The 115,343-nt window shown below is 35.4% G+C and carries 116 protein-coding genes, 1 tRNA gene and 5 pseudogenes (2 of these 122 cut by a window edge); 90 read left to right on the forward strand and 32 right to left on the reverse strand.

The window, feature by feature from the left end; genetic code table 11:
* Nucleotides 1–436 carry the 3' end of a group II intron reverse transcriptase/maturase gene (gene ltrA / locus LZ578_RS02405; protein ID WP_235145760.1) on the forward strand. 1,460 nt of this gene lie to the left of the window's left edge, so only the last 436 of its 1,896 coding nucleotides appear in the window; its start codon lies beyond the left edge, outside the window; the stop codon is at nucleotides 434–436.
* Nucleotides 437–556: 120 nt separating this feature from the next.
* Nucleotides 557–2,176 (forward strand): type IA DNA topoisomerase, encoded by a 1,620-nt coding sequence (locus tag LZ578_RS02410; protein WP_235145761.1) that lies wholly within the window; start codon nucleotides 557–559, stop codon nucleotides 2,174–2,176.
* A gap of 88 nt (nucleotides 2,177–2,264) precedes the next feature.
* On the opposite strand, the gene LZ578_RS02415 is transcribed toward LZ578_RS02410, so the two are convergent.
* Together LZ578_RS02415 and LZ578_RS02420 are read right to left on the reverse strand one after the other, a co-directional pair.
* On the reverse strand, nucleotides 2,265–3,050 hold the full coding sequence (locus LZ578_RS02415; protein ID WP_235145762.1) for an aspartate dehydrogenase domain-containing protein: 786 nt from the start codon (nucleotides 3,048–3,050) through the stop codon (nucleotides 2,265–2,267).
* Nucleotides 3,051–3,070: 20 nt separating this feature from the next.
* Nucleotides 3,071–3,856 (reverse strand): hypothetical protein, encoded by a 786-nt coding sequence (locus tag LZ578_RS02420; RefSeq protein ID WP_235145763.1) that lies wholly within the window; start codon nucleotides 3,854–3,856, stop codon nucleotides 3,071–3,073.
* A gap of 320 nt (nucleotides 3,857–4,176) precedes the next feature.
* Between LZ578_RS02420 and LZ578_RS02425 the strand changes: the two genes are divergently transcribed.
* From LZ578_RS02425 to LZ578_RS02470, 10 genes and pseudogenes are all read left to right on the forward strand, one after another.
* Nucleotides 4,177–5,073: a DMT family transporter gene (locus tag LZ578_RS02425; protein WP_235145764.1), complete on the forward strand. Its 897-nt coding sequence runs from the start codon at nucleotides 4,177–4,179 to the stop codon at nucleotides 5,071–5,073.
* 215 nt (nucleotides 5,074–5,288) lie between these two features.
* Nucleotides 5,289–5,594 (forward strand): hypothetical protein, encoded by a 306-nt coding sequence (locus LZ578_RS02430; RefSeq protein WP_235145765.1) that lies wholly within the window; start codon nucleotides 5,289–5,291, stop codon nucleotides 5,592–5,594.
* 11 nt (nucleotides 5,595–5,605) lie between these two features.
* Nucleotides 5,606–6,163, forward strand: a pseudogene (locus LZ578_RS02435) (ABC transporter substrate-binding protein); the annotation flags it as partial.
* Nucleotides 6,164–6,286: 123 nt separating this feature from the next.
* On the forward strand, nucleotides 6,287–6,529 hold the full coding sequence (locus LZ578_RS02440) for a hypothetical protein (RefSeq protein WP_235145766.1): 243 nt from the start codon (nucleotides 6,287–6,289) through the stop codon (nucleotides 6,527–6,529).
* Entirely contained in the window at nucleotides 6,513–7,517 is a 1,005-nt protein-coding gene (locus tag LZ578_RS02445; protein WP_235145767.1) for an ABC transporter permease, read from the forward strand. Before LZ578_RS02440 ends, LZ578_RS02445 begins: the two co-directional genes overlap by 17 nt.
* Before the next feature lie 88 nt (nucleotides 7,518–7,605).
* Nucleotides 7,606–8,184, forward strand: coding sequence for an ABC transporter permease (locus LZ578_RS02450; protein WP_235146381.1), 579 nt, complete (start codon nucleotides 7,606–7,608; stop codon nucleotides 8,182–8,184).
* A gap of 4 nt (nucleotides 8,185–8,188) precedes the next feature.
* Complete coding sequence (locus tag LZ578_RS02455; protein WP_235145768.1) at nucleotides 8,189–9,127, forward strand: ABC transporter ATP-binding protein; 939 nt, start codon at nucleotides 8,189–8,191, stop codon at nucleotides 9,125–9,127.
* A 262-nt stretch (nucleotides 9,128–9,389) separates the two neighbouring features.
* Nucleotides 9,390–9,813 (forward strand): annotated as a pseudogene (locus LZ578_RS02460) (TVP38/TMEM64 family protein).
* Between the two features lie 4 nt (nucleotides 9,814–9,817).
* Complete coding sequence (locus LZ578_RS02465) at nucleotides 9,818–10,402, forward strand: CDP-alcohol phosphatidyltransferase family protein (protein WP_235145769.1); 585 nt, start codon at nucleotides 9,818–9,820, stop codon at nucleotides 10,400–10,402.
* Nucleotides 10,403–10,418: 16 nt separating this feature from the next.
* On the forward strand, nucleotides 10,419–11,843 hold the full coding sequence (locus tag LZ578_RS02470; protein ID WP_235145770.1) for an NAD(P)/FAD-dependent oxidoreductase: 1,425 nt from the start codon (nucleotides 10,419–10,421) through the stop codon (nucleotides 11,841–11,843).
* 64 nt (nucleotides 11,844–11,907) lie between these two features.
* On the opposite strand, the gene LZ578_RS02475 is transcribed toward LZ578_RS02470, so the two are convergent.
* The 7 genes from LZ578_RS02475 to LZ578_RS02505 all read right to left on the reverse strand — a co-directional run bounded on the left by LZ578_RS02475 (nucleotide 11,908) and on the right by LZ578_RS02505 (nucleotide 18,483).
* Nucleotides 11,908–12,987: an FAD-dependent oxidoreductase gene (locus LZ578_RS02475; protein WP_235145771.1), complete on the reverse strand. Its 1,080-nt coding sequence runs from the start codon at nucleotides 12,985–12,987 to the stop codon at nucleotides 11,908–11,910.
* Nucleotides 12,988–13,181: 194 nt separating this feature from the next.
* Nucleotides 13,182–13,460: a chorismate mutase gene (locus tag LZ578_RS02480; protein ID WP_235145772.1), complete on the reverse strand. Its 279-nt coding sequence runs from the start codon at nucleotides 13,458–13,460 to the stop codon at nucleotides 13,182–13,184.
* Nucleotides 13,453–14,550: a chorismate synthase gene (aroC, locus tag LZ578_RS02485; protein WP_235145773.1), complete on the reverse strand. Its 1,098-nt coding sequence runs from the start codon at nucleotides 14,548–14,550 to the stop codon at nucleotides 13,453–13,455. The genes LZ578_RS02480 and aroC overlap by 8 nt, the downstream gene beginning before the upstream one ends.
* Nucleotides 14,531–15,784 (reverse strand): 3-phosphoshikimate 1-carboxyvinyltransferase, encoded by a 1,254-nt coding sequence (aroA, locus tag LZ578_RS02490; protein WP_235145774.1) that lies wholly within the window; start codon nucleotides 15,782–15,784, stop codon nucleotides 14,531–14,533. The genes aroC and aroA overlap by 20 nt, the downstream gene beginning before the upstream one ends.
* A complete protein-coding gene (gene aroB / locus LZ578_RS02495; protein WP_235145775.1) occupies nucleotides 15,781–16,869 on the reverse strand; it encodes a 3-dehydroquinate synthase in 1,089 nt (362 codons plus the stop codon). Before aroB ends, aroA begins: the two co-directional genes overlap by 4 nt.
* 18 nt (nucleotides 16,870–16,887) lie before the next feature.
* Nucleotides 16,888–17,928, reverse strand: coding sequence for a 3-deoxy-7-phosphoheptulonate synthase (gene aroF / locus LZ578_RS02500; RefSeq protein ID WP_235145776.1), 1,041 nt, complete (start codon nucleotides 17,926–17,928; stop codon nucleotides 16,888–16,890).
* 186 nt (nucleotides 17,929–18,114) lie between these two features.
* A complete protein-coding gene (locus tag LZ578_RS02505) occupies nucleotides 18,115–18,483 on the reverse strand; it encodes a hypothetical protein (RefSeq protein ID WP_235145777.1) in 369 nt (122 codons plus the stop codon).
* Nucleotides 18,484–19,006: 523 nt separating this feature from the next.
* Between LZ578_RS02505 and aroE the strand changes: the two genes are divergently transcribed.
* Genes aroE through LZ578_RS02525 form a run of 4 tightly spaced genes read left to right on the forward strand, consistent with a single transcriptional unit; the run spans nucleotide 19,007 to nucleotide 21,627 of the window.
* Nucleotides 19,007–19,822 carry a shikimate dehydrogenase gene (gene aroE / locus LZ578_RS02510; RefSeq protein WP_235145778.1) on the forward strand — a complete coding sequence of 272 codons (816 nt, stop codon included), beginning with the start codon at nucleotides 19,007–19,009 and terminating at the stop codon, nucleotides 19,820–19,822.
* Complete coding sequence (locus tag LZ578_RS02515; RefSeq protein WP_235145779.1) at nucleotides 19,819–20,340, forward strand: shikimate kinase; 522 nt, start codon at nucleotides 19,819–19,821, stop codon at nucleotides 20,338–20,340. The genes aroE and LZ578_RS02515 overlap by 4 nt, the downstream gene beginning before the upstream one ends.
* Before the next feature lie 2 nt (nucleotides 20,341–20,342).
* Nucleotides 20,343–20,777 carry a type II 3-dehydroquinate dehydratase gene (gene aroQ, locus LZ578_RS02520; RefSeq protein ID WP_235145780.1) on the forward strand — a complete coding sequence of 145 codons (435 nt, stop codon included), beginning with the start codon at nucleotides 20,343–20,345 and terminating at the stop codon, nucleotides 20,775–20,777.
* A gap of 13 nt (nucleotides 20,778–20,790) precedes the next feature.
* The gene (locus LZ578_RS02525) at nucleotides 20,791–21,627 is read left to right on the forward strand and encodes a prephenate dehydrogenase (RefSeq protein ID WP_235145781.1); all 837 of its coding nucleotides are present in this window, start codon (nucleotides 20,791–20,793) and stop codon (nucleotides 21,625–21,627) included.
* A gap of 105 nt (nucleotides 21,628–21,732) precedes the next feature.
* On the opposite strand, the gene LZ578_RS02530 is transcribed toward LZ578_RS02525, so the two are convergent.
* On the reverse strand, nucleotides 21,733–22,383 hold the full coding sequence (locus LZ578_RS02530; RefSeq protein WP_235145782.1) for an SDR family oxidoreductase: 651 nt from the start codon (nucleotides 22,381–22,383) through the stop codon (nucleotides 21,733–21,735).
* Between the two features lie 185 nt (nucleotides 22,384–22,568).
* Between LZ578_RS02530 and LZ578_RS02535 the strand changes: the two genes are divergently transcribed.
* Nucleotides 22,569–23,240: a haloacid dehalogenase type II gene (locus LZ578_RS02535; RefSeq protein WP_235145783.1), complete on the forward strand. Its 672-nt coding sequence runs from the start codon at nucleotides 22,569–22,571 to the stop codon at nucleotides 23,238–23,240.
* 1,430 nt (nucleotides 23,241–24,670) lie between these two features.
* Here LZ578_RS02535 and LZ578_RS02545 read toward each other — a convergent pair.
* On the reverse strand, nucleotides 24,671–25,081 hold the full coding sequence (locus LZ578_RS02545; protein WP_235145784.1) for a hypothetical protein: 411 nt from the start codon (nucleotides 25,079–25,081) through the stop codon (nucleotides 24,671–24,673).
* A gap of 187 nt (nucleotides 25,082–25,268) precedes the next feature.
* A complete protein-coding gene (locus LZ578_RS02550) occupies nucleotides 25,269–25,484 on the reverse strand; it encodes a hypothetical protein (protein WP_235145785.1) in 216 nt (71 codons plus the stop codon).
* Nucleotides 25,485–25,735: 251 nt separating this feature from the next.
* Between LZ578_RS02550 and LZ578_RS02555 the strand changes: the two genes are divergently transcribed.
* Entirely contained in the window at nucleotides 25,736–26,041 is a 306-nt protein-coding gene (locus LZ578_RS02555; RefSeq protein WP_235145786.1) for a hypothetical protein, read from the forward strand.
* A 1-nt stretch (nucleotide 26,042) separates the two neighbouring features.
* Nucleotides 26,043–26,249: a helix-turn-helix transcriptional regulator gene (locus LZ578_RS02560; RefSeq protein WP_311198588.1), complete on the forward strand. Its 207-nt coding sequence runs from the start codon at nucleotides 26,043–26,045 to the stop codon at nucleotides 26,247–26,249.
* 235 nt (nucleotides 26,250–26,484) lie between these two features.
* On the opposite strand, the gene LZ578_RS02565 is transcribed toward LZ578_RS02560, so the two are convergent.
* Nucleotides 26,485–27,798, reverse strand: a complete 1,314-nt coding sequence (locus LZ578_RS02565; RefSeq protein ID WP_235145788.1) for an IS1380 family transposase — start codon at nucleotides 27,796–27,798, stop codon at nucleotides 26,485–26,487.
* Nucleotides 27,799–28,064: 266 nt separating this feature from the next.
* Between LZ578_RS02565 and LZ578_RS02570 the strand changes: the two genes are divergently transcribed.
* The 14 genes from LZ578_RS02570 to hisC all read left to right on the forward strand — a co-directional run bounded on the left by LZ578_RS02570 (nucleotide 28,065) and on the right by hisC (nucleotide 39,136).
* The gene (locus LZ578_RS02570) at nucleotides 28,065–28,355 is read left to right on the forward strand and encodes a hypothetical protein (RefSeq protein WP_235145789.1); all 291 of its coding nucleotides are present in this window, start codon (nucleotides 28,065–28,067) and stop codon (nucleotides 28,353–28,355) included.
* Between the two features lie 181 nt (nucleotides 28,356–28,536).
* A complete protein-coding gene (locus tag LZ578_RS02575; protein WP_235145790.1) occupies nucleotides 28,537–29,520 on the forward strand; it encodes a hypothetical protein in 984 nt (327 codons plus the stop codon).
* A 381-nt stretch (nucleotides 29,521–29,901) separates the two neighbouring features.
* The gene (locus LZ578_RS02580) at nucleotides 29,902–30,090 is read left to right on the forward strand and encodes a DUF6440 family protein (RefSeq protein WP_235145791.1); all 189 of its coding nucleotides are present in this window, start codon (nucleotides 29,902–29,904) and stop codon (nucleotides 30,088–30,090) included.
* 312 nt (nucleotides 30,091–30,402) lie between these two features.
* A complete protein-coding gene (locus LZ578_RS12660; RefSeq protein WP_396326707.1) occupies nucleotides 30,403–30,507 on the forward strand; it encodes a hypothetical protein in 105 nt (34 codons plus the stop codon).
* A 4-nt stretch (nucleotides 30,508–30,511) separates the two neighbouring features.
* Nucleotides 30,512–30,817, forward strand: a complete 306-nt coding sequence (locus LZ578_RS02590; protein ID WP_235145792.1) for a hypothetical protein — start codon at nucleotides 30,512–30,514, stop codon at nucleotides 30,815–30,817.
* Between the two features lie 467 nt (nucleotides 30,818–31,284).
* A complete protein-coding gene (locus LZ578_RS02595) occupies nucleotides 31,285–32,178 on the forward strand; it encodes an ABC transporter ATP-binding protein (RefSeq protein ID WP_235145793.1) in 894 nt (297 codons plus the stop codon).
* Nucleotides 32,175–33,032, forward strand: a complete 858-nt coding sequence (locus LZ578_RS02600; RefSeq protein WP_235145794.1) for an ABC transporter permease — start codon at nucleotides 32,175–32,177, stop codon at nucleotides 33,030–33,032. Before LZ578_RS02595 ends, LZ578_RS02600 begins: the two co-directional genes overlap by 4 nt.
* 81 nt (nucleotides 33,033–33,113) lie before the next feature.
* Nucleotides 33,114–33,395, forward strand: a complete 282-nt coding sequence (locus LZ578_RS02605) for a hypothetical protein (RefSeq protein WP_091636864.1) — start codon at nucleotides 33,114–33,116, stop codon at nucleotides 33,393–33,395.
* Between the two features lie 123 nt (nucleotides 33,396–33,518).
* The gene (locus tag LZ578_RS02610) at nucleotides 33,519–33,872 is read left to right on the forward strand and encodes a helix-turn-helix transcriptional regulator (RefSeq protein WP_235145795.1); all 354 of its coding nucleotides are present in this window, start codon (nucleotides 33,519–33,521) and stop codon (nucleotides 33,870–33,872) included.
* 233 nt (nucleotides 33,873–34,105) lie between these two features.
* Complete coding sequence (locus tag LZ578_RS02615; RefSeq protein ID WP_235145796.1) at nucleotides 34,106–34,600, forward strand: PH domain-containing protein; 495 nt, start codon at nucleotides 34,106–34,108, stop codon at nucleotides 34,598–34,600.
* A complete protein-coding gene (locus LZ578_RS02620) occupies nucleotides 34,590–35,900 on the forward strand; it encodes a PH domain-containing protein (RefSeq protein ID WP_235145797.1) in 1,311 nt (436 codons plus the stop codon). The genes LZ578_RS02615 and LZ578_RS02620 overlap by 11 nt, the downstream gene beginning before the upstream one ends.
* A gap of 437 nt (nucleotides 35,901–36,337) precedes the next feature.
* Nucleotides 36,338–36,907: a site-specific integrase gene (locus LZ578_RS02625; RefSeq protein ID WP_235145798.1), complete on the forward strand. Its 570-nt coding sequence runs from the start codon at nucleotides 36,338–36,340 to the stop codon at nucleotides 36,905–36,907.
* A gap of 56 nt (nucleotides 36,908–36,963) precedes the next feature.
* Entirely contained in the window at nucleotides 36,964–37,617 is a 654-nt protein-coding gene (locus tag LZ578_RS02630; protein ID WP_235145799.1) for a hypothetical protein, read from the forward strand.
* A 502-nt stretch (nucleotides 37,618–38,119) separates the two neighbouring features.
* Nucleotides 38,120–39,136, forward strand: a complete 1,017-nt coding sequence (gene hisC / locus LZ578_RS02635) for a histidinol-phosphate transaminase (RefSeq protein ID WP_235145800.1) — start codon at nucleotides 38,120–38,122, stop codon at nucleotides 39,134–39,136.
* A gap of 140 nt (nucleotides 39,137–39,276) precedes the next feature.
* Here the strand turns inward: hisC and LZ578_RS02640 are convergent, their stop codons facing one another.
* The gene (locus tag LZ578_RS02640; protein WP_235145801.1) at nucleotides 39,277–39,744 is read right to left on the reverse strand and encodes a RidA family protein; all 468 of its coding nucleotides are present in this window, start codon (nucleotides 39,742–39,744) and stop codon (nucleotides 39,277–39,279) included.
* 317 nt (nucleotides 39,745–40,061) lie between these two features.
* Between LZ578_RS02640 and LZ578_RS02645 the strand changes: the two genes are divergently transcribed.
* From LZ578_RS02645 to LZ578_RS02685, 9 genes and pseudogenes are all read left to right on the forward strand, one after another.
* Entirely contained in the window at nucleotides 40,062–41,180 is a 1,119-nt protein-coding gene (locus LZ578_RS02645; RefSeq protein WP_235145802.1) for a hypothetical protein, read from the forward strand.
* Nucleotides 41,181–41,388: 208 nt separating this feature from the next.
* Nucleotides 41,389–42,288: a phosphate acyltransferase gene (locus LZ578_RS02650; protein ID WP_235145803.1), complete on the forward strand. Its 900-nt coding sequence runs from the start codon at nucleotides 41,389–41,391 to the stop codon at nucleotides 42,286–42,288.
* A gap of 27 nt (nucleotides 42,289–42,315) precedes the next feature.
* The gene (locus LZ578_RS02655) at nucleotides 42,316–43,569 is read left to right on the forward strand and encodes a nitrate/nitrite transporter (protein ID WP_235145804.1); all 1,254 of its coding nucleotides are present in this window, start codon (nucleotides 42,316–42,318) and stop codon (nucleotides 43,567–43,569) included.
* Nucleotides 43,570–43,691: 122 nt separating this feature from the next.
* Nucleotides 43,692–44,810 (forward strand): pyruvate dehydrogenase (acetyl-transferring) E1 component subunit alpha, encoded by a 1,119-nt coding sequence (gene pdhA, locus LZ578_RS02660; protein WP_235145805.1) that lies wholly within the window; start codon nucleotides 43,692–43,694, stop codon nucleotides 44,808–44,810.
* The gene (locus LZ578_RS02665; protein ID WP_235145806.1) at nucleotides 44,803–45,780 is read left to right on the forward strand and encodes an alpha-ketoacid dehydrogenase subunit beta; all 978 of its coding nucleotides are present in this window, start codon (nucleotides 44,803–44,805) and stop codon (nucleotides 45,778–45,780) included. Before pdhA ends, LZ578_RS02665 begins: the two co-directional genes overlap by 8 nt.
* 25 nt (nucleotides 45,781–45,805) lie before the next feature.
* On the forward strand, nucleotides 45,806–47,188 hold the full coding sequence (locus tag LZ578_RS02670; protein WP_235145807.1) for a dihydrolipoamide acetyltransferase family protein: 1,383 nt from the start codon (nucleotides 45,806–45,808) through the stop codon (nucleotides 47,186–47,188).
* Nucleotides 47,189–47,197: 9 nt separating this feature from the next.
* Nucleotides 47,198–48,615 (forward strand): annotated as a pseudogene (lpdA, locus tag LZ578_RS02675) (dihydrolipoyl dehydrogenase).
* A gap of 100 nt (nucleotides 48,616–48,715) precedes the next feature.
* Nucleotides 48,716–49,804, forward strand: a complete 1,089-nt coding sequence (gene buk / locus LZ578_RS02680; protein WP_235145808.1) for a butyrate kinase — start codon at nucleotides 48,716–48,718, stop codon at nucleotides 49,802–49,804.
* 35 nt (nucleotides 49,805–49,839) lie between these two features.
* A complete protein-coding gene (locus LZ578_RS02685; RefSeq protein ID WP_235145809.1) occupies nucleotides 49,840–50,775 on the forward strand; it encodes a 2-dehydropantoate 2-reductase in 936 nt (311 codons plus the stop codon).
* Between the two features lie 57 nt (nucleotides 50,776–50,832).
* Here LZ578_RS02685 and LZ578_RS02690 read toward each other — a convergent pair whose 3' ends face one another.
* Complete coding sequence (locus LZ578_RS02690; RefSeq protein ID WP_235145810.1) at nucleotides 50,833–51,768, reverse strand: LysR family transcriptional regulator; 936 nt, start codon at nucleotides 51,766–51,768, stop codon at nucleotides 50,833–50,835.
* 194 nt (nucleotides 51,769–51,962) lie between these two features.
* On the opposite strand from LZ578_RS02690, the gene LZ578_RS02695 reads away from it, so the two are divergent.
* Genes LZ578_RS02695 through LZ578_RS02705 form a run of 3 tightly spaced genes read left to right on the forward strand, consistent with a single transcriptional unit; the run spans nucleotide 51,963 to nucleotide 53,761 of the window.
* Nucleotides 51,963–52,775: an alpha/beta fold hydrolase gene (locus LZ578_RS02695; protein ID WP_235145811.1), complete on the forward strand. Its 813-nt coding sequence runs from the start codon at nucleotides 51,963–51,965 to the stop codon at nucleotides 52,773–52,775.
* Nucleotides 52,776–52,790: 15 nt separating this feature from the next.
* Nucleotides 52,791–53,333, forward strand: coding sequence for a PAS domain-containing protein (locus LZ578_RS02700; RefSeq protein ID WP_235145812.1), 543 nt, complete (start codon nucleotides 52,791–52,793; stop codon nucleotides 53,331–53,333).
* A gap of 11 nt (nucleotides 53,334–53,344) precedes the next feature.
* Nucleotides 53,345–53,761 carry a GGDEF domain-containing protein gene (locus LZ578_RS02705; RefSeq protein ID WP_235146382.1) on the forward strand — a complete coding sequence of 139 codons (417 nt, stop codon included), beginning with the start codon at nucleotides 53,345–53,347 and terminating at the stop codon, nucleotides 53,759–53,761.
* Between the two features lie 63 nt (nucleotides 53,762–53,824).
* Here LZ578_RS02705 and LZ578_RS02710 read toward each other — a convergent pair whose 3' ends face one another.
* Complete coding sequence (locus LZ578_RS02710; RefSeq protein ID WP_235145813.1) at nucleotides 53,825–54,742, reverse strand: RluA family pseudouridine synthase; 918 nt, start codon at nucleotides 54,740–54,742, stop codon at nucleotides 53,825–53,827.
* 109 nt (nucleotides 54,743–54,851) lie between these two features.
* On the opposite strand from LZ578_RS02710, the gene LZ578_RS02715 reads away from it, so the two are divergent.
* Genes LZ578_RS02715 through LZ578_RS02725 form a run of 3 tightly spaced genes read left to right on the forward strand, consistent with a single transcriptional unit; the run spans nucleotide 54,852 to nucleotide 57,086 of the window.
* Nucleotides 54,852–55,742, forward strand: coding sequence for a mechanosensitive ion channel family protein (locus tag LZ578_RS02715; RefSeq protein ID WP_235145814.1), 891 nt, complete (start codon nucleotides 54,852–54,854; stop codon nucleotides 55,740–55,742).
* Between the two features lie 11 nt (nucleotides 55,743–55,753).
* Nucleotides 55,754–55,978 carry a helix-turn-helix domain-containing protein gene (locus LZ578_RS02720; protein ID WP_235145815.1) on the forward strand — a complete coding sequence of 75 codons (225 nt, stop codon included), beginning with the start codon at nucleotides 55,754–55,756 and terminating at the stop codon, nucleotides 55,976–55,978.
* A gap of 49 nt (nucleotides 55,979–56,027) precedes the next feature.
* Nucleotides 56,028–57,086, forward strand: coding sequence for a D-alanyl-D-alanine carboxypeptidase family protein (locus LZ578_RS02725; protein ID WP_235145816.1), 1,059 nt, complete (start codon nucleotides 56,028–56,030; stop codon nucleotides 57,084–57,086).
* 54 nt (nucleotides 57,087–57,140) lie between these two features.
* Here LZ578_RS02725 and LZ578_RS02730 read toward each other — a convergent pair whose 3' ends face one another.
* The 4 genes from LZ578_RS02730 to LZ578_RS02745 form a co-directional block, all read right to left on the reverse strand.
* Nucleotides 57,141–57,494, reverse strand: a complete 354-nt coding sequence (locus LZ578_RS02730; protein WP_235145817.1) for an ArsC/Spx/MgsR family protein — start codon at nucleotides 57,492–57,494, stop codon at nucleotides 57,141–57,143.
* Between the two features lie 142 nt (nucleotides 57,495–57,636).
* Nucleotides 57,637–58,527 carry a fructose bisphosphate aldolase gene (locus tag LZ578_RS02735; protein ID WP_235145818.1) on the reverse strand — a complete coding sequence of 297 codons (891 nt, stop codon included), beginning with the start codon at nucleotides 58,525–58,527 and terminating at the stop codon, nucleotides 57,637–57,639.
* Between the two features lie 174 nt (nucleotides 58,528–58,701).
* Nucleotides 58,702–59,418 (reverse strand): PspA/IM30 family protein, encoded by a 717-nt coding sequence (locus LZ578_RS02740; RefSeq protein WP_235145819.1) that lies wholly within the window; start codon nucleotides 59,416–59,418, stop codon nucleotides 58,702–58,704.
* A gap of 25 nt (nucleotides 59,419–59,443) precedes the next feature.
* The gene (locus LZ578_RS02745) at nucleotides 59,444–60,511 is read right to left on the reverse strand and encodes a hypothetical protein (protein WP_235145820.1); all 1,068 of its coding nucleotides are present in this window, start codon (nucleotides 60,509–60,511) and stop codon (nucleotides 59,444–59,446) included.
* A gap of 189 nt (nucleotides 60,512–60,700) precedes the next feature.
* Between LZ578_RS02745 and LZ578_RS02750 the strand changes: the two genes are divergently transcribed.
* The 5 genes and pseudogenes from LZ578_RS02750 to LZ578_RS02770 all read left to right on the forward strand — a co-directional run bounded on the left by LZ578_RS02750 (nucleotide 60,701) and on the right by LZ578_RS02770 (nucleotide 66,194).
* Nucleotides 60,701–61,246 (forward strand): thioredoxin domain-containing protein, encoded by a 546-nt coding sequence (locus LZ578_RS02750; protein ID WP_235145821.1) that lies wholly within the window; start codon nucleotides 60,701–60,703, stop codon nucleotides 61,244–61,246.
* Between the two features lie 17 nt (nucleotides 61,247–61,263).
* Nucleotides 61,264–62,046, forward strand: a complete 783-nt coding sequence (locus LZ578_RS02755) for a thioredoxin domain-containing protein (RefSeq protein WP_235145822.1) — start codon at nucleotides 61,264–61,266, stop codon at nucleotides 62,044–62,046.
* 26 nt (nucleotides 62,047–62,072) lie between these two features.
* On the forward strand, nucleotides 62,073–62,756 hold the full coding sequence (locus LZ578_RS02760; RefSeq protein ID WP_235145823.1) for a hypothetical protein: 684 nt from the start codon (nucleotides 62,073–62,075) through the stop codon (nucleotides 62,754–62,756).
* Nucleotides 62,757–62,939: 183 nt separating this feature from the next.
* A pseudogene (locus LZ578_RS02765) lies at nucleotides 62,940–65,525 on the forward strand (ATP-binding cassette domain-containing protein).
* Nucleotides 65,526–65,612: 87 nt separating this feature from the next.
* Nucleotides 65,613–66,194 carry a hypothetical protein gene (locus tag LZ578_RS02770; protein WP_235145824.1) on the forward strand — a complete coding sequence of 194 codons (582 nt, stop codon included), beginning with the start codon at nucleotides 65,613–65,615 and terminating at the stop codon, nucleotides 66,192–66,194.
* A 95-nt stretch (nucleotides 66,195–66,289) separates the two neighbouring features.
* Here the strand turns inward: LZ578_RS02770 and LZ578_RS02775 are convergent, their stop codons facing one another.
* Entirely contained in the window at nucleotides 66,290–66,940 is a 651-nt protein-coding gene (locus LZ578_RS02775) for a fasciclin domain-containing protein (protein WP_235145825.1), read from the reverse strand.
* Nucleotides 66,941–67,133: 193 nt separating this feature from the next.
* Here LZ578_RS02775 and srtB point away from each other — a divergent pair, with 193 nt between their 5' ends.
* From srtB to LZ578_RS12575, 11 genes are all read left to right on the forward strand, one after another.
* The gene (gene srtB / locus LZ578_RS02780; protein WP_235145826.1) at nucleotides 67,134–67,859 is read left to right on the forward strand and encodes a class B sortase; all 726 of its coding nucleotides are present in this window, start codon (nucleotides 67,134–67,136) and stop codon (nucleotides 67,857–67,859) included.
* A 163-nt stretch (nucleotides 67,860–68,022) separates the two neighbouring features.
* Nucleotides 68,023–69,111, forward strand: a complete 1,089-nt coding sequence (locus tag LZ578_RS02785; RefSeq protein ID WP_235145827.1) for an ABC transporter permease — start codon at nucleotides 68,023–68,025, stop codon at nucleotides 69,109–69,111.
* A gap of 11 nt (nucleotides 69,112–69,122) precedes the next feature.
* Entirely contained in the window at nucleotides 69,123–69,794 is a 672-nt protein-coding gene (locus LZ578_RS02790) for an ABC transporter ATP-binding protein (RefSeq protein ID WP_235145828.1), read from the forward strand.
* A gap of 36 nt (nucleotides 69,795–69,830) precedes the next feature.
* Nucleotides 69,831–70,313 carry a MarR family winged helix-turn-helix transcriptional regulator gene (locus tag LZ578_RS02795; protein WP_235145829.1) on the forward strand — a complete coding sequence of 161 codons (483 nt, stop codon included), beginning with the start codon at nucleotides 69,831–69,833 and terminating at the stop codon, nucleotides 70,311–70,313.
* A gap of 19 nt (nucleotides 70,314–70,332) precedes the next feature.
* Nucleotides 70,333–71,841, forward strand: a complete 1,509-nt coding sequence (locus LZ578_RS02800) for an NAD(P)/FAD-dependent oxidoreductase (RefSeq protein ID WP_235145830.1) — start codon at nucleotides 70,333–70,335, stop codon at nucleotides 71,839–71,841.
* Nucleotides 71,842–71,862: 21 nt separating this feature from the next.
* On the forward strand, nucleotides 71,863–72,762 hold the full coding sequence (locus LZ578_RS02805) for a phytoene/squalene synthase family protein (RefSeq protein WP_235145831.1): 900 nt from the start codon (nucleotides 71,863–71,865) through the stop codon (nucleotides 72,760–72,762).
* Between the two features lie 36 nt (nucleotides 72,763–72,798).
* On the forward strand, nucleotides 72,799–74,307 hold the full coding sequence (locus LZ578_RS02810; protein ID WP_235145832.1) for an NAD(P)/FAD-dependent oxidoreductase: 1,509 nt from the start codon (nucleotides 72,799–72,801) through the stop codon (nucleotides 74,305–74,307).
* Nucleotides 74,308–74,352: 45 nt separating this feature from the next.
* Nucleotides 74,353–75,462 carry a glycosyltransferase family 2 protein gene (locus LZ578_RS02815; protein ID WP_235145833.1) on the forward strand — a complete coding sequence of 370 codons (1,110 nt, stop codon included), beginning with the start codon at nucleotides 74,353–74,355 and terminating at the stop codon, nucleotides 75,460–75,462.
* A gap of 11 nt (nucleotides 75,463–75,473) precedes the next feature.
* Nucleotides 75,474–75,986 (forward strand): glycosyl-4,4'-diaponeurosporenoate acyltransferase, encoded by a 513-nt coding sequence (locus tag LZ578_RS02820; protein WP_235145834.1) that lies wholly within the window; start codon nucleotides 75,474–75,476, stop codon nucleotides 75,984–75,986.
* Nucleotides 75,987–76,171: 185 nt separating this feature from the next.
* A complete protein-coding gene (locus tag LZ578_RS12570; protein ID WP_311198607.1) occupies nucleotides 76,172–76,672 on the forward strand; it encodes a deoxyribodipyrimidine photo-lyase in 501 nt (166 codons plus the stop codon).
* A complete protein-coding gene (locus tag LZ578_RS12575; RefSeq protein WP_311198589.1) occupies nucleotides 76,669–77,571 on the forward strand; it encodes a deoxyribodipyrimidine photo-lyase in 903 nt (300 codons plus the stop codon). The genes LZ578_RS12570 and LZ578_RS12575 overlap by 4 nt, the downstream gene beginning before the upstream one ends.
* A 113-nt stretch (nucleotides 77,572–77,684) precedes the next feature.
* Here the strand turns inward: LZ578_RS12575 and LZ578_RS02830 are convergent.
* A tRNA-Val gene (locus tag LZ578_RS02830) sits at nucleotides 77,685–77,756 on the reverse strand.
* A gap of 286 nt (nucleotides 77,757–78,042) precedes the next feature.
* Between LZ578_RS02830 and LZ578_RS02835 the strand changes: the two genes are divergently transcribed.
* The 6 genes and pseudogenes from LZ578_RS02835 (at nucleotide 78,043) to LZ578_RS02860 (ending at nucleotide 82,531) form a co-directional block, all read left to right on the forward strand.
* Complete coding sequence (locus tag LZ578_RS02835; RefSeq protein ID WP_235145835.1) at nucleotides 78,043–79,551, forward strand: DUF1846 domain-containing protein; 1,509 nt, start codon at nucleotides 78,043–78,045, stop codon at nucleotides 79,549–79,551.
* A gap of 145 nt (nucleotides 79,552–79,696) precedes the next feature.
* On the forward strand, nucleotides 79,697–80,158 hold the full coding sequence (locus LZ578_RS02840) for a hypothetical protein (protein WP_235145836.1): 462 nt from the start codon (nucleotides 79,697–79,699) through the stop codon (nucleotides 80,156–80,158).
* 113 nt (nucleotides 80,159–80,271) lie between these two features.
* A pseudogene (locus LZ578_RS02845) lies at nucleotides 80,272–80,915 on the forward strand (DNA/RNA non-specific endonuclease).
* Between the two features lie 53 nt (nucleotides 80,916–80,968).
* Nucleotides 80,969–81,328: a hypothetical protein gene (locus LZ578_RS02850; RefSeq protein WP_235145837.1), complete on the forward strand. Its 360-nt coding sequence runs from the start codon at nucleotides 80,969–80,971 to the stop codon at nucleotides 81,326–81,328.
* Between the two features lie 84 nt (nucleotides 81,329–81,412).
* Entirely contained in the window at nucleotides 81,413–81,910 is a 498-nt protein-coding gene (locus tag LZ578_RS02855; protein WP_235145838.1) for a DUF1456 family protein, read from the forward strand.
* A gap of 186 nt (nucleotides 81,911–82,096) precedes the next feature.
* Nucleotides 82,097–82,531: an organic hydroperoxide resistance protein gene (locus LZ578_RS02860; protein WP_235145839.1), complete on the forward strand. Its 435-nt coding sequence runs from the start codon at nucleotides 82,097–82,099 to the stop codon at nucleotides 82,529–82,531.
* A 416-nt stretch (nucleotides 82,532–82,947) separates the two neighbouring features.
* Here the strand turns inward: LZ578_RS02860 and LZ578_RS02865 are convergent, their stop codons facing one another.
* Nucleotides 82,948–84,408 carry an amidase gene (locus tag LZ578_RS02865; protein WP_235145840.1) on the reverse strand — a complete coding sequence of 487 codons (1,461 nt, stop codon included), beginning with the start codon at nucleotides 84,406–84,408 and terminating at the stop codon, nucleotides 82,948–82,950.
* A 38-nt stretch (nucleotides 84,409–84,446) separates the two neighbouring features.
* Nucleotides 84,447–85,256, reverse strand: coding sequence for an AraC family transcriptional regulator (locus LZ578_RS02870; RefSeq protein ID WP_235145841.1), 810 nt, complete (start codon nucleotides 85,254–85,256; stop codon nucleotides 84,447–84,449).
* Nucleotides 85,257–85,371: 115 nt separating this feature from the next.
* Between LZ578_RS02870 and LZ578_RS02875 the strand changes: the two genes are divergently transcribed.
* Both LZ578_RS02875 and LZ578_RS02880 read left to right on the forward strand, forming a co-directional pair.
* A complete protein-coding gene (locus LZ578_RS02875) occupies nucleotides 85,372–87,387 on the forward strand; it encodes a beta-galactosidase (RefSeq protein WP_235145842.1) in 2,016 nt (671 codons plus the stop codon).
* Between the two features lie 3 nt (nucleotides 87,388–87,390).
* A complete protein-coding gene (locus LZ578_RS02880; protein WP_235146383.1) occupies nucleotides 87,391–89,154 on the forward strand; it encodes a beta-galactosidase family protein in 1,764 nt (587 codons plus the stop codon).
* Nucleotides 89,155–89,200: 46 nt separating this feature from the next.
* On the opposite strand, the gene LZ578_RS02885 is transcribed toward LZ578_RS02880, so the two are convergent.
* Together LZ578_RS02885 and LZ578_RS02890 are read right to left on the reverse strand one after the other, a co-directional pair.
* On the reverse strand, nucleotides 89,201–90,019 hold the full coding sequence (locus tag LZ578_RS02885; RefSeq protein WP_235145843.1) for a sugar phosphate isomerase/epimerase: 819 nt from the start codon (nucleotides 90,017–90,019) through the stop codon (nucleotides 89,201–89,203).
* Entirely contained in the window at nucleotides 89,982–90,983 is a 1,002-nt protein-coding gene (locus tag LZ578_RS02890; protein WP_235145844.1) for a hydroxyacid dehydrogenase, read from the reverse strand. Before LZ578_RS02890 ends, LZ578_RS02885 begins: the two co-directional genes overlap by 38 nt.
* A 230-nt stretch (nucleotides 90,984–91,213) precedes the next feature.
* Between LZ578_RS02890 and LZ578_RS02895 the strand changes: the two genes are divergently transcribed.
* From LZ578_RS02895 to LZ578_RS02905, 3 genes are read left to right on the forward strand one after another with little or no spacing between them, the layout of a single operon-like run.
* Nucleotides 91,214–92,368: an efflux RND transporter periplasmic adaptor subunit gene (locus LZ578_RS02895; RefSeq protein WP_235145845.1), complete on the forward strand. Its 1,155-nt coding sequence runs from the start codon at nucleotides 91,214–91,216 to the stop codon at nucleotides 92,366–92,368.
* Nucleotides 92,365–93,075, forward strand: coding sequence for an ABC transporter ATP-binding protein (locus tag LZ578_RS02900; RefSeq protein WP_396326710.1), 711 nt, complete (start codon nucleotides 92,365–92,367; stop codon nucleotides 93,073–93,075). Before LZ578_RS02895 ends, LZ578_RS02900 begins: the two co-directional genes overlap by 4 nt.
* Nucleotides 93,072–94,301: an ABC transporter permease gene (locus LZ578_RS02905; protein WP_235145846.1), complete on the forward strand. Its 1,230-nt coding sequence runs from the start codon at nucleotides 93,072–93,074 to the stop codon at nucleotides 94,299–94,301. Before LZ578_RS02900 ends, LZ578_RS02905 begins: the two co-directional genes overlap by 4 nt.
* 61 nt (nucleotides 94,302–94,362) lie before the next feature.
* On the opposite strand, the gene msrA is transcribed toward LZ578_RS02905, so the two are convergent.
* On the reverse strand, nucleotides 94,363–95,013 hold the full coding sequence (gene msrA / locus LZ578_RS02910) for a peptide-methionine (S)-S-oxide reductase MsrA (protein ID WP_235145847.1): 651 nt from the start codon (nucleotides 95,011–95,013) through the stop codon (nucleotides 94,363–94,365).
* Between the two features lie 311 nt (nucleotides 95,014–95,324).
* Between msrA and LZ578_RS02915 the strand changes: the two genes are divergently transcribed.
* The 8 genes from LZ578_RS02915 (at nucleotide 95,325) to LZ578_RS02950 (ending at nucleotide 103,292) form a co-directional block, all read left to right on the forward strand.
* On the forward strand, nucleotides 95,325–96,242 hold the full coding sequence (locus tag LZ578_RS02915; protein ID WP_235146385.1) for a sugar ABC transporter permease: 918 nt from the start codon (nucleotides 95,325–95,327) through the stop codon (nucleotides 96,240–96,242).
* A complete protein-coding gene (locus LZ578_RS02920; RefSeq protein ID WP_235145848.1) occupies nucleotides 96,223–97,137 on the forward strand; it encodes a carbohydrate ABC transporter permease in 915 nt (304 codons plus the stop codon). The genes LZ578_RS02915 and LZ578_RS02920 overlap by 20 nt, the downstream gene beginning before the upstream one ends.
* Before the next feature lie 26 nt (nucleotides 97,138–97,163).
* On the forward strand, nucleotides 97,164–98,771 hold the full coding sequence (locus LZ578_RS02925) for an ABC transporter substrate-binding protein (protein ID WP_235145849.1): 1,608 nt from the start codon (nucleotides 97,164–97,166) through the stop codon (nucleotides 98,769–98,771).
* A gap of 4 nt (nucleotides 98,772–98,775) precedes the next feature.
* Nucleotides 98,776–100,266, forward strand: a complete 1,491-nt coding sequence (locus LZ578_RS02930; protein ID WP_235145850.1) for a glycoside hydrolase family 32 protein — start codon at nucleotides 98,776–98,778, stop codon at nucleotides 100,264–100,266.
* Entirely contained in the window at nucleotides 100,263–101,138 is an 876-nt protein-coding gene (locus LZ578_RS02935) for an ROK family protein (RefSeq protein ID WP_235145851.1), read from the forward strand. Before LZ578_RS02930 ends, LZ578_RS02935 begins: the two co-directional genes overlap by 4 nt.
* 124 nt (nucleotides 101,139–101,262) lie before the next feature.
* Complete coding sequence (locus LZ578_RS02940; RefSeq protein WP_235145852.1) at nucleotides 101,263–102,237, forward strand: LacI family DNA-binding transcriptional regulator; 975 nt, start codon at nucleotides 101,263–101,265, stop codon at nucleotides 102,235–102,237.
* Nucleotides 102,238–102,380: 143 nt separating this feature from the next.
* Nucleotides 102,381–102,698 (forward strand): hypothetical protein, encoded by a 318-nt coding sequence (locus LZ578_RS02945; RefSeq protein ID WP_235145853.1) that lies wholly within the window; start codon nucleotides 102,381–102,383, stop codon nucleotides 102,696–102,698.
* A 51-nt stretch (nucleotides 102,699–102,749) separates the two neighbouring features.
* The gene (locus LZ578_RS02950; protein ID WP_396326712.1) at nucleotides 102,750–103,292 is read left to right on the forward strand and encodes an NUDIX hydrolase; all 543 of its coding nucleotides are present in this window, start codon (nucleotides 102,750–102,752) and stop codon (nucleotides 103,290–103,292) included.
* A 46-nt stretch (nucleotides 103,293–103,338) separates the two neighbouring features.
* Here the strand turns inward: LZ578_RS02950 and LZ578_RS02955 are convergent, their stop codons facing one another.
* From LZ578_RS02955 to LZ578_RS02965, 3 genes are all read right to left on the reverse strand, one after another.
* Complete coding sequence (locus tag LZ578_RS02955) at nucleotides 103,339–104,526, reverse strand: MalY/PatB family protein (RefSeq protein WP_235145855.1); 1,188 nt, start codon at nucleotides 104,524–104,526, stop codon at nucleotides 103,339–103,341.
* A 135-nt stretch (nucleotides 104,527–104,661) separates the two neighbouring features.
* Nucleotides 104,662–105,888 (reverse strand): DUF438 domain-containing protein, encoded by a 1,227-nt coding sequence (locus LZ578_RS02960; protein WP_235145856.1) that lies wholly within the window; start codon nucleotides 105,886–105,888, stop codon nucleotides 104,662–104,664.
* Complete coding sequence (locus LZ578_RS02965; RefSeq protein WP_235145857.1) at nucleotides 105,885–106,121, reverse strand: DUF1858 domain-containing protein; 237 nt, start codon at nucleotides 106,119–106,121, stop codon at nucleotides 105,885–105,887. Before LZ578_RS02965 ends, LZ578_RS02960 begins: the two co-directional genes overlap by 4 nt.
* A 241-nt stretch (nucleotides 106,122–106,362) precedes the next feature.
* On the opposite strand from LZ578_RS02965, the gene LZ578_RS02970 reads away from it, so the two are divergent.
* Together LZ578_RS02970 and LZ578_RS02975 are read left to right on the forward strand one after the other, a co-directional pair.
* Nucleotides 106,363–107,046 carry a C39 family peptidase gene (locus LZ578_RS02970; RefSeq protein ID WP_235145858.1) on the forward strand — a complete coding sequence of 228 codons (684 nt, stop codon included), beginning with the start codon at nucleotides 106,363–106,365 and terminating at the stop codon, nucleotides 107,044–107,046.
* Between the two features lie 26 nt (nucleotides 107,047–107,072).
* Nucleotides 107,073–108,077: an asparaginase gene (locus tag LZ578_RS02975; RefSeq protein WP_235145859.1), complete on the forward strand. Its 1,005-nt coding sequence runs from the start codon at nucleotides 107,073–107,075 to the stop codon at nucleotides 108,075–108,077.
* A gap of 72 nt (nucleotides 108,078–108,149) precedes the next feature.
* Here LZ578_RS02975 and LZ578_RS02980 read toward each other — a convergent pair whose 3' ends face one another.
* Complete coding sequence (locus tag LZ578_RS02980) at nucleotides 108,150–108,794, reverse strand: phosphoribosyltransferase (RefSeq protein ID WP_235145860.1); 645 nt, start codon at nucleotides 108,792–108,794, stop codon at nucleotides 108,150–108,152.
* Between the two features lie 306 nt (nucleotides 108,795–109,100).
* Here LZ578_RS02980 and LZ578_RS02985 point away from each other — a divergent pair, with 306 nt between their 5' ends.
* The 5 genes from LZ578_RS02985 to LZ578_RS03000 all read left to right on the forward strand — a co-directional run bounded on the left by LZ578_RS02985 (nucleotide 109,101) and on the right by LZ578_RS03000 (nucleotide 114,992).
* Entirely contained in the window at nucleotides 109,101–111,530 is a 2,430-nt protein-coding gene (locus tag LZ578_RS02985) for an AAA family ATPase (protein ID WP_235145861.1), read from the forward strand.
* 128 nt (nucleotides 111,531–111,658) lie between these two features.
* Nucleotides 111,659–113,416, forward strand: a complete 1,758-nt coding sequence (locus tag LZ578_RS02990) for a DNA topoisomerase III (protein WP_311198590.1) — start codon at nucleotides 111,659–111,661, stop codon at nucleotides 113,414–113,416.
* Nucleotides 113,413–113,757, forward strand: a complete 345-nt coding sequence (locus tag LZ578_RS12580) for a hypothetical protein (RefSeq protein WP_311198591.1) — start codon at nucleotides 113,413–113,415, stop codon at nucleotides 113,755–113,757. The genes LZ578_RS02990 and LZ578_RS12580 overlap by 4 nt, the downstream gene beginning before the upstream one ends.
* A 131-nt stretch (nucleotides 113,758–113,888) precedes the next feature.
* Nucleotides 113,889–114,236: a DUF1622 domain-containing protein gene (locus tag LZ578_RS02995; protein WP_235145862.1), complete on the forward strand. Its 348-nt coding sequence runs from the start codon at nucleotides 113,889–113,891 to the stop codon at nucleotides 114,234–114,236.
* A 36-nt stretch (nucleotides 114,237–114,272) separates the two neighbouring features.
* A complete protein-coding gene (locus LZ578_RS03000; protein WP_235146386.1) occupies nucleotides 114,273–114,992 on the forward strand; it encodes a pseudouridine synthase in 720 nt (239 codons plus the stop codon).
* Nucleotides 114,993–115,066: 74 nt separating this feature from the next.
* Here LZ578_RS03000 and LZ578_RS03005 read toward each other — a convergent pair whose 3' ends face one another.
* Nucleotides 115,067–115,343: the 3' end of an AI-2E family transporter gene (locus tag LZ578_RS03005; RefSeq protein ID WP_235145863.1), read on the reverse strand. The gene runs 989 nt beyond the window's last position; 277 of the gene's 1,266 nt are visible here — the last part of the coding sequence; the start codon falls outside the window, past its right edge — the gene reads right to left on this strand; it ends in the stop codon at nucleotides 115,067–115,069.

The following is a 115,343-nucleotide window of genomic DNA, read 5'->3' on the forward strand; positions in this document are numbered from 1 at the left end:
AAAGAAAAGTGTGTGTAAGTATTCTTCGGCAGGAAGAGCTGAAATACACAAAAACCAAACCCTTGTATCTGAATATGTCCTCCAATGGTTACGAAAGAACCCTGTAATTAACGAAAAAGCAACGATTGAATATAATGATAATAGAATATCTAAATTTGTCGCCCAACATGGTAAATGTGCAGTATCCGGTCGTGAGCTGTTGTTCAATGAAATTCATTGCCACCATATTACACCTTACCATGTCTCTAAAGATGACAAATATAACAATCTAACGATTGTTCATAGTGATATTCATAAATTGATTCACACAAATGAACCAAGGTTATTTTATTCAATATCTAATTCGTTTGACTTAAGTCAAAGTCAGTTAGACAAGCTTAATAAATTTCGTATAAAAGTCGGTAACAAAGCTATTCAATATGAAAATGATTACTAAGAGGAAATGGGAATGTACGTAACCAAAAATGTTACCAGATTAGGGAAACAAAGATAAAACTAAATTGAGGGAACGCCGTGTGCGGTGAAAATCGCACGCACGGTGTGGAGCGGGGAAAAGTTGGAGATTACTTCAAAGACTTACCTATCGCTATACCTATCTCGTTTGTACACTCTTTATATGCAAAAGAACGGTATGCAAGGTGTTTTTAGTATTGGACGAGTACAAACCCCTACTCTTTATTTGCTTTACAAACGTAATAAAGAAATTGAACAGTTCATTAGTAAACCATTTTTTGAACTTTTTGCTAATTTCCAACATGAAAAAGGAGATTATCAAGGGAAATATGCTAAGCGTTTCGATAGTGAAGAAGAAGTAAACGACTTTAAAGAAAAAAATGCACTAACGGATCCATCAAAAGGATTAGTGGAAGAAGTGCAAACCGTAGAAAAGAAACTATACGCTCCTAAACTTTTTAGCTTGTCAGATTTACAAGCCGCTGCCAATAAAAAATTTGGCTATGGTGCTTCTGACACACTGAAAACGATCCAAGGATTGTATGAAAAGAAACTTATTTCGTATCCCCGAACGGATTGTACGTTTATTGGGAAACCAGAGTTTACCTATCTAAAAGAAAATCTTTCTACATACTTGAATCTAGTAGGGGAAACAATTGAAACTCCTCAACTAAATGAAAATAAACGCTATGTAAATGGTTCTAAAGTTCAAGAGCATTACGCGATCATTCCGACTAGAACGGTCATAAATGTCGAGCGATTAGCACATAATGAGCGAAATCTTTACAAATTAATTTTATATCGAACACTAGCAATTTTTGAAAAACCATATGTCTACGATGAAACAAAAATAATGACTACCATCCATCAAGTTCCGTTTAAAACAATTGGAAAAGTTGAAAAACAACTAGGTTGGAAGCAACTTTATGTAAAAGAGAAAAAAGAAAAACAGGAAGTGGAACGAACTTTACCAAATGTCTCTAAAGGAGATTCGGTAAATAGTACATTGGAAACTAAAAAAGGGATGACGCAACCGCCAAAGTATTACACAGAAGGAACCTTAATTACTGCAATGAAAAACGTTGGGGGAACTAGTGAAAACAAAGAGAATAAAGATATTTTAAAAGAAACAGAAGGAATCGGAACAGAAGCAACGCGTGCAAATGTGATTGAAACGCTTAAGAGACAAGAATATATAACCATTCAAAAGAAAAATATAATCGTTACTGAAAAAGGTAGTATTCTTTGTGAAGTTATTCAAAATGATGAAATTACAAATGCAGATATGACAGCTAAGTGGGAGAAATATCTTAAAAAAATACGTAATAAAGAGGGGACACAAGAAGCATTTTTAAAGAGTATTACAAATTTTGTTACTCACTTGATCAATAAAGCTCCTGAAACTTTTAAAAATTCGAATATGAAAGAACATGTGCAAGAAATCAAAATAGATCACGCAATGGGACCTTGTCCAAACTGCCAAAAAGAGATAATTGATAAAGGGAAGTTCTATGGATGTATCGGTTATCGAGAGGGATGTACGTTTACCTTACCCAAAAAATGGAGCGAAAAAAGGTTGACGAAGAAAAATATAAATGATTTGTTGACGAAGAAAGAAACCACAACCATCAAAGGGTTTAAAAGTAAAAAAGGAAACTCATTTAGTGCCAAATTACGACTAAATGAAAATAAATTAGAGTTCATCTTTGCAGATAAAAAATAAAAAAACTACTTAAAAAGCATCATCCAATCATTACGCAGTGATATGATTGGATGATGCTTATTTATGTGGTTGTAATTGTAAATTCAGTTTAAAATACCACAGTAGATACAGCATTGCGAAGGATGGTTACAACACTCCATGCGGCTATATTATAGTTTATTGTAAAAATATTTAAATCTATTTCTACTTCTTGGCCTTTTACATGAATATGATATTCATCACCTCTAAAATTAGGAACGGCATGAATTTTAAAATGAATGTGATCAGGGCCGACTGTCGCAAGGGCGCTTGCCATAGCAACATTATAAATATATGGAAATTCTTGCATAAGTTTGGTTATACTTCCTTCAAATACGGTTTCTGTTTCTGTAATATGGAGTAATTCATTTCTAAAGAAAGGGGAATGATACAAGTGTTGTGGTACCTTTTTAGATGTCATCGTTACGTCTACTGGACCCATTAGAGCAGCGGTACGTATTAAATCAAATCCACCTACTGCTCCGCCGGGAAGATATATTCTTGAATTATTTTCTTGGGCTGTTTCTTTTAATGATTGAAAAAACTCTAAATCAGATAGGATGGATGCAGATAGGATAACGAGGTTTGCTCCACCTTTTAACACTGTTTTCCCATAATCTAACAAGGCAGTACGCGAAGCTGCTTCTACTACAAAATCAGGTTCTAAATTCATAAGTTCTTCGATTGTAGAGCATGGCTTACAATTATAATGGCTCGCTATCACTTGTGTTTTCTCAGGATTACGTCCTAATACTCCAACTAATTCATACCCTTCAAGAATGCCACTTTTAACAGCATGTGCCACATGCTGATTTAAATAGCCATAACCAAGTAATGCTAATTTTTTCTTTTTCATATTTCAACGCTCCTAATAAGTTATATAACTACCGTTGCAATTGCATTTTGAAGGGTTTGAACAACACTCCACGCTGCAAATTTGTGATTTTCTGAGACAACTTCCACTTCTATTTCTACTTCGGGTCCTTTTGCTTGGATTTTATGATCATATCCTTTAAAATCAGCAACGAAATCAACATGTACATCTACATGATTAGGACCATTATTCGCATAAGATGTCGGGATAATAGCATGATTGGGTTCTGGATGTTGATCCATGTGTACTTTAGATTGGCCTTCAGAAGCTGTTTTAGATTTCATATTACCGGTTTCATTTTCATCAATGTAAATAAAGCCACTGAACCTATCTTCAGATTTTTTAGAGGTTAAGGAAGCTTCTATAGGATTCATGATAGAGGCTGTATGTAGAAGGTCTAATCCTCCAACTAGTCCACCAGGAAGATAGATATTCACACCTTTTTCTGCTGCTGCGTTCTCTAATCTTTCAAAAAAATCGGAATCTAAAAGTGTAGAGGTTGATAGCAATACAATGCTTACTCCACTTTTTACTATTTTTTCTCCATAATCCAATACCGCTTGATTGGATGCTGCTTCTGCAACAAAGTCTGGTTCTAAAGCAATTAATTCTTCGATAGTCGTACAAGGCTTACAATTATATTTTTCGGAAACTTCTTTTACTTTTTCAGGGTTTCTCCCCATCACTCCAACAAGATCATATCCTTGTAAAATGCCACTTTTAACCGCATCTCCTACAATCTGGTTTAAATAGCCACAACCAAGCAATGCTAATTTCTTCTTCTCCATCGTATAAGACCTCTCTTTTCACGCTTTATTAACGTACTATATATTTATATAAATGTTTTGAATATTAATGTTACCATAGAAAAAATAAAAAGGGGAATCATCCTCCAAACTTTCAAATGGAGATGAATGAGGGTATGATTGAACTAGTTGATTCATATACTAGATAATTTCTTGTAAAGTAAAGAGAAAAAAGGATAAATAATAGTGAAAAGAGGGAAAAACAGAGGTGCAATCTAACTTATAAATACTTTTAAATACTAAAAATGATAACAGAACAACAAAAATTTATTTTATCTGTTAAAAAAGAAAGAGGTAAGAAAATGAAAAAGAACTTTCCAATGCTCGCTGCAATTGCATTTTCAATTATTGTTGGTTTTTCCTTTCTCTTTGTCAAAATAACTTTGACGTACGAAAATCAATCCCTTATTCTTGCTCAGAGATTTTTATTTGCATTTTTAAGTATCGTTATTTTTTCTATTATTCGGCGTGTTGATTTACGGTTAAATAAAAAGGAAATCATAATGATCTTTTTTATTTCCATATTCTATCCGATTTTATTCTTTAGTACACAAATAATAGGGTTAGATAAAACTACGGTTACAGAAGCAGGAATCATTCAAGCGACCGTTCCGGCGGTTACCGTTTTGTTTGCAGGACTTATCTTAAAAGAACGAGTAAACAAAATACAGATTAGTGGTATTTTATTAAGTATGATTGGTGTTGTATTTTTGCAAATTATGGGCTCAAATGGAAACTATGAGTTTCATTTGTTTGGGAATGTACTGATTATTGCATCCGTATTTGCTACCGCTATTTGGCAAGTGCTATCTAAGCGTACAAGTAAAACCGTTAAACCAGTTCAAATTGTCATATACGTGATCACGATTGGCTTTTTGTTTTTTAATAGTTTTTATTTTATAAAGGGAGGAACGGTTGGTAAATATGTTTCTTCATTAGGAACGCTACAATACGTAGGATCGATTTTGTTCCTAGGAGTACTATCAACCTTTGGCACGGCTTTGTTATCCATATATGCTATCTCAAAGTTACCAGTCATCCAAGTGAGTGTGTTTAATAACGTAGCGACATTGATTACGATTCTGTCAGGTATTCTAATTCTAAAGGAGCCTTTTTATTTCTATCATATAATAGGTGCAATCATCATTATTTCTGGAGTACTGATTGTGAATTTAAAGAGAAATAAAGTGAAAATATAATGGACATAGAACATTAAAATGTAAATAAATAAAGCAAATGACTTTTGTCGTTTGCTTTTTTTATGGAGCTAAAAAGTATGAAGAGTTCATTTCCTACAAGATTTGTTATTATAATGGTATATTATTTTAGAAGCCATAAAATACAAATACAAATAGCAAGTTAAAATTTATACAAAATATAGATTTATGATTCGATAGTGAGGAGAAAAAGAACGATGTGGAAAGGAAAACCATTATTAACTGTACTACTATTTCTGTTTTTCTTGTCTGCTTGCTCAAATAATCAAGTAGAAAGTGGAATAACAGCAGAAGAATTGATGCAAAAGAAATGGGAAACAATCGAAAAAGAAGCAGAAGAAACTAAAGTAAGCCTCTATATGTGGGGAGGGGACGAAGGGGTCAATCAATATATCGATGGGTGGGTTACTCCAAAATTAAAAGAGCAATATAAAATAACTCTACGTCGAGTTCCCATGGAATCACCTGAAGCACTAAAGAAATTATGGGATGAAAAAAAGTAAAAGAAACAGAAGGAACGATAGATATTATTTGGCTTAATGGCGAAAATTTTGAAAATGCAAAAGAAAATGATTTATTATTTGGTCCATTTTCAAACCAATTACCAAATGTAATGAATTATGTAGATACAGAGGCTTTGGATGTACGCTATGATTTTGGAACAAAAGTAGAAGGAATGGAAGTGCCTTGGGGAAAAGTTCAATTTGTTTTTCAATATGATCAAAATAAAATAGCAAAACCTCCTCAAACATTTGAAGAATTAAAAGAATGGATCAAAAAAAATCCAGGTAGATTTACATATCCTGATCCAACTGATTTTACCGGAAATGCTTTTTTACGACATTTATTTTATGAATCAGTTGGAGATGTAGAAACAATTTTAGAAAAGGGATTTGACCCTTTCTTTGCTAAAAAAAATAGTCAAAAAATGTGGGGTTTTTTAAATGAAATAAAACCTTTTCTATGGCAAGAAGGAAAGACATATCCTAATAATCTTGCATACTTAGATCGTTTGTACAGTCAAGGGGAAGTCTATATGACGATGGGATACAATGAGGCAAGAGCGGAATAATTAGTTGAAAAAGGGATATTCCCTGATTCCACTCGCTCCTTTACTTTGGAATCTGGCTCTATCGGAAACACTCATTTTTTAGCGATACCGTTTAATAGTCCAAACAAAGAAGGTGCTTTATCAGTGATAAATTTCTTGCTCTCTCCCAATGCACAATTTAAAAAATTAGACTCATCTTATTGGGGAGACAATACATCGTTGGATTTATTTAAACTTTCTAAAGAAGATCAAAAAAGATTGGAACAGATTGATAGAGGACGTACCGTTCTACCAATTGAAGAACTAAAGAAATCTTTACTACCAGAAATTGATGCTGAATATGTACCGTGGTTAAAGGAGAAGTGGATGGATGAAGTGGTACGATAAAAATAAACCGTATCTATTAGTTGGACCGGCAGTTTTTCTCGTGCTTTTAATAGTAGGATACGGTTTATTAATGATTTTTCTACAAAGTATCATGTCGAGCGGATCACCAAGTTTAGAAATATATCGAATTCTATTACGGGATGAGAGTTTTCAAGATTCCTTTCTTTTTAGTATAAAAATTGCATTCGTTTCTACTGTACTATCACTTGGAATTGGAGTTCTGCTCGTTCGATCAACTTTTCCTTTGTTAAAAAGAACTGCTCCAAAGTTAGTATCCTGGTTACCTATGCTCTTTCCCCATTTTATATGGGGATATATGTTCTATCTTTTATTTTCTCAAACAGGACTTTTTTCTACATTTTTAAATATATTGGGAATAATATCTATACCAGAAGACTTTCCTCAGTTATTTATGGGTTCATCTGGATTAGGAATGATGATAACGTATATCGGAAAAGAAATTCCGTTTGTTATTTTAATGCTATTACCGGTTTACGAACAACTTTCTCATTCAGAAAAGGAGTTAGTCTATACACTAGGAGGAAAGAAGGGATCTGTTTTTAAATATGTTGAATGGCCCTACGTTTTCCCGGTATTAGTAGAAACGTTTGTTATAACCTTCTCTTTTGTACTAGCTGCCTATGAAGTTCCAGCTTTACTGGGTGCTACTTATCCTAAGATGGTTTCCGTGTTGAGTTATAACTGGTTCTTTGGAACAGATTGGGAAAAGCAACCGTACGCATTTGCTACAATGGTACTCATCACTATTTTCATTGTTTTTTTTGTTGTGATTCTATCTTCTATTACCAAAAAAAGTAGAAAAAATCTTCATCAAAATCAAAACGATGGAAAAAAGCTAGAGTCAATAGGCTCTTTTTCCGCGTTTTCTTTTTTTAATAATTGCAGTTATGAGTTTATTTCCTACACTTTTTCTACTACTATCGAGTTTTGCGAGCAAATGGGAGTATGGTCAAATTTTACCGAATGATATTTCTATTCGAGGATGGCGAGTTCTTTTTCTCCAACAACCTTATCTTTGGGAAGCTATTTTTACTTCAATTGGAATTGTATTATTGGTGCTATTCTTAAATCTAGTGATGGGAATTCCTGCAGCAAATGCCTTAGCTTTTTACGAGTTTAAATGGAAATCTGCGATTGATATCCTATTACTTTCACCTCTTTTCATTCCGGTTTTAGCTGTAGCGATGGGGATTAATATGACCTTTATTCGTTTAGGAATTGCTAACCATTGGTTGGGTGTTGTCCTGATCCATACCATTTTAACGTTGCCGTATACGATTCGAATTTTACGGGCAGGATTTGAAAGACTTGGGAAAAGACAAGGAGAATTAGCAGCATCTTTGGGAGCTAAATCTTTTCGAGCCTTCTATTTTATTTACTTCCCTCAGTTATTGCCTAGTATAAGAAGTATTATTTTTATTGTTACCGTTGTTTCATTGAGCCAGTATTTTGTGACAGCACTTATAGGTGGAGGAACTGTATTGACCTTACCTTTTCTTTATTTTCCTTTCTTTCAATCCCCAGATCAGTCCATTATTGCTAGCTTTTCGTTATTATTTGCGATGATACCAATTGGAATATGGGCAACGATTGAGTTATTATTAAGAATTTTACTACCAAAGAAAGGTAGGTAATGTTATGGAAAATGTATATATGAATCTGATAGATGTATCAAAAACCTATCAACACAAAAAAATTATAGATATCGACCAACTATCTATTCGAAAAGGAGAAATCATTTCTGTAGTTGGACCCTCAGGAATAGGGAAATCTACGCTATTAAAAATGATTGCTGGATTAGAGGGATATGATACAGGAGATATTATTATTGATGGATATTCCATGAATGGAGTATCTCCACAAGAACGTCCGGTTATTTATCTTTTTCAAGAATCCTTGTTGTTTCCTCATTTAGATTTACTCGAGAATGTAACGTTTGGATTGAGGATGGCTAAAGTTAAAAAGAAAGTACGCGATCAAATAGGGATTGCGATGTTAGAAAAAGTAGGGTTAAAAGGATTTACAAAGAGATACCCTCATGAACTTTCAGGAGGACAAAAACAGCGGGTTGCTTTAGCTCGATCACTGGTATTGAAACCTAAAGTACTGCTTTTAGATGAGCCATTCTCAAATTTAGATCCTGAGTTAAGAAAAGATACAAGACGTTGGATGAAACAGTTATTAAAAAAAGAAGAGATGACCGTTTTATTTGTTACTCATGATTTAGAAGAAGCAATGGCATTGGGAGATCGTGTGGCAATTCTTGGAGAAGGAAGATTACAACAAGTAGCAACCCCGAGTGAACTATATGATGCACCGATTAATCCCTATGTCACAACTTTTTTGCAAAGTGGAATCTGGAAAGAAGGACAATTTATTTCTCAAAATAGTTTAATCTTTACAGAGGTTACACCAATCAAAAAAGAAAATTCATGGAAAGCAGAAGTCATCGAAGTTTTCTATAAATCTGGAGAGAACTATACAGTCGTCATTTTATCAGATACAGGAGAAAAATTAACGGTACAAGGACCCAATAAATATTCTGTAGGAAATATTGTTTATATAAAAGAAAGATAGACTGCTTATTTGAAAGGATAAAAACATGAAGAAAAAAGATTTGTTCCTTATATTAGGTGTACTTGCATTTTTAATCCTACTATTCTTTTTAAATCAAACGGTATTTAATATAGATGCAGAAACGATTCAAAGTAAAATAGTGGGATTAGGAATCATTGCGCCGTTCATGTATGTATTACTTTATTCGATACGGCCACTCATACTTTTCCCAGCATCTGTTTTGTCCTTAGCAGGAGGGCTTGCGTTTGGGCCTTTATATGGGATGCTTTTAACACTAATCGGTGCATCCATTGGAGCCTACTTATCTTTCTTAGTCTCACGAAAAATTGGGGGAAAATGGATTGAAAAAAAGTAGGTCATCGAGTGGAGAAGTTGAAAGAAGTTTTAGAAAAAAAGGTTTTATCGTTGTGTTTTTAGTAAGGCTCGTACCACTCTTTCCATTTGACTTGATTAGTTATACAGCAGGACTATCTAAAATAAAAACAAAGGATTTTATGCTTGCAACGATGTTAGGAATGATACCAGGTACGTTTGCTTATAATTTTTTGGGAGCGAATGCTTTGTCTTCTAATGTAGGGATGGTTGCATTAGCAGGTGGGCTATTTATCATTATTACATTAGTTCCAACCTTATTTCAGAAAAAAATCCGTGAACTATTAAATATGAAAGACGAAAAGGAGGAATAAAAAAATGCTTGATACACACGCAAGAAAATATGTTCAGCCTACGATTGAAAAAACAGCACGAGTGTTTTTAAAGATTGGTTGGAGCGCAAATCATGTGACGTGGGGAGCATTTTTAGTAGGAGCCTCTTCTGGTGTTTTTATTTATATGCAACAACCCTTGATAGCTATTTTAGTATTGTGGATATCTGGTTTTTTAGACGCGGTAGATGGAACGATGGCGCGTTTATCTAAGCCATCACTATGGGGGACCGTACTTGATATTACATTTGATCGAATCGTTGAAATTAGTGTCATAGTAGGATTGGCATTTGCTTTTCCAGCTTCACAATGGGCGCTTTTATTACTCAGTGTATCCATTATCCTTTCCATGACTATATTTCTTACAGTTGGAGCTGTGTCAGAAAAAAAGGGAATGAAAACTTTTTACTATCAGGCAGGTCTTGCAGAAAGAACAGAGGGATTTATTTTTTTCTCACTGATGACTCTCTTTTCAGATTATCTGATTCTGTTTACTATTCTTTTTTTCTTAGTCGAATTATTTACAGCAGGACAAAGGTTAATGGAAGCAAGAAAAATTCTAAGCGAGTAGGAAAGTTGGTAATCGAATGAAGAAATATGATGTAATTATAATAGGTGGAGGAGCCGGTGGATTAACTGTAGCTTCGGGGGCAAGTTCTCTGGGGGCTAAAGTAGCATTGGTAGAAAAAGAAGAACATCTTGGAGGAGACTGTCTACATGTTGGATGTGTGCCTTCAAAAACACTCATTCAAGCTGCAAAAGAAGTGCATGCAGCAAAAAATAAAACAACCCAGTTGGGACTTCAAGTTTCTGGCGAGATAAATATGAAAGAAGTAAAAAAGCGGGTACAAGAATCTATTTCATCTATTCAAGAACATGATAGTGATGAACGCTTTTTAAATATGGGAATTGATCTCTATAAAGGAAAGGGCACCTTTACCTCAAAAAATACGTTTATGATAAAAGATACGGAAATTTATGGAAAACGGATCGTTATTGCTACGGGTTCAAGACCGTTTGTTCCTCAAATTGAAGGTCTAGAAGAATCTGGATACTGGACGAATGAATCATTGTTCCAACAAGAAACCTTACCAAAAGAATTACTAGTACTTGGAGGAGGAGCAATTGGTTTAGAGCTAGCACAGGCAATGGCACGTTTGGGCTCAAAGGTTACTGTTGTAGAGAAACAAGATTCTCTTTTAGGTACTGAAGATGCTTCCATTCAAAAGGCAGCAGTAGAAATGTTAGAGTCAGAAATAACGTTCCATCTGAATGCGGAGGTAAAAAAAGTTCGTGTCCAAAATGATAAAAAAGTAGTCACGGTTGATCAGCATGGACAACAAAAAGAGATAGTAGTTGATGAAATTTTAGTAGCGGTAGGCCGTATACCAAATAGTGATACACTTCAATTGGATAAAATAGGAATTAAAATGGATAAAAAAGGCTATATTTTAACGAATGAAAAATTACAAACGAATGAATCCAATATTTATGCAATTGGAGATGCGAATGGTAAATTCCCATTTACACATGTAGCTGGAGAAGAAGGAAAAACGGTTGTACAAAATGCGGTATTAGGTTTTCCTAAAAAAATGAAATATGATCGAATACCTTGGATTATCTATACGGATCCTGAAATATTCCATATTGGCTTAACAGAGCAAGAAGCGAAAGAAAAAGGAATATCAACTTCTATTTATGAGGTTCCTCTTTCTGAAGTCGATCGTTTTGTAGCGGACCATGAAAATAAAGGGCTTGTCAAAATACTAACAAACTCAAAGGGGAAAATAATCGGTGCGCACGGATTTGGAAAAGGAGCAGGGGACTGGATGCAACTGGTTGTATTTGCAATTACACAAAATCATAAAATTGGAGACCTTTCGCAGATGATTTATCCCTATCCCAATCACACAGCAGCTATTCAACGTACTTCAGATTTATATTGGCGAGAAAAATTATTCTCTGGTTTTCTTCCCAAATTATCTAAAAAATATGTTCAATGGTTTAGATAAAAAGAGGAAAAACGCAATTCATCCTTGCTATACTGAGAGGATTGATTGCGTTTTTTTAAATATATTAGTAGTGAAAAGAATGCATAAACTGTTTATCGATGTAGTGTTTTATTTTCCAAGAAATTTTTCCATGAAAATAAAAAGACCCATAGGTAAGGAGCCCTTCCTGGTTACCGGTAGATAAAATAGATAAAAATCTTTTTTGAGGAGTAAAGTGAAGTAGTTTTTCTTGGTTTTCTAAGTATGCTTTTAGATTTTTTACAAGTAAGTGCCCTTGCCTCACTGCATACACTCCATTTTTAGGTAATAAAGGATACTCTTCTACCGTTACACAATCTCCAGCTCCAAAAACAAAAGGATACTCGTTATGCTGAAGTGTGCTATTAACGAGTAAAAATCCTTTCTCATCTTTGAGAAGTTCATTCTCTTTAAATAAAGGACTTGGTATAGGGCCGGTCAAAGATAAAAGATGACTCCATTCAATCCGTTGGTTTCTCTTTGTAGTTAAAACGTTTTGTTGGAGATGTTCGACTGTTTCATTTTCAATGACTTCTAGTCCTTTTCTTTTTGCTACTTGTCTTATTTTTGTAGAACCTTTTGTTCCATAAGAGGAAAGAAGACGGGAGGCACTAATTAGCGTTACATTGGCTTCTTGGTTATTGTTCTTTCGCCAAGCTGTTGTGGTCAGTGCTAATTCAAGACCTGCCGAACCACCACCAATAATTACAGGTTTTTCACCAGATCGGAATTGGTCTATGATATCTGGAAATTGATAGTTCGGTTTTATACTTTTAATAGTCGTGGAGTCAAGCAATTCAGAAATACTAGATCCAATATTAATGGAGACTACATCAAAAGGATAAATCTGACCCGAAATTCCTTTTGCGGTTTTATTGATAGGGTCTACTTCAATGATGGTATCTACAATAAATTCTACTGAATTTTCTTGACAAAGTTTTTCAATAGGGATGCGGATATCGTCTATTCCATATAAACCTTCTGTAAACCCTGAGAACATACCCGAGTAATATTGATAGGGATCTGCAGAAATCAGAATAATTTCATGGGGGATAGGGGTGGCCAGTAATTCGCGAAGAAAGATGAGATGGGCATGACCACCACCGATCAGGACTAATTTATTCATTGTATTCACTCCAGTATAGATTTCAATTATTGGAAATGGAAGCTCTATGCTATCTTAAAAGTACGTAAGGAAAAATGGAAATATTTCATCTTCTGTAGAGTTCAAATTATGGAAGGAGTTAAAAAAAGAAGAATAAAGCAGGATATTCGTTGCTGATTGATGCGACGAATATCCTGCTTTATTCATAATAGATATTAAAGTTTTAGTTGGAAAAGGTCCATTTGTGTTTGTTTCGTAATTTTCATCATCGATTGGAAGAATTGTGTTAGTTGTGGTTCAAATTGTGGATCTTTTAAACGCCCCACATTTTTTTTAATAACCATTTCTTCACGATTAGAATCTAACGTAGGTAAGTTGTGTTGTTTTTTATAAGAACCTACTTTTAATACAGTATTTAAACGTAATTCAAACAAACGAGTCAACTCTTGATCAATCGCGTCAATTTCATTCCGATACTGTTCTAACTCATTCATTTTTTTGTCCTCCTAGCATCAAGTCCATTAACCCAATAGCTGTGACGGCTTCTAAAACAGGTAGGACACGCGGAACAATACAAGGATCGTGGCGACCTTCGACCTCTAGTTCAGTCTCTGTTCCTTCTTGGATATTGATGGTCTGTTGTTTCTTCTTAATAGAAGCAGGTGGTTTTACTGCTGCGCGGAAAACAACAGGCATGCCGTATGTAATTCCACCAATGATTCCACCATTATTATTGGAACGAGTTTTGATTTTTCCTTGTTCATCATAATAATATTCATCATTTGCTTGTGAACCCCGCATTTTAGTAATGTCAAAACCAGTTCCAAATTCAATCCCTTTAATTGCAGGGACGGCAAATACGAGATGAGCGAGTTGAGATTCTACAGAATCGAAAAATGGATTTCCATATCCAGCATCTAATCCCAAGACAAATGTTTCAACAACACCTCCTACAGAGTCACCATCTTCTTTTGCTTCTAAAATTAGCTCAGTCATTTCAGCCTCTTTTTTAGTATTAAATAAAGGAAGTTGTCGTTCTTTTAATTGTTCGATTTGTTCGGTGGTAACTAATTCTTGCTCTTCGAAGGTTGTGTCTTCAATCGAGCCGATGGATTGAATGTGCGCACCAATCGTGACCCCTTTTTTTCTAAGCCATTGCTGACAAATGGCACCAGTAAATACTAATGGAGCAGTAATCCTTCCAGAAAAATGTCCACTTCCTCTATGGTCATTGTGGCCGTTGTAGCGTACCCTTCCAGGATAATCTGCTTGGCCAGGACGCATGACATCTTTTAAAATACTATAATCTTTTGAACGGGTATTGGTATTCCAAATAATAGCAGTTAAGGGAGCTCCAGTTGTTTTGCCATCTAAAAAGCCACTCAAAATTTCTGGTTGGTCTTTTTCTACACGGGGTGTAGTTAGCTCATTTTTTCCTGGTGCTCTACGGCTCATTTCAAATAAAACTTGATCCATATCTATTTTCAAACCTGGTGGCAATCCGTTGATAGTGATTCCGATTGCGACACCATGTGACTCACCAAATAGTGAGATTTGTAAATTTTTACCCCAAACTCCACTCATGTACTTTGCCTCCTAATTGCTGAAATACTTCCCAAAAGTTGGGATAAGATTTTTTAACACAATCTGTATCTTTAATGTAAATGGGTTCGTTGCAACGAGTGGAAGCAATCGCTAGCATCATAGCTATTCGATGATCCTTATGACTCCATACTTCTTTCCCGCCGGTTAGGTTAGAAACACCAGTGATCAAAAGAGTATCTTCTACAATTTTAATATTTGCTCCTAGAGTCGCTAATTCTTTTTGGGTAGCGACTAAACGATCGCTTTCTTTAATTCGTAGACGCTCTAGATTGATGATTTTTGTTTTTCCTTCTGTAAGAGCCGCAACTAAAGCAACAACAGGAATAATATCTGGAACTTGAGCTCCATCAATAACGCGTTCTTTTTCAGGCGAATCATTACTCAACGTTTCTAAAATAGTTAGAATATCTCGATCTCCCTGTAGCGAAGTAGAGCTTAAACCCTCTATGGAAAGGTTGTTTCCTAACGCATTTGCACTTAACCAGAAGGCAGCTTGGGAATAATCACCTTCTACTTCATAAGAACAGGCTGTGTATATTTGATTTCCTTTGATATGAAATTCTTGCTTTGTCTCATCCAGTTCAATAACGATACCAAATGACTTTAATACACTAAGAGTTAAATCAATGTACCCTTTTGATTCTAAATGAGTCGTAATCTTTAAAATAGAATCTCCTTTTAATAACGGTAGTGTTAATAATAACCCGGTAATAAACTGAGAGCTGATATCACCACGCATTTCATAGAGACCAGGTGTCAATGCCCCTTGCACCGTTAAATGGAGTTCTTCTGTTTCTTTTTGATGGTAGGGAAGGGATTGCTGGTTAAATATTTCCTGATACGGTTCAAGTGGTCGCTTCCCCAAATGACCTCTACCAACGAAGGTTGTTTCGCCAGTAAATAAAGTTGCTAAAGGAATCAGAAAACGTAAGGTAGAACCTGATTCATTACAATCGATTGTCCGAACCTCTTTGGCTGGTTGACTACCAACCCCGTCAATAGTCAGGATCTGGTTTTCATAAGAAATAACAGCTCCAAATGAACGCATTCCTTCCATAGTTGCAATAATATCATCCGATAACTGAATATTCTTAATGATACTGCGACCTTGTGCTAAGCTGGCACAAATAACAGCCCGATGAGCCATACTTTTAGAAGGAGGAGCGATTACGGATCCTTTTATTTTTCCAGGAGCCAGTGTTAAATTCGTCAATTTGTTATCCCTCCAATAGTTAAAGAATCAAAAAATGATAGGGCAGTTGGTTTATTTTGAGCATGCCCGATGTCTGTTAGAACAACAACAGTTAAACTACCATCGATATTTTTTTTGTCTTTTTTGATGTAAGACAGCAAATGAGGGTAATCCTCATGATCGGTTAGTTCAGTAGGTAAGTGGTGTTGCTGCAAAAGAGTTACTAATCGCTCAGTCGTTCCCACTTTAGTTAGTTGTTTTGTTTCTGCAATCCTTGATATCGCGACCATACCAATGGCAACGCCTTGACCATGTGTGTATTTTTCATAATGATAGTAAGCTTCAATGGCATGACCAAGGGTGTGACCAAAGTTCAAAATCATCCGTTCTCCAAGGTCTTTTTCATCTGCCTGTACAATATTTTTTTTGATCGTACAGCAGGTTTCAATGAGCCAATCAATTTTTTCCATCACTTCTGTACGCGAAGTCAGTTCCAGGAGTTGATTAAATAGAGATAAATCTTTTATGCATCCATATTTAATGACTTCGGCCATTCCATCTGAAAAGGCCGAATCAGTCAACGTTTCTAATACTAATGAATCAATTAAAACCAGAGAAGGGTGGTAAAAAGCACCCACTAAATTTTTTCCTTCAGGTAAATCAACCCCAACTTTTCCTCCGACACTGCTATCCACTTGCGCAAGTAAAGTAGTAGGGATTTGAACAAAGGAGATTCCTCTTAGATAAGAAGAAGCTACGAAACCGGTAATATCACCGATTACACCTCCACCTAAGGCAATGATTAAGTCACTTCTTGTCAAACCAAAGGCAGCTAAAGAACTATAAATTGCTGGCATGGAATCAAACGTTTTGGTTTGTTCGCCAGGAGGTAAGACTATACAATGAACGTCAAACCCGGCTGCTTCTAAATCAGTTATGACAGAAGCTCCATAATATCCGTGGACGGTTTCATCTGTGATGACAGCAATTTTTGAGCCAGTAAATATTTTGGATGTTTCACTGCCTACTTGACGAAGAATCCCTTTTTTGATTTTTAAATCATAATTTGTATCTTGTGCTGGAAGTTTAACAGTTAATACAGTCATACTTTATCCCTCATTCTTTTAGTTAGTTAGAATAGTGGATGCTTCTGCAACCGAACGACCTTCGAAAATAGCGAGACTACGGATTTTTTCCATCAAACTAGAGAATTCATCGGGAGTTAGACATTGTTCACCATCACTCCAAGCATTAGCTGGATCATTGTGAACTTCAATCATCAAGCCATCTGCACCTGCAACTACACCTGATTTTGCTCCTGCTTCTACTAAGTAAGACATTCCACCTGCATGGCTAGGATCAACAATGATTGGTAAGTGAGACAGTTCTTTCATAACAGGAACTGCTTGGATATCTAATGTGTTTCGAGTTCCAGTTTCGAAGGTACGAATGCCTCGTTCGCACAAGATTACATTATCATTTCCTGCTGCCATAATGTATTCAGCTGACATCAACCATTCTTTGTATGTTGCAGATAATCCTCTTTTTAAAAGAACAGGGGTCTGCGTTCGTCCTACTTCTTTTAGTAAGTCAAAGTTTTGCATATTACGAGCACCAATTTGAATCATGTCTACAGATTCAACAAATTGATCCACCCATTTTGTTGACATTAGTTCGGTTACAATTGGTAACCCAGTCTCAGCTTTAGCAGTTTGAAGCATTTTTAATCCTTCTAGTTCTAAACCTTGGAAACTGTATGGAGAAGTTCTTGGTTTGAAGGCTCCTCCACGTAAGAAGTTAGCACCAGCTTGTTTAAGTTGTTTAGCAATCGTTACAATTTGTTCTTCACTTTCTACCGAACAAGGACCCGCAATGATTCCTAATCGATCTCCACCAATTGTTTGATCTCCTACAGAAACAATAGAATTTTGAGGATGGAATTTTCTGTTGGCTCTTTTGTAAGGGTCGGCTACACGAATTACTTGTTCTACTTCTGGAGAAGCTTGCCATTGATGAGGATCCATCCCGGTTGTATCTCCAATTAAGCCTAAGAATTCACGTTTAATATCTGTAAAGTGACTCACAGCTAGACCTTGAGACTCTATTCTGTTTGTTAACTCCTTGATAGCACTTGCTGTAACCCCTTGTTTTAATACGATAATCATAATAATTCTCCTTTTCTCTGTTCATTTATTTTGTACAAACACCAAACCATAACTGGTTCATATCGTTCTTCAATCGTATACGCTTCTTTTTTTCTTTTTCAAATACATCCTCACTAATAATGGTGTATTTTAAATCTTTCTTACAAAAGACTGACCAGGCTTTGTATTTACTATCCGCAAATTCAATCACTGTATTTTCGTTTTCTTTGAATAAATATTTTTTAAAAAAATAGTGGTTGCGGGATGAATCATCGCTCGGTCTTGTTTATAATATTTGTTTTTAATTAAGAGCATCGGCTTTGTTTTTTTTTGAAAGACCTTTACTAACTCTACTTTATCCCAATAATCGTAGTTAAATTCTTTCCAGCCATAATCTTTTCGTGCACTTTTAAATGCTACTGGGAATAAGACATGTTGCCCGGACAGTTGGTCAAGGTTGTGTAGGAGGCTGTCAAAAGACGGATACTCCACAATGCCATCGTCTTCTGATTGCAAAAGCGATTCTGCAACCGCATAGCTGTCGGTGCTATTTGGACCTAACGTATGAATGATCATCAATTTCCTCCTCACTACATCATTAAAAACGAAAAAACGCTACACCCGTTATTCTTTGAAAGAATATCGAATGTAGCGTTGGGTAAGTTAATTTCACTTAGAAAAGAAAGTTTATTAGTTTACTTGTTCGCCCCATTCGATTTCTTTTGAAAATCTATAGGGCGACTGTTGTTAACAGCTCAAATTTCTTTAGCCTCCATAGATTATTATCGGAAGAAGCTAAAGTAATAATTATTCAATTGTGGAGCCATTACTATTTGAAGTTGTGTATTCATGTTCATATTGGTCTCTCCTCAATTCATTTTCAGCTGTTAATCAACTGTGTGCCAATATTAGCAATAAAGAAATACATTGTCAACACTTAAACAAATAATGACTTGAAAAACGGATGAATAGTCCCATTTATAGAATTTAAAATAAGGGAGATAGCAGTTCAAAAAAGAAAAGAGTATGATTATGATTGAACTTTACATTTATTTTGACTATACTTCAACACAATATCAAATGTTGGAAGAGGTGCTATATGAATTTTTACGGATTACTAGGAGAAACGCTAGGGCATAGCTTTTCACCACGTCTTCATAAACTAATTTATCAAAAAACAAAAGTAGATGCTGCTTATAAATTATTTCCATTTCCACCAAAAGAGTTACAACAAGCAATGGATGGAATTCGAACACTCTCAATTGAAGGAGTAAATGTTACCATTCCTTATAAAGAGGCTGTACTTCCTTATTTGGACGAGGTTGATTCCTTTGCAAAAAAATTGGGAGCCGTAAATACCATTAAAAATATAAATGGAAAGTTGATAGGATACAATACGGATTATAATGGTTTTGGTTTGATTTTGAACCGTAGAAATTGGGATGTGAATGGAAAAGTAGCTGTCATTTTAGGATCCGGTGGAGCAGCTAAAACAGTGGAGGCCTATCTAGTAGATCATGGAATTAGACAAATCTATATAGTGACAAGAAGTCCAGAACGGTTCGAGCATACCGAAAATAAAACGTATGTGAATTATGAAGAAGTACAGTCCTTATGTGGAGATTATTTGATTAATACGACTCCCATCGGTATGTATCCAGATTGTAAGAGCACACCAGTAAATGAAAAGACGATTCAGAACTTTGATTATATAATTGATCTCATTTATAACCCAACCGAGACAGCTCTTTTAAAGCTAGGTAGTAAAAATAGTAAACAGACAGCAAATGGATTGGATATGTTAGTAGGGCAGGCTGTTCGTGCAGTAGAGATTTGGCAAGAGAGTTCTATTGATGAAGAAATCATAGAACAGTTGATTTTTGAATGGGGAGAACAACAGGAGGATAGTCTATGAAAACAAATCTAGTACTAATCGGAATGGCAGGAAGTGGTAAAAGTAGCGTTGGGAAAATACTGAGTCAACAATTAGGTTTGGCTTTTATAGATGTCGATCTTTTTATTGAACAAACAACCCATCAGACTATTTCTGAACTTTTTGAAGTAAGTGAAGCTCATTTTAGGAAGATAGAGTCTGCAGCTTGTAAAGAAATAGCTGAAAAAGAAAGCCATACGGTTATTGCCTGTGGCGGAGGAGCTGTTCTCCATCCAGAAAATATAGAAGCGTTAAAAAAGACAGGGTGGATTGTATTTATTGATCGACCGATTGAACATATTGTCGAGGATATCGAAGTTGGTCAACGTCCCCTTTTAAAAGACGGAAAAAATAAATTATATCAGTTGCAAGAAGAACGATTGAGTATATATCAATCATCGGCTGATTTTATCGTGAATAACCATTCTACTTTAGAAAAAGTAATAGATGAAATTAAAGCTCATCTACCAAAAGAAATTACTGCTAAGAAAGGAGAATGAAAATGAAAATCGTTATTATCAACGGACCGAATCTAAACTTTTTAGGAATTCGAGAGCCAGATATTTATGGAACACAAACACTTGAAGATATAGAAACAAACATACAAAAATATGCAGAGACACAAGAGGTATCTTGTACTTTTTTTCAAAGTAATTCTGAAGGAGAAATTATTGATCGAATTCAACAAGCATATCAAGAGAAAGTAGATGGGATTGTGATTAATCCTGCAGCATACACCCATTATAGTTATGCGATTCATGATGCCGTGAAAGCAGTTAGTATACCAACCATCGAAGTCCACTTGAGTGCAATTCATGCTCGCGAATCCTTTCGGAAAGAATCTGTGATTGCTCCAGCTTGTATGGGACAAATATCAGGGTTTGGAGAAACAGGCTATTTATTAGCGATTCAGGCATTAAAAGAAAATCTATCATAAAGGAATGTAAAAAATGAAAATTGCTATTGTTGGATTAGGTGTCATTGGAGGTTCCTTTGCTATGGGTCTTCAAGCAGCGGGCTACAAAGAGGTTTATGGAATTGATATTCATAAAGAAACACTACAAATAGCTGAAAAACAAGGAATGATAAAAAAAGGTTTTTTAAATCCAGATGAAATTCTACCGGATATGGATGTCATTATGATTTCTCTTTATCCTAGTCAAATTGCACCATTTGTCGAAAAATATAAACAAGTGATGAAAGAGGGTGCCATCTTAACGGATGTGACGGGAGTGAAAACAGCGATTATAAAAGAAGTCTCTGAAATTCTTCCTGCCACTCTTGACTTTGTTTTTGCACATCCGATGCGGGGGAGTGAAAAGAAGGGAATTGAAGGTGCAGATCATAAGCGATTTATAGGAGCAAACGCTTTACTTACGCCTATTCCTACAAATAAAGAAACGTCTTTAAAATTAGTTGAAAGGCTCTATAAAGAAGTGGGATTCAATCAAGTAACACGAGTTTCCCCGGAAAAACACGACGAGCAAATTGCTTATGTCAGCCAATTGATGCATGTGTTATCGGTCGCTGTTGTAAATAGTACCCAAACTTCAGAAGAAACACTCACCTTTGCAGGGAATAGTTTTCAAGAATTAACAAGAATTGCGGACATAAATGCTGATTTATGGAGTGAATTATTTTTAAATAATCGTTCTGCTTTGGTACAATCGATTGAACAATTTGAACTGGAATTAGATCGATTAAAAGAAACGTTAGAAAAGAATGATGAACAAGAATTAAAAAAAATATTTAGGAAAGCTACGAAACAAAGAAGAGAGTGGTATTGAAAGCTATTAGAAAAAGTGTACAAAACTAAAAAAGAGAATTTCCTATGATAGGGAATTCTCTTTTTTAAATATTCAATCTATATTAGCTATATCAAAATAAATAAATTATACGCTACGAACTGCTTCTTCGACTGCAATTTCCCCACTTAATATCTCAAATTCTTTTTTAATGGTGTTGTCATGATGAAGAACTGAAACTAGAGTTTGAGCTACATCTTGACGAGGAACTTCATTGACATCATTCCCCATTCCTACTTTGATTTGACCAGTACCAGGAGTATCGACTAAGATTCCTGGATGCACAATCGTCCAATCTAGTTGAGTACGATTTTTTAACCATTCATCGGCATAGTTTTTTGCGATGGTATAAATTTGTAAGTCATTTTCCATTGCCATAGCTTCTCGACCTGTTCGGAACGTACTGACCATAATGAAACGTTTTATTCCAGCTTGTTCTGCAGCAGTCATTGCTTTAATAGCACCATCCAAATCAACTAAGATGGTTTTGTCCAGACCGCTTCCACCAGCACCGGCACTAAAAATAACTGTGTCAACTTCTTTCATTGCAGCAGCTAATTTCTCTATTGGATCTTTTACAAGATCTAAGAGGACCGTTTTGATTCCGCGTTCTTCAAAGTAACTGGCTTGCTCACTTTTACGAATCATAGCGACTTCTTCAATAGAAGAATCGTCTTTTATAAAGTCAGCAAAATAACGAGCTACCTTTCCATTTGCACCTATAATAAGAACTTTCATTTTAAAACTCCTTTCGATGATGATCATTAACTCAAGTGTACGGTAATCCGCTGTTTGGGTACAGTATTTAGCTTTCTTTTTAAAAAATGATGGCTTGTTTATAAGTGAGGAGCGTTCCATTCCTGCGTATGATTTATTTTGTGCTACCATTTATTTAGAAAGTACATTCAGAGAGGATTGATGAAATGATAAAAACAGTACTATTTGACATGAATGAAACATTATTAAATTTAAATGTATTAAAAAAGAGTTTTGATACATATTTTGAGGATCAATATATAGTTCAATATTGGTTTGCCAAGTTACTTCATTCTTCTACTGTTATAGGTGGTATGGAAGAATATACTGATTTTGGAAAACTTTCCGAAGCGGCCTTAGAAAGTGTCTTTTTAGAAAGCGGTAAAGAGCTAACCGATGAAATCAAGACTGATATATTAGGGTCATTCAGAAAATTACCAGCATATGAAGATGTATCAGAAGCTCTTCAACTACTAAGAGACAATGATATTAAAGTCATAGCTGTAACAAATTCTTCTTACGAGATGGTTAAGGAACAACTCACTCATTCAGGACTCATCGACTTATTTGATTCCTATTACTCCGTAGAAGCAGTTCGGAAATATAAACCATTTAAAGAAATCTATCACTATGTAATGGACCAAGAAAATATTAAAGCTGATGAAACAATCATGGTTGCCACTCACGATTGGGATTTATTTGGAGCTAAAAAAGTCGGATTGGTGACTGCCTATATCAAACGTAAGGAAGATCAATATAATCCTTATTGTTTAAAGCCAGATTTATCCGATAGTAATTTAATAGATTTAGCGAAACAAATAATAAATAGTAAGCTCTAAATGGATCTCTTCAAAAAAATTCCAAGAAATAATAGTATAAGTATTGGAAAGCACAAGTATTAATATTTAATTGGTTGAAAGAATGGTAGAGAAAAGAGAGTAATTATGAGTGATCTATCTGTTAAAGATCTCTAGGAAAAGCCAGGGATTTCTAAAGAAACTGTATGATAAATTGTTATAATCTAGGGTGTAAAAATCTTATCTAATGATAGCTCTTTCCCTTCTTGGAAAATTAATACCTGATTTCCGTCAATAGAGTATGAAATCGTGTATTTCGAGGGAATGACAAAAAGAACCCTGTGGGCAAAAAGGTTCTAGATATATGATTCTAATCAATTTCATGTATCAATTATTATATTATTTAAATTTAGAGGAGGAAAAATATGATTTGGATAGGCTACACTGGGTTGGACAATAAAATTTAGCCTTGATTTAATAATCTTCTAAATATATGATTCTCTCTCTCTCTTTTTTTCATATATTCAGGAGTATAAGGTGATCTTTTTGGGATGAGAAAGGAATGAAATGCAGACCACGCTCACGTCAACCTTTAATAAAGGAAGGGGAACATAACTGTGCACCTTAAAAAATTACGCAAGACTTACTAAGCATAGTAGGTGTGTCTTTTCTATTCTATTCGTTGTTCCTTTTCTTTTGAGCAAAGGAATGATTATTGGTTCGGATTCCATTTTTCATTTTAATCATTTTTACGATATAGCGATGCAAATGAAACATGGAAATATTCAATATTTCATATCGATGTATGGCTTCCAACAATCAAGACGTACTATAAATGCGCTGTACGGTCCTCTTATAGCGTACTTTCACGGTGGACTCGTTCTTCTTAGTTGTTCGTGGTTTAATTATCAGGTATTGTCTAACTTTACTTTATTTATTTTTCATATTAATAATTGAACTATTTAATGTAATTAAATGGTGGGAAAAACATTCTAACTTACATAAAATTACGTGGAGTATGATGTTTTTTATTGTATCAAAACAATCATTTATAAGCTCTTAAAATTTTATAAAGACAAGCTGGATCAAATAGAAGAATTTACTGTTGACCTGAATTATTCATACTTCTAAATTGATGGGGAAAATTTAGAAGTATGAATAATTCAGGGATAATACAGTAAAATAAGAAATGGTTATCGATACTGATTAAATTATTTTTTAAAGTAACGATCATATCTTGCTAGTATTTTGTCGAATAGTTTGAATTTTTATTTTACTAACTTTTTAATGATCCAATATTATAGTTTGTTGAAAAGATATCACCTCTCAAATAATGAATACTTGATTTTATCTAATAGGTTATGTAATCGTGTGTTGAAAAGCGAACTGAAAAAAGAACCTTTTTAATATAAGGTTCTTTATACATGATTCTAGGCAAAATAGTGTATTAAGAATTTAAGGTAATTCTTTTACTAAAAAATTTGTTCTATTTTCTCTTTCTCTGCATTAGCATTGAAATAAAAATAATTTTTAGCACCATCCCTACCTGTCACAACAATCTGAGCAGCAGTGTCACTGAGCCATTCAATTACAATATTCTCTGAAGCCACATCTACTAACAATTCGGTCTCTATAAAGGAACTAAGCTCTGAAGAAGTTGTAACTTCTTCAATGAGTATCTCATTTGAATGGCCTCTTATTGAGATTTCAATATGGTACGTATCATCGGGAGAACCACTGCTTATTAGCATTTGTTTTTCAAAAAATGCTGCATTAATAAAGATTATAAAGGGAATGCTCAGCAAGATCATCATTGCAAGGACCATTAAAAAGAAGATACCACATCCTTGATTGGAAACCGATTCATTCTTGGGACGCTTCATATCGTCATCCTCCTTTGTCACAGATAGTGTATCATCCTTTATTTAAGAGTTTCTAAAAAATACAATCCGGTATTTTACAAAAAGTAGATCATAACAAAATAAATGCAAAAAGAACCTTAAAGAGATAAGGTTCTTTATACATGATTCTATATAATTTCGTGTATAAAAAAATTGAATTTTATTAGAATTATGAGTTATACCCAAAAATAAGGGTCATGAATAATAAATATAACGAAACTAGTATGAGGACTACTCCTAAAATAATCATCAGGAGAGCGGAACTCCCACTTTGTTTTCTTATTTTTATCCCACTAATGACAAGAACAAGTCCTCCAAGTAAGAAAATAAATTCAAATAATAAAACAGGCCACTTCATATCGAAGGTTTGTTCTAATAATTCCATGTACTCCCACTTTTATGTTTTTTTGTTAAAATAAGTATACTATAAATAATTTATGATCAGAGAAAGAGAAAATCCCGTAAGAAAATATCTTTGTCAAATCAGGATTAGAATACACGATTCTATCTAATTTCATGTATCGTTTACTATTGAATTATCTTCTTAAATATGTAAAGAACTCTTGACAGTTTTTGCTTGTATGGTAAGCTTTAAATGTCAAAAACTTTTTACATTTAAAGTTAGGAGGAATTTAATTGGATAATATTTTTTTAGGACTATTTTTCTGTTTCTTAGTGATTAGTGTCGTTTTGATTATCTTAACACTTATATCTTTACCAAAATTAGGAGATGAAAGGAAAAATCTTGTCAAAATCAAAGCACAGTCCTCTACATTTACAGTTATTATTGGATACATGATGATTGAGATGGGGGAAAATATATACAAATCGGTTTGGGGAAATGGAAATTATGAAGGAATCAATCCTTTCGTATTTCTTTTTGTCTTTTCATCTTTTTATTTACTTTCATTACTGTCTTTCAAGAAAAAGTATGGTGGGTAAAGTGGAAAATTATATCAAAGAATTAAGAAAAAAAGCAAAATTATCCCAAGAGGGACTAGCTAATGTTTGTAAAGTTTCTAGACAAACGATTAATGCTATTGAAAATGATAAATATGATCCTACTTTGCAGCTAGCCTTTAATATAGCTTCCGTTTTAGGAACAACGATTGATAAGCTTTTTGTCAATAATGAAACAATCAAAAAATAAAACTTAATCTTATTTAATTAAGTTTTTCCTGAATTATTCATACTTCTAAATTTTCCCCATCAATTTAGTGAAACCATTGGTTTCTACTTTTTTATTATTGTAATTCGAATGTGAATCGCACCATTGGTTCAAAGTTTGCTGGCGTTCAATAAACGATAGGAAAAACTTCCAGTTTTTGGGCGCACGAGCCCCTTGATATTTATTAATTTTTTAAAATTCCAGTCGCTTCTCGATTCTACCAACAAAGTTGCTGGATTTTGTCCAATAGATGGTAGAACAGGTCCTGATAAACATGGGAAGAGCTCGTTTTCAGAAACAACTTTCGACCGCTACGTACCAGCTTGCCAGCCACTTTAAAGAGACGAAGGCGCAAACTGTCTACTTGGAAGGCTGCTTCTTTCGCCGGCAAACAGAGGGTCTTCATGAAGTTGACCAAGTTGTAAGCCAAAAGGCTTACCAACATCCGAGCATGGTTTTCCAAGAAATGAGGACTATCTGTCTTATCTAAGTAAAAGCCATTCTTCGCTTCCTTGATATAATTCTCCATGGTTCCACGCTTATGGTACAGCTGAAAAATCATTTGGGTGGAAATGTTTTCCGATAGATTCGTCACTATATATTCGTGACGAAAGGTTAACTCTCCTGCTTCCCGAGTGGACTTGATGCAGACACGACGCTCTTTTGACCAACTGTTTGCTTGATGGAACGTCGAGTAGTAGTGGACTTCCTGCTGTTCCCAAGGGTGATTGTCGTCAATCGACACAAAAGATTCCGCCAGATGGGCCAATTTCCGATTCGCCTTCAGGCGAATGACGTAGTGGCTCTGGTAAGCTTCACAGGTATCGTATACTTCCGGTGTCGCAAATCCGCTATCCCCGCGCACCAGGATATCGGTGCAAGGAAGCGTGTAGGTGTAATGTTCCAGCATTGGTTCCAGAAAATCTCTCACCCCTTTGGAGGTGTAGACATTGCCAGAACGAAGTTCTGCTTTCAAGAAGTCGCCGGTCAGGCCATCAAAAGCGACCAAAGGATGATAGCCATTCGTTCCATAGTGGGCGTTAAAGTTGGTAGCCTCCTGATTCCCAAATGTATCGGAATGGGTAGAGTCCAAATCAATGATGAGCTGGGTCGAATTGCGTTTCAAGCGAACTTTGTCGATCAGTGCTTGGTTCAAGACTTGAAGTTGAGAGAGGGTCTCTTCGCTGATGCGGTCCCAAAATCGAGATAGTGAAGCTTGTGAAGCAATGGCTCCCTTATCCAGTACCAAACGGAAAATCGGATCTTCTTTCAATAGGTTGGCAGAAGAATCCGCAGGATAGCCTGCAATCAGCTGAAAAAGTAATTGCTCCAACACGGAAATATTGTCATGGAGCCAGTAGCGCCTTTTGTCGTGGAATGTTACTAGCTCCCTTGCCAGTTCCGAAAAACCAATGGCACCCATGAATTCTTTAACCAGAACTAATCCGGAATCCGTGGACAGGTTTCCACCTGTATTGGTCACCGTCATTTTTGAGTTGAAATTTACGTGTTTTTCCTGTAATGTAGCCATTGAGAGAACCCCTTTCTTTGGTTAGGTTAGACGCTTTAACCATAGCAGAATGGGGTTCTTTTTGTACACCCAAAGGGTGTCCGATCACGAAAAGAAAAACCGTATTGGAACAAGGCTTACAGAGCATTTCAGAAAATCTATGAATTATTCAGGTTAAGTTTTTTAATATATGATTCTATAACATGTCATGTATCAGAATAATAAAATAACTGACAAGGTGAGTTTGTTACACTAAAAATTGAGAGAAACTGAAAGAAAGTTAAGGAGTGATTAAAATAGATATTATTTATGAATTCATATTTTCGGGACTTACAGATACAACTCAAAATTCAAAAATTCCTAGACCTGTTCGTATTCTCGCAGCTATTTTGGTAAGTATTATATTTATAATTTCTATCCTAACTCTTGGAGTGTATGTAGTTTTTGCTGTAGATCAAGGAATGTTTAAAAGATTAATTAGTGCTTTTTTATTATTAATAATTACTGGATACTATATACATCTTTTAACAGCTATGAAAAAAACAAATAATAAAAATTTAAACAAAGACAACGATTAGCAGTAGGAGGGACAGAACAATTTTTTACCCAGTTACTACTTCTTTGTCTTTATACTGATAAAGTTTGGGATATATGATTCTATAAGATTTCATGTATCCGAAAGTACATAATGAGTTTGTAATAACAATATAAGAGTAAAACTCATAGGGATACATTTAAGAAAGAAGGAGAATCATAGATATGAATCTATCAGAAAATGAATCAAAAAATAAGAAAGTTCAAGTTTTTAATGTAGTCGTTATTTTATTAATTACACTCTTTATAGTTGGAGGGTGTTCACTACCACCTAAAAAAGATCAACAGCCACCTACAGTGCTAGAGGAAGACTTTTTGAAAAAGCTACAACAACTGGAAGGGGATTTCCTGGATATTCCTGAGTCACTTGCGGAAGAAACCGAAGCCATCGAGCAGGACGTTGTTTCCTATTCTGTAGCGAGGAATGATTTAACGAATCGTATAATCCTGACAGATGACGCAAATAACCTATCATTTGCTAAGGAACAAGAGGAACATGAACGTTTATGGCAGCTGTTTTCAACAATCATTCCTCTAGAGAATAGGAAAATGGTGAAAGAGTTCGTCCTCTTTACAGACGGACCAGACAATACACTTGGGTTGGTAGAGCCTTTGCCATCGGATACAGACCAATGGAAATTGGCGATTGACTATCAAGACACGTCAAATATAAAGGATTTCTACTATACCTTGATTCATGAGTACGGCCACTTGTTGACATTGAACCATTCTGAGGTGCCCCCGACTTCTAAAACGGTACTAGATGATGAGGAGTTTGAGGAAGCGACTGTGGCATGTAAAACATATTATGCACTTCAAGGTTGCAGCTCAAATGACTCGTATATGTATCAGTACTTCAAAAGGTTCTGGGAGGTCCGTTATGAAGAATGGCTTGAAATGGATGTGGAATCTAGTGAAGAAGCTCAGAGCGTATTTTTTGATAAGCATGCGGATGAATTCCTGACGCCTTATGCAGTGAGCCATCCGGAGGAAGATATCGCGGAGTCGTGGGTGCATTTCATTTTCACGGAAAAGCCGAAGGAACCTTTCACAATGACAGATGAAAAGATTGCATTCTTTTATAATTATCCGGAATTAGTCCAACTGAGGAAGACCATCTTGAAAAACTTGTATGAGTCGTTGAAATGAGAAACCAACTTTAATAGTTTGTATTATGGTGCCTGTCACTCATTCAAATGGTGGCTCTTCAAGTATAAGTATTGATTCCTGTCCATAGTGTAGTTCGAAATTATAAACTACTATGCAGTTATCGGGCGCGATTGTTGAATAAGTAAAATTAAGAGTGGCTGCGGGAGCTTTATTCGTAGTTTTAGGAATGATAGTTTATGTAATTTTTAAGTCCCCTATACTTTTGATAATCGGTATTTTAAGATTTATATTAATTGACATAAAAGAGTAAATTTCGTTCGTCAGTTTGTCAAAATGCTAATTGAGTCAAACTCAACTAGAATATAAATTTCAGTTATGATATTTTAATCGAATAAAAAACTTAAGAAAAGAGTTGAAAATATGAGTAAAGAAAAGAAAAAGAATAAACGCTTTGAAATCATTGAAAATCAAGGATTTGAGCCAACTTATGAAGTGATTAGAGATAATGAAACAGGCGTTTTATATATAGCATATAATTCAAATTTTGGCGTAGGTATAACTGTATTAGTTGATCAGAATGGAAAACCGTTAGTAGATAATGATTTTTAAAACACTTCATTAAATCATATCAATTAGCACATAAAAATTTAATAAATAATTTTTACTGAGTTTGTCTTAATCTCAATTAAGTAAAACCCATCCGTATCAGTAAAAACAAGTTAATATACAAAAATACCAGCCCTTTAATGTGAAGTTGACTTCACGTAAAAGGGCTGGTATAATTTATTTATTAGTAGAAACGAACAGATAGAGGTGATCACTCTTGGCAACGATTTTAAACAAAGTGAAAGAAAAAAGAACTGAAAAAAGTTAACACAAAAAGAACTTGCAGCCAAAGTAGATGTTACGAGAAGAACCATCATTTCTCTAGAAAAAGGAAGTTATACTCCCTCGTTATTGTTAGCGATGGATCTCGCAGAGGTGTTGGATATTCAAATTGAAAAATTATTTTTTAAGGAGGAATAAACAAATGAAAAAAATCTTATTTGAAACCATTGGAAACATTCTAATGATGAGTTTGTTCTCTGGAGCAACGATTGAAATTTTCTCAAAAAACGCTGAATACTCAGTTAATGGACAACTATTCTCTCCCGGAAAAGTATCTATTGCCTTTTTAATCTATCTTATTTTGTTTGGACTATCCAAATGGATATTTAGTAAAAAAATAAAGATTATTCATCAAAAGATGGCGAGTTTAGTGCTGCTGATGAAAGGGAGCGAGGCAATTCGTATTTTGCTGCAGTCGTTTCTTACAAAGCAATCATTACAAGCTTGATGATCGCTTTAATTACGTTCGTTTTTATAGAAATCACAACTAAACCTCCTTTTTATAATAGCTTCGATTTGTTTGTTTCAGGAATAATTCTGTTTACAATTGTTATATGTATTGGTTTTATTTCTTATGGAACAGCTTGGATATATAAAGATACGCGATAAACAACGATAGTTTGACATAATAAGAAATGAGTAAAACTAGTTTAATTTTAAGCATGTTTATTACTTTTGCAGCTTTTACAAGCTGGATAGGTAACTATTTATTCAAAAATCTTAAATACGTGATGAGATAATTAACAAAAAATAAAGTATTTCAGATGTTTTTTATTCTCAAGCGGTTCTCACAGCCTGGGACGATTTTAAAATAATTGCTCCTAGTAATTTTTCCTAAAAATAGAATAAGTAGTTTGATAAACACGTATACTGATTACGAAATTACTTTAGTTATCGCTTAAGGAGGGAAATTATATGTTAGAAGTTCGTAAGTTGAATAAACGTTTTGGCGATGTACAAGCCGTTAATGATCTTTCGTTCACTGTTAGAAAAGGTTCAACCTTCGCTTTCCTTGGAACAAATGGAGCTGGAAAATCGACGGTTATCCATATGTTGATTGATTTGTTACACCCAGATAGTGGGGAGATTATTTATGATGAAGGAATGCGACAAGAAGATGTAGGGGTGGTCTTTCAAAACCATCGTATGGATGATTCCTTTACGCTGGAAGAAAACTTGTTTATACGCGCTCAGCTGTATGGAATGAATAAAAAAGAGGCTCAAAAACGAGTGGAAGAATTACTTCAAGTAATGAATCTTACCGCTAAACGTCATCGCGTGTATGGTGAATGTTCAGGTGGTGAAAAAAGAAAAACAGATATTCTTCGAGCGCTCCTTCATCGTCCAAGTTTTTTAATTTTAGATGAACCGACGACTGGATTAGATGCAGAATCTCGTGAAGAGATCTGGGTCTTTTTAAAAAAATTGCAAGCAGATTTAGGGATGACTATTTTTTTAACCACTCATTACATTGAGGAAGCTGAAAATGTAGATTATGTCGTGATTATGCATGAAGGGAAAGTCGAAGTTGAAGGGACGCCGAATCAATTGCGGGTTGACTATTCAAAAACAATACTTACTCTCATTTCAAAAGATACAGAAGAGTTACTTAACTTATTAACGACTCATTCTTATCTTTTTACTAGTGAAAATAATACCTTTTTCATTGAAATACAAAATAGTAAAGAAGCTATTCCTATTTTACAGCAAACAGCTGATTTGATTATTGATTTTTCTATCACTAAAGCAAGTTTAGAACATGTATTCTTACAAGTCACTAAGCAAATAAAGAATCGGGTGAAATCATGATTCCATTGATAAAACGCCATATTAAATTATTTCTGAAGGACAAAGCGAGTGTGTTCTTTTCGTTTCTTTCTGTTTTTATTATTGTCGGATTATATATTCTCTTTCTATCAGAGAATATTGCATCAAATTTACCAGAATTTAATGGTCGAGCAGCTTTTATTTTTCTATGGATGTTTGCCGGGATTGTCGCTGTTACAACAGCAACAGCCCCACTTGGAGCACTAGGAAAGTTTATTGAAGATGAGGTAAGTAAGAAAAGCGATGATTTACTCATTACAAAAATTTCAAGGCGAACACTCGCTTATTCGTATGTCTATTATTCCTTTATTATTGGTTTTTTCTTTACTTCCTTTTTATTTATTGGGGGCTTTGTTTACACGTGGGTCAGCTTCGATCTTATTCTCCCTTTATCCATCTCACTACTTGCACTGCTCGCACTCAGTACATTCATGCATACGCTTCTTTTTTATCTAGTGACCGCACGTTTGAAAACAATGAGTGCATTTAGTGGTTTTTCTACTCTTTTCGGTGCATTAATTGGTTTTTTAGCCGGTATTTATGTGCCCATTGGGTCACTTCCTAGTTATCTACAGAAGATCGTCATTTTATTTCCAACCACACAAGTGACTGTTTTATTGCGAAACATATTAATGGACGACGTCTTAAGTCCTATACAAGCACTTTTACCGAATGAAGCGTATGAGGAGATTATTAAAACCTTAGGTGTACAATTAGCATGGGATGATCAACTGCTTTCTAGCCAGTTTTCTTGGATTTATCTACTAGCCTTTACACTGATTTTATTGGTGGTTGTTCTCGTAAAAAACAGAAGAAAAAACAACGTTTTGTCTTAATCAAAACAAATAATAGTAATAACGTGAGTTTGTCTTAATAGCAATTGAGTAAAACTGAAAGAAAGTTAAGGAGAATTTAAAATGGATTTTATTTATGAATTAATATTTTTAGGACTTACAGATACAACTCAAAATTCAAAAGTTCCTAGACCTATTCGTATTGTCGCAGCTATTTTGGTAAGTATTATATTCATAATATCTATCATAACTCTTGGAATATATGTAGTTGTTGCTGTAGATCAAGGAATACTTAAAAGATTAATTAGTGCTTTTTTGTTATTAGTAATTGCTGGATATTACATATATCTTTTAAAAGCTATTACAAAAACAAATAAGAAATATTTAAATAAGAATAATGATTAGCCCATAAACATGGATATAGTAGTTTAGCAATTGAAATTTGCTAAAAAAATTCAAGATTGCAAATTTCAATTGCTAGGATATTTCTTCAAAATATATTAATCTAAAATTAGGAGATAAATAAATATGCTAAGTGAGATTTTAAAACAAAAAAGAAAAGAATTAGGTTTAACTCAGCAATATGTTGCAGATCATTTAAATGTGACACGACAAACTGTATCAAATTGGGAGATTGAAAAAAGTTATCCAGATATTCCAACCTTGATAATGGTTAGTGAATTTTATCAATTATCTTTAGATTATATGTTAAAGAGAGATGTCAATCTAATGGAAAAAATCGAAAAAGATACAAATGAATTAAAAAAATATCAAAAAACAAAAGAGATTTTAAAAATGATTTGTTATGGGTTACTCATCGTAGCTTTTTTCTATTTAGCTGGATATGCAATTGGTAAAGGTTGGGCTCACTATACTCTATAAATTACCTAGATTCTACGTCAGTACTTCAAAAAGCATAATCAAAGCCTTGATAAATATGCGTTCCTTCGAAATTCAGCTTTCACCCATTGGGTGAAAGAAAAGTGCTCAAAAATATGTTAAATTATCAGCTTTTATGGTTTTGGCTTGAATTGAAGCAAGCGGTGTTGTAACCTTATCAAGGTATAGAATTATATAGATAAGCCCTAATTAAGAAATTTACAAGGAGTGAGTATATGGAATATCCTTTACTAAAAAATCAATTACCATCATCAATTAAAAAAGTCTGGAAGAAGACCAGCATTATCACTTTTGTTATTGCCTCTATTATAGGCCTTGTCAGTTTAGGTGTGTTTTTCTATTTTGAAAACTTGACAAGGTTTTGGCAGTGGCTTATCGGTATTTATTTCGCAATCGTTCTTATTATATTTTTATTGAATTTTTTCCTGATTGCATATCGATATAATTATTTTCGATATGAAATGACCGAAAAAGAAATCATTTTCCAAAAAGGCTTTATTTTCCGATCGATTACATCTGTTCCTTTTTCAAGGATACAACATATCGAGACGGAGCAAGGACCTCTTTTAAGACAGGAGCAATTAATGGAACTAATTATCCATACCGCAGCAACAAACCACCAGATTGCTGGTTTATCCATGAAAGAAGCACAACAGCTTCGTCAGAGTCTCCTCGTTAAAGTAGAGGAGGTAACAGAAGATGACAACTAAACGTCAGCGATTTCATCCTTCGGTGATTTTAGTTTATTTTATTAGAAATATACGCAGCTGGATATTTCTTATTTTCCTACTTTTCATTAACAATAACAGCTTTTTCTATAATGCATTAGCTCTAGGTGGAATAGTTCTTTTTGTCTTGATCACCAGTTTAGTGAAGTATTTTACGCATACGTACCAAATTTCCCCAGAAAGAATTATTGTTTATAGGGGACTTCTTAAAAAACGGGAAACCGATATCTCCTATGATCGTATTCAGACAATCAAGCAACGCCAATGGTTTTTCTTTAAACCTTTTAATGTAGTAGAAGTGCTAATTGAAACGGCAAGTACCTCACCAGGTGAAGCTGAAGCTTCTTTAAGTGCAGTTGACCACTCACTAGTAGATACGATTGAACAGTATCGAAATAAAGAGTATAGTCATGAAAATACCGAAGAGAATGAGCAAGGAGTTGAAAAAAATAAGATTCACTTTGCTCTTTCTAATAAGGATATTACCCTTTACGCTCTTACAGATGCTAAAGCCATTTTAATTTTGCTTGGAATATTCACGTTTATAACAGAATGGATTCCTGAAGAAATGTTTACTGAAGTAGGTACTGTAGTGGATTATTTTCAAGGATTTCTCATCATCTTTTTATTTTTATTTGTACTTTTTGCTATAGCATTATTATCTTTGGCGAAAAATTTCATCAAGTTTTATCGCTTCCAGTCATCATTAAAGAATGAGACACTTATCTTAGAATATGGATTATTTGAACGAAAAGTGCAGACGATTCCACTAAGTAAAATCCAAGGGATTCGATTGCATAAACAACTGGTTCGCGCACTATTTAATCGCTCATCTGTTGAATTAATTATTATGGGTGGGCAAGAAAAAGAAGAGCAGGGATTGAGCTCAGTATATTTGTTTCCTCTGATTCACAATGCACAAGTTTATGAGGAATTGGCAAACTTTTTGCCGAATATACCATTACAAAAACCACTGATTCAAAAGGTATCTCAAAAACGTCTATGGTATTTCTGGCGATGGAAACTGCTTATAGGAATACCAGGGATTGTCATTGGTTTTAATGTCAACTTACTTTTGGGAATTGGATTATCAATTGTTCTGATTGTTGTTTTGTTGCTTGCTTTAAAAGCAACGCATACGCAAGGTTATACGATTGAGGATAGACGCATATTGGTGTTACAACAATTTCAGGGTCTTTCAACCATCCAACTATTTATTGCTCAAAAGAATATTCAGGCCTTTGTCCAATCCACATCACTTTGGCTTGAAAAAAGCAATTAGGCCATTTGAAAGTGGCATTTAAAGAAGGGGAGCTCCCTAAAGAAAGTGGATTGAAATTTATAGCCAAAAGCGATGCAGAAACTATCCATAGAGGGTTCTGGAATTCTACGATATAAATCGTGTGACCAAAAAAAGACAAGCCTAATCGATGGGCTTGTCTTTTTTAATTGCTCTTAAAATTAAAAATAATCCTTATGAGAGCTTTCTCATTTTCTTAAAGGTTTTACGCTCTAGTAAGAAATGCATAATTACTTATTCGGTTGAAAAGAATTTGTCTTAAATGCAAATATGACAAACTCACACCCTTAACCCAAACCCCCTAACCGCAACGTTTCCGCCGCTTTTTGGCCGGGTCGTTGTTTTTTTGTCGGTTTTGAGTTACCGTTATCTATTTTTATGATAGACTTATGACAAACTAAACGAAAGCAGGCGATTCCATGAAAAATGTCGATCCGATCCGGGATCCCCGGAAGATCCAAGCCATGAAAACCTACTTGAAAGGGAAGTCGCCACGGGACGCTGCCTTGTTTGTGGTGGGGATCAATGTGGCGCTGCGCATTACCGATCTCTTGAACGTGCGCTGGCGGGACGTCCTGGACGACAAACAGCACTTTAAGCCCTTGACCCTGGTGGAACAGAAAACCGGTAAAGAGCGGCGTATTCACCTCAACAAGCCGAGTCAAAAAGCCTTGCGCGACTTACAGAGCAACTTACCGGCCGTTTCCCTGGACGACTACCTGTTTCAGTCGCGCGAAGGCCATCAGAAGCCCCTCTCAAGGCAGCAAGCCCTGGTCATCCTGAAAGAAGCCGCGCAGGCGGTCGGAATCAAAGATAATATCGGGACGCACAGCTTACGGAAAACCTGGGGCTATCATGCCTGGAAAAACGGCTTCAGTCCTGCGTTGATTATGGAAACCCTCAATCACAGCAACCTGGCCGTCACCAAACGCTATCTGGGGATCCGTCAGGACGATATCAATGATTTGTATGGGCAGTTAAATCTTTAGGTAAAAACATACTGTCAGATGTTTAAAATATCTTTACCCAAAGAAAGGATAAGAAAATGTTTTTTTTCGAAACAAGTAAATTATTTTTTGACAAAAATAGCCGTAAAGATTTATTGGGATTGATTGTAGGATTAGTAGCTATCTTTACATTTGCAAACGTGATGATGCCAGATTGGCCGTTTATTTTCTTTATAGCAGCTATGATGTTTTCAAGTGCAGTGTATCGCTTTGTCATGGTAGATGAGATGTTTGTAAAAAATGACAATGACATATTGAAAAGAGATAATGTAGTAGATTTTGTGATCAGTAAAAATTCTTTTGTTTTATTCTTTTCCACTGCCTTATTTCTATTAGTCATTATTATCAGCAGTATGTTTGATAATTCCTTCTTAAGCTTTAATTCTTTAGTAAAAATATTGACGTACAATCTTTTTATTTTAGGTTCTGACAATATCATTTATATATTACATAATAAGCCAGTTGAAGGCTATGCGAGTGGGTTCAAGAGAGATGAAATGGACGATATACGTATTGGGTTCAAAAATTTTGTAGACCAATTGCCTTCTTTGATTATGATCCTAATATTTGTCATTTTGTTTTTCATACTGGATTTTGAACCAAGCATATATTATTCGATTTATTACTATATGGTGTGCGTAGTAACATTGACGTATTTTATGAAGTTAAAGTTATCAAAAATAGATAAATGAAAAATTTTTCTATAGTCATAACTCAAGAGTATTGACTACGATTCTTAGGTGCAATAAAAACAAGACGTGAGATGTTGTCATAATTTATAGTCAAAAGTGAGAGTAAAAAAATGGAATATGGCTATGCACAGGTGGGGTAACCGTCATCAGGATTTAGAAGGACAGCTTCGTCAGTTGGAAAAAGAACGATGTGATAAAATTTTCTTTGAAAAATAACCGGAACAAAAAGTGACCATTCAGAATTCCAAAAATTGTTACAAAAAATTTAAACTGATCACAATTGGTAGGTAAAAATACATAGATAATGAGAGATATATTGAAATTAAAAAGAGATGCTTTTATTTTGAAAAAATGCCTCTTTTAATTGGTGTCATAATCAATAAAATTGAACTTACGCTAGCCAATTCCTGTTAGATACGCTAAAGTGTTACCTAACAACAAAAATTTCTTTGTAAAATAGGGTGAACATAAACTCAAAAGGTGCGAATGGAGGAACGATAAGATGGAAAAATATCTAAGAGAAGAGATAAAAAGTCTCGTTGCTTATGAAGTTATTGATAGAGATTACAAGGTTAAATTAGATGCAAATGAAGGAATCGAATGGATAAAAGGTCTAAATCGTTATCCAGGGGATCGTAGCGATGAGCTTAGAGAAGAACTAGCCGAACAATTAGGAAGAAATAAAGATGAAATTCTACTTGGTAATGGATCTAGTGAGTTGATTGAGCTAGTAATGAAAGCCTATTTAGAAGCTGGCGAAACGGTTGCTAGTTTTTCACCGACTTTTAGTATGTATAGAAACTTTACTATTATGCATAAAGGGAAATACGTAGGGTATCCGCTAGAAAACATGAAAAAATTGAATGTAGATGGTTTTGTTGAGTTTGTTCATGAGGAAAAAGCGAAAATCGTTATTTTGACAAATCCTAATAATCCAACGGGTTTACTTATTCCCAAAGAAGATATTGTAAAAATAATCAAATCAGTAGATGCGATGGTTATATTGGATGAAGCTTATATTGAATTTTCTGATGGTCCTCAAAATGAAACAATGGAGGAATTTGAAAATCTAATCATTTTAAGAACATTCTCTAAAGCAATGAGTTTAGCTGGAATCAGATTAGGCTACATGGTATCGAATGAAAAAAATATAGAATATATTAATCGAGTGAGATCTCCTTTTAACGTTAATATGTTAACGCAAGAAATGGGTTTAAAGGCTCTTAAAAACAGAGAAACAACTAGTAAAAATATCGAGATTATTAAAAAAGAAAGAGAAAGAATGAGAGAGTTTTTACAAGGAAAAGGAATAGAACCTTTTTCTTCAGCAGCAAACTTCTTATTTTTTACAACTTCAAAAGAAATATTTCATGCGTTAGAAGATAGTGCCGTATTGATTAAAGGTTTTTCAGGAGAATTAGAAGGATACTATCGACTTACCATTGGTACACCTGAAGAAAATAATAGCGTGATAAAAGTAATAGAAGAAGTACAAAATAAGAACAACGAATATAAATAAATATAAAAAGTAAAAAATCCTACACTGGTAAATCTCCATCCAGTGTAGGATTTTTTATAAATAGATGTAAACATTCTAAAATAAAAGACAGACTTAGGATAAAAACGCCAAGTCTACCTTTTATTTAAAACTTAAAAATATTATTTTGCTTTAACTTTCACAATCATTTCTACTTCAAGGGGGAGGTTCCATGGCAAAACGCTAGTACCTATAGCTGATCTTGCATGCTTTCCTTTTTCTCCAAATACTTCGACAAATAGCTCCGAGGCTCCATTTATAACTGCTGGATGTTCAAAGAAATCATTTGAACTAGCAACAATTCCAAATAATTTGACGATTTGTTCTACGTTATCCAAATCTCCGACAGCTTTTTTTAATTGGCTTAATAGTAACAATCCGGCTTGACGTGCTCCATCATAACCTTCTTCTATCGTAAAATCTTTCCCTAAAATCCCTTGCATAGTAGGTTTTCCGTCCTTCATAGGACTAGCTCCTGAAAAATACAGCATATCATCGACTTTTTGAACAACTACATAGCTAGCCATTGCCTCTGGTGCATTTGGTAATTCAATGCCTAGTTCTTCCAATCTCTTTTCAATTTTACCCATAACTTCTATCTCCTCCTATTTTTTGTTTACAATTTATATCTAGTGAATATAATTAAAAAACTAGTTAAAATAGTGTCTCATGCTATCCTTTTACGTATATCCATTTAATGGTAATCACTCTCCAAAAGAAAGAAAGGGTTTTCATTCATGAGTATACAGGATACTAAAAATTAAAAACATCAAAACTCATAAAAATTAATCTATAGCTATATAAGATTTTTCTATTTGAATAGAGAGAAAAGTACGAGTACCATTTAATTGTAAGCGTTTTAAATAATAGGTTTATATAATAAATAAGTAAGAATGGAGGAATTGTAATGAAAAATAAAAAAAGGGGGCTACCTGTATTTGTGGGTATTGCCAGTGTTTGGTTTGGTACACATGCTGGCCCCGCCGCCGCTGCCGGTACTTTCGCAGCAACCTATTTTAGTAAATATGGTAAATGGGGTTTATTTACACCTTTATTAACTGTATTCCTCATGGCATCTTGTGTTTACTATGGTATAGAATATTCTAGAATTAAAGGAATTGATAACTTTAGTGATTTTACTAAATCATTCTTTGATCCATTTGGAGCTTTATTTTCAGGATTTTTTGAAATTACTTATGTAGCGGGAGTTTTATTAGCTTTAGCTGCTGGAATTGCAACAGCTGCCAGTATTATAACTGAATATACAGGCATTCCGTACGCTTTTTCAGCTCTTTTAATCGTTGGAATATCGATTATTCTTTCTGTTCTTGGAGAGGAGCTAGTGCGTGCCTCTAGTACCATAATGACTGTTTTTATAGTGCTATCCTTAGCAACTATTTCAATAGCTGGTCTTCTTTCATCTAATTCCAGTTTTATAGGTGAATGGCAAACCACATCATTTAGTGATTTTTCTTTTCTACAAGCAATTAAATCGGCATTTATCTATGCAGGTGTTTTAACAGCAGGAATTGTAGGAAACTCTATCTCTGTTTCTTCAGGACTAAAAGATCAAAAAGATTCCCTTAAATCTGTTTCGCTAGGTTATGTAATGAATGTGTTCTTAATCTTATCCGTAGCTGTATTATTGTTCGCTTATCCGCAATATGTAGGGACAACCTTACCAAACTATTTAGTGGTAGAAGATTTAGGTTCATCCATATTTTTATTAGCATATGTTGTGCTGGTAGTATTAGCAGTTTTATCAACCATTGTAACGTATTCCTATAGTGTTGCTGGAAGGTATTCAAAGTATGTACCTATGAAAGAAGGAGTAGGAAGAAACTTAGTAACGATTCTTATTCTTTTTGCAATTACTTATTTTATTTCTTTAGTAGGTTTATCTGCGATTATTGGTAAAGGATACACATATCTAGGCTATGCAGCAATCCCATCTGTCATCCTACCCATTATGATTCTAGGTCATCATAAAACTAAAAAAGCAATCGAGGAAATGAAACTTAAATAATCTTTGAAAGGAAGAAGAGAAAATTTCTTGTTCCTTTTTTTGTATGTGTTATTAAATTTTAGTTTAAAAAATACAATACCATTGAAATGGAAGCGTTTAATATAATCTATAGGGTCATCAAAACTACCTATTATTCACTTGTGAAGGAAGGTGATAAGATACAGATGTAGAGCGCTTACTTCAAAAAAGAATAGAAAGGAAAGATGAAATGTTAAAAGACTTCAAAGATTTAATCGAAGAAGTAAAAGCAACTGGAATACATACAGTCAGTGTGGCAGCAGCGGAAGACAAAGAACTTCTATTGGCAGTCAAAGAAGCAATGGATCTTGGGTTTGTCAAACCTATACTAGTAGGGAATGAAGAAGAAATAAGGAAAATAGTAAAAGAAATCGGTATGGATGAGGTTGAAATCATCAATAGCCCAACTCCGGAAGAGTCAGCTACCCTTGCAGTAAAACTAGTGAAAGATCAAAGAGCTAGCGTCTTGATGAAAGGATTAGTAAATACTAGTGTTTACATGCGTGCGATTCTAAATCGTGAGAATGGCCTACGAACGGGAAAACTTATTAGTTTAATGGCTGTTTACCAATTACCTGGTTATCATAAACTTCTCTACTGTACAGATAGTGGTGTAAATGTGGCTCCTAATTTAGAGCAGAAGAAAGATATCTTATCTAATGCCTTAGAAGCGATGAAACGAATAGGTGTGGAAGAACCTAAAGTAGCTGTTTTAGCAGCAAATGAAATGGTAGATCCTAAAATCCCAGCTACTGTAGATGCACAAGGTCTAGTCGATTACGTAAAAAGTGGAGAAGCACCTTCTTGTACGATTGAAGGACCTATCGCATTTGATGTTGCTTTCGATCAAACGGCAGCACTCCATAAAGGCATTGATAGTAAAGTTTCAGGAGATGTTGATTTACTCGTATTTCCAAATATTGAAACGGGGAATATTCTTGGTAAATCTTGGCTGCATTTTAATCGAGCAAAATGGGCTGGAATCGTTTTAGGTGCTTCCAATCCAATTATCTTAGGATCCCGTTCTGATACGGCAGAAATCAAAATAAATTCAATTGCACTCGCTTGTTTAGCAGCAAAAAATTCATAATAAATAATAATAAAAGGTGATGAAATCATGAAAAAAAATCCAAAGCTTTTCCTAACCATCTTTTTCTTTGGTACTGCGTATGCTTTACAATATGCACTACCATTCATTCAGTACGTACTTTATAATCCCTTAGTTGCTACGTTAGATGTTACAAACGCTCAGCTAGGTGTATTGATTGCTATCTTTGGAATTGGAAATATTGTAGGAGCTCCTATTGGCGGTTGGTTTGCGGATCGCTTCAGCTATAAAACCATTTATATTATATCCATGTTCGGAACTTCGGCACTTAGTTTCTTATTCGCTTTTAACTTGAATTATCAATTTGCTGTTTATATCTGGATTGGTTTAGCAGTTTCTGCACTTTTTGCATTCTATCCTTCCCATATCAAAGCAGTTCGTATGCTAGGAGATGAAGAAAGCCAAGGAAAAATCTTTGGACTTAGTGAATCAGCTTCAGGAATTGGGAGCGTAATTGTTAACTCTTTAGCTCTGTTCTTGTTTGGAAGAGCAGCTACAGAAGCATTAGGTCTTCAAGCAGCTATTATTGGGTACGGTGTTGCTTCCTTATTAGTAGGAATTGTTCTTTACTTCTTGATGGAATCTCCTGCTGAAAATGAAAATGTTGACGAAGACGCGGAAGAACGTATCGGCCTGAAAGACTATTGGATTGTATTGAAATTTCCAGGAACGTGGCTTGCGGGTATGGCAATCTTTGTTACTTACACTTTATACACAACATTAACTTACTTTACTCCTTACTTTACAGATGTATTAGGCGTTACGGTTGCCTTCTCTGGAGGATTAGCAATTGTTCGTACATACTTGTTACGTTTTGTAGGAGCTCCAATTGGAGGATACATTGGAGATAGAATTCACTCGGTAACGAAGGTATTAGGAATTTCTTTCCTGGCGTCTGCCATTATCATTCTTGCATTCCTAGGATTACCTGCAACGACAAGCACGACAATCATTATTATCTTAACACTGTTAATTTCTACCTTCACTTTTATGGCTCGTGGAAACATGTTTGCTGTGCCAGCGGAAGTTAAATCACCAACTAAATATGCTGCAATGACTGCTGGGATTACTTGTGCAATCGGTTTTGCTCCTGACTTATTCCAATTTACGATGTATGGATCTTGGTTGGATAATTATGGTAATGACGGGTACCGATACATCTTCATTTATGCAGTAGTGATCTTAGTAGTTGGAATTATCAACTCCATTTTGACTCTTATGTATAAAAAGCATCAAGCAAAACAAGAAATAATCTCAAAATAAAAAGCCGCTAAAATAAGTTGATAACTCTATCAAAAGAACCTATTATTCAAATAAAAATATCGTGACAAGCTCAATGTTGAAAACGTTCCATAAAAAAATATATAGATGAGAGGGCTGTTATTATGGCTAAGAAAACAAAACAAATTTTAGACTTTGATGCAATCGTTAAAGGCTATGAAGAATCCTTTCCAATGTATCAAGTTTTAAATGAATTAGGAGAAATTGTGAATGAGGACTTGGATCCTAAACTATCTGATGAAGATTTGGTTCAGCTAATGAAAAACATGGTATGGGCTAGAACGTATGACCAACGAGTAACCATGTTAAACCGCCAAGGAGCACTTGGAAACTACGCACCAATGGGCGGTCAGGAAGCCAGTGAGATTGCACCTCAGTTTGCAACACGCAAAGGGGACTTTTTTGCAGGAACGTATCGTGACTTAATTCCTTTGATTTTCCATGGGCTTCCTATTTTCCAGGCCTTCTTATATTACAAAGGTCACTATAAAGCAAATCAGTATGAGCCAGATTTTCAAGGATATGTACCACAAGTAATTGTTGGTGGGCATGTTACCAATGCAATGGGAGTTGCGGTTGGGTATCAGAAAAAAGGTAAAAAGAATATTGTACTTTCTTATAATGGGGATGGAGCTACTTCTCAAGGAGATTTCTATGAAGGATTAAACTTCGCTGGTGTTTACAAGGCACCTTTCATTGCCATCATCCAAAATAATGGATATGGAATTTCCGTTCCAGTTGATAGACAAACAAATGCTAAAGTTCTTGCACAAAAAGCTGTAGGTGTTGGAATTCCGGGTGTACAAGTAGACGGTATGGATCCACTTGCTATGTATGCAGTAACTGCAAAAGCTCGTGAATATGCTCTTGCAGGAAATGGTCCTGTTCTTATTGATGCGATTACTTATCGTTTCGGGCCTCACTCTATGTCAGATGATCCAACTCGTTACCGTACAAATGAAGAATTAACTGAATGGGAACAAAAAGATCCACTAATCAGAATGCGTATTTACTTAGAGAAAAAAGGCATTTGGACAGAGGAAATGGAAGAAGAAGTAATTGAAGGATGCAAGAGTGAAATCAAAGAAACGGTTCAAAAAATTGGACATGTTGAAAAAATGAAAGTATCTGAACTTTTAGGTTTCATGTATGAAGATGCTCCTCAAAATATTAAAGAACAGATTGCTGAGTATAAAGCAAAGGAGATGTCCGAGAATGAGTGAAAAAACAATCGTACAAGCTATTACAGAAGCACTAGATTATAAATTAGAAACAGATCCGGATACACTAATTTATGGAGAAGACGTAGGTGGAAACGGTGGAGTTTTCCGTGTTACCGACGGATTGCAAACTAAATATGGTGAGGAACGAGTATTTGATACTCCGTTAGCAGAATCAGGAATTATCGGAATGACAGTTGGTTTAGCTACAGCAGGATTACGTCCTCTTCCAGAAATTCAGTTTTCAGGTTTCTTCTTGGAAGCCATTTCTCCTTTGATCGCTCAAATGTCCCGTATGCGATATCGTTATGGTGGAACAAGAAGTATGCCTGTAACGATTCGTGCTCCTTATGGTGGTGGAGTTCATACACCAGAATTACACTCAGATAGTTTAGAAGGATTGTTCTCACAAATTCCTGGTATCCGTGTAGTCATTCCAAGTAACCCTTATGATGCGAAAGGTTTGTTGATTTCGGCAATTGAAAGTAACGATCCTGTTATCTTCTTAGAACACTTAAAATTATATCGTTCTGTAAGAGCGGAAGTTCCAGATGAGGCATATAGAGTACCACTAGATAAAGCCGCTATTACAAGAGAAGGTTCAGATGTAACCGTTATTGGATATGGTTTGATGGTTCATGAAGCCTTAAAAGCAGCTGAAATGTTAGAAGAAGATCATATTTCTGTTGAAGTAGTTGACTTGAGAACAGTCTCCCCAGTGGATTATGAAACTATTGTAGAATCTGTTAAGAAAACAGGTCGCTGTGTCGTTGTTCAAGAAGCACAACGTCAAGCTGGAACAGCAGGAAAAGTAGTTTCTGAAGTTGCAGAGAGAGCATTTATGTACTTAGAAGCACCAGTATCTCGTGTAACGGCACCTGACTCTGTTTATCCATTTATTTCTGCAGAAGAAGTATGGCTTCCAAATGCAAAAGACATTGCTAACAAAGTAAAAGAAGTTTACAACTTCTAAGATTGAATTAAGGAGGGTATGCAATATGATTTATTCATTCATCTTGCCAGATAGTGGAGAAGGTTTACACGAAAGTGAAATTTTGAGCTGGCATGTTAAAGAAGGAGAAACCATCAAAGAAGACGAAGAGTTGGTGGAGATTCAAAGTGATAAAGCAGTAGTAGTCTTACCATCACCGGTTACAGGAGTTGTCAAAAAAATTATTGCTGACGAAGGTGTAGTAGCCAAAGTTGGGAGCTCTATTATTGAAATTGAAGTAGAAGGCGACTCTTCAAAACCTGCCACCACACCTAAAAAAGAGGTAGCTTTAGAAGAAACGGAACAAGAAGTTATTACAGAGGTAGATGGTAGTGTAATTGGAAAAGTACCAAAAGATATTGATTATAATCCAAATCCAAAGAGTGCTTCTGCTTCCACTTCAAAAACTCCAAGCGTAGATATTCGGATGTTGGCAGTTCCAGCAGTCCGTAAATATGCACGAGAAAAAGATGTAGATCTCACTCAAGTACCAGCGACAGGTAAAAACGATCGTGTTTCAAAAGAGGATATTGATTTATTCTTGGCAAATGGTGGAGCTGCAACTCAACCTGTAGCAGAGAAAGAAGTGACTCAAGCGCAAGTTCCAGCTGAAGCTGAAACAGCAAGTACACAAAAACCAGCAGCAAGTACTCAAGAAGAGCCAAAAGTAGACACAACAGCTCGTGAAACAAGAGTGAAAATGTCTCCAATGCGCCGTATGACTGCTAAAGCTATGGTAAGTAGTAAGCGTACATCTCCAGATGTAGTGATTCTCGATCGTGTAAATGTTACGAAATTGATTGAGCACCGTGATAAATTTAAAGAAATCGCGAAGGAAAGTGGTATTAAATTAACTTATACTGCGTACTTTGTAAAAGCAGTAGCCGCTGTTCTAGCTCGCTATCCTGATTTAAATGCTTCTGTAGATGAAGAAAACAATGAAATTATTTACAAAAATTATGTCAACGTTGGCGTAGCAACCGATACAGAAAATGGATTGTATGTTCCAAATATTAAAGATGCGGACAAGAAGAGTCTATTTAAAGTAGCACAAGACTTAGTAGAAAATACTGAAAAAGCAATGAATGGAACCTTGAAGAGTTCTGACATGAAGAATGGTTCAATGACCATTACAAATACTGGTTCAGTAGCTTTAAATGGTGTTTGGTCTACTCCAATCATCAATCAACCAGAAGTAGCAATTCTTGGAGTTGCAAGAATTGAAGACGAGGTTATTCCAGATGAAAATAGACAACCAATTGTTGCACCAATGCTGAAAGTTTCTTTCGCATTTGATCACCGTATTATCGATGGTCTGACTGCTCAGAAAGCATTGACGGACTTGAAGAAATATATTGCTGATCCAGAATTATTATTTGTTGAGGGGTGACAAACAGTTATGGTAGTAGGAGATTTCACTGAAGAATTGGATACAATTGTTATTGGTTCTGGCCCAGGTGGATATGTAGCAGCGATTCGTGCTGCACAACTGGGACAGAAGGTTACAATTATTGAAAAAGGAGATATTGGCGGAGTGTGCTTAAACGTAGGGTGTATTCCATCCAAAGCGTTGATTACAGCAAGCCATCAGTATACAGCTTCTAAGAATTCAGAGATTTTAGGAATTCATACAAAAGAAACCACAATTAATTTTGAGGAAACGCAAAGTTGGAAAGACAATCAAGTTGTTTCCAAGCTAACTAAAGGCGTAGAAATGCTTTTGAAAAAAATAAAGTAGAGATTTTAAAAGGTGAAGCGTTCTTTATTGATCCGCACACTATTCGAGTAATCTTTGACGAAGAAAAAGGAATTGTACAGTCCTATACATTTAATCACGCCATCATTGCTACAGGAAGCCGTCCGATTGAAATCAAAGGATTCCCATTCAAAGGTCGCGTCATTGATTCAACCGGCGCCTTGAATTTGAAAGAAATTCCTAAAGAACTTGTAGTGATTGGCGGAGGCTATATTGGAATTGAGCTAGCTGGAGTATATGCTAATTTTGGTACAAAAGTAACCATTCTAGAAGGAACACCGCAAATTTTACCAACATTTGAAAAAGATATGGTGAAATTAGTAGAGGCAGACTTCAAGAAGAGAGATGTTTCGGTAGTTACAAGTGCAATGGCTAAATCCGTTGAACAAACGGATGAAAAAGCTACAGTAACCTACGAGGTAGATGGGAAGTCTGAAACCGTTCAAGCAGACTATGTTCTTGTATGTGTAGGTCGCAGACCAAACACAGATGATATCGGTCTAGTCATGGCTAATATTGATACCGATGAAAAAGGTTTAATTAAAGTTGATGAGCAGGGACGTACGAATAAACGAGACGTATTTGCTATTGGGGACGTAGTTCCTGGCGCTGCTTTAGCTCATAAAGCAAGTTATGAAGCAAAGGTAGCAGCAGAAGCAATTAGTGGAGATAAAGGGGCAGCAGTTGATTATTTAGCTATGCCTGCCGTGTGCTTTACAGAACCTGAATTGGCTGTAGTCGGTTATACTCAAAAAGAAGCAAAAGATTTAGGCTATGATGCAAAGAGCAGTAAATTTCCACTTGGCGGAAATGGTCGCGCATTATCATTAAACAAGCCAGAAGGATTTGTCCGCTTAATAACGGATAAAAATACTAATGAACTTTTAGGAGCTCAAATAGTAGGTGTTGGAGCCAGTGATGTAATCGCTGAACTAGCATTAGCTCTGGAGCAAGGCTTAACTGTAGAAGATATTTCTTTGACTATTCACAGTCATCCGTCTCTTGCTGAGACCGTTATGGATGCAGCAGAATTAGCACTAGGAAAACCAATCCATAGTTAATAGATAACAGAGGGGAAAAGCTCATTCGCGAAACAGTGTTGAACCAAATGAGCTTTTTCCTTTTTTGTTTGAATTTATATAGAAGAAAGGGGAATTCCCAATGGTAGATCGTATTGTAGCAATTAATCCAGGAGCAACCTCTACAAAAATAGGTTATTTTGAAAATGATGAATTAAAATTTAAAAAAGAGATTACGTACTCTTTAGAAGAGGTTTCTAAATATAGTACCATTTTGGAGCAAGCAGATTTCCGATATCAAGATATTTTAAAAGCTTTGGAAGAAGAAGGTATAGCAGCAGATTCGTTGGATGGAGTAGTTGGACGAGGAGGATGTCTTCCGCCTGTTGAAGCAGGAGCTTATATAGTAAATGATGCGATGCTTACGTGCTTACGTGATTATCCTGTCCTAGAACATGCTTCCAACTTAGGAGCTGGACTAGCACAAAGAATTGCTGAAAAATTTGGAGTAAAAGATTGTCCATCGTATATCTATGATCCTATAACGGTAGACCAAATGACTGATGTAGCTCGTATCTCTGGTACTGCTCTTTTTGAAAGAAAAAGTATCGCTCATATGCTCAATATGAGAGCGGTCGGTATTAAAATCGCAAATGAAGAATTACATAAACCTTATGAAGAATGTAATTTAATCGTCGCTCATATTGGTGGGGGAAGTACAGTCAGTATCCATGAAAAAGGTCGGATTACAGATGTTGTAGCAGATGATGAAGGACTTTTCTCCACAGAACGTGCGGGTGGATTACCTTTGAAAGAAGTAATTCCTTTATGTTACAAGCATACTGAAAAAGAAATGAATACCCTACTACGAAAAAATGGCGGACTTGTTTCTTATTTTGGAACGAATGATGCGCGTATAGTAGAAGGAAAAGCAAAAGATGGGGATCAAAAAGCCAAAACGGTTTTAGAAGCGATGGCCTATCAAATAGCTAAAGGAATTGGTCAGCTTGCAACTGTAGCAAATGGAAATGTAGATGGTATTATTTTGACAGGTGGGTTAGCGCATTCTGATTACATCACCGATATGGTAAAAGACCGCGTCTCTTTCATTGCTCCTGTCTACCGTGTGCCGGGTGAAGAAGAATTACTTGCTTTAGCTCAAGGAGCTAGACGTGTACTAAATAAAAAAGAAGAATATCATGTATTCGAAGAACCCGAAAATCATCGTTAAATTTTAAATAAAAAAATGTCAGAGTAGGTGAAGCAATGAAAATTACAATCGCTGGATCAGGTGCTATGGGTAGTCGTTTTGGGGCTCAACTTCAAGAAGCAGGTCATGACGTAACTTTGATCGATTGGTGGACAGAACATATTGAGGCGATCCGTGAAAATGGTTTAATCATTGATGATGGAGAACAAGAACGTACCGTTAAAATTGCCATTCATTATCCAATAGAAGTAACAGAAGTTGCCGATATTGTTTTCTTATTTACAAAATCAATGGGATTGCCAAAAATGTTGGAAGATATTCAGCCCATTCTTGGTTCTAAAACAAAAGTTATTTCTCTTTTAAATGGAATTGGCCATGAAGATATCATTAGAAAGTATGTAGACAAGAAAAATATTTTTATGGGAGTCACAGTGTTTACTGCGCACTTAAAAGGTCCCGGACAGGTTGCTTTTCATGGAGGAGGCTCCATTGAAATTCAAAACTATGCTCGTGGAGAAGAACAAGAAAAGTCTGCTCGGGAGCTTGTTCAAGTATTGGATGAAGCTGGATTAAATGCAATATATAGTTCAGATGTGAAGTTCTCTATTTGGCGTAAAGCTACTGTTAATGGATGTAATAATGCAATTTGTGCACTACTTGATTGTAATCTAGGCCAGTTCTATTCAACCAAACAAAACCCGGAAATCATTAAGACGATTATCGAAGAATTTGTTATGGTTGCCAAAGAAAAAAGTGTGGAGATGGATGTGGAAGACCTCATCAAGCATGTAACTGAAATTAGTTTAAATGCTTCTGATCATTATCCTTCGATGCATCAAGACTTAGATGTGAATAATCGCTTAACTGAAGTTGATTATATCAATGGAGCGGTTGCTCGAATTGCCAAAGATTATAAATTACGTGCACCTTATAACGAATGCATTACTCAATTAATTCATGTCAAAGAACAAATAATGAATGCTCATGAATAGAAAAAAGGGGCTCAAACATTTTGTGTTTGAGTCCCTTTTTTTGATTAGAAGATTTTTTTAATTTTCTCTAATACATTCTATGAAGCGAACGGCAGGTTCACTAAGACTTGTTTCTTTTAATTTTGCAATCCCAACGTTAAACTCACTAGCTTTATCAACGAGGGGAATCCATTTTAGTTCACTGTCTTTACGTATTTTTTTAATGACATCAGGCATTAAGGTTAGAGTACGAGTTGCCTCTATATTTTTTAAAAGCACTTCCCAATTATTATTTGTAAATATGACATTTGGAGTAAATCCAAAAGCTTCACATCGCTCATATAAAATTTTCCCTAATACATAGTCTTTTGTAAAGGAACAAATTTCATAGCCTTCTAAATCTGGAAATTTAATAGATTTTTTTGCTGCTAGAGGATGATCAGGAGGAACGACTACAGAAATTTTATAATTCGGGTTTGAAGTTCGTAATTTTTCTATTTCGATAGATGGCTCATAGATTGGAAAAGATAATAATCCAAGATCAATTTCCTTATTTGCCAACATCTTTTGAAGAACAACAGATCCATGTTGAATGAAGGTCAATTCAACTTCCGGATTGGAACTGATGTAATTTACGATTTGGTCCATGTATTGAATGACAAATAAAGCGGTGATCCCAACTTTCAAAGTCTTTTTTTGATTGTCTCCTCTTAACTGGATATGTTCTAACATGTCATCTACATTGGACAGTATGTTTTTACCTTCTTCAAATAGAATTTCTCCTGATTCAGTGAGTTCGATCCCTCTAGTTGTTTGATAAAAAAGACGAGTATCTAATTCTTCTTCTAGTTTTTGAATATTCCATGTCAAAGTAGGTTGAGTAACAAATAAGTTTTGAGCTGCGGCGGAATAGCTTTTCGCATTCGCAATAGCCAAGAAGTAACGTAATTGTCGTAATTCCAACTTTAAAATCACCCTTTCTAAAAAATGATAGCTAACATCTTGTTCCTTCATTATAGTACACATTTACAAAAAAAGAGGAGGAATATTTTTGCTCTTTTATTTCTAGTCGTAACTCCCAATTAAGGTATTTCCTTATTTTGTGAATATTAATATAAACTTTGTGAGAAAAACTTTGATAAGGTATACTATGATGAAAAGAGTTATTCATTAGCGAGTTTCTATTATATAAAGTGAGGTAAAATAAAATGGTAGATGTAATGAAGAGGAATCATGTTAAAGTTTTTGGAAAAGGAGAACAACCTTTACTTTTTGGCCATGGTTTTGGCTGTGAACAAAGCATGTGGCAATATATTACTCCAGCTTTTGAAGAAAAATATAAAATTATTCTTTTTGATTATGTGGGTTCAGGTGCTTCAGATATGGATGCTTACGATTCTGAAAAGTATAGTTCTTTAAAAGGGTATACCCAAGATTTGTTAGATGTTATTGAAGCATTAAATTTGAAAGATGTATATTTTGTAGGACATTCGATTAGTTCTATGATTGGAATGCTAGCTTCTATTGAAAAGCCAGAATGTTTTTCAAAACTGATCATGATTGGACCTTCTCCTTGTTATATAAATACAGAAGATGGTTATTATGGAGGGTTTGAAGAAAGTGACGTTCAAGATATGCTTGGGATGATGGAAATGAACTTTGTTGGGTGGGCCAATTACCTAGCTCCAATTGCTATGCATGAAAGAGGAGACTCCCTACATACACAGGAACTTCAGCGTACATTTGTGGCTAATAATCAGGGAATCGCGCGTGAGTTTGCAGAAGTTACTTTCTTTTCAGATTGTAGAAATCAATTAGCATTGGCAAATAAGCCCACCTTAATTATGCAGTGTTCAGAAGATAGTATTGTTCCAGTCGAAACAGGTGAGTATCTGCACCAACATCTTAAAAACAGTGAAATTCGATATTTGCAAGCAAAAGGGCATTATCCTCATATTAGTAACCCTGAAGAAACGATTTCAATTATTCAAGAATATCTGAACGGAAAAAGTAAGGAATAAAGGAGACTATATAAAATGGAAGTCCGGTTAAAGAATGCACCTTGTGGATATTTAAAACTCGATCATAAAAGTTTTCTTATCGAGGCCAATGATACCTTCTTGAATGAAATGGGTTATAAAAAACAAGAGGTAGTAGGACAACACATTGAAAGCTTCTTGAAACCAGCAAATAAAATGGTCTTCCATTCCTATTTTTATCCAAATATTAATCTTTTTGGCGCAGTCGATGAACTGTATATTAAATTCAAAAATGGTGAAGGCGAAGAAACCCCTTTCTTAATGAACGCTTGTCAGGTTGAAGGTGATTCAGAAAAATTTGTTGATTGTATCTTGATGCCCATGCGAAAACGAATTGACTATGAAATGGAACTACGAGCATCCAAGAAAAAAATAGAAGATGCCTATCTAAAAAATGAACATGCCTTAATTGAACTTGAAAATATTTATCAAGAAATCGAAGAAAAACAAAATGATCTATTACTATTAAATGAAAAGTTAAAAAGACTAGCAAATACAGATCAGCTTACTGAATTCCAAATCGTAGACTATTTGAAATAAAGTTAGCAGAACTGGTTGAACGTTCCCAACAAGAAAAAGCTTCTTTTTCTTTACTGATGATTGATATTGATCATTTCAAATACGTGAATGATACGTATGGTCATCCTGTTGGAGATCATGTCCTCTTAAATATAGCTCAATTGATGCAAGAACGTATCCCGGTAGAATCCATGGTATCTCGCTATGGTGGTGAAGAATTTGTTGTGCTTTTAGCAGATACAAATGAAAAAGAAGCATTGAATTTAGCTATAAATATTAATCAATTAGTAGAACGTTCAAAATGCCATCCCACTCATTTGATTACCGTGAGTATTGGTGTAGCTATGTTTTTAGAAGGAGATTCAGCAATAGATATTACTGAAAAGGCGGATAAAGCTCTCTATACTTCTAAAAAAAATGGGAGAAATCAAGTTACTCTTTTCAGCTGAAAAATATAAAAGACATATCTTCTGCCTGTGCAGAGCAAGAGATGTCTTTTATACTGAATAAAATTATTTTGATTTTGAATAAAAAGTAGATGGAGCAGGTGCATGATATTGCACGAGTTCATTTGTCCGAGGATGAAGGAACGCGAGTGTAGATGCATGCAGACCTAATCGATTCAAAGGATTCGTAACAGAACCATATTTTTTATCCCCTACTACTGGATGATCAATATCTTGTAAGTGAACTCGAATTTGATTTTTTCGGCCGGTTTCTAACTCTACTTCTAATAAAGAATAGTGTTCATTTCCTTGGATCTTTTTGTAATGAGTAACGGCATGTTTTCCACCATTGTCTACAGGACTGGAATAGACTTTCATTGACTTGCTTTCTGTAAGCCAAGAAGAAATGGTTGCTTCTTTTTCAGGGATTTCACCTTCGACAAGAGCAATATAAATCCGTTCTTCTACAATTTCTTTCCAATTCGTTTGTAAAGAATTTTTAACTTCTTCTGTTTTTGCAAAAACCATGACTCCAGAAGTATCCCGATCGAGTCGGTGAACAATGAATATCCGTTTTTTACGGTTTTCTTCTTTTACATATTGTGTCAATTGGCGATAGGCAGTCATTTCTTCTGGTTGGTTTGCTGCTACAGAAAGAACGCCAGCATCTTTATTGATTACTATAATATCGTCGTCTTCATGTAGTAAAGTTATCCCGATGAGGGCCGTTTGTTTTATAGATTCTCTATTGCTCTGAATCCCAACTTTTTGTCCAGGTTTTAAAGGATGGTTATGTTGCGTAATGATTTCTCCATCGACATGAACTTGTCCTCGAGTCAGTAAAGATTTTACAGAGTTCCGACTTTTATTCGTGATTGTCTGTAAAAGAAATGCGAGTAATTCTGTTGGCTCTTCTACGGTGTAGGAGGTAATATCCTTTTTAAGGGAAGAGTTATCTTTGCGTCGTTTTTTAATGGTAGCCACTTCCTTTTCTTAAGTGAAACGTTCATTCTTCGCGTTTCCCTATCATTATACAGTATAATGGAAACAAGAATAAAAGGATATGTTTCTATAAAATGATGGAGGTAGTGAAATGGATTGGATACGTCGCTTTTCTGAATCTTATCCCTTGTTAATAAATGTGATTTGGTTTCTTATATTTTTCATTCTTCTTTATGTCACGAGACGATTCCTTTTGAATCGGCTATATGGAAAATTAAAAAATTCAGGCCATTGGTATGTTGCTCGGAAAATAGCTCGCTGGATAAACAACTTTTTATTATTTATCGTTTTCATGTATATTTTTGGAAGAAATCTAACAGGCTTCACTACCGCAATTGGACTCGCTGGAGCTGGAGTAACCTATGCGCTTCGAGAAGTCATTGTTAGTATAGCAGGATGGTTTGCCATCTTATTTGGTGATTTTTTTGAAACGGGTGATCGAGTTCTGCTCGGAGGAATCAAAGGAGATGTCGTAGATATTGGAGTGCTGCGAACCACCTTGATGGAAATTGGTGAATGGGTAGATGGTGACCAGTATACGGGTAGAATTGTGCGAGTTGCGAATAGTTATATTTTTAATTCGCCTGTTTACAATTATGCCGCAGATTTTAAATTTCTTTGGGATGAAATTCAAATTCCATTACGTTTTGAAAGTGATATGCAGCTAGCTAAAATAATTTTATTAGAGGTAGCAAAAAAGCATACAGAATTGTACAATAGAGAAGCAGCAGTTGCTTGGGAAAATATGAAACGACGTTATAAACTAGAAAATGCTTCTTTAGAAAACCAAGTATATCTTACCTTTGATGATAACTGGGCAGAAGTAAGCTTACGGTATGTAGTTGATTATCGTGAACGTAGAAGTACGAAAGATAAGCTTTTTACTGAAATTCTTCAACGATTTGAACAAGAAGGCGATCGTATAGAGATTGCTTCAGAAACAATCGAAGTAATTTCAGGGGGCAGTACAAAAATGAGGTGAATAGGTTGTATTTGAATGTTATAGAAACAGCTGAATATATTGATGTACCCGTTAGTGAAATTGAAAGATTGATTCGAGAAGGTCAAATTCGTACCATAAAATACGAGGAAGAAATTTTGATTAATCGGAATCAATTTAAACTTTTTATAAAAGAACGAAAAAAATATGAACAAGAATTAAGGGATTACTTGGAAGAGCCAATCCCAGAAGATATTGATGTTAAAGATGAGGATTAAAGCAGTTCATTAATCTTCATGAATTTTTAAAAAGTAGGTGAATAGAGTAGTGAATAAAAGAAAAACAAAACGTTCAAAAAAACGGACCCCTTTGATGTTTAGATCATTCCTTTTGTTAGGGCTGATTGGCTCAGGCTTTTTTCTGTATCAAGAAACTACGGATAGACATACAAATGAAATCATCCAGAAAACAGAGGCCCCAACCTTAATTAACCGTATTCCTGATGAAAAACCTAAAAAGACAGGAATCCTCGCTAGTGTAAAAGAGTCTGTCGAGGAAACAACTTTTGGTGAACGAGCATCTGCTCCAATTATAAAAACAGCTGGGTTGCATAGTAAAAATGCGATTTTGATTGATAGAGAAACTGGAAAAGTATTGGTTGATAAAAAGAGTGATGAAAAAATATTTCCTGCATCGCTCACGAAAATTATGACCGTCCTATTAGGAATTGAACAACTAGGGGACTTAGATCAAGAAACCATTATGAAAGAAGAATATTTTGAAGGCTTAATAGAGATGGATGCATCTGTGGCAGGTTTTCAAGTAGGTGAAAAGGTATCTTATCGTGATATTCTTTATGGTGCCATTCTTCCTTCGGGTGCAGATAGTTGTTTGGCCATTGCTCATCTTCTCTTTGGATCTGAAGAATCATTTGTTGAACAGATGAATGAAAGATCTCAAGAATTAGGTTTAAAAAATACGCATTTTAGTAATACAACTGGTTTACATGATCCTCAAAACTATTCTACGGTTGAAGATATAGCTTCCTTATTAGAAGTTGCACTTCAAAATCCAGAATTTTCTACTATTTTTGGAACTAGACAATTTACTACTTCTCCAACGAATATGAATGCAGATGGTTTAGAAATGAAAAGTTCTATGTTTCGCTTTACGAAAGATTTTCCTCAATTAGATTCACTCTTAAAAGGAGGAAAAACTGGTTTTACAGAAGAAGCAGGTCTATGTTTGGCATCAACCGCTGAAATAAATAACAAGCAGTATCTACTAGTAACGGCCGGTGCACCATTTGAATCAGAAGATGAAGCAGATGAACACTTGCACATTCAAGATGCAGCGTCCCTTTATTTACAACTAGTTAAAAATTAAAAAAGCTGATACTCGAGCAGATTAAATCACGCTCGAGTATCAGCTTTCCAGTTACTAGTAAACGGTTTCATTCAATAAAAAGTTTTGAAAACATTCTTCGTCAAAGCCTACTACAATGTGCGTGCTTCCTACGAGAATAGGACGATCTAACAAGTAAGGGGACTCAGCAAGGGCTTCATACCATTCTAGCTCTTCTTGTTTTTCAGAAAAGCAATGACAGATATGGGGTAGTGAAAAGGGTAAGGGTTTCTTTTCTTTACGAAGCAAATCAATAATACGTGAAAATTCCTCTACTGATAGGAAAGAACTAAAAATATTTTTTTCTTTAAAAGGGACATGACGTTCTTGCAGCCATAAACGAGCTTTTCTACAAGATCGGGCAGTGGGAGAGACATACAGTATAAACACAGAGGCCACCTCTTTTCAATATAGAAAAAGTTTGATTGTATATGTGTATAGTATCATATATAGAAGATAAAGGAATGACCTTTTTTAAAAAAAGAAAAAGACCAAGAAATGCTAAAAAAGCAAATCTTGATCTTATTTGTGTTTATTTATTTACGGATGCATCATAAATGGATTGAACGGAATCTTTCAAATTCTTATTGAACTCTTCATCATCTTGATTAGCTCGTAAGTCTTGACTTAACGCTCTGGAGAAGCTGGCAATTAAACCATCATTTTCCTTCAACTTCTCATTTGCTGCTTCTCGTGAATATCCACCAGAAAGAGCAACGACACGGATTACATTCGGATGCTCCATTGCTTTTTTATATGTATTCGCAACGGTAGGAATCGTTAGTTTCAACATAACTTTGTCATCTGAAGATAGTTGGTCTAAGTGAAGAAGAATTTCTTTATTTAAAAGATTTTCAATCTCAGCTTTTTTATCTGAATTTATATCTACTTCTGGTTCAATAATTGGGACTAAACCAGCATCAATAATTTGTTTGGCTACTTCAAATTGTTGTTTCACAATTTCTTTGATGCCTTCTTCATTTAATTCCTTAATAACAGAACGCATTTTTGTTCCAAAAATATTAAAGGTATTTGCCTTTTTCAATAAGGCATCTAATTCTGGCATAGGTTTCATTAATTGAACGCCATTTTTAAGATCGGCTAATCCCTTGTCAATCTTCAAGAAGGGAGCAATTCCTTTTTTATCTGCTAGATAATCGGCTGTGTACATTCCTTCTATTTTACTTTCCATCGTTTGTTCGAATAGGATGGCACCAAGAATATACTGGGAGTCGAAAGCAGGTGACGTGATAGTTCTAGTTCTCATTTCGTGAACAAGAGTAAACATTTCATCTTCTGAAGAGTACGTATCTTCCATTACACCGTATGCACTTAAAGCGTTAGGAGTACTACCACCACTTTGATCTAATGCAGCGATAAAACCTTTTCCATCTCGAACTTTTTTCAGTTGTTCTTTATTCATTGCTGTTTTTCCTCCTTATTCTTTTTTAACAAAAGGAATTCTGTATTCCTTCTCCTATTTAGTGTAACGATAATTGTCTAAAGTTGGTAGTAAAAAGGGTTATCGTACCGGTTATCAATCAAAAAGAGCTGCACAGCGAATTCGTGGTTTCCGCTGCACAGCTCTTTCTATATATTATTGTTCGTCAGAATCAGTAGGCTCTTCTTTTGTAGAAGATAACCCCATATCTTTTTTCATACGCTCCAACTCATCTTCAACAGCTGCTGAAGTTTGAGAAGCATATTTTTCTTCTAGTTTCTTCGCTTCATCAATTGGTGCAGAATTTAATTCATTCATAGCATTTGCTTCATCCAATTTACGGTTTGCTTTGTCTTCCATTCTCTGGAAGGATCCCATAGCACCTTTTGTTTTAGAAATAGAATCTGTAACGGTATTAAGGGTTTCTTGTGTTTTGGCAACAGACATTTTTCCTTTAATCATCGCACGACGATTTTTCAATACTTCAATATCATTAGCGAGTTTATCATGCATTTGACGCATCTTCATCGCATTTTCATGAGCAGAAGCATAAGAAGTTGCTAATCCAGAACCAACATTTTCAGTTTCTTGCTTTTTAGATAGGAAAATACGAGCATCATCATCATTACCAGCTTCTAAAGCCTTTTTAGTGAGTTCTGCATATTTATTAACCTGAGCTTCATTTTGATCTACTTCACGTTTCGCTCTAGCTTCTTCGGCCATAATTCCTGCCGTACTTCTTTTCACTTCAGCAAGGTCATCCATCATGTTCCGAAGGTATTGATCAATCATCTTCTCTGGATCTTCCATTCGGTCGATCACCGCATTAATATTTGAACTAATAATATCAGAAAAACGACTTAAAATTGACATATTATTTCCTCCTTTAATTTATCTTTCATTTATTAGAATCATCACTATATTTTTTAGCTAGTTCATCCGCTTCAGAAGGGCTTCCAAACTTATCTAATGGTGTCTTCAGCATATCTTCTGTTCGTTTCGCTTCGATATTTTTTTGTTCTTGCTTTCTCTTCCACCATAGGAACGAAAGGGCAGCTAAGAGAATGATACCTCCAATAATAAATACTGGAATCCAAGGAGAGCGGGTTACATCCATAATACGATCGGCTGCTGAACGGAAAGATTCACTAAACAACTGAGAATCAGTATAGTCTTCGTAATAATTCCGATCGATATAGTCGAGTAGAATGTTTCCAGCTTCCGTATCAATGACTTGTTTTGCCTGTGTTCCGGTAATGTAGTGCTGTGTGTACATATTAGGAACGGGCTCATAAAAAACAAGTAACAAATGGGCTTCATCTGTAAACAATTCATCGTATAAATTTTCTGAAAATAGGGCTACTTCTTGTTCAGAAGCAGTTGTTGAGCCATTAATTTCCTCTGTAATATAAACGTGAGGTTGTACACCTGTTTTTTTATAAAAATGTTTTAGTCCATCTAACATTTCTGTTGGGTTTTTAATCCAATTTGCTTGATCGGTGTAATAATCAGTTTCATTGACGGAGCCACTTGGTAGAGATTCTCTTTCAACAGTGGATCTAGTAATACTTGTTCCTGAACCGGAACTATTATTCCCACCAGAACCTATTGAGAATAACATATAGTACGCTACTGCTAAGATAATTAGGATAAAGAATACAGAACCACACCCTGAGCCACATCCGCCACGTGGACCTCCGTAAAAGCCACCACCGGAGCGTCTGCGATATCCACCCGTATTAATGATCGGTCCGGTTCTAATAATTGGTCTGCTTCTATTTCCGCCACCAAATGGGCTTCCACCACGGCCGCTGCTTCCACCGAAGGAGCCACCACCGCGACCACTACTTCCACCAAAGGAACCGCCGCCACGGCCGCCACCACTACTTCGTCCGCCGCCGCCTCTTGCACCGCCAAAGGAACCGCCGCCGCCACGACTGCCGCCGCCTCCTCCACCTCTTCCCATACACATCCCTCTTCTCTTTGTACGCTTTTTAACATGTCTATTGATAATTTAAATATAGCATATAGGCGTACCTTAGGCAATTTAGAACCCTTTTTTTAAAAGGGATTTTCCTAAAGGGTTATCTTTTTTTCTTGAGGCGTTCTATACTAGATAGAGAGAATACAACATTTGAAAAGGGAGTCGAAGAAATTGTCCAAACCTAATAAATTAATAAATGAAAAGTCCCCCTATCTGTTACAACATGCTTTTAATCCTATTGATTGGTATCCATGGGGACCAGAAGCGTTCGCTAAAGCTCAAAAAGAAAATAAACCAATTTTTCTTTCCATCGGCTATTCTACTTGTCATTGGTGTCACGTGATGGCCCATGAGTCTTTTGAAGATGAAGAAGTAGCGCAATATGTAAATGAACATTATGTAGCCATAAAAGTGGACCGTGAAGAGCGTCCTGATATTGATTCTATTTATATGCGAGTGTGTCAAATGATGACGGGAAGAGGAGGATGGCCGCTGACAATCATTATGACCCCTGATAAGATTCCATTCTTTTCGGGGACTTATTTTCCACGAACAAGCCGACAGAATCTTCCCGGTATTTTAGATTTATTAAAGACTCTCGAACATAATTATCACCATGAAAAAGAGAAACGAATGAGTACAGAAGAAAGTGTTCAACAAGCGCTCTTTCAAACGGTGCAGAAAAAAGTGAAGAAGGCTTATCCAGAAAAGTTGTAGAAGAAGGATTTACTGAAATGAGTAGTCAGTATGATCGAGTATTTGGTGGATTTGGATCCGGCCAGAAATTTCCTCAACCACAAAATTTACTTTTCTTATTGCATTACCATCAAGTTACACAAGATCCACAGGCGCTTGCGATGGTAGAGCATACCTTAAAGCAAATGGTAAAAGGTGGAATTTGGGATCAGATTGGATTTGGCTTTTCCCGGTATACGATTGATCGTAGATGGAAAACGCCTCACTTTGAAAAAATGTTGTACGATAATGCGTTGCTATTAATGGTCTTTACTACTTGTTTTCAAATCACAAAAGATCCTTTCTATGAAGAAATATGCGAAAAACTAGTTACCTTTATCGATCGTGAAATGACTTCTCCAGAAGGTGCTTTCTACTCCGCTATTGATGCGGACTCTGAAGGAGTTGAAGGGAAATACTATACATGGGATTATGGAGAACTATTTGATGTACTCGATCAAGATCAAAGAGATGTTTTTGCTGAAGTCCATGGTCTTTCTCAAAGAGGGAACTTTGAAGGGAAGAATATTATTCAAGGAATCCAAGTTAATTTGAAAGAAACAGCTCAAGACTATCATATTTCTGAACAAGATTTAAAAAATCGTTTGGAAGAAGCGCGAGAAACGCTCTTTCAAATTCGATCAAAAAGGGTCCGTCCGCATACTGATGATAAAGTTTTAGCAAGTTGGAATAGTCTGATGATTGCAGCTCTTGCTCGTGCAGGGAAAGTATTCCCAGAAAAGGTTATTTTCAAAAAGGAGAAAAAGCTCTCCTTTTCTTAGAAAAAACGTTATTCCGGGATGGAAGAATGATGGCTCGATACCGAGATGGAGAAACAAAGCATCTTGCCTATTTAGATGATTATGCCTTCTTGAGTTGGGCCTATTTAGAGCTATACGAAACTAGTTCGGATTTAAGGTACTTACAAAAAGCAATAAATCTGACAGAAGAGATGGAGCAACTGTTTTGGGATTCGCAAGCGGGAGGATTTTTCTTTAGCGGAAATGATGGAGAGAAAATGATTGCTCCTGATAAAGAAATTACGGAAGGAGCGATGCCTTCTGGAAACAGTGTTGCGGGCTTTGTCTATGCAAAACTACAAAAATTAACCGGAGAGACAAAGTATGGCGATCGACTCTACGAAATGTATCAATTATTTCATGAAGATATAACCAGAATGCCATCTTCTGCCCCCACATTGTTGAAGAGCCTATTAATTATGGAATATCCAGGTAAAGAAGTAGTGCTTCTGGGTATGAAAAATGATCCACAACGGAAAATGTTTTTGGAACAGTTACAAAAACAGTATCTACCAAATACAGTAATATTGACTGCGGAGAATCATTTAGAATTCAAAGGAATAGCTGAATTTGCTTCTGAGTACCCTCAGAAAGATGAAAAGACAACGATTTATATATGTGAAGATTTTATGTGTCAACAACCCACTACAAAAGTGGACGAAGCAATACGTACTATTTTAAATGAATCATAAGTATAAAACTTTAACCATTCACTTAAAACATTAAGAAATGTAAAAGAAGGCTAGAGATAAGCTTGCTTTCTTGATTTCTTCACATTCTACCTCTACACTATGAGAGACATGATTCCGTGTATATTGATTGTGTAAAAGAGAATATATCTTAAAAAATGGAAGTAACAGTGAAGGGTGAAAAAAATGTTAGAACTAAAAAATATAACAAAAGAGTACACGACTGGTGATCAAACCGTTCAAGCTCTGAATGAAGTGAACTTGAAGTTTAGAAGCAATGAGTTTGTCTCGGTCCTAGGACAAAGTGGATCAGGAAAAACAACTCTATTAAATATAATAGGCGGACTCGATCAATATACAAGTGGAGATTTAATTATTAATGAAAAATCCACAAGAGATTTTAAAGAAAAAGATTGGGATACGTACCGTAACCACTCAGTAGGCTTTATTTTCCAAAGTTACAACTTAATTCCTCATCAATCGGTCTTGGCAAACGTAGAGTTAGCTCTAACACTTGCAGGAGTTTCTAAGCAAGAAAGAAGACAGCGGGCTCTGGATGTATTAGGAAAAGTTGGTTTAAAAGACCATGTCAATAAAAAACCAAATCAAATGTCTGGTGGACAAATGCAACGGGTAGCGATTGCTCGAGCACTGATTAACGATCCAGAAATCCTTTTAGCCGATGAACCAACAGGTGCTTTAGATTCAGAAACCAGTTCTCAAATTATGAATTTGTTGAAAGAGATTGCCTCTGATCGTTTAGTCATCATGGTAACTCACAACCCAGAATTGGCAGAAGAGTACTCCACTCGTATTATCCAGTTGCTAGATGGTTCTGTTATCGATGATACAAACCCAGCTATTGAGATAGAGAGACGAGAAAGTGATGTTCTTAAAAGTAAAAAAACGTTTATGTCCTTTTTCACAGCCTTATCGCTTAGTTTCAATAATTTGTTAACGAAAAAAGGAAGAACCTTACTAACTGCTTTTGCAGGAAGTATTGGGATTATCGGGATTGCTTTAATTTTATCTTTATCAAATGGAGTTCAAGATTATATTTCCCGAATTGAAGAAGATACCTTATCTTCTTATCCTATTACAATTGAAGAATCAACTTTAGATTTAGGGACCATTGTTGAAGCTTTGAGTGGTGCTAACTCAGAAAGTGAAGGAGAAGCACCCGCGGGGTATGTAACCTCTACACCTGTTATGAACGATGTAATCAATACGATTGCCAGCAAGAAGAACTCGAATAATCTGGAAGCCTTCAAAGAGTATTTGGAAAGTGGAGATGCTAGGATTGAAGAATATAGCAATGCTATTCAATACAGCTATAACTTTCCGATTAATATTTATAATCCAGAAGGAGTCGATGGAGTTGTTCAAGTAAATCCATCTCAAGTTATGGATGCGATTAACTTAGGCACGTCTCAAAGTGCTGGAACCTTCCAAAGTGCAATAGGCGGTGGCGGCGGCAACAATGTTTGGGATGAGTTATTAGACAATCAAGAACTGTTAGAATCCCAATACGACACAGTTTCCGGTCGTTGACCACAATCTCACGACGAAGTTGTCATCATGATAGACGAAGAAAATCATGTTAGTGATTACACCTTATACGCATTAGGGCTCTTAAGCTTAGAACAATTATCTGACAATTTTGAAGCGGTATTGAACGATGAAGAAATTGAAGATACAGAAATGCCAGAATACAGCTATGAAGATTTACTAGGTATGCAGTTTAAATTAGTATTGAACACTGCTTTTTATGAGAAAAATGAAAATCTCTGGCTTGATCAAAGCGATGATGAAGAATTTTTAAAGTCTGCTGTGGAAAATAGTGAAGATATTAAAGTAGTCGGAATTATGAAACCAAATGCAGAAGCGGTAACTCAACCGGAGATGGGAACCATTGGCTATACAAGTGCTCTAAAAGAGTACATCATTGAACAAGTAAAAGATGCAGAAATTGTTCAGGAACAAAAAGATAATCCAGAAATTAATGTTTTTACAGGAACAGAGTTTCCTGAAAATCCAGATCAACAGTTTGACTTTGCAGACTTAAGTGATGAGCAAAGAGCTAATATGGCAACACTTTCTGAAGAAGAACTTTCTGATGTGTTGAATGCTTATCAAGAGAATTTTAATGCAACAAAAGAAGGAAACTTGGAGCGTTTAGGTGCTGTTAACGTAGACAAACCTACTTCTATTAATATTTATCCAAAAGATTTTGATTCTAAAGACGGACTTGCTGGTTTGATTGAAGAATATAATGCAGATGAAACAGCAGCGGGACGAGAAGAAAATGTCATCACCTACAGTGACTTGATTGCGACTCTACTCAGCTCGGTGACTTCCATTATAAATATCATCAGCTATGTATTAATCGCCTTTGTGGCAGTATCCTTAGTGGTTTCTTCTATCATGATTGGGATTATCACATACATCTCTGTATTAGAACGTACGAAAGAAATTGGGATTCTACGAAGTGTAGGAGCATCCAAAAAAGATATTTCACGAGTGTTCAATGCGGAAACCTTTATTATTGGACTATTGTCCGGAGTATTGGGAATTGGAATTACCATCTTGGCTAATATTCCCATTAGTATGATTATTCAGGATAGAACCGGTATCTCCAATATTTCTAGTTTACCTCCATTGGGCGGTGTGGCATTGATATTGATTAGTTTGGTATTAACCGTGATTGCTGGTTTGATTCCATCACGTGTTGCTGCAAACAAAGATCCAGTAGAAGCATTACGAACAGAATAAAATAATCTTAACAGGAAGGACAAACCCTCAAGGGATGTGTCCTTCCTATTTTGTTTGAAAAGAGACTTGATTTTGAAGGGAACGTGAATGGATAAGCTATACCTCGTTTGTTATAATGAAGAAGAGAACAGACAGAGAGAAGTGATCATAAGAATGAAGTCACAAACGTTACAACTATTTCCTCATGAAGAAGATGGGAAATGTTGGATAGCTGAAATTACTGGAGAAGATGAGGTCTATCGGTTGAAAAGGGACTTTTTACCAGAAGAATCTACTCATGTATGGGAAATATTTGATGGCTGGTATCAGATTAACGGACGGGCAGCAGGTGTTTCTCCTTTCGTGAAGGAATATGTGAAGGTGAAGGACGGACGAATGCTACGCCACCTAAATTTCGCTTATATGATTCAACAACTGGAAGAAATTAAAGCGATGGAACCAGAACGAATGGTACGAATGAGGAAACAAATTTATGCAGTGTTGGATGAAATAAAAAAGGAAGCTCCATATGAAGCCGTTGAAGAGGGAATGGAGCGGCAAAAAGAAGAATGCGACATGTGCGATGAACCCGAACAGTTGAGTGCGGCATTACGTACGATTAAAAAACGTAAAAATAATATGATTAAAGAATTACAAGAAAAATTTGAGAACATGAAACTAGAATGGTAAATAGACAAAAACGGAAATCAGAACTCTTTTTATGAAGAGTTTTGATTTCCGTTTTAATGATTCTATTGATCGAGATTAATTAAGTAGGTAAAATATTATGCTGTTTTCTTTTGGAATACTACATAAAGAAGTCCAGCAGCTGTAACAAGAACTCCAATAAGTAAAGCCATAGAGCTTTCAATTCCTGTTTCTGCAACATCATCCATACCCATTTCGACAGCTTGTAATTTGAAATCGTCTGGAACAAGAATTGTATCAATCACATGAACCACGCCATTGGTAGCAGCTACATCAGTAGTAATAATCGTTGCATCATTAACCATTGGATCACCTGAAAGGTCAAAAGTAACTTCTTGTCCGTTTACTGTAGCAGCAGTCATGCCATCTGTTAAATCAGCAGCCATTACTTTTCCAGCTACAACATGATAAGTAAGTACTTTCGCTAAATCTGGTTGAGCAAGTAATTCTTCTGCAGTAATATCTAAAGCGGTTAGAAGTTTTTCAAAAACAGCATTTGTAGGAGCGAACACTGTAAATGGTCCATCTCCCTTAAGAGTATCAACTAATTCTGCCTTTTGAAGGGCGGATACAAGAATGCTAAAATCTTCATTCCCCATAGCAACACCTACAATATCATCTGTTGGATCTGTATCAGCAGCACTGGCCATAGAAGCAATATTGAAAGTGAGAAAGAGCAATGTGACAAGAGAAAAAATACCGGTTAAAAATGTTTTCAACTTTTCCATCTCCTTGTTATCCGATAGTTAACAGAGCATTATTTTTTGCTTTCTCTATTACTACGTTTATAACAGCATTAAGATGTAAGCGCCGTCAAAATATACGAACCTAGTCGAGAGGAGTGGTTTTATCAAAAAGAAAATACAAATAACTATTTTATCTACTCTCCTGCTCCTGCAGCTTGGCTATTACTCAGTAAACATGAAAGAACAGAAAAAGGAAGTGCTCATTCCTACGAAAATAGAACGAGAAAGTTTTACCCTTAAAAATATATCAGGTCAAAAAATAGAATCTCCTCCATTTAGTTCCACAAACTTTGAGATGGATGAAAAGAATTTGTCTGCCACAGCGATCAAGGAAATGACATTTAAAAAGAATCCCTCATCTGAATACTATGAAATAAACTCTGATTATATGGGATGGCTAACCATAGGAAATACCGTCATTGATTATCCTGTTGTTCGAGGAAGAGATAATGAGTATTACCTTCATCATAATTTTTATGGGGAAGAAGATATCTTAGGTGCGATTTTTATGGACTACAGGAACATTGGTATGGGGCTGGATCAACATACAGTTATCTATGGCCATTACACTCAGTATGGTCAGATGTTTAGAGAATTAGAAAAATATCTCAATGAAGAATTTCTTTTAGCCAATCAAGAATTTACTTTTAATAATTCGTATACAAATAAAACGTATAAAGTATTCTCTGTTAATGTTGCACCAGCAAATACAGATTTCCTTCAAACCTCCTTTAAGGCAGATGAAGAATATCGAGAGCTGCTAACAACGCTTCAAGATGCTTCTATTTTTTCTTTAGATGTACCTGTATCCGTAGATGAAAAGATTTTAACTCTTGTTAGCTGTGAATTCTCAGTAGATGATGGCAGACTTTTGGTTCATGCAGTTGAAATAGAAGAATAAAAGAATGAGTTTAAAACCTTCAGTATTTTTGACTGAAGGTTTATTTTAATAGCTTTTTATTTTCTTTCCATTCGTAAGTTTAACTACTTTACATCGTATCCGATTTAAAGTACAGTTATAAAACAAACGATATATAAAAATAGTTTACTGAGGAGATTACGCGATGTTTTTAGCATGGAAAGAAATTAAACATTCAAAAACAAGATTTGCTCTGATTATTGGGGTAATGCTTTTGGTGTCTTATTTAGTTTATTTTTTAATAGGACTATCCTATGGGTTGGCTCAAGCAAACCGAACAGCCATTGATAAATGGGAAGCGGATGGAATTGTTTTGACTGATGAGTCCAATACAAATATTGGGATGTCGATGATGACATTTGAAGAAGCAAAAAAAGTAGAAGGAAAAGAAACGGCGCTACTAGGACAAGCTCCTAACGTCGTACGTAAAAGTGGAGAAACAGGAGAAGAGTCTAAAATTAATGTTTCTTTCTTTGGTATTAATGACGATGAATTTTTAATGCCAGAAGTTGTTGAAGGAAAGTCCTTTACAAGTAATGATGAAGTCATTGCTGACATCACTTTAAAGGAAAAAGAAGGTATTGTTTTAGGCGATGTTTTAGAACTTGCTGGAACAGATAAAAAAGTTGAAGTGGTTGGATTTACAGAAGGGGCACAGTTCAGTGTTTCTCCTGTTTTGTATACCACAATTAGTGGCTATCAAGAAATTCGATTCGATGCAATTGATGAGTCAGAAAATGGACGAATTAGTGCTGTTATCGTAAGAAATAATGGTGAGTTAGAAACGGTAACTGAAAAAAGTGAAGACTTAGTAGCGTATCCAATTGCGGAATATATTAATAAAATACCGGGTTATAATGCTCAAGTACTAACGTTTGGATTAATGATTGGCTTTCTAGTAGTCATTGCTGCGATTGTAATTGGAATATTTATTTACGTTTTAACACTACAAAAGACTAGTCTGTTTGGTGTTATGAAAGCTCAAGGAATTTCTTCTGGCTACATTTCACGATCCGTTCTTGCACAAACATTCTTGTTAGCAGTGATAGGAGTTGGAATTGGTTTGGTTCTAACGATTCTTACTTCTCTTGTGTTACCGCCTGCCGTTCCTTATAGCACGAATATTATGTTTATAGCTGCTATTACATTTTTACTTATTGTATTTGCAGTTCTAGGTGCCTTGTTCTCTGTGAGAACGGTTGTAAAAATTGATCCATTGGAAGCAATTGGATAGGGGAAACTAAAGTGAAGTTAATTGAATTAAAAAATGTTAGCCGAACATTCGGTGAAGGACATACAAAAGTAGAGGCATTAAAAGAAACAAATTTCTCTGTTGAAGCAGGAGAGTTTGTGGCAATTATTGGACCAAGTGGCTCAGGAAAAAGTACGTTGTTGACTATTATTGGAGGTCTCCAACAACCAAGTAAAGGAATTGTTTTAATTAAAGAAAATTCCTTTAGTGAAGAAAAGGAAAAGAAACGTGCAGCGTTACGATTTAAAGAAATTGGGTTTATTTTGCAAGCATCCAATCTCGTTCCCTTTCTTTCTGTTTCGGATCAGTTACGTCTAGTGAATAAAGTACAACGTCAAAAGATGGATGTAGAAAAAACAAATTTTCTACTAGATGAATTGGGGATTACAAAATTAAAAAGTAAATATCCAAGTGATCTTTCTGGAGGAGAACGACAGCGAGTAGCTATTGCACGTGCTCTCTATAACGATCCATCAGTCATCTTAGCAGACGAACCTACTGCAAGTTTAGATTCTGAAAAAGCTTTTGAAGTAGTTGAAATCTTGGCTCGAGAAACGAAGGACAAACAAAAAGCGACCATTATGGTCACTCATGATGAGCGACTCATTGATCGATGTGATAAAGTCTATGAAATGAAAGACGGAGTCCTTTCATTACGAAAATAATGGAATGATATTTCGGGATAGTTGGAGTGTGAAAAAATGGATGAAAAAATATTTGATCGAATGTTAGAAGATCAACTCTGTTTTGAAGTATATCGAGCAGCAAATGGCTTTTCCAAAATGTATGGAAGAGCTCTATCACCTTATAAACTAACTTTTCCACAATATCTTGTTCTGCTAGCATTATGGGATGAAAATTTTGTGAATGCAAAGTCGATTCAACAACGATTAGGAATATCAATCGGTACATTAAATCCAATATTGACTAAATTAGAAGCACAAAATTGGATAAATAAAGAAACTTCTCAAAGTGATAAACGTGCCTCTGTGATGTCATTAACAAAAAAAGCAAATGATAAAAAGCAGGATATTTCTCACAACATATTGAAAGAAGTAGTACAATGTAACTTAGATGGTATTAATGAAAAAGAACTCCTACAGTATTTGAAAAACTTAAATCAAGAATTCACAAAGTTAGATGAGAAAAATAAAAAAATAAAAAATAATTCTCAAGCAGAATGAAAAAGGAGCACGGTTGGATATGCAGAAAAGAAAAACGGTTAGTGTAGTAGGTGCAGGCGTAGCAGGTCTTGCAAGTGCAATTCGCTTGCAACATGCGGGTTATGAAGTAGAAATTTATGAAAAAGAGTCTACACCTGGTGGGAAAATGAATGTATTAAAAAAAGATGGTTATCAGTTTGACTTAGGACCAAGTATTGTTATGATGCCAGATTTATATCGTGAAGTATTCGAATTAGTTGGTAGAGATCCTGATGATTACATTCCTATGCAACGTTTAGACCCTATGTATAGTGCCTTTTTTAATGATGGAAAAGAGAAATTTGATGTTTCATCTGACTTAGTAACGATGATTCGAGAAATTGAAAAAATAAGTGAAGAAGACTCACAGGGATATTTAGCTTATTTAGATGATATTTATAAGCGCTTTATTATTGCGAAAGACCATTTCTTACAACAACCTTTCAGAAATAAAAGAGATTTTTATAATCCAACTACTCTATTACAAGGGCTAAGATTAAAGACCTTTGATACTGCGGAACATTCTATTTCTAAATATATTAAAGATGAAAAATTAAAACAGATGTTAAGTTTCCAGACCCTTTATATTGGAGTATCTCCTAAAAATGGACCCTCATTATATACAATTATTCCCATGATTGAAATATTGTATGGAATTTGGTTTATCAAAGGCGGAATGCATACAATGGCGAAAGCAATGGAGCGTTTATTTTTGGAATTGGGAGGATCGATTCACTATCATTCTGATGTACAAGAAATTCTGATTGTTGACCAAAAAGCCAAAGGAATTGCAGTCGATGGAGAAGAAATATATTCTGATTATGTAATGTGTAATGCGGATTTCCCATATGCAATGAAGAATTTAGTGAAAGATGTAAAATCTAAAGGGAAATATACAGATAAGAAAATTGATAAGATGAAATATTCTTGTTCTTGTTTTGTTTTATATTTAGGAATGGACCGAAAGTATGATGAAGTTGAAAATCTGCATAACTTTATGTTCTCCAAAAATCTCGATCAAAATCTAGAACAAATTTTTAATGGGGAACGATTAGAGGATCCATCGGTTTATCTCTACGTCCCAACCAAAGGCGATGCTTCCTTAGCTCCAGAAGGAAAAGAAGGACTTTATATTCTAGTTCCAGTTTCAGAACTCTCAATCGCTCAGTATGAATGGAATGATGAAACCATTCGTTATTATCGTGATAAAGTTTTTGAGAATTTAAAAAATCTTCCTGGAATGGAAAATATTGAACAAGAAGTTGTCACAGAAGCTTATACAACACCACTAGATTGGGAATCTAAATTCAATGCTTATAATGGGGCAACGTTCGGCTTGCAACCAATTCTTACTCAATCCAATCATATGCGTCCTCAAAGTAAGGCGACTCACTGTGAGAATCTATACTTTACAGGAAGTAGTACTCATCCAGGCGCAGGTGTTCCTATTGTGTTGTTGTCAGCGAAAATCGCTACTGATGAATTGCAATTAGACGATAAAGATAAATAATTTCTCAGCAGGAGGGCTATGATGAGAGAGACTAAACAAACCAACTTAGAAGAAGACTACCAATATTGCGAAAAAATTATTAAGCATCATTCAAAAAGTTTTTATTATGCTTTTTCAAAACTACCAAAGCCAAAAGCACAAGCAATTTATGCGGTTTATACATTTTGTCGCTTAGCAGATGATACGGTTGATACAATTGAAGTCAAAGAAGAAAAAATCAATCAGTTGAATCATTTGGAAGAAGAACTCAAACGTTTTGAAAAAGGAGAGCCAATAGAAAAACCGATGTGGCGAGCACTTCGTGATGTTTTTGAACGCTACCAAATGAATATCCAGCCATTTTTTGATCAATTACAAGGTCAACGGATGGATATTGACTTTGTAGCTCCTGAAACTCTGGAAGATTTAGAAAATTATAGTGCTTTTGTAGCAGGGTCAGTAGGCTTAATGCTGCTTCCCATTATTGCTTCGAAAACAAAAAAGGATTTGCAACACCAAGCTAATTCATTAGGAGTAGCGATGCAGATAACCAATATTTTACGTGATGTAGGTGAAGATTTAAGAGATATTAATCGAATTTACATTCCACAAGAACTATTGAAAAAAGAAAACTATTCGATAGAATCTTTGCGTAACAATGAAATAAACGAGAACTTCATTCGAATCTGGGAAACATTAGCTGTTCGTGCTGAGAATTTGTACGATCAATTCAGTGATTCGATCCATCATTTTGATGCAGAAAGTCGACTCCCCGTTTTAGTTTCGGCAAATGTATACAGAGGGATTCTCGATGCGGTTCGTAAAAAGGAATACGATTGTTTTTCAAAAAGACAATTTGTCACTCCTGTTGAAATGCAGAAACTAACTCTACAAAGTAAAAAGATATTGAAAGAAAAAAATATACTAGTAAATGAAGAATGATTAAGTGGGAAGTTAGAAGGAGAGGGGCTTGAGAGTATGCAAGATCAAAAATCGGTTGTTGTAATTGGTGGAGGATTAGGTGGGCTTTCTGCAGCAATATCATTAGCACAAAAAGGTTTTTCTGTTTCTCTATATGAAAAAAATAATCATTTAGGTGGAAAATTAAATCGTTTGGAGCAAGATGGGTTTGGATTTGATTTAGGCCCCTCCATTTTAACGATGCCACATATCTTTCAAAAATTATTTACAGATAGTAATAAAAAGATGGAAGATTATGTAACGATTGAGCGTCTAGATTTAGAATGGCGCTCTTTTTTTCCAGATGATACAGTGATTGATTTATATGGTGATTTAGAAAAAATGGAAAAGGAAAATCCATCGCTTACTAAAAAAGATATGGCTGAATATCGTGATTTTTTAGATTATGCTGGAAAATTATATGATATTACGGAGAAAGGCTACTTTGCAGAAGGCCTTGATAACTTGAAACAAGTATTAAAGCATCATGGTATCTGGGAAACTAGTACCGGATTTGATTACTTTTCAACTCTACATGAAGGGATAGCAAAACGTGTTCACGATCCACATTTTAATGAAATGTTAGATTATTTCATAAAATATGTAGGCTCCTCTGCTTATGATGCGCCAGCTATTTTGAATATGATGAGTTATATGCAACATCAACAAGGTGTTTGGTATGTTCCAGGTGGAATGCATCTCTTAGCAGAAGGATTAGTGAAACTAGCTGAAGAAATAGGAGTCACGTTTCATTTGGGGCATGAAGTTGTAAAGTTAAATAAAGATGAAAATAAAATGATTACTTCTGCTGAGATGGACAATGGTTCTATCGTAGAAGCTGATTATTTTGTGAGTAACATGGAAGTCATCCCTGCGTATACTCGTCTTCTGGAAGAAGATCAAAAAGAAATGGATGCCTTAGAGAAAAAATTTGAACCAGCAAGTTCTGGTTTGGTGATTCATTTAGGAGTGGATACTACTTATCCGCAACTTGCTCATCATAACTTCTTCTTCTCGAATCATTCTGAAAAGAATTTCGATCAAATTTTCCATAAAAAACAATTACCAGACGATCCCACTATTTACCTGGTAAATGTAAATAAAACGGATTCTGATCAAGCACTTCCAGGCCATGAGAATATTAAAATTTTACCGCACATCCCTTATATCCAAGACGATCCTTTTACGGAAGAAGATTATCTTGCTCTGCAAGAAAGAGTCTATGAAAAATTAGAAAAAATGGGATTGACTGATTTACGGAAGCATATCGTGACAGAAAATGTTTGGAGACCAGAAGATATCCAAGAAACATACTACTCTAACAGAGGTGCTATTTATGGTACCGTTTCTGATCGTAAAAAGAATCAAGGATTTAAGCATCCCAAACACAGTGAGAAATACCATAATTTATATTTTGTTGGTGGAACGGTTAACCCAGGTGGAGGAATGCCAATGGTAACGTTAAGCGGCCAGCAAGTAGGAGATATGTTAGGTGCCAAAGAAAAAATTCTGACTGAGTTTTTATAAGACTTGAGCTGAAAATACTGAAGGAAAAAATGTAGGAGGTTCGATATGTTTGGATGGATGCTAATCGGTTGTGTTTGTGCAATCATGGCTGGGTTCTTCATGTACTGGAGAAACCCTGTGCCTCATGATAAGCAAACAGAAATAAATGAATCCTTACGAGTGTCGTTGATTGTACCTGCTAGAAATGAAGAAAAAAATTTACCTATTCTCTTAAAGAGTGCACACATGCAACGCTTTTCCTTTTATGAAGTGATTGTTGCAGATGATGGCTCTGAGGATGAGACAGCAAACATAGCCCGTACATATGGAGCGCAAGTCGTACCAGTAAAAAAAGAAGGCGATTGGACTGGGAAGACAGCCGCAAACTGGCAAGGAGCCAACCATGCATCAGGTGATTTATTAATCTTTATGGATGCTGATACATGGTTTGCAAATTCAGAAGTTGTAGGGAAATTAGTTGCTGCTTATAAAGAGCAAGGAAATAAAGGGATCCTATCCATTCAACCCTATCATCACATTCAAAAAAATTATGAAAATAGTTCAGTTATATTTAATATCATTACGATGGCTGGGATGAATGCTTTTTCTATTTTAGGAAACAAATTATCTGAAGCAGGTGTTTTCGGCCCTTTTTTATTGTGTCAGAAAGAAGAGTACATTCAAATGGGTGGACAAGATGTTGTTCAAGAAGCATTAATTGAAGGTTTTGCACTAGGGAAAATATATAAAGAAAAAAACTTGCCAATCCAGTTATATAGTGGCAAAAACTTAGTCCATTTTCGAATGTATCCAGAAGGGATTTCCCAATTGATAGAAGGATGGTCCAAACACTTTGCGACGGGATCTCAAAGTACGCATCTTTTCATTTGGTTTTTAATCGGAATTTGGATTTTTGGTGCATTTCTTGCACCTTCTTTTGTAGGTCTTGCCTTATTTTTAGGAATGCCTGTATGGATTTTTACATCGATTGTTTGCTACCTCCTTTATTTTTTGCAAATTTCTATTTTAGCTCGACGAACAGGTAATTTTTCTTTTGGAGCTCTCTTTTTCTATCCACTTTTATTTATTTTCTTTTTATTTGTTTTTATCCGTTCCTGGATTGCTACTCATATTTTCCATACCGTCACATGGAAAGGACGAAAAATTAAATTATAGGGAGGATGTCTATGCAACTTGTATATTTGTCACCTTTCTGGATGGTCTTATTAGATATTTTCACATGGTTTTGTTTCCATATGGGGATTTCGATTGCGATATTGAAAGTTCCAGATCATTTCTTTGAAACGCACAAAAGCTGGTTTCGCACTTGGAAATGGGAACAAAATGGAATGATTTGGCAAAAGATATTTCATATTCAATCATGGAAGCATTATTTGCCAGATGGAAGTATCTTTTTAAAAAAAGCATACAATAAATCAAGTATGGTTGATGCCTATCTTCCTACTTTGAATAAATTCTTGTTGGAGATGCGCCGTGCAGAAATGACTCACTGGCTATCTATGATTCCCGCAATCTTTTTCTTCTTTTGGAATCCACCTTGGGCAGGTTGGATCATGATTGTCTATGCAGTGTTGATGAATGCACCATTTATCATTGTGCAACGCTATAATCGACCTCGATTGGAAAGAGTTTATAGAAGAAAACAAGAACGAGAAGAAAGATTGAAATATATAGAGTAATTATAGAATTCCTATTCTTTTCATTTTTGGATTATTTAAAAGCATAGTTAAGAAAAAGAAAAAGCAAACGACTTTTTCTTTTTTTATTAGTCATTTTTTATTCTATTTTCATATTTTGAATTACAATAGAGAAGACAATGTGATAAAGAGAAAATGAGAAGAGGTGAAAAAACGTGGTGTCCGTTATGTGGTTTAGAAGAGACTTGAGGATAGAAGACAATGTAGCACTCAAACATGCTTTGGAAGAATCAAACTCGTTACTCCTATTGTTTCATGTAAATCCCGAGCAGTTTTTGGGTGAGCAATCAATGAACCAAGCTTCTTTTTTTAAAAGTGTAGAATTTTTTCGCGATGAAATTAAAAGAAAACATGCTACTTTACATATCCTATATGGTGATCTTGAAGAATGTTTCTTAAAAATTAAAAAAGAGTTTCCTCATTGGTCAGATATTTATATAAATAGAGATGAAACTGGTTATGGTCTCGAGCGGGATAAAATTGCTAGTACATTATTCAAAAAATTAGATGTGAAGCCTCATGGTTATCACGATCATTACCTTCACTCAGCTCGAGAAATAAAAACTAATTCTGGAAGCTATTATCAAGTGTTTACACCTTATTTTACTAAATGGAAGGAATTACAAAGTCCTGATGTAGTTGAAGTAGGTTTTGATGAAAAAAGTTGATTAAAGATCCCATTTTTTCAAAGGATGAAGAACAATTTAATGACTTTCTTGCCAAGCAAATCCCCATTGAAGATTTACAAATAGGCACGAAAGCAGCACATCAGCGCCTAGATGAGTTTATTAAACATGATTTAAGTAATTACAAGGTGGCTCGAGATTATCCGGTAAAAAATTCAACTAGCCATTTATCCAAATACCTAAGAACCGGTGAAATCTCTATTCGGACTGTTTTTGATCAAGTAAATCGTTCTGAAAATTCTGCGGGAAAAGAAACATTTATCAAAGAACTAGCTTGGAGAGACTTTTATAATATGATTTATGCTACTCATCCGGATCAAAAAAATAGTTCTATTAACCCATCCTTTCGTCAACTGGAGTGGGAGAATGATGAGGAATTCTTCAAAAAATGGAAAGAAGGAAAGACAGGTTTTCCAATAGTGGATGCAGCAATGCGTCAATTAAAAGAAACTGGCTGGATGCATAATCGATTGCGTATGATAACCGCTTCTTTTTTAACGAAAGATTTATTAATTGACTGGAAATGGGGAGAACAATATTTTCAAGAAATGCTCATTGATTATGATCCTTCTAATAATATAGGTGGGTGGCAATGGGCTGCTTCAACTGGAACAGATAGTGTTCCTTATTTTAGAATATTTAACCCAACCACACAGTCAGAGAAGTATGATAAAAGCGGAGAATTCATAAAATACTATGTTCCAGAGCTTAAAAATATTGATGGCGAAAAAATACATGAACCTTCAAAACTTTCAAAGGAAGAGCAAAATAAATTTGGAGTAATCATCGGAAAAGATTATCCAGAGCCGATTGTTTCCCATAAAGAAAGACGGAAAATAGCTATTAAAGTATTTGAACAAGCTAAAGATCATAATGGTTAGAATCTAAAGATTATGATCACTGCCCAAATCCTTATGAAGAAAAACCAAAGAAAAAAACTAAAAGAAGGCCAGGAATTTCCCTAGTCTTCTTTTAGTTTGATTGGTTAAAGTGATGAGCCGTACAGGATTTGAACCTGTGACCCCATCCCTGTCAAGGATGTATTCTCCCGCTGAACTAACGGCTCTTTTTCTTACAAAACATATGATATAAGTAGTATAGATGGTATGCTCAATGAATGTCAAGCAGGATTTAACCTCTTGTTAAGAGAGATTCAAAAATCATAAACGAACATTTGAGCTATTAAAAAAATTAACTTTAGCGTATATAAAGGAAATAGAAAATGATTTCTAATAAATACATTGCTATCATGACAAAAATCTCTATAATGAATAGAGTTAGAGTTGAAAGTCACAAGTTAAAAGTGATCTATATATAATGAAATAATGAGCAGAAAATTTGGGAGGAACAGAATGGATAAAATTGGCTTTGATTCAAAAAAATATATCGTAGAACAATCCCGTTATATTCTAGAGCGAGTAAATAACTACGATAAACTATATCTAGAATTTGGCGGAAAATTGATTGGTGACAAGCATGCAAAGCGAGTACTTCCTGGTTTTGATGAAGACTCAAAAATCAAAATTCTACAAAAACTGAAAGATAAAGCCGAAATTATTATTTGTGTTTACGCAGGTGATATTGAAAGAAATAAAATTCGTGGTGATTATGGAATTACCTATGATATGGATGTCTTTCGTTTGATTGATGAATTTCGGGAATATGGTTTATCAGTAAATAGTGTTGTCATTACTCGTTATCACGGTCAACCCTCTACTCGTTTATTTATTAATAAACTAGAAAAGCGTGATATTCTCGTTTATACACATAGCTCGATTGAAGGGTATCCTTCCGATGTGGATAAAATAGTAAGCGAAGAAGGGTTTGGACAAAACTCTTATATACCAACTACCAAACCGATTGTAGTCGTTACAGCTCCTGGTGGAGGTAGTGGGAAACTAGCTACTTGTTTAAATCAAATGTATCACGAAAATCATATGGGAAGAAAAACAGGCTATTCTAAGTTTGAAACTTTTCCAGTTTGGAATATCCCATTGAAACATCCTTTAAATATCGCCTATGAAGCGGCTACGGTCGACTTAAAAGATGTAAATATGATTGACAACTTCCACTTTGAAAAATATCATGAAGTAGCCGTCAATTATAATCGAGATGTTGAAACATTCCCTATTATTAGACGAATTATTGAAAGAATTACGGGTGAAGAACCAAAGTATCAATCTCCAACGGATATGGGAGTAAATCGAGTCGGTTTTGGAATTACAGATGATGAAGTTGTAAAGGAAGCCTCTCGACAAGAAATTATCCGTAGAAGTTTTGCTACGGATTGTGACTTTAAAAAAGGTCTGATTGATCAAGATACGGTAAATTGGATGAAGATTTTGATGGAAGAAGCAGGAGTAAAATCAGATGATCGAGTTCCTGTAAAACCAGCTCGTGAGTATGCAGAAGTCTTACGCCAAAAAACGGAAAATAATGATATAAAAGCGGTCATTGCTTTTGAATTAAAAGATGGTCGAATCGTAACAGGGAAAACATCTAGTTTGATGGATTCTTCTTCCGCCGCTCTTTTAAATTCAATCAAAGTATTAGCCAATGTAGCAGATGAAATTTATTTGCTTTCACCGATGATTCTAGAAACCATTCAAAAAACAAAATCAACGGTGCTACATAGCAAAATGCCTATGCTAAATGCCAATGAAATTTTAATTGCTCTAGCCATTAGTGCGGTAACGAATCCTACAGCTCAAGTGTGCTACAATAAGTTAGCAGAATTATCTGGAGTGCAAGCTCATTCTACCGTTATGTTGAAAAAAGATGACGAGCAACTTCTGCGGGATTTGGGATTAGACATCACGTGTGATCCCGTTTATCCTTCTGAGAATTTATATTATATGTAAGGATTCCCTTGAATTGAATCGGGATGCTTGTTAAAGAGCATTCTGATTCTTTTCTTTTATCTTTAAAGACGTTTTTTTTGATACAATAGAGAAAAAGTAGTCTACAATACTGGTAGACAAACTATATAGTGGAGGAGTAATACAAATGACCTTATCATTTGAAGAAAAAAAAGCAATATTTGATAGTTATAAAGAGCTAGAGTCTGTCCCTGTATCTATGAACCGATTGAATTACCATTTTAAAGACAGTGCGGTAGCTAAAAAAATAGCAGTTCGGTTCCTCCATCCTAATGGAAATGCATTTGTTTATGCAGCATATTTACCAAAAGAAGAAACTAAAAAAGGTTATATTTCTGTTTTAGATGAAGATGAAGCAACCATTCGTCAGTATGTTGATCAAGCAATTGAACACCTTAAAAAGACTGAAGATGGCTATGAAGAAGGCTATTCTGAGTTGTGGTTTGATGTTAGAGGAGAAGCATTGCGTCTTCGCTACGAGAACCCACTATGGGCAGTCGTTATATCAACTGGTCAAGTAGAAGGTGTTTTCAAAACAAAAGAAGCTGCTGAAGGATATTTAATGGATGAAGGCTTTCAGGAAGGATAGGAAGAAAGAATAAAATGGCTAGAAAACGAAAAAGAAAAGATGAAGTGGATGTAAAATTAAATGTAGTAAATGGATTCTTAGCAACAGCGGCTGCTATTTTTCTATTAGTTACAATGCCACTTCCTGCTGTTCAAGGATTCATTGAAGATTTATTTCAAATAGAAACGGTTCCTGAATCTAGCTTAGCTTTATTAGAATATGATGGCCGTGATCAGGTTATTGAAGTAAATGGAGATGTTCCAACTTTTAATGAAAAAGATCTTGCTCTACTAAAGGGAAGTTGGCAGGAATTTAGTGAGATTGATTTTTTAAATCGAGTTGGTCCTGCTAATGCAATGCTGAATGAAGATTTATTTCCTACTGAAGATCGAGAGTCTCTTTACATAAAACCAACGGGTTGGAAGCAAAAAAATTGGCGAATGGTCAATGGCTTTACAATCGAAGTCACTTGATTGGTTTTCAATTAACCGGAGAAAATAACAATATTCGAAACTTGATGACAGGAACAAGAAGTTTGAACAGTCCGCACATGTTGCGATTTGAAAATGATATTACCTATTACTTAAAGGAAACTGGGAATCATGTTCGCTATTTAGTAGAACCTATCTTTCGTGAACAAGAATTAGTTGCTCGAGGAGTCCATTTGATGGCACAATCGGTAGAAGACAACGGACTATCCTTTAATGTATATATCCATAACATACAAGAAGGTTATGAGATTAATTATCAAGATGGATCAAGTACAAAAGCAAAATAATAGATTTTTTCTCTTTAAAGAAGACGATGAAATAAGAACATGTTAAAATAACAATGATAATAAAGTATGTTTGGAAACAATGGGAGGTTGCAACAAATGAAATTTACCTTACGCTAAAAACCATTTTAGGAAAAGTATCTCTATGGGGAATCCTTTATTTTTTTGTATCTTGGATTCTGGTTGCTGTGATTCAACCACGATTCGGCAGCGCAGGAGGGCGGAATTTTTTTGATTGGATATTAATCCTCCTTGCGATATCTGGAATTATAGGAGCTTTTGTTAGTATGTTTGGAGGACTTATTGCGATTGTTTGGAGAGAAGACCGTTCTTTCTTAGGGATTTTGATGTTTATTTTGTCGGTTCCCATATGTATATTATTAGCTGGCTTTATCTTGGGGAGTTATATTTCTTGAGGGAGACCACAAAATAGTAATAAAAAACTCCCAGAAACGATTTAGTTTTTGGGTTGTTTTGTATAAAGATGAAAGGGTGAAAAAATGAATAACAATGATATTTTAACGCGTCTACGCTATGCACTAGATATAAAAGATAGAGATATGGTAGAAGTATTTCGACTTGGTGGGGTGGAAACTACCAAAGATCAAGTTATAAAATTGATGGATAAAAAGAAAGATGATTCTGAAGAAGAATTCTCAGAAAATACCTATGTAGAAGAGTGTAGTAATCAGATGTTGGACTCTTTCTTGAATGGACTAATTATTTCCCAACGAGGAAAGCAAGAAAATAAACCTGCACAAGCCACTCAACCAGCATCTGAAATGGAACATATGAACAATCTATTGTTGAAGAAAGTAAAAATTGCGTTATCGCTCACAAGTGAAGATGTATTAGAAATTCTTGATGAAGTAGGAGTTAAAATTTCTAAAAGTGAATTAAGTGCGGTATTAAGAAAAGAAGGTCATCGTAACTTTAAAGTTTGTGGAGACCGTTACGCTCGTAATTTATTAAAAGGTCTTGCTTTACGTTACCGATAAAATTTTATAAAAAAGAGGATCAGATGGAGAATTAATTTCATCTGGTTCCTTTTTTTATTATAAAAGATGAGTAAAGAGACTGACTATTATTAAGATGAAAGCAGTTTACTTGCTTTTTCCTTTTATATTTCTTACACTTTGATTGTACGCAATATAACTCATACTTATCAAAAGGAGGAAAAAAGAATGGCAGAATCAAAAAAATTATATACTACTACAGCAGTAAACACGGGTGGTCGTGACGGTGATAGTTCTTTGACAGATGATTCTTTTAAAGTGAAAATTGCTTCTCCTAAGAAATTGGGTGGATCCGGTGACGGACAAAACCCAGAACAACTTTTTGCATTAGGTTATGGCGCTTGCTTTAATGGTGCGTTGGAATTGAAAATGAAAGAAGCAAATGTAAGTGGTAAATCGCAAGTTACTTCTGAAGTTACTTTAAATTCCGATCCAACCGATAATGGATTCAAAATTTCAGTAGTGATGTCTGTTGCTATTGAAGGACAAGATAAAGAAGCAACACAAGAATTAGCAGAAAAAGCACATGCTTTCTGTCCTTATTCGAAAGCAACTCGTGGAAATATAGATGTAGAAGTAAAAGCAGTAGACTTTCAAGCATAATTATCAAAAAGACTCTCTTCAGAAATGAAGAGAGTCTTTTTTTTTGTAAAAGTATAGAGCTATCGCCACGACCTGGGTGATATCGTTGCGCTCTGGCCTCGTTTTTGAGTTCTATCGCGACGACCTGGGTGAAGTCGTTGCGCTCTGAGGTTATTTTTGAGTCCTATCACCACGACCTGGGTGAAGTCGTTGCGCTCTGGTCTCATTATTGAGAGCTATCGCCACGATCTGGGTGAAGTCGTTGCTCTCTGAGATTATTATTGAGAGGTATCGCAACGACCTGGATGCTATCGTTGCGCTCTGGTCTCATTATTGAGAGCTACCGCCACGACTTGGATGCTATCGTTGCGCTCTGGCCTCATTTTTGAGTTCTATCGCAACGACTTGATAATAGTTGTTGCAATAGGAATCGATTTTTAAATAAATAGTCCTGCAGCTTCAATATCTTCAGCAATTTTAAGTAACCAATCTTCTTTGCCTTTCGGTCCAGTGAATTGAACGCCAATAGGAAGGCCTTCTTTTGTTAAATGAACAGGTAGGCTGATAGATGGCTCGCCTGTTAAATTAGCTTGCATTCCAAAAGGAGTAATAGGCAAACTATCAGCAAACATATCCCAGACAATTTTTTGCTGCTCCTCAAAAGAGAATTGGGAAATGTGCTTCATTTTCTCCATTAAATCAGACGTTTGCCACTGGATACCTACTTTAGGAGCAGCATCTGCTGTAGCGGGGGTTAGGAATAAGTCATAGCTTTCTCGAAAACCAGCCATCACTTCAGCAGCACGGTCCCAAGCTTTAATCGTATCAGAATAATCGGCAGCACTAACTTTTTTACCTGCATGATAGAGGACCCACGTTACCAACTCCATATCATCTAAAGTAAACGTTCGCTTCAGCCCTTTTTCTATATTTTGTAGCATAGACGCTGTTTCACCACAATTCATTATGTAATAACTTTTCATAAGATCAATGCCATCGATTTCTGGTTCTTTTTCTACTACATCATGTCCTTCTTTTTCTAACCAAGCAACCATTTGTAAGACTGCTTTCTTAGCTTCTTCACTAACCGGAAAAAGTACGGGTGATTCCAGAGAGTAAGCAATTTTAAATTTTTTGTTTGACTTTTTCCCGAGCTGATTGAAGTATCCTTGTGTATGTAAAGGAACTTGAAAGGCTGCTGCAGGTTGGATCGTTTGTAAAACATCCATCAGAGCTGCTGTATCGCGGACGGATTTTGTTAAAGCAAAGTCAATAGAAGCCCCTTGCCAACCACGTCCAGAACCCGGGCCTACTGGCGTTCGACCTCTCGTCGGCTTCAGGCCTACTAGTCCAGTAAAAGAAGCAGGGATGCGTATAGAACCGCCTCCATCACTTGCTCCAGCTACGGGAACCATTCCAGAAGCTACTGCGGCAGCGGCACCACCGCTTGAACCTCCTGCAGAATAATCTGTATTCCAAGGATTACGAGTGGGTCCATACAATTCTGGTTCAGTAATATTTTTAAAACCAAATTCAGGAACATTGGTTTGACCCAATAAAATAAAACCTGCATATTTTAAAGCTTTTGTATAATGACTAGTCTGATTACTACGATTATTTTGTAATAATTTACTCCCCGAAGTACTTGGTTCTCCAGCCATTGATTGACCCAAACCTTTCAAAAGAATAGGTACACCAGCAAAAGGAGTATCACTAAAGTGATTTGACTCCGCTTCATCTAGAGCTTTTTCAAAACGAGGATGAATCACTGCATTTAGTTTCGTATTTTGGTTTTTTATTTCTGTAATAGATTGTTCGACTAATTCTTTTGATGAAATTTTCTTGGTACGAATTAATTCTGCAAAATAAACTGCATCTTCTTGGCGATTAATTTTCAAAGTAGTTAGAATCCCCTTTTCTTTTTTATTAAAAAACATTATCCATATAAGCGACGAAACTCGAGAGGCGTATAGCCGGTCTCTTTTTTAAATGTAGAAACAAAATGACTGGAATCTTTAAAGCCTATCCAATGAGCAACTTGTTGTACTTCTGTAGAAGGGTGATGAATCAAAGTTTCTTTTCCTTTTTTTATTCGGAAGTTTCGGATATAAGCAGATGTAGAAACACCTGTGAAACGTTTGAATAAACGAGATAAGTATTGTGGACTAATAAAACAATGATCCGCTATCTCTTCAACGGTAATAGGGTCTCGATAATTCGTTTCGATATAAGCAAGTGCATCGGTTAGATACGTTTGATAAAGTCTGTGTTGGGAGTCAGAGTTTTCTTCCTTAAACCGACGAATGTTTAATAAAAATTCATAACAGGAAAGAGAAGTATCCATTTCCATTGTTTTCATTTCTCCGTGTTTTTCCACCAATAAATTAATCCAATTTTGAAAGGAAAATTGTTGCGTTTCATCTGCTAATAGCCACTCAGAAGTACCAATTATTTTGGAAAAGTCATCAGACAGTGTCCCAGTAAAAGTTACAAATGAAGTGTACCATTCAGGATTATGTTTTGCATGATATTGATGTGGCTGAAAAGGAGGGATGAAAATTCCTTTTCCTGGAGGCAGTTCGATCCTAGTATGATCAATTAAAATCTCGCCTAATCCACTTTCCGTTTGAATCCAATGATAGTACGGATATCCGTTTTTCCGGTTTATAGTGGGCTGAAGCCAATGATTCCCAATACTCTCAATGGAAAGAGGTAAATCTGGATTATTGATATTAAAGTAAATCATTATGTAAGCTCCTTCATTTGTTTCGATATCTTATAGAATTTAGTTTAACAGATAATACATTAGAAGGGAAAATTCTTTTAAAATAGAGAGGAGATAACAATAAGGAGGATATAAAATGACAAAACCAGTATTTGATCGTTTTTTATACGGCGGAGATTATAATCCAAACCAATGGGAACGGGAAGTGTGGAGTGAAGATATTGAACTATTCAAAGAATCCAATTTGAACAGCGCAACCATTAATGTTTTTTCATGGGCAAAAATTCAACCATCAGAAGAAGAGTATGACTTTTCAGAATTAGATGAAATCATCGATATGCTGACAAAAGAGGATTATGACATTGTTTTAGGAACGGCAACAGCCGCTTTACCAGCTTGGATGTTTAAAAAATATCCAGAAGTAGGTAGAACTGATTTCCAAGGAAGACAGCATCGTTTTGGTCAGCGTCATAATGCTTGTCCGAATAGTTTAATTTATCAAAAATATGCTCGTAAAATTTCCGAAAAGCTGGCAGAACGATATGGTGACAACGAAAATGTAGTTTGTTGGCATGTAAATAATGAATATGGCGGAGAATGTTTCTGTGAAAATTGCGAGAAGCAATTCCGTGTCTGGTTGAAAAATAAATACAAAACCATAGATGCTTTGAATAAAGCATGGAATATGCATTTTTGGGGTCATACGGTTTATGAATGGGATGAGATTGTTATACCAAATGAATTAAGCGAAGGAATCGATTATGACAATACTGCTTTTTCAGGTATTTCTATTGATTATCGCCGGTTCAATTCGGATGGAATGCTAGAAAACTTTAAAATGGAACGCGATGCCATTCGTATTCATGATCAAGAAACTCCGATTACGACCAATATGATGGGAACCTATAAACTCCTAGATTACTTTAAGTGGGTAAAAGAAATGGATATTGTTTCCTGGGATAATTATCCAGCTTTTGATACTCCTTGGAGTAAAGTAGCGATGGATCATGACTTGATGAGAAGTTTAAAGAACCAACCATTTATGTTGATGGAACAAACACCTAGTCAACAAAACTGGCAGCCGTATAATTCGTTGAAAAAACCAGGTCAAATGAGAGCGCAAAGCTATCAAACGATGGCTCATGGTGCCGATACTATTCAGTTCTTCCAATTACGCAGAACGATTGGTGCCTGTGAAAAATTCCATGGTGCTGTTATTGCCCATGCAGGAACGAGTGACACACGTGTATTCCGTGAAATCACTCAATTAGGAGCAGAGTTGAAGCAGCTAGATAAGAATATTCTAGGATCAGATAATCCAACAAAAGTAGGGATTATGTTTGATTGGGATAACTATTGGGCCTTAGAATACACAAGCGGACCAAATAAAGACTTGAAGTACATTGATCAAATTCATCAGTACTATCGTTACTTTTATGACCAAAATATCCCTGTGGAATTTGTGCCGATGGATCGTGATTTATCGAAATTTGATTTAATTGTTGCACCCGTTTTATATATGGTAAAAGAAGGCGTCCAAGAACGATTGACTGAGTTTGTTAAAAGAGGTGGTACATTTGTAACTGGGTTTATGAGTGGAATTGTAGATGAATCTGATAATGTTCATTTAGGTGGATACCCAGGACCATTACGTGAAATGGCAGGAATATGGGTAGAAGAAATTGATGCGTTAGCTCCTGGACAATCAAATACCATCCAATTTAAAGATGGTGAAAAAGGAGTATCTACATTACTAGCAGATGTTATTCACTTAGAAAAAGCAGAAAGCATTGCAAATTATAGTAGTAACTTCTATACAGAAACACCAGTTATAACGAAAAATAATTATGGAAACGGGCAGACATTCTATATAGGAACGGAATTGAATCCAGAGTCATTGGACAAAGTGCTAGATATGGCTGTGGAATCTGCTAAAGTAACCCCTATTCTGGAAGAGAAAACAAAATTGGAAGTGATCACTCGTACTAATAATGGAAGTGAATTTTATTTTGTTCTCAACTTTACAGAGGAAGAACTCCCACTTCCAAGTACTTTTATTGGGGCCACTGATTTACTTACAAATGAGAAACTGAAAGAAAAGACTACTTTAAAACAATATGACGTATATGTCATAAAAAAGGATAGGGAATAGATGATGGAAACCTTTGAGATAAGAGATGAGTTTCATTTAAATGGAAAACCATTCAAAGTTATTTCTGGAGCTATGCATTATTTTAGAGTTGTTCCAGAATATTGGCGTGATCGATTAGAGAAGCTACGGTTATTAGGTTGTAATACAGTGGAAACGTATATACCTTGGAATATGCATGAACCTCATGAAGGAGAGTTTGATTTCGAAGGTCGTTTAAATGTACGCTCCTTTATTCAAATTGCTCAAGAAGTTGGGTTATATGTGATTTTACGTCCTTCTCCTTATATTTGTGCAGAGTGGGAGTTTGGCGGCCTTCCTTATTGGCTCTTACAAGATCCACAAATGAAGTTGCGATTTGAATACACTCCTTATTTGGAAAAAGTTGATCATTATTTTGAACGTCTTATGCAAGAATTTGTAGATTTACAGATTATGGATTGTGGACCCATCCTGATGATGCAAGTGGAAAATGAGTACGGTAGCTATGCAAATGATAAAGGCTACCTTCGCAAAGTTGCTAAAATGATGAGAGATTATGGAGTGCAAGTTCCCCTTGTTACTTCAGATGGTCCTTGGGCAGATATGTTAGAAAATGGGACGATTCCTGAATTAGCATTAGCAACTATGAATTGTGGATCAGATATAAAAGAAAACTATGAGATTCTAAAAGACTTTCATGGAGAGAAAAAACCACTCATGGTAATGGAGTTTTGGATAGGCTGGTTCGATGCTTGGGGAGATCCCGGACATCATCAGACGAATATAGAAGATGCTGCAAAAGAGTTAGATGATATTTTAGAACAAGGCTCGGTTAATATTTATATGTTCCACGGAGGGACAAATTTCGGCTTTACAAGTGGAGCAAATTATTATGCAGACTATGCTCCCCAAGTTACGAGTTATGATTATGATGCTCTGCTATCTGAATGGGGAGAACCCACTCCTAAGTATGATGCCTTCCAAAAGGTTATCAGCAAATATACAGAAATTCCTACATTTGAGTTATCAACTACAATCAAGAAAAAAGCCTATGGGGAAGTAAAAATTTCTGAGAAAGTATCTTTGTTTGAATCACTAGAAGATATAAGTGAAAAAGTGCAGTCACCATATCCGTTATCGATGGAAGATTTAGATCAGGGGACAGGGTATGTTTACTATCAGAGTAATATTGGCAAAAAACGAAAAGTAGAAGACTTCAAATTGATATCAACTAGAGATCGAGCGAATATTTATGTAAACGAGAAATTACTATTCACTCAGTATGATCATGAGATTGGGAAAGAAGTTTCCTTTGACCTTATGGATGAAGAAAATAATCTAGGTATTTTGGTTGAAAATATGGGAAGAATTAATTATTCTGTGAAAATGAACCATCAACATAAAGGAATTAAAGACGGTGTGGTCATCAATCGTGCGTTCCAAAGTGGTTGGGATATGTATAGTCTTCCAATGGATAACTTAGAGAAGTTAAATTTTGAAAAAGATTGGCAGAAAGGAACTCCTAGTTTTTATCGTGCTACTTTCCAAGTAGATGAAGTAGGAGATACGTTTATCGAATTGGATGGTTGGGGAAAAGGTTTTGTTTTAGTGAATGGAATGAATATCGGACGTTTTTGGGAAGTAGGTCCACAAAAACGATTGTATATCCCAGGTCCATTATTGGAAATTGGAAAGAATGAATTAATTATTTTTGAATCAGATGGGAAAGCAACAGGAAGTATCTCCTTATTAGATGAGCCTGATTTAGGAGTATTACAAAAAAAATAAACAAAAATACCTGAACACAGTTAAATTTACTGTATTCAGGTATTTTTCATTTAAATAAACTCTCAAAAATAATTGAATCTTTTTCAAACTGCTCAACCGAATTATCTTTCATGAATTCTAATAAAAAATAGTGGGGATTAGACGAATAGTCTTGAATGTGTTTGATGTAACCAAGCCATTCTTCTTTTCCTTCTTCTAAAGGAAACCGATTAAAATCTTTATCCCAATGGAATACATGGACGTTACTAATATAGGAACCCAATTCTTCAATCTGAAGGAGGCGCTCTTCTATCGATAAATAAGCTAAGGGTTGCCAATACAAATATACATTTGGTTGATTGACTTCTTCCATCAAACGTTTTGCACTTTCAGTTGTATCTGTATAAGTCCCTTGATGAAATTCTAAATGGATGGAGATTCCATAAGCGGCCGCAGATTGTGCAGCTTGTTTAATATCCGCAACTACTTTTTGAAACTCTACTTCATCTATTTTCCCAATTTCTTTTTTAAAATCCATCTTTTTAGCCCAAATTCTAATAGCATCTGTCTCTAAAGCTTGAGCAGTTTTTAAATACGGATCAAAAGACTCTCCTAAACCTGCATAATAGTAAGAACCATAGGAAGAAACTTCTAAACCAGCTTCTCTTGTTTGTTTACCAACTTTTTTTGCATTTTCAAGATCAAAAGGCGGAACGTGTTGATCTCCACCCCATTCAATTGCATAAAGAGGAGAATCTTTTACAAGCTCAATTATTTCTTCTACAGAAGTTTTTCGAAATGTAACCGAACAAATTCCCATATTTTTCAAAGTAGTTGTTTTCCTTTCTTTAAGCCATATTTGAAAATAATTCTTTGGTAACTTCAAACCGAAGAGGTTCTCCAGCTAAGTATCGTTTCAACTCTTCTAGAACATATTCTCCTAGTCGTTGGCGTTCTTTTCCAACACTACCGGCAATATGTGGCGTTAGAAATATGTTGTCCATTGTATACAGTGGTGAATCAGGTTCTGGTGGTTCAGGTGCGGTAACGTCCAGTAAGGCTGTTAAGTCAGAACGTTCCTGAAGAACCTCAATCATCTCTTGTTCGCGAACAATCTCTCCACGTGCGGTATTAATAAAGGTCGCATTTGTTTTCATAGAGCGTATATGCTCTCCGGTAATCATATCAAGTGTTTCTGGTAAACGAGGAGCATGCAAAGAAACTACATCTGAAATTTCAAAAATCTCATCCAAAGAACAGAGTTGAACACCGATTTCTTTGGCTTGTTCTTCTGTGACAAATGGATCGTACATAGCAATGTCTACTTGGAAGTTTTTGAGAAGATCGACTACCATCTTACCAATCGTACTGTACGAAATAATTCCAACGGTGGAGTTGTAAACCCCTGCAATAGGGTAATCAATCCCGTTCGTAAAATGTTTTTCTTCTCGTACTTTTCGAGCTAAGAACCAACTGTTTTTTAAAGAAAGTAAAATTTGAGCTAACGTAAATTCTGCAACAGGAATCGCATTTGGATAGTTAGAGTTGGTAACGGTTATGTCGCGTTTCCAAACTTCTTCATCGGTAAAAATATGTTTCATCGTTCCCGCTGCATAGAAAATAGCCTCTAAATGAGGGGCTTTATCTAAAAAGGTTTTGTCCATAACGGGTGCACCAATACCGGAAAAAATAATATCAGCTTGTTCAATCATGTCCCAATGTTCTGTGTAATTTTGCTTATTTAAGAACGGATAGAGAATATCAACGTGTTTGCCAATTTCCTCTTGTGTAGCAGGAGAAAAATCTCGATCTTTAATTTTATCTGCTACAATAAAGACTGCTTTTTTCAAAATAACTCATTCCTCCTAGAAAAATAAAATATCCTTATCTTTTATTATAGACTAAACTTTTTTTATTAGAAGAAAAGTACTCCAGAATATGGTTCTTCTAATAAAATTTCTCAAATCATTAAAAAAAATTTATTAAATATTGTATAAAGTATTGTTTTTGTGTGTATCACATGTATAATACACGTATTGACTTATATATGGGGTCAGATTTGATTTCAGGAGGAGAAATAATGAAGAAGAAAAATTTGCTGTGGGGAATTATTATTGGTGTAATTGTAATTATTTCAGGAGTATTTTTGATTAATTATTTAAAAAACAAAGACTTGGAAGAAGTCGTTGTGGATGAAGATCCATATGGAATTGAATACTATAACGTACCACCAATGGATCAAATTTTCGTAAATGGAGTAGTAACTCCAGAAGAGTCACAAGAATTTTATCGAGAAGAAAGTCTAGGGGTAAGAGGAGATCTTCAAGTAGAAAATGGGCAAGTTGTGAAAGAAGGAACCCTTCTATATAGCTATACCAACGAAGTACTCCAGAAAGAAATCAGTCAATTATATAATGAAGCTGCTAGATTAGAAACTGATCGTGCAAATACTGCCTATAAACAACAACTAGCTATTGATAGATGGTACGAATCATCTGAAGAAGAACGCGGGCAAACGTTGGACGAGATTACGATGGATTTCAATTTGTACGCGCTAGATTCTCAAATCCAAGAAATTTACAGTAATATTGCTACAATGGAGGAGAAGGTATATACAGAAGTAACGGCTCCTTTTGAAGGAAAAGTAGTTATACCAGAAGAGAAAAAAGCAGAAGCACCTTTATTGAAATTAATCTCTGAAAATTTCTATGTGTCTGGTACGATTAATGAAAAAGATTTGGAAAAAGTAAAAGTCGATCAAGTAGCCGATATTACGGTCATTTCCAATGGATATACGACACTCGGAAAAGTTTCCTTTGTAGATACTACGCCTACTAATGAGAACTCTGATCCGTACAGTGGTGCTTCTACTATGTCGAGCTATCCAGTAAAATTAAGTTTTAACTCTTTGGAACGAATTGTAAATGGCTACCATGTTCAAGCAACCATCAATATGGAAGAAAATCAAGTAGTGATTCCAAAAGAGTCTATTCATACAGAAGGAGAAATCCAGTATGTTCTTGTAAATGACTTTGGTTCCGTGGTCCGTCGTGTCATTCAAACTGGAGAAGAGACCGATGAAGGGATTGCAGTAACGAGTGGATTAGAAGCAGAAGATGAAATTATTGTTTCTTCTCAAATAGAAGTGAATGAAGGAGATCTCTTGAATCCTGAAATGATGGAGATGGAGATGGAGATGGATATTGAAAGTGTTGAGGTTCTGGAGGGGGAATAACCGTGGGAGATTCTGAACGTAAGAAATTAATCGAGCTGACAGACGCCACAAAAACCTTTGGAACGGGTGAGTTAAAAAATGTGGTGTTGAATCATATTAATCTTACTATTTATGAAGGAGATTTTCTAATGATTTTAGGAAAATCTGGAAGTGGAAAAACGACACTCATGAATATGATTGGCTTTTTAGATCGTCTTTCGTCAGGTAGCTATTCCTTTTTAGGAGAAGATGTCTCTCGATTAAGCGAAAATAAGAAATCAGATATTCGAAATCAAAATTTTGGATTTATTTTTCAACAGTTTTTCTTGATTGATTCTTTGAATGTGGTCCAAAATGTAGAATTGCCTTTAATATATAGTGGGAAAGTCAATAAACAGGAACGAATGGATGCATCAGAAAAATATTTAGGATTAGTTGGAATTCCTGAAAAGATAAAGGCAAAAACGAAAGAACTCTCTGGAGGGCAACAACAACGTGTCGCCATTGCTCGTGCTTTAGTAAATGAGCCCCTTTTGATTATGGCAGATGAACCAACCGGTGCTCTCGATACGGAAACCGGAACTGGAGTTATGAACCTTCTGAAAGATTTAAATAACAAAGGGAAAACGATTGTAATGGTTACTCATGATGAAGATATGTTGAAATATGCTACACGTGTGATTCGAATGAAAGATGGTAGTTTTGTGGAAGAAGGTGCAGCCGTATGATTCGGAATATTATGATGAGTACGCTGCTTAGTCTACGTGCCCACAAGTTAAGAGTCTTTCTAACTATGGTAGGAATTATTATCGGAATTGCATCTGTCGTTACCATTGCATCCTTAGGGGAAGGGGTTCGCCAAGAAAGCTTTCAGTTAGCAGACACGACTCAAGCAAATGTTGTCACGATTAATCATGCGTTGGAGATGAGTGATGACACTGGGATGGGATATGTAGAAGATGATTTTACCTTTACAAAAGCAGACATGAGAAGACTCTTACGATTAGACGGGGTACAATCTGTGACTCCTAGTTATGGTTCTTATGGTGCTTCTGCAGATATGATTGATATAAATATTGATTATTTTGGTGCGCAAGCTTTCACGAATGCTATTCCACATAAAAAGGCAGCTCGCATTTTGTATGGGCGCGATTTACTTCCTAAAGATGCAAATCGTGATGTGATTGTTCTTTCTCATGATGTGTTAGATTATGGAATTGTAGTGGATGATCCAGAAACATTAATTGGACAGGCAGTAAATATTAACGGGTTTATGTATGAAATTATTGGAATAAAAGAAGCCTTTGACTGGGAAAGTGGCTTTATAGAACCAGACTATACATGGGAAGATGCCATGACGAGTGTCGTTCCACAAACAGCTTATAATGAGCTAACTCGTTCTAAAGATATCAAATCGCTAAAAGTTAAAGTGGAAGATAATCAAGATAAAGAAATGGTCACTATGAACATTCTCGAACATTTATCTGAAAATTATCCAGAAGATGAAGGGTATTTTGAGGAAGATCGTAGTAATGAACAAATGATGGATGAAGTAAATAGCTATATTAATGGAATCATGACATTCTTACTAGCCATCACTGCGATTTCTTTATTTGTAGGTGGAATTGGAGTCATGAACATTATGTATGTATCAGTTACCGAGCGGAAACGTGAAATTGGAATTCGTCGTGCTATTGGTGCAAAACCACGGATGATTCTTCTACAATTTTTGTTGGAAGCAGCCTTTATTACATTTTTAGGAGGAATAATCGGTCTTCTATTCGGGTATGGAATTGCTGTGATTGTAGGGGCAGTCATTGGCTTACCAGTATTTTTAACACCGACGATTATGATTCTTTCTACCTCTGTTTCTATAGGAACCGGATTGATTTTCGGAATTATTCCAGCATTAAGTGCGTCTAGAATGGATCCGATTAAAGCCATTTATCAATAAATAAAATAAACATGATACGATCTAGGTCTTCTTTCGACTAGTCGTATCATGTTTTCTTTTTTTACCATTTTAATGAGAGAATCATGTTTTGAAGTTCTTTTAAATGTTCTTCAGAAAGGTCCCAGTTTTTAATTTCTTCTTTTATTTCTGGCAAGCTCTTATTTTCTCGGATAAAACCATTTAGTCTTGCAGAAATGGTAGAGCGTATAAATGTCTCTTCATCTGGGAAAAGTTTCTGCACATTTTTTGTAGCTTCTTTAAAGCGGCGTAGAAAATACTTTTGATGATAATCTTCTGCCGGATAGAAAGGAGTTGCCACTTGGAATTCCGTTTGGATTTCTTTTCCTTGGCGCTTTTCTTCTATCTGCTTTATGTTTTCTGCAATTTTTTTTTGTTGAATGTTTTGAAAAACAATTAAAGAAATATATTGACGTTCTCTATAAAAACGATTTTTTGTAGCGTCATGAGTTTGCCAAAAAGTATGAAGTAAAGATTCTAAAGAGAGAAGTTGAGGATCAAAAGTAATTTCAACGGTCTCTGTATAATCATCTATTTTTCGATACGTTGGGTGAGAGGATGTTCCACCTGCATATCCTACAACGGTACTGATCACTCCCGGTAAACTACCAAAGGAACTATCTGGCCCCCAAAAGCAACCCATCCCCAAAATAATTTTTTCGGTGGAAGAGGCTTGTAAATTAAATGAGTTCATATAAAAACTCCTTTCTTATTTATAGTATACAAGCATAATCGTATATCGACGAATGATAAAATTGGATGTACAAAGAATAGGATAATATCATCATGTATCAAAAACATTTAAAAATATGTTGACAAGTTATTTTCTAACTGGTATTATAAAAACATATAAATGAAACGTTTCCAAAGTGGTAAAAAAGAACTCATTTATTTTTTTAATATAAATTGGAATCGTTTCAAAAATGTGGAAATGGAGGATTAAAAATGGAACATTCAATAAAGAAAATTGAGAAAAAGGTATTCACAAAAGAAGAAAAAACTGCAATGAAACGCAATGCTAAAGTAAGACGAATGAAAAATTTAAAGAAAAATAAATGGTTGTATGTTTTATTACTACCTGGAATGTTGATGACTTTTATTTTTAAATACGTTCCTATGTATGGAGCCATGATTGCTTTTAAAGATTTTAATCCAACCCTAGGTATATTGAAAAGTCCTTGGATAGGTTTAGAGCACTTTCAAGATTTTATTTTTTCACCAAACTTTTTAGTACTTTTAAGTAATACCTTAAAATTAAGTGCATTTGGTTTGTTTTTTGGTTTCTTTCCACCAATTATTCTAGCACTCTCACTAAATCAAATAATCAATAAAAAATTAAGACAAAGGATTCAATTAATCCTATATGCACCAAACTTTATTTCAGTAGTAGTTATTGTGGGTATGATTTTTATTTTTCTTTCTGCAGTCGGACCTATTAATCAATTGTTTACTGCGTTTACCGGAAAAGAAATTATGTTTATGTCTAATCCAGATTATTTCCGATCCATTTATATTATTTCGGGAATTTGGCAAGGAATGGGATGGGCATCTATTTTATATACCGCAACCTTAGCAGGCGTAAGTCCTGATTTATATGAAGCTGCTAATATTGATGGCGCTAACATCCTACAAAAAATGTGGCACATTGATTTACCATCATTAAAGCCTGTAATGGTGATCAGTTTTATTCTTTCTGCAGGAAATATTATGAACGTCGGGTATGAGAAAGCGTTTCTGATGCAAACCTCAATGAATATCCCCGCATCTGAAATTATTTCTACCTATGTGTACAAAGTAGGACTCCAATCTGGAGATTATGCCTATTCTACTGCAGTCGGATTATTTAATTCTTTAATCAATGTCATTTTATTACTAACGGTTAATAATATAGTGAAGAAATTAAATGAAGGAAAAGGCTTATAAGGAGGAAACGATCGTGAATATTCATTCTGATTTTGATAAAAGTTTTTTGTGGCTCAATCGAATTATTGTAGCTTTTCTGGTACTCATAACAGTAGTTCCGTTAATTTATGTTACAGCAGCTTCTTTTATGGATCCTGTAACGCTATTAAATCAAGGAATTAGCTTTAGTCCTAAAGATTGGAGCTTAGAAGGGTATAAAAGAGTGTTTGCAGATGATTCTATTGTAAGAGGTTTTCTTAATTCTTTGTTTTATTCTTTTTCCTATAGTGCACTTACGGTAGTCTTGAGTGTCCTAACCGCTTATCCATTATCAAAAAAGGATTTGGCTGGAAAAGGTTGGATTATGAGTTTCTTTATTATTACGATGTTCATTGGTGGGGGCTTGGTTCCTACTTACATGCTTATCAAAAATCTAGGTATGTTAAATACGGTATGGGCTATTATTGTTCCTGGAGCCATTAATGTTTGGAATATTATTTTAGCAAAAACATATTTTGAAAGTTTACCTGCTGAATTAGCAGAAGCAGCAACGATAGATGGAGCGAATGATATTCAAATTCTATTCAAGGTTATTTTACCATTAGCTAAACCAATTATGTTTGTACTATTTTTATATGCTTTTGTTGGACAATGGAACTCTTACTTTGACGCAATGATTTATTTGAAGGATCAAAATCTAGAGCCTTTACAACTTGCTTTACGTAAAATTCTAATTCAGAACCAGCCATCACAAGATATGGTGGGTGCAAATACAGCCATGGCTGAAATGAAACAAATCGCTGAATTAATAAAATATGCTACGATCGTCGTTTCTAGTTTACCTTTGATGATCATGTACCCATTCTTCCAGAAATATTTTGATAAAGGTGTCTTAATTGGATCTATTAAAGGTTAAAAACATAAAAAAGGAGATTGATACTAATGAAAAATAAATATATCGTTCCCTCTATACTTTTTGTTTCCACTTTACTACTTTCTGGATGTGGAGGTTCAAATAATGCTAGTTCTAGTCCAGATTATGAGTTAGATAATGTAAGTTTTCCTTTGGAAGAAAAAGTAACGTTAAAAATGATTTCACAAAGTGCTCCACTTGCACCATCCGATCCAAATGAAAAATTAATTTTTAATCGGTTAGAAGAAGAAACCAATGTTCATATTGATTGGACAAATTATAATGCAGATTTTGTTGAAAAAAGAAACCTAGATATTTCAAGTGGAGATTTACCAGATGCTATTTTTAATGCAGCAGCAGGCGACTATGATTTACTTACGTGGGCTAAAAGTGGCGTTATTGTTCCCGTTGAAGATTTAATTGAGGAACATATGCCGAACTTGAAAAAAGTTTTTGATGAGAATCCTGAGTATCGTGCTCTATCGACTGCTCCTGATGGACATATTTATTCATTCCCATGGATAGAAGAACTGGGAGAAGGAAAAGAGTCTATTCATACCGTTAATGATATGGCTTGGATTAATGTAGAATGGCTCGAAAACTTAGGTTTAGAAATGCCGGAAACGACAGAAGAGTTAATGGTTGTACTGGAAGCATTTAAAACACAAGACCCTAACGGGAATGGTGAAGATGATGAGATTCCTTTCTCATTCATTAATGATGGTGGAAATGAAGACTTGAAATTCTTATTTGCTCCATTTGGAATCGGTGATAATGATGATCACTTAGTAGTTAATGATGATGGAACAGTAGATTTTACAGCAGATAATGATGAGTATAAAGAAGCCATTAAATATTTTAATGAAATGTACGAAAAGGGATTAATTGATAAAGAAGCATTCGAACAAGATTGGAATACATATGTAGCAAAAGGGAAAGACCACCGTTATGGCGTTTACTTTACATGGGATAAAATGAACGTTAGTGGAGATGACGAAGCTTATGATGTCTTACCGGTTCTTGCTGGTCCAACGGGAGAAAAACATGTGACTCGTACGAATGGAATGGGCTTCAGTAGAGACCGATTAGTCATTACTAGTGCAAATGAAAACCTAGAACTAACAGCAAAATGGATTGATAAGATGTATGATCCACTTCAATCTATTCAAAATAACTGGGGAACATATGGTGATGAAACTCAGCAAAACATTTTTGAATTAGACGGAGATATGCTGAAACATTTACCACTAGAAGGAGCTTCTCCTGGTGAGTTGCGCCAAAGAACAGAAGCATCTGGTCCATTAGCAATTTTAGATAGTTATTATGGTACCTATACGACTATGCCTGATGATGCAAAATGGCGTTTAGATTTAATGCACGAATATTACTTACCATACGTTAACAATGAGAATAATTATCCTCGAGTATTCATGGAAAAAGACGAAACAGATCGTCTTTCAAAAATCGAAGCAGATATGTGGGACTACACCTATCGTAAACGAGCAGAATGGATTACAAATGGCAAGGTTGAAGAAGAATGGGATGACTATTTAAACGAATTAACTAGATTAGGAATTGAAGAATGGATTCAAATTAAACAAGACGGCTATGATCGTTTTATAAAGGAGAATGGATAATTCTATGACTAAAAAGGAAACTTTGTCATCAATTCAAAAAGTAAATCATTTTGTAGATGAAAATAAAAAGTTGATTGATCCAAGTTATCGCCATCATTATCACTTGATGGCGCCAGTTGGATGGTTAAATGACCCGAATGGATTTGTTTATTTCCGAGGAGAATATCATTTGTTTTATCAATATTATCCGTATGACAGCGTATGGGGACCAATGCATTGGGGACATGCTACATCAAAAGATTTGATTCATTGGGAACATCTTCCAGTAGCGTTGGCACCAACAGAACCTTATGATAAAGATGGTTGTTTTTCAGGAAGTGCCATTGAAAAAGATGGAAAGCTATATTTGATGTATACGGGACATGTGGAAGAAAATGGGAAGGTGTATCAAACTCAATGTATAGCATCCTCTGAGGATGGTGTTCATTTTGAAAAACACATAAATAACCCAGTAATCGGAAAAATAGAAGTAGGAGAGCACGCTGAACTCCAAGATTTCCGAGACCCTAAAGTTTTTGAAAGAGAAGATGGTTACTATGCAGTTATCGCTTCAAAAACAGAAGATAATAGAGGAAAGATTTTACTATTTAAATCGGATGACTTATTAGAATGGTCTTTTTACTCCGTTTTGTTAGAAGGAACGAAGGATCAAGGAATCATGTGGGAATGCCCAGATCTTTTTCATTTGGATGGGAAAGATGTTTTGATTATGTCTCCGATTCAGATGACTCCAGACAAGTTAGAGTATCCGAATACAAGCTCGACAGCTGCTTTTATTGGAGAAGTTGATTGGGAAAAAGGAACAATGACCGTTGAAAATATCCATGAAATTGATTTTGGATTAGATTTTTATGCGCCACAAACAACGATAGATGGGAATAATCGTAGGATTATGGTAGCATGGATGCAAATGTGGGGGAGAGATATGCCCACTCATGATTTAAATCATCATTGGGCTGGAGCAATGACCTTGCCTAGAGAATTAAAAGTGAAGGACAATGTTCTCATTCAACGACCTGTTTCTAATATTTATAGTAGCTTAGAATACTATACAGGAATAGAAAATGTCGTGATTGAGAATCGTACCGTAAACTATAGAAATGTATTTTTTGATAATAGCTATATGCATATGGTGCTAGACGTTTCTCAAACAGATGAAATGACGATTCGATTAGCAAAGAATTCTAAAAGCAGTCTGGCATTGATGTACGATAAGGAAACTGAAATCTTATCTTTTGATCGGAAGAATTTTGGGTATAATATTAAAGGGAGCGAGTCCGAACAATTAACAAGTCGACAAACGCATGTGCCAATGATTAATGGACAACTCGTACTTGAAATATTTCGTGATACCTCTTCCATTGAAATTTTTGCAAATGGTTTAAAAACCATGACGTTTACCTTTTATGAGATTGAAAAAGGAAAGGATATTTCCTTTGAAGCAAAAGGACTTTTACAAATTGGTTCATTAGAAATGGGGAGTGTGAAAATATGACCGAACAGTATGGGAGTATTGAAGCAGGAGGAACAAAATTTGTTTTAGCAATCGGCAATAAAAATTTAGAAATAATGGAACGAATTTCTATTCCTACTTCTACTCCTTCTGAAACAATTCCTAAAATTATTGAATTTTTTAAAAAATTCAATGTTTGTGCAATCGGCTTAGGCTGCTTTGGACCGATTGATTTAAAAAAAGATTCACCTACCTATGGCTATATTACAAATACACCTAAAATAGATTGGCAAATGTTTGATATTGTAGGTGTTTTAGAAAAAGAATTAGCTGTACCAATCTTATTCACAACGGATGTAAATGCTGCTTGTTATGGAGAGTATGTTGCTGGAGCTGCAAAAGGACTTAGTAGTTGTGTGTATTATACGATTGGAACGGGAATTGGAGCAGGAGCAATGAATATGGGAGAATTTGTAGAAGGTTTTTCTCATCCAGAAATGGGCCATATGATTGTAAGAAAAGTTGAAGCAGATACCTATGAAGGAAATTGTCCTTTTCATCGTGATTGCTTAGAGGGATTAGCCGCCGGACCTGCAATTGAAAAAAGAACAGGTATAAAAGGACAAGAGATGGGTCAAGATGATCCTACTTGGGATTTTGTAGCAGACTATCTAGCTCAGGCAATTTATAATACGACACTAATTTTATCTCCAGAGAAAATTATTTTGGGTGGAGGAGTCATAAAACAACCTCAACTTTTACCAAAAATAAAAGAGAAATTTAAACAGTTATTAAATGAGTATGTATCTTATCCTCATATAGATGAATACTTGGTTCTACCTACTTTAGGGGATAACCCAGGTACGATTGGTTGTCTTGCGTTAGCAAAGAAAAAGCAAACCCTCTCTAATTAATATAGAGAAGGTTTGCTTTTTTTTAGGATAATTTAAAATAGCTTATAGGGTAGCACTAGATATTTCTATAGGGGTAGATTATACTGATTACAGAATTTATAGAAGAAAGAAGGTGACGTAAAAGATGAAAGCCACCATGAAAGATGTTGCAAAACTAGCAAAGGTTGGAGTGGGAAGTGTATCTCGCTATATTAATGATATTCCTGTTAAAGAAACCACACGAAAAAAAATTGAAGAAGCGATAAAGGAACTAGATTATACACCTGATATTTATGCCCGAGGTCTAAAAACAAATAAGACCAATACAATTGCATTGATTTTACCAACAATATGGCATCCGTTTTTCTCAGAATTTGCCTACCATGTAGAAGCTGAGTTAGAAAAAAGAAATTATAAGTTATATCTTTGTAATTCGGATGGAAAGCCAGAAAAAGAAAACGAATATATTCAAATGGTAAAACAAAATAAAGTTGATGGGATCATAGGGATAACCTACTCTGATATTGAACAGTATATATTTAGTAGTCTTCCCTTTGTGAGTATTGATCGTTATTTCGTAGAAGATGTCATCTACGTCACATCAGATAATGCAGAAGGTGGTAGGATGGCTGTAAGAGAGTTAGAGAAAAGAGGAGCCAAACATTTAGCTTATATTGGAGGGTATCAAGAAATACCGAACGAAACAAAAAACCGTAGAAAGTATTTTGAGATAGAAGCTAATTCTAGAGAAATTCCCTATAAAGTTTTGGACCTTTTGGAACCGATTACGGATATGCAAGGTCAAGTAGAGAGATTTCTAGAAAACGAACCTACTATAGATGGAATTTTTACAATAACGGATATGGCCGCATTAGATATCGTTCATGCTTTGGAGAAACTAGGAAGAAAAGTTCCAGAGGATGTTCAAGTAATTGGTTTTGATGGTTTGAAAATGACTCGTGAAACAAACTTTATTGTTTCTACGATTGCTCAACCAGTAGCTGACATGGCAACAACTGCAGTAAATTTAATTCTTCAAGTAATAGATGGAAAAGAAGTTCAACGACGAACGGTTTTACCGGTGTCATTTCAAGAGGGCCACACAACTAAAAAATTATAAAAAAAGCACATCCTCGTCTGGAGAGATGTGCTTTTTGGTATAGAAGAAAGTGAGTCTTGACAAAATAGAACGTATGTTCGTATAATAGAGATGGAAGAAGAAAAATCAAGGTCATTAATAAGAAGAGAAAGTAAGGTGAAAAAATGCAGCTTATCCAGAAGGGGAATTGGAAAAGGCCTATTTCTATATCAGAATTATTAGAAAGAAAAGGCTGTGATGAATTCACACTTTTAGAAGAGAAGTTGGTGTTTGGTTCGTCTACTTATGAAATTTGGTGGTATTCTTATAGAGGAAGAAATCACATTTTAGCCAAACAAAGTTCTTATCCCTACATTCTCTATTTTTTCTTTTTAGAACCAGGTGATCTTTTTCGAGTACGGGACTTCAAAACCTACATGGAGACAGGGAAATTAATAGAGCCAACGGTAGAGATGTATATTCATCCGCATCTATATACATAAGACTATAAGATAGAAGGAGGAAGTTATTTGTATTATCAAGATCAAATCAAAATGTATGAACCATTTAATAGAAAAGAAAAACAAGATAAAGAAAAGATCCTGAATCTATTGGATACAAGCAGCGATTTGTTGACAAGAAAAAATGAGCAGGCACATTTCACTGCATCTGCCTGGGTAGTAAATGAAACGTTCACAAAAACAGTGATGGCGTACCATAATATTTATCAATCATGGGCTTGGTTAGGAGGACATGCGGATGGAGAAATTGACTTGCTACAAGTAGCTTTACGAGAAGTAACCGAAGAAACAGGACTTCAGAATATCCAAGCAGTCACAGAAGATATTTTTTCTTTAGAAATTTTAGATGTCCCAGCTCATATAAAAAATAAAAAAGAAATTTCTTCTCATTTGCATCTAAATGTTACCTACTTAATTGTTGCAGACGAGAAAGAAACGTTACGAATAAAACCAGATGAAAATAGTGCAATTGCATGGATGGATTTAGAAGAGGCTGTAGAAAGAAGTCAAGAACCTTTTATGAAAACCATTTATGAAAAACTAAACGAAAAAGTTTTAAAATTAAAAAAGAAGTAATATAAAAACACTTTGCCAAAAAAAGCAAAGTGTTTTATATTTTAAATTAAAATCCTTTTTTATGTAAGGCGGTACCAAGCTTTTTAAGCTGTAGGTGGAGACAATCAGTAGGAAGTGCGAGGTTAATCCGTTCATACCCTTTACCTTCTTCTCCAAAAATATATCCTCCATCTGTAAAGAATTCGGCTTCAATCTGTAGAAAGTGTTCCATCTCTTCATTACTCATACCTAAGGCTTCAAAATTTACCCACTGGAGAAAGGTACCTTCGGAAGGGTAGGTTTTAATTTGAGGGAAATGTTCCTCAAAATAGGTAGTAACTAGTTGTTGATTTTTTTGAATCAAGAGAAGAAGTTCATCTAACCAAGCCTCTGATTGAGTATAGGCTAGCTCACAAGCTTTAAAACCTAAAATGCCAATCATGTCTCCACGAACAGAAAGAATTTCTTTTGTAAATTCTTCGCGGACATTTTTATTAGGAATAATAATATTAGAAATAACCATTCCAGCTAAATTAAAGGTTTTAGAAGGCGAAGTACAGACAATTAATTGTTTATTCAATGCTTCATTGACGGTTGCCATCACAGTGTGAGGATGTTCGGGCATAGTAAAATCGTACCAAATTTCATCAGAAACAATAAAAATATTATGTTTTACTGCAATTTCAGCTAATCGTTCTAACTCTTCTTTTTTCCAAACTCGTCCTACAGGATTATGTGGACTACAGAAAATAAGCATTTTATTTTCTGGTTTTGCAGCGGCTTCTTCAAACGCTTCAAAATCAATGGTATAGCTACCATTTTCATTCCGTAAAGGAACGTTTACTTCTGTTCGATTATTATCTTCGATGGCCATTCCAAATGGGTAGTAGACCGGTCGGAAAAGAATGACGCCATCGCCTTTTTCAGTAAAGGCACGGATTGCTGCATAAAATGCTGCTACAACCCCTTGTGTGTGAACAATCCATTCTTTTTGGATGTCCCACTGATGCCGTTTTTTCTGCCAATTTACAACTGCATCTTCAAATGCAGGATAAGCTCCGGTGTATCCTAGTACTGTTTCGTCTAGAAAATCTTTTAAACCTTCGATTACTTCTGGTGGATTCTTTAATTCCATATCAGCAACGGAAAGAGGAACAACATCTTCTGCTACGTTGGGATTGCATTCATACATCTTCTCCCATTTTACAGCTCCCATTTCTTTGCGACTCAAGCGTGTTGTAAAATCGTATTTCATGTGCTCACTCCTTTTTTAAATGTCTATAACTAGTGTAACATGCTAACGGTCAAAAACAAGATAAAATGTAAACGCAATCTTTCACAAATGTCAATGATGAAATCTACAAAAAAATAAGGCTATTCGAAAATAGCCTTATTTAATATCACGGTTTTCTCCATCTAAATTTACGATATCTCCAATGTCTTGAACGGTTTCAAAGGTTCCCATATAAGTTCCGTCATCATTCCGAAGAGCCATGTACGTTACCATCAAATAATGTCCGCGCGCATGGAACCAAAGTGTTTCCGAATCCTTTAAACCTGCTTTGAAATCTTGAATTAACTTTCGGACAATCGGTTGACTTTTGGGTGGGTGACAATTGTATACTTCACGTCCAATCGCACTTTTCGTACGTGGTAGCAATTTTTCACCAGGTCCTTCATTATAATATTTTACAATATCATTCGCATCAACAAACGTAAGCTCCAGTGGCTGAGAGTTAAGCATTTTTTCTAGCTCTTTTTTCGTTAAATATCCTGTTTCAAAGTGAATATTTTCATCGTCATTTTCAGGTAATTCTTCTGTAGAAGAAAAGCTTTCCCGTTCTGGATGCCACTTTGCTTCTGGTTTAATGATACAGTACCCAATTTCTTCTGTCTCTTCAGCAATCGCAATCCAGTCGTCTTCATTGAAGAAAGGTTGAATCATTGGAAGCATGATTTCTTCTTCTTTTACAATCATTTCTTCTACTTCATAACGCATTTTTTCAAATGCCTCTTCTGCAACGTCCAACTGATCATTTTCGATTAAAGAACGGAAACCTTTAATTAATTCGCGAATTTCGTCGTCTACTCCCCACATTACTTTTGGTGGAGCCATCATTCCATATTTTTCCATAAAGGTGAAGTAAGAGTATTCTTTACGAGCATAATGTTTATCGATTTCCCAAAGAATATCCAGTTGTAAGAGGAGTCCTTTTTTTAAGTCTGCTTCGGGTTGAGGAAGGTACGCTAATAAAATTTTTCCAATCCGATCTAAAGAACTTTCTATCGCTAGGTTTTCTTCTTTTAAAACGCGAACTGGATGTCCTGGTTTATCTTGTTCTTCACTATTTTCATAAACAGCCTCGATAGAACCATTAAAAAGAGAAGCATGAACATTACAAAGGCGCATGATTTCTTCGGCTTCAATTCCTTCTCCCATCAAACGACGTTCCATTACGGAAATTTCAAAGGCACTTACGGTTCCAAAATGTTCTTTAAATTCTATTTTGATTTGTTCTTCCTCTTCGTTATTGTGAAGACGTAAGATTAAGTCTTTTAGTATCACTTGACGACGCTCGAATTCTTGTGAACGTTGGCTCTGTTTTTTTTCGCTCATAACTCTGTCTCCTTCAATTGAAATCCATGTGTTTTCATGGCGCTAACGATTGTTTCGTATGAAAGACCGAATTGTTTGGCAGCACGACCAATCGTCATCATTCTGCCTGCTGTATGTAGCATCGCATTATCACGAAGCGGTGTGAAACCTAAATCAATCAATATTTCTCGTACTTCTGGATATGTTTTGATTACATCATATACGGTATCTTGTAAGCTAATTTCATTCATCATTATTCCTCATCCTATCCATTCTATGTAGTACTATTCTGTTCTCATCATAATGAAAAAAAGGGTTTATATCAATCGTCGAGTGAGAACATACGTTAAGGATTTATGAATATCTAAATAAATTAGATTGGAATAAAAAACGATTTGACTATAAAGCTTCTGAAGATGCATAATAAAGAATGACACTTCCTATAGAAGAAAAAATAGGAACAAGGGAGAGAAGGCGCGATAAGCCGCTAAAAGAATGAAAAAAATATTTAGAATTTTATTGCTTTCTCTTGCAGTAGGAATATGTTTCCTCGCTATAGAGATGTATTTAAAAAAACCAAATGTGCATGCAGAATTGGTGAGCCAAATTTCTGAAAGCATACAAATAGAAGAATATAATAATGTAGAAAATCTAAAACAAAACGGGAAATTAGATTTGGTTCGTACTAGTGCGGTTCCTCTATTTGTTCAGACAGATGATGAATGGAAAGACTTACCGTACGGGACAGATGGTACTAAAGATATGGGAGAGAACGGTTGTGCTCTTGCAGTATTAGCGATGGTCGGAAATTACCATGGGTATGGTTCTACACCAAAGACCTTATTAGAGTGGGCCCAAGAGGATTATTATGTAGATGGGGCAGGTACAAGTTGGGATATTTTTGCAGATTATGCGGCTCTTCATGATTTTAATTTTTTGAATCTTGGGAACAATATGCAAGGGGCAATTGAACAATTAGAGCAAGGACATCTAGTAGTGGTGTCTGTGAAGAAGAGTCAATTTACTGAAGTAGGACATATTATGTTACTAACGGGATATGAGAATGGTCAATTTAGTTTGAATGACCCTAATGATGATGATACAAAACTGCATAACTACAAGTGGATGGAAGCTTCTACAATAGAAGAAGCTAGTGTAAATTATTGGTCGTACTACTGAAATTATCAAGTACAAAGGAGGCAAATATGGAAAAAAAGAAAATTTTATTACTTGGAACAGGAGGCACGATTGCTTCCCAAGTTACAGAAGAAGGATTGGATCCCAACCTGACAACAGAAGAATTATTGCGATATGTTCCAGGAATTGCCGAGTTCTCTGAAGTAAAATCCATTCAAGTTGCCAATATCGATAGTACAAATATTTCACCTGCCATTTGGATGACTCTCGCGAAAGTGATTAAAGAAAATTATGACCAATATGATGGTTTTGTAATCACTCATGGAACGGACACGATGGCCTATACAGCAGCAGCTTTATCCTACCTCATTCAATCTTCACCAAAACCAATTATTATAACTGGTTCACAAAAACCAATCAATATGGATATTACAGATTCAAAAACCAATCTATATGACAGTTTTCTATATGCATCCTCAGAGAAGGCTGCTGGGGTACAGATTATATTTAATGGAAAAGTAATTTTAGGTACACGATCACGTAAAACACACACAAAAAGGTATGAAGCTTTTGCTAGTATCAACTATCCGTTCTTAGCAACTATTCAAGATGGCCGAATACTTTCCTATATTCCTGGGGAAAAGAATCAAGAGCCGGTTTTTTATGAAAAATTGAATGCTAGTGTAGGGTTATTTAAGCTCATACCTGGTGCGAATTCAGAAGTGTTATCGTTTCTTTTTGAAAAAAATACTGCAGTTATTATTGAAAGTTATGGAGTGGGAGGAATCCCATCCCTTCCTGAGTTGGGCTTTTATAAAGTGATTGAAGAGTGGACAAAAAAAGGGAAAACGGTAGTAATGACTACGCAAGTTCCCAACGAAGGCAGTGACATGGAAGTGTACCGAGTAGGTCAGGCATTAAAAAATAGAGTAAAGGTATTAGAAGCTTTTGACATGATTACTGAAGCAGTCGTTTGTAAATTGATGTGGATTCTCGGTCAAACAAAAAATCCTGAAGAAATAACGAAGCTTTTTTATACTCCCATCAGCAATGATATTTTGTATAGGAAATAATAAATAGGAACAACGAGTATCATCCTGAAGTAGGAAAGAGGCTGGGACAAAAAAATGTCCCAGCCTCTTCTTTTAAATAGTATGTTGTTTTACTGTAGCCATTAAGTCCGTTACTTCTGAATCGCTCACTTGTGAAAAATCGGAGTAATAAGAACCAACGGAACCCTGATATTCACGCGTACGCTCAATTGCAACTACTTCGTCAACAGACTCCTCTAGCTCTTGAGCCATAGACTCTGGTATTACTGGTATAGCTACAATAATTTTAGCAGGATGATGTTTTTGAACGTCATCGATCGCAGCCTTCATCGTATAGCCAGTTGCAATGCCGTCATCAATGATAATGGCGGTTTTACCTTCTCCAGCAACAAGAGAATCTAGTTTCCCACTGTATTTCAAGCGACGTCTCTTGATTTCGTTCCGAAGACTGGCTTCCGTATTTTCTAACCAATCATCTTCTACATGTTTAATCTCACTAGCATCGTAAAAAGCCCTTCCATTTTCTGACAGGGCACCAATCGCGTATTCAGGGTTAAGAGGATGGCCAATTTTCCTAGTAATAATTAAACCTAATGGTGCATCTAATTTCTTAGCAACTTCTACTCCTAAAGGTACACCGCCTCGTGGTAATGTATAAATAATGACATCTTCATCTTTAAAAGGAAGTAATTTTTCTGCTAATAGTGAACCAGCTTCCTTGCGGTTTGTAAAGAGCATGTTTATCATCCTTTCCTTTAAAAAAAGTATTTTGTATACTTTTATGATAACATTTTTATAGTAAAATATCGAATGGATGTGCAAGATGTTCCAAAAAACAAGTTTCTACTAAAGGAAGCTAGAAACTTATCAAAAAACAGATAAATAGAACAGTTTACAGGTACTGATTTATATTAAAGAATTATAATAAAAGCACATGATTACTGCACTTCTTCTAAACTATGATAAAATAGATAAAGATGAAAGAAAACAGAGAACTATAAAAGTTAAACAGGAAAAAGAATAAGAAAGGAGGAAAAATACGAAATGGAAAAAAATCCGGAAGAAACACTTAGAGTAGAGGAAGAGTATTTCGATCCTCAAACGAGCATTGAAGACCGATTGCGTGGAATGGAATATAATATCAAAAATAATATGGCTCTTAGTACCGTACCCATTTTACGAGAAGCAATTAAAAATCATCCCGATCACCCATTTGTCAATTACTTATTAGGATTGAGCTATTATAAAAATCATGATTATATAAAAGCAATGGCTTATGCTCAAAAAGCGGTGGATCAAAATCCTGAGGAGGATTCCTTTCTAACCTTGTTGGCCCAATTATTTGCTCAACAAGATTTCTTACAAGAGGCTAAAAATTATGCTGAAAAAGCATATTCTATAAATCCTGAGAATTGGGAAGCAGCGCAAATGTTAGCGAAAATGGCTTTTCAACGCAACCAATTAGAAGAATCCTTAAAATATGTTCAAGCAGTACTAAAGAAAAAGCCGTCTTCTTATATGATGCATCGGTTAACGACTAAAATTTATTTACAACAGGAACGAGAGTTGGCCTCCATACTGGCCTCCATCGCTACTTCTGAAAAATATGGATATGATGATGAAATCGAATATGATCGCGTTTATGCTTATTTTATTCATGGAGAATTTGCTGAATGTCGAAAAATCTATGAGGATTTAAAACGAACCCGGCCGTTATCACATAGTACACAGAAAGTGGCTACCTTAATTGACAGTCTTCAACCTAAAAAAGGTAGCAAAAAAATAAGTCAGCCTCATCCATTTGGACAAGAGTTTGGCTCTTCGTTCAAAAAAACAAAACGGACACTAGACCATTCATTAGAAGAATTGAATCAACTGATTGGTTTGGATGAAGTGAAAAGTAATATTAATCGAATTGTGAAATTGGTTGAATATGATAAGCGCCGAGCGTATATGCTTTCTATTGAAAAAACAGAGCAGCCCAACTATCATTTTGCTTTCTCTGGCAATCCAGGAACAGGAAAAACAACGGTTGCACGAATTCTAGGGGATATATTTCATTCATTAGGAATTTTAGAAACCGGTCAATTAGTAGAAGTAGATCGTTCGGATCTAGTGGGTAGTTATATGGGACAAACTGCTCAAAAAACAAGAGAAATTATTGATTCTGCTATGGGGGGAGTTCTTTTTATTGATGAGGCATACTCCTTATCTCCACGTAGTCATGACCAAAGTGATTATGGAGCAGAAGCGATTGAAGTATTAATCAAAGCAATGGAAGATTATCGCGGTGATTTTATTGTCATTTTAGCAGGATATGATACAGGCATGAAGGAACTCTTAAAATCAAACCCAGGACTATCTAGCCGGATTAATATGCAAATTGTATTTGATGATTTCTCTGATTCCGAACTCTTACAGATAGCAAGAGATCAAGCTGAAACGAATCACTATGTACTTACAAAAGAAGCAGAAAAAGCATTTCTTTTAAAAATTAATCAAGAAAAAGTAGTACCTCAGTTTGCAAATGCACGAGCCGTCCGAAATGTTATGGAATCAGCGATGCGCGAACGCGCCTATCGCTTAAGTGGAGAATCATTGACAGCAGAAGACTTAGTAATTTTAGAACCGTTAGATTTTGGAATAGACCCTAATCAGCTATTTGGTGAAGATTTGCAAGATTATATGGTGCAATTGCAACACTTGGTAGGCTTAGAAGATGTCAAAGAACAGGTGAAATCCATCATCAATTATGTACGAGCTGAAAAGCGAAGGGAAGAATTAGGGCATCAAGTAAATGAATTGGCCTTACACATGGTATTTACTGGAAATCCAGGAACAGGGAAAACAACGATTGCTCGACTACTTAGTAAAATTTTGAAATCGATTGGAGTCTTGAAACGAGGGCATATGATTGAAGTAACTCGCGATGATTTGGTGGGACAATATATTGGTCAAACAGGACCGAAGACATTGGAAAAAATCAAAGAAGCCTATGGAGGAGTATTGTTTATTGATGAAGCGTACTCTCTTTATTCCGGTTCGGAAAGTGATTTTGGCTATGAAGCAATCAGCACCTTGATTAAAGAAATGGAAGACAATCGGGATAAACTAGTAGTCATTATGGCAGGTTATCCAGGAGAAATGGAACAAATGCTCAGTATGAATTCTGGAATTCGCAGTCGAGTTGCATATACAATTGATTTTCCAGATTATAACAGTGAGGAATTAGTCGAAATATTTACGATGAGTGCGAGTCCACAAGGATTTGAAATAAGTGAGGAAGCATTGAATACTCTAAAGAAAGTGTTTGAGGAAGAATATCAGACACGTGATAGTCATTTTGGAAATGCTCGCATGGCACGAAGTCTTTTTGAAAAAACAAAACTACAGCAAAGTAATCGCTTAGCATTGGATGAAGAAGCTGATTTGTTTGAAATTTTACCCGAGGATATTGAAAAAAGTATTCTTTAAAATAAGGAAGGAGTGGAAATGATTCCGCTCTTTTTTTGTTAGGATTAGGGTGCTTTGTTTAAAAAATAAATCAAGTAAAAAGTATGGTATAGTGGAAAAAAGAAGTAAAAAAGGAGTTCAATATACAAATGGGAAAAAGCGTAGTAATAGCGGAAAAACCTTCCGTAGCACGTGATATCGCACGTGTCTTAAATTGTTCAAAAAAAGGACAAGGATTTTTAGAAGGAGATCGTTATATTGTGACATGGGCGTTAGGACACTTAGTTACTTTAGCAGAACCAGAACAATACGATAAAAAATATAAAACCTGGAATTTAAATGATTTACCAATGTTACCGCAAGATTTGAAATTAATGGTGATCAAACAAAGTAGCAGACAATACAATGCTGTGAAAGCATGTTTACTTCGCAAAGATGTAAATGAAATTATTATTGCAACGGATGCAGGACGCGAAGGTGAATTAGTAGCGCGTTGGATTATCGAAAAAGCTAAGGTTCATAAACCAATGAAACGTTTATGGATTTCTTCGGTAACTGACAAAGCCATTAAAGATGGATTCGAAAATTTAAAACCAGCTAAAAATTATGAAAACCTCTACCAGTCAGCAGTTGCTCGTTCAGAAGCAGATTGGTATATCGGATTAAATGCGACTCGTGCTCTAACGACAAAATTTAATGCACAATTAAATTGTGGCCGAGTACAAACTCCTGTTGTTGCTATCATAGCCCAACGAGAAAACGAAATAAAAAACTTCACGCCTCAGACCTATTATGGAGCGCAAGCGAAAACGATAGATGGACTAAAATTACTTTGGCAAGATCAAAAAAATAATCATACACGAGTTTTTGAAAAAGAAAAAATGGAGAAAATAGTTAATAAAATTGGAAAACAACCAGCAATTGTTACATCGATTGATCGTAAGAAAAAGAAGTCCTATTCAAGTGGGCTTTATGATTTAACCGAATTACAACGAGATGCCAATAAACGATATGGCTATTCTGCCAAGGAAACACTCAATCTCATGCAAAGTCTTTACGAACAACATAAATTATTAACCTACCCACGGACAGATTCCCGTTTTATTTCAACGGATGTTGTATCGACCTTATCGGATCGTTTGAAAGCTATTGCGATTCCAACTTATCGTCCACTCGTTAACAAAGTTTTAAAAGCTCCTATTAAGGCAAATACTTCTTTCGTAGATGACAAAAAAGTTTCTGATCACCATGCAATCATCCCCACAGAGCAAGTAGTGCAAATTCAGAAACTGTCTGATCGAGAAAGAAAAATTTATGACTTAGTAGTAAAACGCTTCATAGCAGTACTTTTCCCACCAGAAATATGGGAGCAAGTCACCTTACAAGCCGAATTAGGTGGAGAAACTTTTACTGCTACAGGCCGCACCGTGCTTCAAATGGGATGGAAAGAAGTTTATAACAATCAATACGACGATGATTCATCCAATGAAAATAAAGATCAAACTCTTCCTCAATTGGAAAAAAATGACAAATTAGAAATTAGCTATGTAGTAGAAACAACGGGTCAAACCAAACCACCTGCTCCTTTTACCGAAGCAACCTTATTAACTGCCATGGAAAATCCAGGTAAGTACTTGGAAAGTCAAGACAAAGAAATAGCCCAAACCTTGAAAGCAACAGGGGGATTAGGAACAGTCGCAACAAGAGCGGATATTATGGAAAAATTATTCGGTAGTTTTATGTTAGAAAAACGAGGGAATAGTATCCATACAACTGGAAAAGGCAGACAGCTTCTAGAATTAGTTCCAACTGATTTAAAATCACCTGAATTGACTGGTGAATGGGAATTGAAGCTAGAAGAAATTGCTAAAGGGAAACTAAAAAAGAAGCTTTTATTAGTGAAATGAAGCAATATACAAAAACAATCATTTCTGAAATTAAGCGAAGTGATGCGAAGTTTAAGCATGATAACGTTACAGCTAAACCTTGTCCAGATTGCGGTAAAATGCTTTTAGAAGTAAATGGTAAAAAAGGGAAGATGCTCGTTTGTCCTGATCGAGAATGTGGCTACAGAAAAAACTTGTCTCGAGTTACCAATGCTCGTTGTCCAGAATGTCGTAAAAAAATGGAATTGGTAGGTGAAGGAGATGGCCAGAGATTTGTTTGCAAATGTGGCTATCGTGAGAAGCTATCTACGTTCCAAGAAAAACGAAAAAATGGTGGAAAAAAGCAGATAAGCGATCAGTGAATAGTTATCTGAAAAAACAAGAAAAAGAGGAACCTGTTAATAATGCTATGTTCGAAGCGTTAAAAGGCTTGAAATTGGATGATGAATAAAGAGCAATAGAATAAAGCATATTTCTAGGAAGAAGGTATAAAATGAGTCTTCACAATATCTTAATCGAAGTAATTCCTGTTTTAGCAGCTATTGTAGAAAGTATTGGAATTATTGTAATCATCTACGGTGTATTACGTTCCGCTTTCTTATTTATCAAATCAGGTGGGAACTTGATGGCAAGCAATCCTAAAATGGAATTAGCGAGAGCACTCGCTTATAGTTTGGAATTTAAATTAGCAGCTGAGATACTCAAATCTGTTATTGTCCAAACACTAGATGAGTTCCTTGTTTTGGGAGGAGTCGTTATTATTCGAATTATCCTTACCTTTGTCATCCATTGGGAAATTGAAAATAATGAAAAAAGTGAACAAGTGAAAAAAATGAAGTAGATCCTAGAACTAATATACAACGGAAGTGAAAGAATGATGCGCATTGATAAATTATTAGAGAAAGAAGGATTTGGTTCGCGTAAAACGGTCAAAAGACTTTTCCAAAAGAAGCTTGTAAAAGTAGATGGACAAGTCGTTGTTGAGGGCAGTTCCAATGTTGATTCTAGCACTCATCATATTACAGTGATGGACCAGATAGTGAACGGTGCAGACCATGTTTACTACCTAATGAATAAACCGAAAGGAACCGTGACCGCACGTACTGACGCAAAAAAGAAGACCGTTATGGACCTCATTCAAAACCAGGACCAAACACCTAACTTGTATCCCGTGGGTCGATTAGATAGAGATACAGAAGGATTGTTATTGATAACAGATAATGGTCCCCTAGGATATCAATTGCTTCTTCCAGACAAACAAGTTTCAAAAACATATGAAGCCATTATCAATGAACAAGTTACTCAAGCAGATGTAGAACATTTTAAAAAAGGAATTGTATTTATTGGTGGAGTTGTTTGTAAACCTGCTCAATTAATTATCTTATCTGCTTCTGAAACAGAGAGTCAAGTCCAGTTAACCATTCAAGAAGGAAAGTTTCATCAAGTCAAAAAAATGTTTTTAGCGGTAGGAAAAAAAGTAATCTATCTAAAACGAATAACGATGGGACCCCTTCATTTAGAAGAAACGTTAGCGCCAGGAGAATACCGTGAATTGAATCGAGAAGAATTAGAAAGACTAAAAGAATATTTTCGATAAAAATTGAAAAAATACACTCCCTTCTTTGAAAGAGAAGGGAGCGTATTTCTATCTATTTATTCAGAGTATTTTCCTTAATCTTCCTCTTCTTCAGCTGAAGAAGAGAAATCTCTCTTAACCGTCCCAGTTTCATCATAAACAACTGTATCTCCAGCTAAATCACGATCAATTTCATAAGGACCAGCTACTTCAGAAAAATAACGGTTGTAACGTTTTTTAAATTGTTCCAGCATATATTCTAGAAACACCTTAATAATCGCGAATAAAGGTACTCCTAAAATCATTCCAATAATTCCTAAAAGGTTTCCCATCACTAATAAGATAATAATAATGGTTAGTGGATGCATCTTT

Source organism: Jeotgalibaca sp. MA1X17-3, assembly GCF_021513155.1.
In the GTDB taxonomy this organism is placed as follows: domain Bacteria; phylum Bacillota; class Bacilli; order Lactobacillales; family Aerococcaceae; genus Jeotgalibaca.

What these genes read in the sequence shown, in the direction of transcription:
- LZ578_RS02685 (WP_235145809.1), top strand. Translation starts at nt 49,840, where the DNA reads ATGAAAATTACAATCGCTGGATCAGGTGCTATGGGTAGTCGTTTTGGG.
- LZ578_RS02905 (WP_235145846.1), top strand. Translation starts at nt 93,072, where the DNA reads ATGATTCGGAATATTATGATGAGTACGCTGCTTAGTCTACGTGCCCAC.
- LZ578_RS03000 (WP_235146386.1), top strand. Translation starts at nt 114,273, where the DNA reads ATGCGCATTGATAAATTATTAGAGAAAGAAGGATTTGGTTCGCGTAAA.
- LZ578_RS02480 (WP_235145772.1), bottom strand. Translation starts at nt 13,460, where the DNA reads ATGAATGAGTTAGAACAGTATCGGAATGAAATTGACGCGATTGATCAA.
- LZ578_RS02745 (WP_235145820.1), bottom strand. Translation starts at nt 60,511, where the DNA reads ATGGGAAGAGGTGGAGGAGGCGGCGGCAGTCGTGGCGGCGGCGGTTCC.
- LZ578_RS02620 (WP_235145797.1), top strand. Translation starts at nt 34,590, where the DNA reads ATGACAACTAAACGTCAGCGATTTCATCCTTCGGTGATTTTAGTTTAT.
- LZ578_RS02855 (WP_235145838.1), top strand. Translation starts at nt 81,413, where the DNA reads ATGAATAACAATGATATTTTAACGCGTCTACGCTATGCACTAGATATA.
- LZ578_RS02995 (WP_235145862.1), top strand. Translation starts at nt 113,889, where the DNA reads ATGAGTCTTCACAATATCTTAATCGAAGTAATTCCTGTTTTAGCAGCT.
- LZ578_RS02655 (WP_235145804.1), top strand. Translation starts at nt 42,316, where the DNA reads ATGAAAAAAAATCCAAAGCTTTTCCTAACCATCTTTTTCTTTGGTACT.
- LZ578_RS02565 (WP_235145788.1), bottom strand. Translation starts at nt 27,798, where the DNA reads ATGGCTACATTACAGGAAAAACACGTAAATTTCAACTCAAAAATGACG.
- LZ578_RS02525 (WP_235145781.1), top strand. Translation starts at nt 20,791, where the DNA reads ATGAAAATTGCTATTGTTGGATTAGGTGTCATTGGAGGTTCCTTTGCT.
- LZ578_RS02580 (WP_235145791.1), top strand. Translation starts at nt 29,902, where the DNA reads ATGAGTAAAGAAAAGAAAAAGAATAAACGCTTTGAAATCATTGAAAAT.
- LZ578_RS02800 (WP_235145830.1), top strand. Translation starts at nt 70,333, where the DNA reads ATGCAGAAAAGAAAAACGGTTAGTGTAGTAGGTGCAGGCGTAGCAGGT.
- LZ578_RS02925 (WP_235145849.1), top strand. Translation starts at nt 97,164, where the DNA reads ATGAAAAATAAATATATCGTTCCCTCTATACTTTTTGTTTCCACTTTA.
- LZ578_RS02955 (WP_235145855.1), bottom strand. Translation starts at nt 104,526, where the DNA reads ATGAAATACGATTTTACAACACGCTTGAGTCGCAAAGAAATGGGAGCT.
- LZ578_RS02915 (WP_235146385.1), top strand. Translation starts at nt 95,325, where the DNA reads ATGAAACGCAATGCTAAAGTAAGACGAATGAAAAATTTAAAGAAAAAT.
- LZ578_RS02505 (WP_235145777.1), bottom strand. Translation starts at nt 18,483, where the DNA reads ATGATCATTCATACGTTAGGTCCAAATAGCACCGACAGCTATGCGGTT.
- LZ578_RS02715 (WP_235145814.1), top strand. Translation starts at nt 54,852, where the DNA reads ATGGATTGGATACGTCGCTTTTCTGAATCTTATCCCTTGTTAATAAAT.
- LZ578_RS02810 (WP_235145832.1), top strand. Translation starts at nt 72,799, where the DNA reads ATGCAAGATCAAAAATCGGTTGTTGTAATTGGTGGAGGATTAGGTGGG.
- aroF (WP_235145776.1), bottom strand. Translation starts at nt 17,928, where the DNA reads ATGATTATCGTATTAAAACAAGGGGTTACAGCAAGTGCTATCAAGGAG.
- LZ578_RS02755 (WP_235145822.1), top strand. Translation starts at nt 61,264, where the DNA reads ATGAGTAGTCAGTATGATCGAGTATTTGGTGGATTTGGATCCGGCCAG.
- LZ578_RS02960 (WP_235145856.1), bottom strand. Translation starts at nt 105,888, where the DNA reads ATGAGCGAAAAAAAACAGAGCCAACGTTCACAAGAATTCGAGCGTCGT.
- hisC (WP_235145800.1), top strand. Translation starts at nt 38,120, where the DNA reads ATGGAAAAATATCTAAGAGAAGAGATAAAAAGTCTCGTTGCTTATGAA.
- pdhA (WP_235145805.1), top strand. Translation starts at nt 43,692, where the DNA reads ATGGCTAAGAAAACAAAACAAATTTTAGACTTTGATGCAATCGTTAAA.
- LZ578_RS02455 (WP_235145768.1), top strand. Translation starts at nt 8,189, where the DNA reads ATGGAAAATGTATATATGAATCTGATAGATGTATCAAAAACCTATCAA.
- LZ578_RS02970 (WP_235145858.1), top strand. Translation starts at nt 106,363, where the DNA reads ATGAAAAAAATATTTAGAATTTTATTGCTTTCTCTTGCAGTAGGAATA.
- LZ578_RS02965 (WP_235145857.1), bottom strand. Translation starts at nt 106,121, where the DNA reads ATGATGAATGAAATTAGCTTACAAGATACCGTATATGATGTAATCAAA.
- LZ578_RS02610 (WP_235145795.1), top strand. Translation starts at nt 33,519, where the DNA reads ATGCTAAGTGAGATTTTAAAACAAAAAAGAAAAGAATTAGGTTTAACT.
- LZ578_RS02870 (WP_235145841.1), bottom strand. Translation starts at nt 85,256, where the DNA reads ATGATTTACTTTAATATCAATAATCCAGATTTACCTCTTTCCATTGAG.
- LZ578_RS02615 (WP_235145796.1), top strand. Translation starts at nt 34,106, where the DNA reads ATGGAATATCCTTTACTAAAAAATCAATTACCATCATCAATTAAAAAA.
- LZ578_RS02605 (WP_091636864.1), top strand. Translation starts at nt 33,114, where the DNA reads ATGGATTTTATTTATGAATTAATATTTTTAGGACTTACAGATACAACT.
- LZ578_RS02600 (WP_235145794.1), top strand. Translation starts at nt 32,175, where the DNA reads ATGATTCCATTGATAAAACGCCATATTAAATTATTTCTGAAGGACAAA.
- LZ578_RS02985 (WP_235145861.1), top strand. Translation starts at nt 109,101, where the DNA reads ATGGAAAAAAATCCGGAAGAAACACTTAGAGTAGAGGAAGAGTATTTC.
- LZ578_RS02690 (WP_235145810.1), bottom strand. Translation starts at nt 51,768, where the DNA reads ATGAAGGAACAAGATGTTAGCTATCATTTTTTAGAAAGGGTGATTTTA.
- LZ578_RS02420 (WP_235145763.1), bottom strand. Translation starts at nt 3,856, where the DNA reads ATGGAGAAGAAGAAATTAGCATTGCTTGGTTGTGGCTATTTAAACCAG.
- LZ578_RS02945 (WP_235145853.1), top strand. Translation starts at nt 102,381, where the DNA reads ATGCAGCTTATCCAGAAGGGGAATTGGAAAAGGCCTATTTCTATATCA.
- LZ578_RS02425 (WP_235145764.1), top strand. Translation starts at nt 4,177, where the DNA reads ATGAAAAAGAACTTTCCAATGCTCGCTGCAATTGCATTTTCAATTATT.
- LZ578_RS02640 (WP_235145801.1), bottom strand. Translation starts at nt 39,744, where the DNA reads ATGGGTAAAATTGAAAAGAGATTGGAAGAACTAGGCATTGAATTACCA.
- LZ578_RS02850 (WP_235145837.1), top strand. Translation starts at nt 80,969, where the DNA reads ATGATAATAAAGTATGTTTGGAAACAATGGGAGGTTGCAACAAATGAA.
- LZ578_RS02785 (WP_235145827.1), top strand. Translation starts at nt 68,023, where the DNA reads ATGTTTTTAGCATGGAAAGAAATTAAACATTCAAAAACAAGATTTGCT.
- LZ578_RS02935 (WP_235145851.1), top strand. Translation starts at nt 100,263, where the DNA reads ATGACCGAACAGTATGGGAGTATTGAAGCAGGAGGAACAAAATTTGTT.
- LZ578_RS02430 (WP_235145765.1), top strand. Translation starts at nt 5,289, where the DNA reads ATGTGGAAAGGAAAACCATTATTAACTGTACTACTATTTCTGTTTTTC.
- LZ578_RS02700 (WP_235145812.1), top strand. Translation starts at nt 52,791, where the DNA reads ATGGAAGTCCGGTTAAAGAATGCACCTTGTGGATATTTAAAACTCGAT.
- LZ578_RS02695 (WP_235145811.1), top strand. Translation starts at nt 51,963, where the DNA reads ATGGTAGATGTAATGAAGAGGAATCATGTTAAAGTTTTTGGAAAAGGA.
- LZ578_RS02515 (WP_235145779.1), top strand. Translation starts at nt 19,819, where the DNA reads ATGAAAACAAATCTAGTACTAATCGGAATGGCAGGAAGTGGTAAAAGT.
- LZ578_RS02625 (WP_235145798.1), top strand. Translation starts at nt 36,338, where the DNA reads ATGAAAAATGTCGATCCGATCCGGGATCCCCGGAAGATCCAAGCCATG.
- LZ578_RS02840 (WP_235145836.1), top strand. Translation starts at nt 79,697, where the DNA reads ATGACCTTATCATTTGAAGAAAAAAAAGCAATATTTGATAGTTATAAA.
- LZ578_RS02930 (WP_235145850.1), top strand. Translation starts at nt 98,776, where the DNA reads ATGACTAAAAAGGAAACTTTGTCATCAATTCAAAAAGTAAATCATTTT.
- LZ578_RS02980 (WP_235145860.1), bottom strand. Translation starts at nt 108,794, where the DNA reads ATGCTCTTTACAAACCGCAAGGAAGCTGGTTCACTATTAGCAGAAAAA.
- LZ578_RS02835 (WP_235145835.1), top strand. Translation starts at nt 78,043, where the DNA reads ATGGATAAAATTGGCTTTGATTCAAAAAAATATATCGTAGAACAATCC.
- aroC (WP_235145773.1), bottom strand. Translation starts at nt 14,550, where the DNA reads ATGAGTGGAGTTTGGGGTAAAAATTTACAAATCTCACTATTTGGTGAG.
- aroQ (WP_235145780.1), top strand. Translation starts at nt 20,343, where the DNA reads ATGAAAATCGTTATTATCAACGGACCGAATCTAAACTTTTTAGGAATT.
- LZ578_RS02805 (WP_235145831.1), top strand. Translation starts at nt 71,863, where the DNA reads ATGAGAGAGACTAAACAAACCAACTTAGAAGAAGACTACCAATATTGC.
- LZ578_RS02645 (WP_235145802.1), top strand. Translation starts at nt 40,062, where the DNA reads ATGAAAAATAAAAAAAGGGGGCTACCTGTATTTGTGGGTATTGCCAGT.
- LZ578_RS12570 (WP_311198607.1), top strand. Translation starts at nt 76,172, where the DNA reads ATGTGGTTTAGAAGAGACTTGAGGATAGAAGACAATGTAGCACTCAAA.
- LZ578_RS02760 (WP_235145823.1), top strand. Translation starts at nt 62,073, where the DNA reads ATGATGGCTCGATACCGAGATGGAGAAACAAAGCATCTTGCCTATTTA.
- LZ578_RS02550 (WP_235145785.1), bottom strand. Translation starts at nt 25,484, where the DNA reads ATGGAATTATTAGAACAAACCTTCGATATGAAGTGGCCTGTTTTATTA.
- LZ578_RS02670 (WP_235145807.1), top strand. Translation starts at nt 45,806, where the DNA reads ATGATTTATTCATTCATCTTGCCAGATAGTGGAGAAGGTTTACACGAA.
- LZ578_RS02650 (WP_235145803.1), top strand. Translation starts at nt 41,389, where the DNA reads ATGTTAAAAGACTTCAAAGATTTAATCGAAGAAGTAAAAGCAACTGGA.
- LZ578_RS02465 (WP_235145769.1), top strand. Translation starts at nt 9,818, where the DNA reads ATGCTTGATACACACGCAAGAAAATATGTTCAGCCTACGATTGAAAAA.
- LZ578_RS02975 (WP_235145859.1), top strand. Translation starts at nt 107,073, where the DNA reads ATGGAAAAAAAGAAAATTTTATTACTTGGAACAGGAGGCACGATTGCT.
- LZ578_RS02820 (WP_235145834.1), top strand. Translation starts at nt 75,474, where the DNA reads ATGCAACTTGTATATTTGTCACCTTTCTGGATGGTCTTATTAGATATT.
- LZ578_RS02990 (WP_311198590.1), top strand. Translation starts at nt 111,659, where the DNA reads ATGGGAAAAAGCGTAGTAATAGCGGAAAAACCTTCCGTAGCACGTGAT.
- aroB (WP_235145775.1), bottom strand. Translation starts at nt 16,869, where the DNA reads ATGACTGTATTAACTGTTAAACTTCCAGCACAAGATACAAATTATGAT.
- LZ578_RS02795 (WP_235145829.1), top strand. Translation starts at nt 69,831, where the DNA reads ATGGATGAAAAAATATTTGATCGAATGTTAGAAGATCAACTCTGTTTT.
- LZ578_RS02630 (WP_235145799.1), top strand. Translation starts at nt 36,964, where the DNA reads ATGTTTTTTTTCGAAACAAGTAAATTATTTTTTGACAAAAATAGCCGT.
- LZ578_RS02535 (WP_235145783.1), top strand. Translation starts at nt 22,569, where the DNA reads ATGATAAAAACAGTACTATTTGACATGAATGAAACATTATTAAATTTA.
- LZ578_RS02950 (WP_396326712.1), top strand. Translation starts at nt 102,750, where the DNA reads ATGTATGAACCATTTAATAGAAAAGAAAAACAAGATAAAGAAAAGATC.
- LZ578_RS02860 (WP_235145839.1), top strand. Translation starts at nt 82,097, where the DNA reads ATGGCAGAATCAAAAAAATTATATACTACTACAGCAGTAAACACGGGT.
- LZ578_RS02595 (WP_235145793.1), top strand. Translation starts at nt 31,285, where the DNA reads ATGTTAGAAGTTCGTAAGTTGAATAAACGTTTTGGCGATGTACAAGCC.
- LZ578_RS02875 (WP_235145842.1), top strand. Translation starts at nt 85,372, where the DNA reads ATGACAAAACCAGTATTTGATCGTTTTTTATACGGCGGAGATTATAAT.
- LZ578_RS02475 (WP_235145771.1), bottom strand. Translation starts at nt 12,987, where the DNA reads ATGAATAAATTAGTCCTGATCGGTGGTGGTCATGCCCATCTCATCTTT.
- msrA (WP_235145847.1), bottom strand. Translation starts at nt 95,013, where the DNA reads ATGAACTCATTTAATTTACAAGCCTCTTCCACCGAAAAAATTATTTTG.
- LZ578_RS02530 (WP_235145782.1), bottom strand. Translation starts at nt 22,383, where the DNA reads ATGAAAGTTCTTATTATAGGTGCAAATGGAAAGGTAGCTCGTTATTTT.
- LZ578_RS02445 (WP_235145767.1), top strand. Translation starts at nt 6,513, where the DNA reads ATGAAGTGGTACGATAAAAATAAACCGTATCTATTAGTTGGACCGGCA.
- LZ578_RS02470 (WP_235145770.1), top strand. Translation starts at nt 10,419, where the DNA reads ATGAAGAAATATGATGTAATTATAATAGGTGGAGGAGCCGGTGGATTA.
- LZ578_RS02415 (WP_235145762.1), bottom strand. Translation starts at nt 3,050, where the DNA reads ATGAAAAAGAAAAAATTAGCATTACTTGGTTATGGCTATTTAAATCAG.
- LZ578_RS02770 (WP_235145824.1), top strand. Translation starts at nt 65,613, where the DNA reads ATGGATAAGCTATACCTCGTTTGTTATAATGAAGAAGAGAACAGACAG.
- LZ578_RS02735 (WP_235145818.1), bottom strand. Translation starts at nt 58,527, where the DNA reads ATGAATAAAGAACAACTGAAAAAAGTTCGAGATGGAAAAGGTTTTATC.
- aroE (WP_235145778.1), top strand. Translation starts at nt 19,007, where the DNA reads ATGAATTTTTACGGATTACTAGGAGAAACGCTAGGGCATAGCTTTTCA.
- LZ578_RS02740 (WP_235145819.1), bottom strand. Translation starts at nt 59,418, where the DNA reads ATGTCAATTTTAAGTCGTTTTTCTGATATTATTAGTTCAAATATTAAT.
- srtB (WP_235145826.1), top strand. Translation starts at nt 67,134, where the DNA reads ATGAAAGAACAGAAAAAGGAAGTGCTCATTCCTACGAAAATAGAACGA.
- LZ578_RS12580 (WP_311198591.1), top strand. Translation starts at nt 113,413, where the DNA reads ATGAAGCAATATACAAAAACAATCATTTCTGAAATTAAGCGAAGTGAT.
- LZ578_RS02895 (WP_235145845.1), top strand. Translation starts at nt 91,214, where the DNA reads ATGAAGAAGAAAAATTTGCTGTGGGGAATTATTATTGGTGTAATTGTA.
- LZ578_RS02880 (WP_235146383.1), top strand. Translation starts at nt 87,391, where the DNA reads ATGGAAACCTTTGAGATAAGAGATGAGTTTCATTTAAATGGAAAACCA.
- buk (WP_235145808.1), top strand. Translation starts at nt 48,716, where the DNA reads ATGGTAGATCGTATTGTAGCAATTAATCCAGGAGCAACCTCTACAAAA.
- LZ578_RS02920 (WP_235145848.1), top strand. Translation starts at nt 96,223, where the DNA reads ATGAAGGAAAAGGCTTATAAGGAGGAAACGATCGTGAATATTCATTCT.
- LZ578_RS02590 (WP_235145792.1), top strand. Translation starts at nt 30,512, where the DNA reads ATGAAAAAAATCTTATTTGAAACCATTGGAAACATTCTAATGATGAGT.
- LZ578_RS02775 (WP_235145825.1), bottom strand. Translation starts at nt 66,940, where the DNA reads ATGGAAAAGTTGAAAACATTTTTAACCGGTATTTTTTCTCTTGTCACA.
- LZ578_RS02940 (WP_235145852.1), top strand. Translation starts at nt 101,263, where the DNA reads ATGAAAGCCACCATGAAAGATGTTGCAAAACTAGCAAAGGTTGGAGTG.
- LZ578_RS02815 (WP_235145833.1), top strand. Translation starts at nt 74,353, where the DNA reads ATGTTTGGATGGATGCTAATCGGTTGTGTTTGTGCAATCATGGCTGGG.
- LZ578_RS02545 (WP_235145784.1), bottom strand. Translation starts at nt 25,081, where the DNA reads ATGAAGCGTCCCAAGAATGAATCGGTTTCCAATCAAGGATGTGGTATC.
- LZ578_RS02575 (WP_235145790.1), top strand. Translation starts at nt 28,537, where the DNA reads ATGAATCTATCAGAAAATGAATCAAAAAATAAGAAAGTTCAAGTTTTT.
- LZ578_RS02665 (WP_235145806.1), top strand. Translation starts at nt 44,803, where the DNA reads ATGAGTGAAAAAACAATCGTACAAGCTATTACAGAAGCACTAGATTAT.